We start from the raw sequence: 115,343 nt of genomic DNA, 5'->3' as shown, positions 1-115,343 counted from the left end.
GGCTGTCCGCGTTTACGGCTTTGTTATACCTTATTGTTGTGCTGATAATTCTTGGTATATCTGGTCGAGCGATTTCCACCTCAGTGCCTCGGGCTTGCCTTGGATATATAATTCGTAACGCCCTCCTTGAGTGGTTAGGCCTAACTCTAGCAACAGATCTTGAGGTAACTGAACCAGAATATTGGAGCTATTTGGATCATCTAGCATTGACTTCACCCCTACTTCTACAGAGCTTCCATTAGCGGGGTTTTCCAAGATCAATCTATCTCCAATTTTAAAGTTCTTTCCTCGTGAGTGCTGCTTATTAATGGACACTTGAGTTGGATCTGGTGACTCGTAAGTAGCGTAATTAGCCAAGGCTCTAAATTTATCGAGTCTTGACTTCTTGATTAAGACGTCCCCCTGTTGAGTCCAGCGATTGATAGCCTCAACTTTCCTTTGGATATCGCTCATATCTTTAGATGTCGAAGTAAAGCCACTGCCAAGCGTCGTGACCCTTTCTTCAAACTTTTCTGAAATGCCGCCGATGGTTTTTTCTAAATCTTCAACTCGCTTTAGGTCATTGGATCTGGCCCTTTCGGTCCAATTTGGTCCATGGTGGATTGAAATCGCAGTGTCAAAGGAGACGATTTTCTTTTCCATTTCGGCTATATCTTCATTGATTCCGTTGATGGCTAGTTCAATGCGAGTTGCATACCCACCAACTGTAAATATGAGGCCAACAATGGCTAGATCCGTCACCCATTTTGGTAATTGAGGTGTCATGCTGTTTCTCCTATAGGCATAACATTCTTAATAACAGGCCGGCTCGTTTTTTCGCCTGCCTGACTTTTAATCAAAAGTCATAACTCTATAAAAAATAAAGCATACTAACCGTATTTATTACTTCACCATCACATGAAAACGAGCCGGCCTGTTATCATTTTTTAACATCGCACGTTATATTGAATTTCTTCAACATAAATCCATTTATTAACAATAATCTTACTGGTTTCCCTAGACGCAAAGCGAGCTATCACTTCCGACAAAACAAGCCATTTTCCATACCCAAACCACATTTAAACTTAATAAACTGTATAGATACAAAGAAAAAGGAAGTAAAGGTGGCAAGCAAGTTTTCGGAGGAAATTCGATAAGGTTCTCTACCCTGTTGTTATGAATAGGCTCATTATGTCGCGTTAGGCAACCTGAATATGCATGCTGTTTTATTTTTACTTATTTGCCTATATCACAGAGCTTAACTAACTTTAATCATGTCAGTGGTTAAGGAGTGCATAGCGATGAGTAGGTTCTATGTAGACTATTGGTCTCGTGAGTGGGTCGATGAGAATGATTTCCCTGAGGCTGAATTGGTGAGCTTTAAGGAAGATTATGCCAATAGAGATTTAGGTGTCGCTTTTTCCGGCGGGGGTACACGCTCAGCGGCATGCACGGTGGGACAGCTCAAGGCATTAGACGAGTTAGGTTTATTGCCTAGGGTTAAATATATCTCGGCAGTCTCTGGGGGCGGTTGGGCGGCGACACCATTTACATACACCAAAAATACAGAACAGTATTTTGGTGAAATACGCGATCCTGAAAATATTACCTGCTCTAACAGCAAATCTGTACATCCCAAATCAATGCAAAGTGCGATTACAAACTCTCCGCTCATTAGCAACCTTATTACTGGTGGACTAAAGCTAAAAGGAGATGAGAGCTTTGCTTACTCGCTTGGTGAGGTATTCTTAAAACCCTATGGTCTACACGACTCGAGTCGCTATTTTACTTTCAATGAAGAGACCGAAGCCTTAACACGCCAAGGCTTTCCTCCTAACACTAAGACGGATTTTTATCTAGTTCGCAAAGGGGCTCCCTATCTCATTCTTGGGGCGACTCTATTAAACGAAGATGGCTTAGCTTCAGACAAGAAATACCACGTGGAATATACCCCCTTTTATTCAGGAGTGAGGGTTGGTCATATAGATAAAGACCTTTGGAGTAGTAATGACTACTTTGGCGGGGGTTATGTCACGAGTTGTGGTTATGACTGTATAGGCCCCTACAATAAGCGGACCTTGGAAGGACGCGAACAGCTACTGGTGAAGCAGGCTCCCGTACTTAGCTTCGATATTACCAATGAAAAAGCTTTTTCTCTAAATGACATCATTGCCAGTACTGGCGCAGCACCTCAGGAAATAACGAACAACATAAGATTAGGAGCACTTGGCTTCCCCGAGTTTAATCACATACCATTGAATACATTAGAGGGGGATAACTCCGTATCTGAAGAGTATCCTCATTCAGATGGTGGTCATCTGGAAAACCTTGGCATCATGCCATTGCTGGCACGCAAAATGACCAAGATTGTGGTTTTTGTGAATACCAAGAAACCATTTACTCCAAATAAGAAAAAGCCCTTGGATAGCGGGTTTAACAAATCGGTAAAAGCCTTGTTCGTACCTATCGATAACCTATTTAAGAAAGGAGATTTTGCCACCAATGTGGTATTTGACAATGGTGAAGAAGAGCTGACAAAACTTATAGGGCAGTTCTCTCAACTAGTAAAAAAGGAATCCAGTAGCGATGAATACATTGCCAAAACTGCCTTGTTTGCAAAAACCAAGCTAGTAACCACGAGCAATGAGCACTATGGAATAAATGCAGGCCATGAGGTCGAGATCACCTGGGTATATAACTGCCGAAGTTCTGCCTGGGAGAAAAAGTTGAAAGACAAAGATCTTGGCAAGTTGATTGCGAATAAGAAGCGCCTGATTGGCGATCAGAAAGGGCTAGAAGATTTCCCTCACTACGGCACTTTCTTTGAAAACTTTAGGGGAGTGGTAGAACTTACTAAGGTGCAGACCAATCTTTTGACTAACCTTTCTTATTGGGTGGCTAAAAAAGCTCTAAATGGGGTTTAACAAAGTAAAGGATATAAACGGAGCAGTTGTGACTTTCGCAACCTCTCTGTATTGTAAAGAACTGCTGAAAACCCGAAAAGCTATGTTCAATAAGTAAATAAATTGATTGCAATAGAAAGATAGAAAGAAAGAGTGATGCACTCCCGATGTAGTAGACACGCCCTGCTATGATAAAAAGCATTGTCAATTTTGATTGCAACCACTGATTTCCTTGTTGGGCAAACAAGGAATGGGGCACTTTCGTGCTAGAAGGTGCCGAATGAAACAATTCTGTCGGATAGGCAACACCTGTTACCAGATGCCGCTCTCCTAAAAACCTTTGCATTCTGGAGTTAAGCGTTAGCAGTTCCTATCATTTACACCAAGCAAGTAATTCCTATAACAACCTAGCTCTACAGGGCATCCAGAAATGTCAGCAACTGACTAAGCTCACTTTCATCCACTCTAATCCAGCGTAGCATGTCACTGCGTCTGTCCAGCGATTCATTATTATCGAGAATCATTTGATCGGAGACTGTCGGATCCCGATAGTAGAAAATGGGACTGATATGATGCTTAACCACCCCTTTCAATGTAGGAAAAATACCATTATGTCCATATGGAGCCGTTTTAGATACCGCTACCAATGAAGGCGTTCTAAACGCATATCTATCACTGTTGTCCAGAGTCACCAGTGCTCGACCAAAATCTTGTCCAAACATGTGGGGGCCTTGATTTCCCTGAGGAACACCAATTGAATGAAACGACATATCACTCATTAAGTCCCCAGAATGACAAGAAGCACAACGCGCCTTACCATAAAAAAGTATGGCACCGCGTTTTTGCACTTCTGACAATGCAGACGTATCGCCATTTATGTATTGTTCCCAAGCTGAAGGCGTACACTCCTCACTGACCTTCTGCCTTATGAAGCTTGCCAATGCATTACCAACCAAAGGTAACGTCAGGTCTGCCTGAGGTATGTTGGCAGATTCCATTGCGGCCAGCAGCATTCGAACATCAGGATCATTTTTTTCGAGTAGCCTTTCTTGAATGAAGGTATTTTGAGCAGGCACCTTGTCAGCATAGTATTGTGACTCAACTAGGTCGACATGCCGATTGGTATTGAATCGTTTACTGGTCCCGAGAAACTCGTCACGAGCCAACAGTGGTAAAACTGCCGCAACAGCGAGCGCAGAATCAAAGCCCAACGAGCTCCCCTCGCCAACGGGTGAAAAAATCTTTCCGTCAATAGCTTGAACCTTACCATCCCAAAAGAACGTATTGAATCGGCTATCACCCCGAGCAAAAAGAGTAAAAGCGTTACGCGGCACAACTGCGCCATCACTAGCTAACCTCTCCTCACCTTCACCTATCCCTCCAACACCAATCGCTAAAGGTAGCCCATCAGTGAGTGCCTTGTTATCAAGATGGCAATTAGCACAAGCAGTGTCCTTATCCCCACTCAACACAGGGCGTTCAAAAACCACTTTGCCCACATCTGCCAAATACGAAGGTTCTTTCACCAACGGCTTTGAACAAACATTCCCTTCAAGCTCAAACGCTTGAATAGCCACCCTTAATGTCTCATCCAGAGACATGGCGCTAACCTGGAATGACGCAAACATAACAAGAAGCCAGGCTTTCACATTTACCTCTCCCTAAACCTATGTTGCTCTATCAATGGTTCAATAGAGCGTTGGTGCAGCTCTATTGCCTCCAGTCCAAGGTAACCAAGTACAGACTCTGGTACTCGCATTGCAAGCATGATCTTCCGAGTTTTGTCATATTCGTGGCACGCCAATAAATGTACTTTTGCTGTTTGGTTCAATGTGTTTGATTCCAATTGCTCAATATACCAAGTCTCATCCATCGCCAGAGAACACTCAGCGGTTTGCTCCATAAACTGATTTTTATAATAGAAGTATGCAAACACGGGTGAAACCACATAGATTCCTATCCAGGCGATACAACACAGTGAAATAATGAAGTAAAAAACACGCTTCATCGCGCAATAATCCCTAGTGAATTCAATGTCACCGTATCAAGGGTTTGCGAAACAGGTATATTGTTGTCCACTCGATAGGCATTTAATGCTTTACGAGTTTGCTTGCCCATAATCCCATCTATGATTCCCTTGTAGTAACCACTTGTATAGAGTGCGAACTGAACGCGGATGATAAGCTCCTTACGTTTTTCTAATTCCTCTGCAGTAGATACTGGTCGTTTGGTTGCAGGCGCTGTATAACTCGGGGTAGAAGGTTGAGTAAGAGGTTGGGATTTTTGCTTTTTAACTGGAGCACTATAGGTCGACCCCGCGGACGACCGATGGGAACTATGACTTCTGTGGCTACTGTGGCTCCGATGCGCAGCGATGTATAGGGGAATAGCCTCATTTAGTGGCGCTAACACAACCTTGTCGAGTAACAATTCATCTTTAACATCGAGCTCCTCCGGTGCTGCAGTACCTGCGTTGGCACCTGAGTTTAACGCGAAGAAACCTGGTAGTAAGGCAGCTAGATTGAAATTCCTTTTCATATTATTCTCCTTGGTGATGCATGATACTTTCCACGAGACGATGAAAAATAACCTCCACAACTGTCTTTTAACTGGCAATCTGAACACTCACTAGGGTAGTAGTTCTTCCAGTCTGATATAGATTTGACAGCGTACGACCTGATTGAAGAAGGTAAATGACAAAGTGGAAAATTAAACAGCGTCGGATTTAACCCGGCCATTTCAGCAGTCAACAGGCCCTTTATCAGGGCGTCTTCATAATCTTCTGGAGCACACTTTAGCGCTGACCAGTTTCTTTTAGCCCAACCAGTCGCTTCCAGGTTCATTATCGACAACTGCACAACACCAGAAAAAACACGAGCAACGTATTCGGCAACTTGTGGTAACTCGCTAGCGTTGTGTTGAGTCGGAATGAAGCGCACTTCCATCTTAATGCCTGAGTTTCCAGCGTTGATCATCCCAACGACCGTTTGTGAAAACGCGCCATCTCTTCCAACTAGATGATCATGAATTCGGCCTCTCACCGAATAGAGAGGAATACCGAAGGTGATATCGAGGCGACTAGCCATCAAAGCCAGCTGTCCAGTAAATTCTGAATCTGAAAATGCCCGCCCATTGGTCAGGACATGTAAACGAGTGTTGGGAGCATGGTCTGAGACAAACTCCAGAAATTTGATAAAAGCATCACCGTACAATAGTGGCTCCCCACCACTAATACCAACATCACCATCAAACCCAAATGCGGCTAGAGCGAGCGCTCCGTATGACAACAACCAGTCATCCCTTTCCTCTCGTGGAGGTTGCGAACAAAATAAGCAAAGGTTATTGCAGCGCTCGGTTACAAGCAGTGTGTTGTGATTGGCTCTTCGCGACAAAATAACCCGCAACTGTCCAAACTGGTTTATGTTAACCACATCGCCATCATCTACAGAATTATGTAATGTCGCATGAGTGATAACACCAACAAAATCGTCACTAGCAGAATTCAGGTGCGCTTGTTGCTCCTTTGCAAGGAAGACCTGTTCTAAGTAACGACTGTCGCTCGTTCCTTTATCTTTGCGGATTTGATAAAAACCAGAGGTCGAAAATCCGTCTTCTTCCAACGAGAATGTATCGGGTCGAATGACGTTACTCAAGTAACCACTCCTTAAGCATCTCACCAATGCCGTCTTCTGCGTATAGATGCTTAAGAATTAATGTGAACATTGCTTTGTGATACTGACAAAATCGAGAAAGGCTCTTATCGCCGATTGGCTCTCCAAAAACACTAATGTTTTGACAAGGGTCTGAGCCACAAAACGGTTGGTATGCACAGGAGGCACATCCCGGATGAACAGAAATAAAAGACTGAGACAATATTGATTTGTACAGACTGTTTGACTCGATGACTGGCTCTTGAATGGTTCCAAGTGAAAAATCGATATCGGGGTTGGTCTTTTGAAGCATCCGAGCCTCATCGCTTCCATATATACGACCATCATAATTGAACATGATACAGTTTAGGATTAGACCGCTCGGGGATTTTAGGTCTGCGTATCCACTGTAATCCGCATTAAATATTCTTCTAAGGTGAATCAATGCAGAATGTTCGATGATTCTTTCCCCCGCGAGTCGCTTTCGGTTTAAGACCTTCAAGAGTTGTTCATAAAAAGCCATGAACGCCTTAATATCGTACGTCTTTGCATTCCCTTTATTGGCAAAACCGTAAGGGCTTATCGGGCGAACAAACATGTCGGAAAATCCAAGATCACTATGCGCATCGACGATATCTTCAGGCTTTTGCAACAACGCCTCGGTTACGGTGGTAACGGTAGCAACTCTATCCGGACCTAACCTACGTCTAATTTTTTCAACGCCTTGTTTCACCAGTTCAAAGGAATTTCCACCCTTCAATACTCGATTGGAGTTATGTGTGAACGCCCCTCCATCGAGTGAAGTTGAGAAATTAATAGGTTTGTCTTCACTCCATGTCAAAACGTCATCGTTCAGTAGAGAAAGGCTCGTTGCAATTACTATCTCAAACTGGTCGACACCCAGGTTAGAAACCGCCTCCTGATAGATCTTTTGAACGAGATCAAACCTTAAAAGAGGCTCGCCCCCCTGAACTTCCAGCTTGTATGGAGCATTTCCGAGGGAACGGATTCTTTGGAGCAAAAGGGGAATCAAGTCTGGCTCTAGATCGTAGTTACTTGCTTTGACAGAGGCTCTGCTCACCTGGCAATAATGGCATGTGTGATCACATCTTAGCGTTGGCACAATCATAAATATGGGATTGAAGTTGAGCGCCGACATTAAGCGTTTTGACATACCCGAAGCGAGAGAGCCAACCGAAGCAGATTTGTATTCGTCATCACAAATAAAGAGCTTTCTTTCAAGCAACTCATCGATGACAGCATCATCGGTGGAGTTTTTATCTATCAGCGAATTGAGTTCCATTCTGCTTAAGTACGCATGAAACCCGGCCTGATTCGTTAATAACGCAATATCAGAGTCAAGAAACTCGAAGTTAAAAGGGAGTACGTTCATTTCGATAGCTTCTTCTCAACGGAGCTAAGAACAGCTGCGGAAATACCCTCCAGATAACTACTGGTTTTTTTTGATAATTTTTCTCGAAGCAGATAGTCATTCAACAGGCGTTCGAATTCCAGAATGATATCCTCATCTTGGGAAGAAAAATGGACGGTCCACCGTATGTCTTCATCTGCTAGCTTCCAGGTGGTTAAAGGCGACATCCAATACAAAGCATGCCGGACAACCGACTCTGAGAAAGTACTTTTTTCTAATTGATGAATTAACATGTACACACCTTTTAATTGGATTTGCTCCCACAAAAGGCACGTTGAGTTTGTCGCTAAAGGAGTGCAAAACTATTATGTAAAGTGAAAATATAGCACCATATGCATTTTGTGGTTATGATGGTGGTCGCATTTGAGAGGGGGGGCGTTATTTAGTTTTGAGGCATAAGTACATTGATTTGATTCAAAAGAAATAGTTGCAATGCTTTTTGTAAGAAAAACAACAGCTCTCTACTCATCACCTTACTTCGCCACGGTTTAGATGCCTGATTGAAAGTCGTCCCCGAGCCTAGAGATCTAAAGATTGCTTCCATGATGGAGGTCGACATCACTCCTTACAAAACATTTGCCGACATTAAGAGCCGCCAATATTGTGAGCTTATTACCACCATCGAACGAAAATATATGTCTTTCAGAGCCCTTACTTGGCATTCCGTATACCCCATCTACTTTGCTTAGAACATGTTAATGTTAGCCATTAGGAAAAATAGGTCAGTCTGTCGACAATACTTCGCTGATGCTCCTAGCTCAAAATCATTTTGGGGCATAAACCAGTTACATCAACTTCAAGTCACCAATTCCTAATAACTATGGCACTGAAGTGAAAATTGGCTTCCCCCTCTTTATCGAGTTTAACTCAGCACTAAAGAAGTGAACCAATAGTCTTATCTAATATCAGATGGACTTTGGACAAGAGTAGAGTGGGAACGAGAGAAGGCATAGATAGTTACCATCTATGCCTTTAGAACGAGCGTCTATTAGCTAATTAGAGCGGGAATACCCGGAAGCTGACCAACGACAGCAAGGGAACCTGCGCAAATGATAAAGGCTACGCCAGGGATCAGGTATTTATCTTTACCTGATAGTTCGTTAGCGCGCTCATGGTCACCGATAAGTCCGAGGTTATCCAGCAGCATAGTTATAGCCCAGCCGAACACTGGGTTAACGAATGCACAAGCAAAAATACAGATACCCGCACTGAGTGAATCTTTATGCTTATGGATCATCTGCATACCCGCTTCAAGAAGTGGTAAGAACACACCGACAATCAGCGCAACGCGTAACACAGGCTCCCACATCGCGAGATCCATTGGGTAACCAATTACCGCTGCGGCAATACACATTAAGCCAGTTAACAACGCGCCGCCAGGAATAGGACGTTTGGCAATTGCGGCTGGAATCATGTACGTACCCCAAGAAGAAGCTAGGTTGCCGCCACCTAATAGTGAACCAACCCCCTGACGAATAGACGCGCCGACCATCGTATCGTCGACATCCATTAGTACGCCTTTCGCTTCTTTTGGGTAGTTAAGTTCTTGAAAAACTCGATGCCCAAGGTAATCAGGAGACCACATAGCGACGGCTAACAGAGCAAATGGCGTAACAGCAATAAAGTGCTCTAACGTTGGCCAACCTAGTTGCCAGCCGGTATTTTCACCCCACCAGTAGAATGGACTGAAATTAGGCAGGCCCGGCTCCGTGGTAAAAACAAACTCAGCACCCATCGCGTAAGCGACAATACCCGCTAGCGCAGAACACAATGGGATAGCCAACCAACGTTTGTTGATCTTGGCTAAGTAGGCATAAACCATAACCGTTAGACCAATGACCACAAACGAGATGTAACCTTGGTCGGTACTTGCAGCCCACGCTTCTGTCTTATTGATTTGTCCGATCAATCCCACTGCGCCGAGGTAGATCAGTAACCCACCTCTAACCCCAATGCCAGTTAGGGTCATGAGCTTTGATCCGCCTTTAGTAAAAGCGAGAATTAAACCAAACGCACAAACCATCAAGCCGAGAGCCAGAGGATGCCCGCCAGCGGCGGCAATCATAGGAATCAGCGGTATCATTGGGCCATGAGTACCGGCCAAGTTTGCGTTCGGGTTTAGGATGGCGGAAAACAGGATAACGAACAGAGCACCTGCAATAAGCAGTTCGTAACGCACGTTTTCTGCAACGAACTCCGGAGATAAGCCGAATTGAGCAGCAAAGGCCGCAACCATGGCGGTCACCATAACCACTTTTCCTATGGTGGCGGCTAACGCTGGTACCCAATCTTCGATTTCAATACTGTAATCACGCGATGGCAAATGAATACCCCAGCGACGAAAGCTCATGACGGTTAAATCATGGTTTAGAAAGTCTTCTCGGCTTTCAAATTCATGCGGTTTCTTGCGCACATCCCTGTAAAAAGTCTTACTTGAGTCAGACATTGAGTTATCCTTTTTTACGTTTCAAAGCTGAACCATCTCAACTAGAGTTTCGCGAGGTACACAAACCTTCGACCAATACGAGACCACACCCTAGCTGCTATCGAGCACCTTTATTGATTTGCACTTATTAAGCATGTGTTGCTACCGGTAGGAATATTAGACATTAGTAAAAGAGCAACAAAACTCTCACTTATTAAACATTAATTTAACAATGCATTAGTGTGCGTTGATCTTGTATGAGTTGTTTTCTCAAGGTAAGTCAAAGGGAGAACGGTCGTCGCTCCAACTTATATTTGTTAAAGACTAAGTTTTTGGGGAACGTAAGGGTTGCTATTGAGGTACGTTGTCTATTTTGCAGTCAGCTTGAAGCCATTAGAACTAATAGTGTGAAAGGAATTAAATAGAGTTTCTGACTCTGAATGATTTTGGGCAAGAATAAATGAATCATGGCAAGCCAATTCGTGCTTACCATGATTTCTGCTCGTATGTACTGGCGTTCGAGAAACTCGAAAGTCAGCTCATGAGCTCTGGGTAGAGGCTATGTTCTGTAGAGAACCTTGACCACATGCCAGCCAAATTTTGTTTTGACTAAGTGCGGAGTTAACACTTCACCAGAAAAACAAACTTTGTCGAATTGAGGCACCATTTGACCGCGACGGAACTCACCAAGGTCACCACCACGTTTGCCAGACGGGCAAGTTGAATATTTTTTCGCTAGTGTTTGGAATTTAGCGCCTTTTTTCAATTGCTTGATGATGTCTTCAGCTTGTTCTTTGTGCTTAACAAGAATGTGCAATGCGGCTGCTGTGTTTGCCATGTGTTTATCTCTCACTATTCTGGTGGCGCAAGTTTACCGAATACACCGGTTTGCGCCAAACATTTCTCCACCTTACCCATTTTAGGCCATGGCTTCCCCCAAAAACACTTGGCTAGGTGATGAAAACCTGTGCAACACGGGTAATATTGACCTCGATTTATAAAGAGATTGCTTAAAAAGCTCACATTTACTTCCTATACGGTTGAAGCTGTCGCTTTATAAGATATGATTAGACACAAATCGGTGGCATTTATAAGGTTATTTCATGGCAAAAGTCGTTAGTAAGGCGAATCAATCTCAGGGTATGTTGATGTTTAAGCTCACCCTGCAACAAAACTTCGCAATAGGGACACTTAAAGTTCGTGAAATTGTACCCTACATGCCAACCACAAAAATCCCGTACTCCCATCACCATGTGATTGGTACGGTGACCATTCGTGATCTCACCGTTCCTGTTATCGACATGTCCGCTGCGGTTGGCTTTCGTCCAATTACGCAAGAAGAATACAAAAACTGCTACCTCATCGTGACCGACTGTTTACGCACTGTGGTTGCGTTTATGGTTCGTAGTATAGAGAAGATCATCGAATGTGATTGGAAAGCCATTGAAACGCCACCAGCAAGTGCTGGAAAAAACATCTTCGTGACAGGTATCACTCGTTATGGCGATCAAACAGTTCAAATGCTCGATGTCGAGCTACTGCTTTCTAAAATTTATCCGCAGTATGAAAACGCGAATATCCCGATGCTGACGGATGTAGAGCGTGAACGTCTCAAAGCACTGAATATCTTGTTGGTGGATGACTCGTCGATCGCGCGTAAGCAATTAAGTGACGCGCTAGATAGCATCAATATCTCCTATCAAATTTGTAAAAATGGCTCAGATGCACTGCAGTTGATGAAAAATGAAGCAGAAGCAAATCGCCCAATAGATATTCTGGTCAGTGATATTGAAATGCCGGGGTTGGATGGTTACGAGTTAGCGTTTGAAGTGCAAAATGACTCAGCTCTTAATCACTCGTACCGCATTCTGCATACTTCACTGTCGAGTGAGATTTGTGTCGATAGAGCGCATCAAGTTGGCGCTCACGAAGCGTTAGAAAAGTTTAATGCTGGTGAGCTCATCGAAGCTATGCTCCGCGGGGCAAAAGAGCTAGAAGCCAATGCCATGGCTTCTTAACGTTTAACTGAACATAATATGTGGCTTTGTGTTCACTCGAATTCGTTATCACTTTGTCGTCATTTCAACGATTTATCGCTGACGATTGATGACACTGCGACGCTTAAGGCACGTGTACTAAAGCGACTTGTTTACAGCGTTTACTTCTTTGGCATAGCGTAGCTGCGAGACACAAACTCAGTTTCTTCCACTTGGTAAACATGATTAATGTAGGAAGCCAAGCTGTAAATGACATTGGCCATTAAGTTGGCGTAACGGAACAGAATCGGCGCTGGTTGCTTTTTCCCAGCATGCTCTATCGCGACGAGTGCTCGAACGGTTTTCTTTGCTTGGCAGCGGCACAAATGGAGTTGACTAGACGTAGCATGGCCACCGGGCAGCACAAAACCTTTAAAACCACCGTCTATGCGCGCTTTTACGGCCTCATAGTCTGCTTTAAGCTCTTCAACTTCCGATTCTGTAATCGCTAACTTGCCACGCACCGAACCATTGAGATGGTAAACATTAGGCTGAAGGCGCGTGAGAATATCTCGACTGAAGTCGTCCAATTCCATCGACAGCACCAACCCAATCCGGCTGCACAACTCGTCTGCGGTGATCTCGAAATCGCACACAGGGCTGTCTTCGTAAATAAAGGGATAACAAATCTCGCTCAGTTCCTTGCTTACAGGTCTCATGCTGTTGTTCCAATGTAAAAAAGGGAGCCAGTATAACCTAACTCCCTCTTAGTAATCATAAAAACGACGTCCGCATTAGGCGTTTTCGATTTTCTTGTGGCCTTCTTGTAGATGCACAAAATCAACCAAGTCATCGCCTGAGACTTGATACGCTTGACCGAACCCTTTTACGAACAAACCTTTCTCAGCTTTTAGGTTGAACAGTACAAAGTCTTCAAGCTGGCTTAGACCGTCGATGATGTCACCGAAACGCGCTTTCATCTGACCAACGACCAATTGCCACATTTCAGTATCACGCTCAACAACCGTTGCGACCGCATCAAACGTCAGACGCTTACGTGCAAAAAGCTGTTTGGATGAATCTTCATCTTCGATCATCATCAGTGAAACGTTTGGATTTTCTAGCAGATTTCGAGCATGGCGAGCAATCTGAGAGATCAAAACGAAGTAACCTTCCTGATTCTGAACATAAGGCGCGTAACTTACGTTCGGACGGCCTTCGCTGTCTACCGTTGCAAGCTGTAAAGTACGGCGCTCCTGACGAAATTCCTTTATCTCTGGCCCTAGACGGCCTTGCAAACGCTCTTGTTTAACTTGTTGATCCATATTGATACCTGACTTTATTTCTATTTATTTGTCCCGAATTCTAGTTCGGTTATGTATGTTCGTGGTCGCGACTTCTCACACCCTTGAATGTAAAAGCCGCGACGACTGGCTGTCTTTGTTACTGATTTAACTCAGCTTGCATGGCACGAAACGCCGTTACCTGCTCAGCAATAAGTTCGCGTTTTTCATCACGCCCTAAGTACACTTTGAAGATATTGCTGCCGCATTCAGAGAAAAAGCCAAAGTAGTGACTTTCACGTCCCATAAACGGTTTGCTGACCAGCGCGATATTTTTCACGTTATCCAATTTGAGGTGACCATGCAGCTCACCTTCTCGCCCCATTAGATTGTAATAACCACGCGCAACTTTGCCTTTCGGAAAAGGCGCTTTCACTTCGAAAATGGAGCCGAAGGAGTGTACGATCGTCGTCACTGGGCCAAAGCCAACTAGGCTTTCAAGGATTGTTTGCGCTTGTTCGCCCGGAGCAATCGCAACCATCTCTTGCGGCAGTGCAGCGACAACATCAAATTCTGTCACACCTAAACGCTCTGCCATTGCGGCAGGCAGAAGTTGAGGTTCTTGTTCCAATAGAACTTCTACCTGTTGCTTGATTGATTCCATTTTGTTTTCCATCTTTTCTTCAATTTGTCTTCATTAATTATTGGATACTTTTGGCACGCTTTCGTTCATCTGTGATGTCAGTACCTGAATACAGGCTTGCGCTAACGAAACGGCCCAAAAACTGCCCGCTAAAGTAAGCACTAAGCTTCGCTCTTGAAGCTCAACTAAGCCTTTGTCTTGCCATACTTTAAACAGCGGCATGAGAAAATCGAACGTATCGCAACCCATAAACACCGGCAATTTACTTGCCTGAACAATGCCGCGGTCAAACCCGGATTTTAGCGCTGCAAATAATGGCTCTAATCGGCTGTGCTTCATCATCATCGCAATCGTACTTTGCCCTTCATTCACCGCTTTGATGTAGGTGTCTAAAGTACGGTGCAGCATCATCCCGTAGCCGCCAATGTTGCCACCAGCACCGCATCCAATCGGTAACACTTCTGCGTACGTCTTGGCTAAGCTGTTGTATAGGCTACGCTCACGGTTATCGACGGCCCAGTGGTTCACGCTCAACTGCTTCATGTGGTGCTTCGCCATAAAGTTCACACCTAGCTCATACATGCCCGCTTTCTCTGGCGTCGTCGCTGGTGGTGGGATCTTGCCTTTTTCAACGAGATTGAGCATTGGCGCAGTTCCACCCACGACCAACTGATACAAATCCAAGCCATGCGCGCCTGTCGACATAAAATCGTTAAGATCTTGTTCAAGTATTTCTTTGGTTTGATAAGGCAAGCCGTACAACAAGTCGATGATGACTGGGATTTTGTCTTCCTTCGCCAGTTCCGAAACGCGTTTAAGTACGTCTTCTCTATCATCAAGACGCTTTGCACTGCGACGAACTTGAGTGTTGAAGCTCTGCACACCAAAAGAGAAGCGATTAAAGCCGCCATCTAACGCACCTTGATACAACTCATCGGAAAAACGATTGATGCGCCCTTCTAAAGTAATTTCGCAATCAGACGCGAGAGGGAAATAATCATGAATGGCCTGCCCCAGCACGCGAACTTGTTCGGGAGAAAGATCGGTCGGCGTTCCACCACCAATGTATACCGCATGGAAGATGCCGCTTTGCGTCCAAGGAAGTGCAGCTTTCTCCTTCAACTCCTGCATTAAGGCAGCGAAGTACTCATCGACAAGTTTGCGACTGGCCGCATTCTGAAAGAAGTTACAAAAAGTGCAGCGAACACGGCAAAACGGTACGTGAATGTACAAACAGCGTTTGTTGTTTCTCACGTTTTGTTCAGAAGTAATGCTCGACAAAACCCCTGCTTGTTGAGGTGGCGGTACTGGCACACTCGCTCCGCCAGCATGAGCCGAGTGCTTCTTCACAAAAGCAAATCTCAGGGGGTCAGGGCTATCGCTGCCCAGAACTGATTCGTCAAATTTATCAATATCGACGCTCATATATACTCACTTAAACCCCACCACACAAGGGATAGAGGCTAATCTCAAAAAAACTGCAAGGATCATAATTTGACCGTAATGATAATGCAATTGATAATTGATCTTATTTCGATTGTAAGTAATAATCGCCTCAAGTTTTCATAGTTATACCGAGAATAACCCGTGAACGTACAAAGATATGTCATTGCAGGAGGCGCCTCTCTCGTCATTCATGCCGCACTTCTTTTTGTCTCGCAAGAGAACAAAGTGTTCGCAATGCCTGCTGGAAACCCAGCAAGCTCGGTAAGCCTCAACCTTGTATCTGCACCACCACCAACGCTCGAAAAGCCCACACCAGAGAATGTGGAACCACCAAAAGAGCCACGGCCTCAAAAACAGCCTGAGCCAGAAAAGAAGGTCGTTAAGAAGCAGGTTGTCAAAAAAGAGGCGGTGAAGAAAAAGGTGGTCGAGAAAAAGCCAGAGCCAATTAAGCAACCTAAGAAAGTGGAACCAACCAAAACGGTTGCCAAGCAAGAAACTCAGCCCAAAGCCGAACCGAAGAAAAAAATAGAACCGGTGAAGAAAGATACGGTTACTCAGCTAACTGCATCAGCGAGCCAATCCAAAGGGGCAACGTCTCAGCCTATTTTGGTCGACAAACCAACGTTTGTGAGTCAACCAACGCAGCCCCGCTATCCAAGATCTGCGCAAAGACGCGGTATCGAAGGCGCAGCCTTGTATGAGGTATGGCTCGATGAGAATGGCAACCAAATCAAACATGTTTTGCTTGAATCATCTGGCACTGAGTCGCTGGATGCCTCAGCGCTGCGAGCTATTAAACAATGGCAATTTACACCACATATTTTAGGCGGGCTAAAAGTAGCTCACCGAGTACAAATACCAGTTCGTTTTAAGTTGGAAGGATAATGGAACAACTACAAGAATTACAAACTCAGTTCGGTCTTATGACATGGCCTTTGATCATTTGCTCGGCACTCACCGTCATGATCATTGCAGAGCGACTCTTCCAAGTATTCATCAGTCTTGGCGTTGGCAAAAGTGCCATTCGTCGACATTTGGCTAGTCTAGACCCAACCAACCGCCGAGATATTGAAGCGCTGGCCGATGAGTTGTCGGGCAAGCGTCCCTTGCTTTATCGCGGTGTAGCAATGCTATTGGCTCACCACTCATTCGCTAAATCGCTGCGTGAAGACGCGGCGGGCATGTGGCTGCAAGAAAAGCGTCATCAATTGCATTCTGGTCTTCGCCTTCTGACGTTGATCGGCGTGATCAGCCCGTTAATTGGTCTTCTCGGCACAGTATTGGGATTGATTGAGATGTTTAAAGGCATCGCGGTTTCAACTGGGAACATCACACCTAACGATTTGGCTGACGGCTTGGGTTTAGCCATGCGCACAACGGCCGCTGGTTTGATCATCGCCCTACCCGCTATTTCTGGCGCACAAATCATCGGTTTGTGGGCTGACCGCGTACTCGCCAAACTTGAGCATACTCTCAACTACGTGAATTTGTGGCTTGAAGGCATTTCCCTGCAGCACGTGTCTCCAGAAAAAACAAAAACAACGGTAAGTGTCACCAAAACGGCTGAGGCAAAAGCTTCATGATCAAAGTACCACAGGACAATAACCGCAACGGCTTAACACCAGATTTAACACCGCTGTTAGACATCATTTTTATTGTGATGGTTTTCTTGATGCTTACCGCCGCAGTCAAACTCGATTCATTAGATGTCGCGCTGCCAAGCACCGACTCTCAGGCCGTTGCAGAGGTCGATAAGCAGTCGATTACCGTTAATATCCTCAAGGATGAGCCTTATTGGGCGATCAACGGACAAACGTACATCGATTGGGAAAACTTCACTCTCGCGCTGCTAGAAGAGAGTAAATCAACCGATAAACCTATTGTGATTGGTGCAGAAAAAACAGCCAATATTCAATCACTTGTTCAGCTTCTTGGCTTTTTGCAAGAAAACGGAATTCAGGCGACTCAATTGCTCACTGAAGAGTCGCCATAACAAGAACATAAAACTGAGAACATTTTCATGAAGAACACATTATCACCAGTGCGCACTGCGTTGACTGCTGCCGCTCTGTTACTTGCAAGCACGAACCTTTTTGCCAACAACGCCCCGACCTCAGAACGCGTCGTCAGTGCGGGCAGCGCCGTTACCGAACTATTACTTGCGCTCGATGCGAAAGACAGCTTGGTCGCCGTTGATGTAACCAGTACTTTGCTGCAAGGCATGGAGTTACCCGACGTTGGGTATCATCGCCGACTTTCAGCAGAGGGGTTGTTGGCACTGAGCCCAACCAAGTTAATTGGCTCTGATGAGATGGGCCCAACAACCACCTTAAATCAACTAAAGTCGGCAGGTGTGGATGTCGAGATAGTCAATACAGAAGCCAACGTTGACGGGCTTTTGCATCGTATCGACCAGATTGCAACAATCATGAACCGTGAGTCTCAAGCAGCAAACTTGAAGCAAGAGGTAAAAACGCAAGTCGAATCTTTGCAAGCGAATCAGCCTGCACCTTCTGCTAAAAAGAAAGTGCTGTTTTTGCTTATTCACGAAGGTCGCCCAGCCAATGTTGCAGGCTTGGATACCACGCCAAACGCAATCATCGCGTTAGCAGGCGGTGATAATCCTGCGGCGAAAAAACTAACCTCTTACAAACCACTGTCAACCGAAGCGATGGTAGAGATGCAACCCGATGTCATTTTAGTTAGTGGCCGCAGCTATGAGACCATGGGCGGTGCAGACGCCATTTTAAAGGCGATGCCGTTACTTGCAGCAACACCAGCAGGCCAGGCAAAGAACATCATCACCATTGATGGACACGCTTTGGTTGGCGGTTTGGGACTAAAAAGCCTGTCAGAGGCTAAACGTCTCAATACCTTGCTTTACCCATAGAGATTTTCGATGCTGTTACGACGTATTCCTTTATCAACCACGCTGATTACGCTGTCTGGATTTTTAGCGTTTATCGCCATCGCTTCTATAACCGTCGGCCCGATGAACATCAGTTTCACAGACAGTCTGCGCGGCTTAATTGGCGCACATTCAGAGCTGGCACCGCACATTCAACTCGTTATCAATGAGATTCGCCTGCCTCGTACGATTTTGTGTATGTTCATCGGCGCAATCCTCTCCATTTGTGGGGTGGTCATGCAAGGGCTTTTCCGAAACCCATTGGCAGAACCCGGCATTATTGGGGTTTCTGCTGGTGCGGCGCTGGGCGGCGCTTTTGCCATCGTCGTTTTTGCTGAGTTTAGCCAAAACCATCCTCAACTCATGAACTTAGCAGCGTTGCCATTATTTGCTTTTCTGGGCGGTGCTCTGACAACGGTGCTGGTGTACTGGCTCGGTACGAATAAGTTTGGTACGTCCGTCACGATCATGCTGCTCGCTGGCGTGGCGATCAGTGCACTTTCAGGTGCCGCGATCGGCTTTCTCAACTTTTCTGCGGATGACCAAATGCTGCGCGATTTAACGTTGTGGTCGATGGGTTCGCTTGCGGGCGCAAACTGGGCGGGCATTGGCTTAGCTTCTGTGACTCTCGTGGTGCTACTTTTCTGGTTTCACAAAAAAGCCATGTCTTTAAACGCATTATTACTTGGTGAATCAGAAGCCCGCCACTTGGGCGTTCCGGTACAAAAATTGAAGCGTCAGCTCATTCTGCTTTCCGCCGTAGGCGTTGGTGTCACAGTAAGTATCTGCGGGGCAATCGGCTTTATCGGTTTGGTTATCCCACATCTCGGACGCATGCTAGCAGGCCCAGATCATCGCACACTGTTACCTATTTCAGCGTTGTTGGGAGCTTTATTGTTGACCTGTGCAGACATGATCGCACGAGTGTTATTGGCACCAGCCGAATTACCTGTCGGAATCGTAACTGCGCTCATCGGTGCGCCATTTTTCATCTACTTACTGTTCCAGCAAAGAGGGAAGATTCTGTAATGAATCACGTGGTTTTATCTGGCCGGAATATTTCAATGAAATACGGCCATCGAGTAGTACTTGATGACATCAGCATCGATATTCGTGCCGGCGAAGTGACGGCATTATTGGGGCCAAACGGCGCGGGGAAAAGTACACTACTTAAACTTCTGTGTGGTGAGATTCCATCACACAACGAGATTGACTATTTTGGCGAGCCTAAAGAAGCCTGGAAACCTGAAGACATAGCAAAGCACCTCGCCATGCTGCCACAGCACAGCACGCTCACTTTTCCATTTTTGGCACGAGAGGTGGTCGAACTCGGTGCGATCCCTTTGTCACTTTCAAACAAAGAAACGACTGAGCTTGCCCTACACTACATGCAAAAAACCGATGTTCTGCACTTAGCGGAAAGCTTGTACCCTGCCCTCTCAGGCGGAGAGAAGCAACGTTTGCACTTGGCTCGAGTGCTAACGCAACTGCATCAATCTGGTGACAAAAAGATTCTGATGTTGGACGAGCCTACGTCGGCACTGGATCTCGCCCACCAGCACAACACGCTTAAAATTGCTCGTGAGGCGGCAAAAGCGCAGAACGCTGCGGTGGTTGTCGTATTGCATGACTTGAACTTAGCCTCACAATACGCAGACCGACTGGTGTTGCTCCACAACGGCAAACTCGTCTGCGATGACAACCCTTGGCAGGCTCTAACGCCCGAACGTATTGAACAAGTTTATGGGTATCGCTCTATCGTGACAAAACACCCGACTCTGGACTTTCCTCAAGTCCACGCTGCGGCATAGCTTAAGAGGCGCAGAGCCTCTTTAAGAAGCGATGTACGAGCGATTTCACGCACTAGCCAGCTCTGCCACTCACTTGTTTAAATTTCCCCTCAGAAATGCAAAAGCCCCGCTAATAATTAGCGGGGCTTTTTGTAATTTTTGATTATTTGCTCATTTGAATCAGCGAGCGTCCAATCAACCATTCCAGTTCTTTATCTCCACCTGAGCCAAACTGGCTTTCTACCATCTTGTACAGACGATCAATGCCATTTGCTGCAAATTCGTGAGCGCTTTCAGACGTAACAATGTGATGGAATAGTAGTCGTAAAATCGCTAAGAATTCAGAGTCTTCTAAAGCTTTAATCCAGCTCTGTGAAAACGCATCTAAACCTTTTTCGAACTCTAGATGTTCGATAAACATTTTAAAGATACGACCATCTAGTGCTGCGGTGAAGTCCGTTTTCTTAGGAAAATGGTGGCTAATACCTGTACGCGATACACCTGTCTGCTGACTCAACGTCGTATACGACATTTTGTCGTAACCAAGTCTTAGCAATTGATCAACAACGGCATCCATGATCTTCTGGATAGTGATTTCGGTATCTTCTTTACTACGCTTTGGCATACTTAAGCTCTTCTCTTTGTAAATCCATCTAACTCACAATTAAATGAGGCCAGAATGAAATCATCCTCAGCATTATGTACTGTGCTTTCCTAACGTAACGTTAGGCCCTCAATCATAACGAAATTACACTGCGTAACGTGCAATTTACGGTGATATTTGTGTCAATACACGTCGCTTAAAATCAGGCGAAAAGTGAATTGCATCAAAACCTTGCGCCAAATTATTCATTGAAACTATTCAAAGACCAAGAATGATAATTATGTAGAAATAATCAATCAAGAAATAGTCTTATAAATTTACCCCTAGTTCAACTGGCCTGACCCAAATCTCGTTAGTATGTTGGTTAATTGCTCTTAAATGTTGATACATATCACATTAACGTTATTGTTGACTTACTCACCCAATCGTTAACCGGCAATTAACAAAACAACATACTGTTGTATTTTTATACGAAACTGCTCATTTTTGTAGATACAGATCAAATACCTGCTAGAATACCCTTAGTTTTTACAAGAGGATTCGTTATGAGTGTCGAATTAGAAGAAAGCCAAGTATGTGAAGCTTGTGGCTGTGCTGGTGAGATTGGTTTCATCATCAAAGAAGGCGACGAGGTTGCTGACGTAACGATTTTCGCAGAGACTAAAGATGCATTAGAGTCTGAGTTAGCGAAATACATCGAACTAGCTAAATCAGTCTGCGCTGGCGTTGAATACAATGTGTCAGAGCTGACAGAAGAATCTAAAGAGCTAACCGCTCGATTCAAGTTTGAAGTAAGTGCAGAAAAGCTTATTTTTGAACTGAAAACTCGCTCTCTAGCGCGTTAATTCAATTTAAAGCGAGCAACGAGCTCGCTTTATTCTTATCTAAATCACTTCTTTTGCTTCAACACAACCCACTTTAACGACCCATTGGTTTCGTAGTCGTTTTCATCAGAGCACACCAAAAGCACATCATCGACCTTGATTACCGCACCAGCGGTATAGGCTTTATCTTCGTAGTAACAAATTCGCTGGCCTATTTTACCATCAGCAACCACCAAAGCCTTTGACTCCGGCGTACTGTAAGATTTGGCAAAAACTGAACCAGACAATAGCGCGACCATGGCGCTCAGAGTAAAAATAGAAACTCTTTTAAACTTCATGAATATCCCCTTATGCCCGAACAATACTAGCAAGGAAGTATTTCAGGTTCTTGGCAGAATCTCATATTCTAGCAATTTGTTCTTACTTCTAATTCTCAGATATTCCTCCACGTCGTTACGAACAACGGCAAGTTAAGCTCAGGCCGATATAGCCGTCACGGACTCTTTAGGTTATGCTTTTGTCGTTTTTATTGGAAAGTAATCGTTATGCGTTTCATCCCTTTCGCCCTCGCGTTAATTGCATTTAGCTCGTCTCCTAGTGCTTACGAGCTCGATTACTATTCCAAATTTGGCCATATCGACAACTATGGCAATCTAGATCTTCGAAACAAACCATACACTGAACTCCCATCTGGCTTGGTCATAAAAGGGAATGTGGACATTTCCCAAACGCCAATTACTCAGCTGCCTAAGGGCTTAGACGTTGGTGGCAGCTTAGACGCGAAAAATAGCGCCCTGAAAACAATCAAGTCGGGCGTAAAAATCAAAGGTTACGCTAACTTACTTGGTAGTAAGATTGAAAGCTGGCCCAAAGGGGTAACGCTGGGTGGGTATTTGAACCTGACCGATACTCCGTTAAAAACACTTCCGGCAAAACTTCGAGTAAAAGGCGATTTGAGTGTGATCCGAACGCCACTGAAAGCGCTACCAGAAGGGTTAGTGGTCGATGGCAACCTCTACATAGGTGGTTCGGCCCTGACCGAGTTTCCCGACACGATGACGGTAAAAGGCAACATCTTTTTGGGTGGCAATAAGATAACCAAGTGGCCTAAGAATCTGACCTTAGGTGGCGCAGTCGCGCGTTAATTGGATAGACAAAAAGAGATACGCAGAGACAAAAACACCTCGTTCAATACGAGGTGTTTTTCATTGGATTAGTTGGATGCGCCTAAATCATTTGGGCAGCATACACAGCGACTAATCTTGGTTATTTACTGGGTTAGCGTAGCTCGCAACAAGATACGGTCTTGCGCCTTCTGGTAACTGTTCTAGCTTATCAGCAAGCTGACGTTTCACCGCTTCTGTGATAATGCTTGAATCTTCACGACCTGCAGCGAGCAAGTTGATCGGATACAACTTATAGTTCTCGTGTATCTGACGGTCGATTTCATTAGCTAACGATTCTGGCGTTTCAAACTCTTGCTCAATCACGTCACCAAATGCCACATGAACACGGCCTTTGTAACCAACAATGCCCTGGATGATGCTTTCGATATCTTCAAACTCGCCTTTTTCATAACGGCCGTTTTCTGCTTTCTCAAATAGCTCTTTTGCCTTAGCGATGTCACATGGATCGTTCTCGTAAGCAATCGAGACCGGCACAATTTTTAACGAGCGCATGTACTCGCCAAACGCGACCTTTTGCTTGCGACCTTCAACGTGGAACATTTTTAAGATCGCAGGATCTGTAAAGTCGTTACCGTCTTTTGCGCGCCCTTCTTTTTGAGCAATCCAAATAGAGTTACCCGTATCCAGCGAGTGTTTGATGTAGCCAGACAACTGTCCAAGCGCTTTCATCATCTCTCGTGGAGCTTTTGCAGAACGCTTAACAATAAAGCTCTTGTTCAAACGCATCAGCTCTGTCGCACACGGTTTTTTCAGCAAATTATCGCCGATTGCAATACGCACAGTGCGGTGACCACTTTGGTACAAACCGTAGTTAACTAAAGCGGGATCCATTGCGATATCGCGATGGTTAGACACGAATAAGTAGGAGGTGTTTTTATCCAGTTTGTCTAAACCAGAGAACGTGACGCCATCCGTTGTCTTATTCAACGTATCTTGAAGGTATTTTTTCACCTCGATTTGGATCGCTTCTACGGAGTCAAGTTTGCTCCACTTCGCTTTTAGGTAAATGCGAAGGAACGGACTCATGAGCGTTTTGAACCATTTCGCTTTGTTTTCAAAACGGTGATCGAGAATCGCAGTGATAAATTCATCATCTTGGATTAGACGATCCAGCGCTGCTGGAATTTCTTCGTCATTGTAAGGACGAATTTCAATATAAGGATCGGTATTGGCAGTCATTATTCATTACATATCAAAAAAAGCTGGCACATTTTACGCATAGTTTTGCTGCCTCGCAGCATTTCAACCCATACTTTTAACATGGTCATACCAGTTAGGCTACAATTTCTCATGCTAAAAATTACGGTTAGCTGGTTGGAATCGTTTAGGTTTAGCGTTACCCTTAGCGCCCCAAAAACACTGGTGATCATAATGAACTACGCTATTGAATTTCACGACGCTAATTACCCTTTTCTGAACGTTGCCGCGCGTAAAAAATCGCTAAAGCACAGTTTACTGTCTGTCGTAAGCGGATTAGCGATCATCAAATTGGGTAAGCAAGAGTATGCCATTGAACCCGGCCAGTATTTTTGGATTCCTCAAGGATGTTTGAGCTCACTCACTTTTTTACCTAACACTCATGTCCATCGTTGTGATTTTTCTGTGCGTTTGAATGATGCATTTGCTCAACAGGCCGGTTTTATCAAACCATCAATTTTGCTGAAAGCCTTAATTGAAAAGTTGGCGAAGACGGAGACGCGTTCTGATATCCAGTTAGATTTGCTCGCTGTGGTTAAACACGAAGTACTGGCGATTTCACCAAATCTATCAAACTCGGCACTCAGCCAAGCAATCAATCAGTGGAAGCCAGGATGCGAAGCTCGCATTTCGAGAGAGCTTTGTTTGGTGCTTACGCTGCGCGAAGCAAGAAAAATGAAGTTGTCTGGGAAAAAGGAATCTCAAATTGTTGAGCACTTGTTTGCTGGCAACACAGAAGAATACGAACAGCTTTGCTTTTTAGTGTTTGGTGAAGCGCTATAAGTTAACGGTGTATAGCGTTTTCTCACACGAGACTCACACAAGATCAAAAAGGGCGTACTTTGCGGTACGCCCTTTTCTTATTCTTTGCCTCACGTAGGGTCACATATTTCCCCAAGTAATCCCAAGCACAACACACATCGAACGCTCGGTGAAAAACGATGAACTAAAATGGCACTTCAATTTGCATCATCCAGTCGGCGTCGTAATACTCGTGCCAACGATAGTCGAAGCGCATTCTTGGCTCTCCATCAGCTTTATTACCAAAACCGATACTGAACATGAGACCATGGCTGCGAAGCCACTCTTCTGTGGTCATTTTGTTTTCTTCTTCACGTAGCTCTTCTGGCATCCAAATACCAAGACCAAAATAGTTTTTGTCTACGTTTTGAGTAAGAAACGGAATGTCTTGCGATTTGATTGCCCACTCTTCCCAGTAGTTTTCTGTTGGTCCTTCTGCTGTCGCTTCAGCAGCATACCAATCTAAGGTATCGGTACTAAGCACACCAACAGTATCAAAAATTTCTTCACAGATGGGCATGGTGTTGTCTTCAAACACCACGGAGCGATCAGAAAGATAGTTACATGCGGAGTTAGCTTGCGTCACCACAAGCAGCGCACATGCACTAAATACGGCTACTCTGACCATGAAAACCGACCTCTTATTTACCAGATAATGTTTCTCTATATAAGCCTTCGTTGAGCAACAGTTCACTGACAGTTGGTGTCGTATAGGTGCTGATATCTTTGCCTTCTATGAGTGCATTACGGATATCCGTGCTTCTGATTTTAACTTTTTCTGGGCACGCCATGACAGTCCAACGTTCCGTAATTTCTTCCGCCTTATAAAATTTAGCAAATTTGAAGAAATTATCCGGACCAATGACAAAAGTTATATCGGCAGTTGGGTAGATTTCTTGAATTTTTTCTAATAACGCATAGGTCGTCACACTTTGTCCAGGCTGGTACAAAGCTTGCTCTAGGTCTGAGCGTTGAACATTAGAAAGCCCCATGTCCTTGATAAAGGCATCAACCAGTTTGCACCGAATTGGGTAATCCAACATATTCTTGCCCCATGCATGTGCAATGCTGGGCTCGAGTAGCACGAGATCGAAGTGGCTCAGAGACTCGATAACGCTCTTGTGACCTAAACTAGGAGGGTTAAATGCGCTACCAAAAATGGCGATTTTTTTCATATCCGGTGATTACCTGGTTGAAGAGAGTTTTCTAATCTGATGAATTCGGTATGATACTACTAATCTTTAGAGCTTTTGACACTAAAGCGACGTTTACGAGCCTTAATTGAATGGTTTATCACCATTTTAGCTCGATAACGACGTCACACTGTTTGATCTTTGGTGAATGACCACTCGAAGCAGTTTTTGTGTCTAAGATATTTGCAGGAAAAGGAACCCTAAATGGAACAATCCATCCGTGACGAAATGCGTGTATTGCCGTCAATTGACCCGCATTTCGAAATTGAACGCCGTATTGCTTTTATTAAGCGTAAGCTACAAGAAGCAGGTTGTAAGTCACTTGTGCTTGGCATCAGTGGCGGTGTTGACTCAACCACGTTAGGTCGCCTTGCCCAACTTGCTGTAGACCAACTTAACGAAGAAACTGGCAGCAACGATTACCAGTTTATAGCAGTACGTCTGCCTTACGGTGAGCAAAAAGACGAAGATGAAGCGCAATTGGCGTTGTCATTCATTAAACCTACGCATTCTGTCTCTGTGAACATCAAACAAGGTGTTGATGGTATGCATGCCGCTTCTAATGTTGCACTAGAAGGCACAGGGCTAATGCCAGAAGACGCGGCAAAAGTAGACTTTGTAAAAGGTAACGTAAAAGCACGTGCTCGCATGATCGCTCAATACGAGATCGCCGGTTACGTCGGTGGCTTGGTGTTAGGTACTGATCACTCTGCAGAAAACATCACTGGTTTCTACACCAAATTTGGTGATGGCGCGTGTGACCTTGCCCCTCTGTTTGGTTTGAACAAACGTCAAGTGCGCGAAGTAGCCGCAACGTTGGGCGCGCCAGAGGTGTTAGTGAAGAAAGTGCCAACCGCAGACCTAGAAGAACTGGCACCGCAGAAAGCAGATGAAGATGCACTAAACCTAACTTATGAGCAGATTGACGACTTCTTAGAAGGTAAGCCAGTTTCTCAACAAGTTGTCGATCGTTTGGTTTCGATTTACAAGGCAACTCAGCACAAGCGTCAGCCAATCCCAACGATTTACGACTAAGTGATCTTTTTTGCTCGCTTTTAAAACTCAAAACGCTGCTAAAATTAGCAGCGTTTTTTGTGGTTAGAGGCCGCACTTTCTCGGTTATTCCGTTACCGTGATATCCGTTTCTGGAATCGCGCAACACGCCAATACCGTTCCCATTGCGCGTTCTTCATCCGTCAAGGCTGGTACATTTGGGTGATGAACTTGTCCTGATGTGAGGTGTACCTTACACGCACCGCACAAGCCAGCACGACAGCTATTGCTCACTACTTTCCCTGCATCTTCAATCTGATCCAAAAGCGTTTTTTGATTGTTGCCTTGGATCTTCAAGCCATTGAATTCAATCTCAACCTCTTTTTCTGGTCTTGCTTCTACAGTAGAAACACCAAAGGCTTCTTGATGATAATGTGCCTCTGGCAAACCTTTCTTCAACAATAAGTTTTTGGCTTTTTGCATGAAACCATCAGGCCCACAAACAAACACTTGTCGTTGTTCAACGTCTTTGATTTGCTTGATATGAGACAGACTTAAACGCCCTTTAAGACCAAACCAATCCACCGCTGGTTGCGTTAAACAGATTTTCACTTCCAGCCCTGAATGTTCGCGTTTTAATTGCTCTAACTCTGAGCGACATGGAATATCCTGCTCAGTACGGCATTGATGATAAAACACCACGTCATTCAGTTGATTGTGGTCTGCAAGATAGCGCACCATCGACAGCATTGGAGTAACACCACTGCCCGCCGACAGCAATAGTAGCGGCTGCGCATCATGCGTTTTAAGGTGGAACTGACCATCTGGGTTTTCTGCCTCTAATACATCACCGACTTGTAGGTTGTCTAACAAGGCATTCGACACGCGGCCACCCGCAATACGCTTAACGGAGATAGCATAGCGACCAGGGCGAGATGGGCTAGACGATAAGGTATATCGACGACCAATTTTCTTACCATTGATGTCCACCTCAATCGGCAAATGTTGGCCCGGTAAGTAGTTTGGTAAAGAGCCTTTGCTCGGTTCTAACCATAAGGTCACGAAATCTTGAGCAATCTCTTCACGCTCAACACACGTCAGCGTCATGCGCACAGGTGAGTTGTCCGGATAAAACTCCGGCTCCTTATATTCGAGCACTTCAACTTTATCGCCTTGGTGAATAATGCCCTCATTGCGCGCCACAAGGTTTTGTCCAAAGAACACACCACCTCGTTCATTGGCGCGGAACTGTTGCAACGTTTTGAGCGGCTCTTTGCTTTCACGGAAAGTGCCACGTTGAGTATTGATCGTGGTAAGAATACAACGCTCACAAGGTTTGAGAGATTCGAATTCCACTTCCCCTATTCGGATGCGCTTCCAAGAATCTTCTTCAAATGGCTTGGTATCAGATACGACTAAGTTTGTGCGGAACTGATCCATGGAGTGTTGCTCAGAACTTCTTTTGTTCAATTCCTCTAGCGAAGCTTGGCTGATCACCAACACTGGATAGCCGTCAGCAAAACTCACATTTTGTCCCAGGCTTTCACGGACACGATTGGATTGTTCACCGCTAAAAAGCAACTCTACGCGCTGTCCCAATACCTGACTAAACCAATCATCCGCATCATCGGTAGTCGTGTAAGCGGTGAAGGTATCTTTCCAAACCGTTGCGGGTGTTTCCTGCATTTTGAAATCTTGATAACGGATTTTAAGTGGTTCCATTCCCAAGCTACTGAACACCACCCCATCGGCAAGCAACGCTGATTTCACGGTTACCATTTGAGGGTACTTTCGCGCAGTGATCATCGAACCATCGGCTTTGGCAATCATAAAACGACGGTCAAAACTCAACCCTTGTTTTTCTACCCATGCGGACGAAAGCGACACACCTCCGACTGATTTAACCGGAAAAACATTGATTTGGGATAAAACGAGTTGCGACATAGCCTTCTTCCTACGGGTGATCTTTAATTGTTGCAGTATTGTATACCTAAATGACATTAAGATGCAGATTCACGAATTAGCATTTATCCCAAAATCAAACCTTTAAGAGAGAAAACGGTTTGGATTTACTGAGATGCCTTTACTACACTCAGAATTCACATTTTTTAACACTGCTCTGACCAAATACCATTTGATAAAGTGTGATACGAAACACATAATGCGCCATATTTTTGACGACATCCATTCATTGACTTGGAGCTTTACCCATGGATACAAAAAAACTGATTCTAATTTTGCTGTGTATCTTTCTTCCACCGGTAGCGGTTTACATGGAAAAAGGTCTGAATAAAGACTTCTTCATCAACTTGATCCTAACTTTCTTCTTCTTCCTACCAGGTACGATTCACGCACTTTGGTTAACGATGAAGTAACCACTTACACTCCTACTCTGTAGAAAAGTGAAAAATGGGATGAAATGTGAAGGCAATTCCTCTATCATCCTGTCGCCTAAGCGCAAGCGTTTGCTCCAAAAGGCAAATGCAGCGTTTAGGCTCCAATCAGACAACTTTTCAATGGTGGGAGCAATTAATGACAACACTGACTATTACTCGTCCTGACGACTGGCACGTTCACTTACGCGATGGTGAAGTTCTAAAAGACACCGTTCGCGATATCAGCCGCTACAATGGCCGCGCACTGATCATGCCAAACACCGTCCCACCTGTTACCAATACCGAAATGGCACTTGCCTACCGCGATCGAATTCTGAAAGAGCAGCACGGCGAACAATTCGAACCACTGATGGCGCTTTACCTAACCGATAACACCACGCCAGAAGAGATTCGCGCAGCAAAAGCAACCGGTAAAATTGTCGCAGCGAAGCTTTACCCTGCAGGTGCAACGACTAACTCAGATTCTGGTGTGACCGATGCGAAGAACATTTACCACGTTCTCGAAGCCATGGAAGAAGTCGGGATGTTGCTTTTGGTTCATGGAGAAGTCACTCATCACCACGTTGATATCTTCGACCGAGAAAAAGAATTCCTTGATACCGTCCTCGCTCCTATCGTTAATGACTTCCCTAATCTTAAAATCGTTCTAGAACATATCACCACCGCCGACGCAGCACAGTTCGTTAACAACGCGTCTGATAATGTTGCCGCTACCATTACTGCTCACCACCTTCTTTTCAACCGCAATCACATGCTTGTCGGTGGCATTAAGCCTCATTTCTACTGCTTACCGATTCTAAAGCGCAACACCCACCAGCAAGCGCTAATCGAAGCCGCAACCAGTGGTAGCAAAAAGTTTTTCCTAGGTACCGACTCCGCCCCGCATGCAAAAGGCGCGAAAGAATCGGCTTGCGGTTGTGCAGGTTCTTACACTGCGCACGCGGCGCTAGAACTTTATGCAGAAGTCTTTGAAACAGAAGGCAAGCTGGAAAACTTGGAAGCGTTCGCGAGCTTCAACGGTCCTGATTTTTACGGTATTGCGCGCAATGCAGATACGGTGACGCTAGAAAAATCGGCTTGGGATGTTCCTGAATCTATGCCATTTGGAAACGACATCGTTGTGCCTATTCGTGCAAACGAACAAATTGAGTGGAAAGTGAGGTAATCGCTTCACGTAAATAACATGCATAAAAAAGGGCCTGACGTTCTCCGCATTAGAGACAGCATGGCCCTTTTTCATTTTATATGTGGATTATTTACCGCGAAGCTTTTCTACTACCGTCCATACAGCAACCACAATCAAACCCGCTACAAAACCGATAATGCCGTTAAGCAAAATAGGCAGAATCGCTGTAGCAACCGAATGACCACTAAAGTTCATAATAATCGGTTCTACAAAGTGGTGAATGGCGGGCACGTTGTGCACTACAATCCCGCCACCGACTAAAAACATCGCAGCAGTTCCCACAATCGTTAACAACTTCATCAGCTTTGGTGCGAAAGCAACTAAAGCACTGCCAACTTTCGCCATCCAGCCCTTACCTTTTGAGCGAATTTCAAGGTAGAAGCCCAAGTCATCCAATTTCACGATGCCTGCTACTAAGCCATAAACACCAATGGTCATGATGACTGCAATTAAGCTCACCACTAAGATTTGCGTCACAAGACTCACACCAGTCACAGTACCCAACGCAATCACAATAATTTCCGCTGAGAGAATAAAATCGGTTCGAATCGCACCTGCAACTTTTCGCTTTTCGTATTCCTCTAACGACTCGCCCATGTCCACCAACTCTTCTTTTTCTTCATGGGGATGTGAGTGTGGAAACAGTTTTTCGAGTACTTTTTCAGCCCCTTCAAAACAGAGAAACAAACCGCCGATTAGCAGCAATGGCATGATCAACCAAGGAATAATTACGCTAATCAATAATGCAGAAGGCACCAAAATCAGTTTGTTTTTAAATGAACCTTTGGCCACCGCCCAAACTACTGGAATTTCTCGCTCAGATGCGACACCCGAGACCTGCTGAGCGTTCAACGCTAAATCATCACCCAATACACCTGCGGTTTTTTTTGCCGCCATTTTTGACATCAACGCAACATCATCCAATACCGCGGCAATATCATCCAACAGTGTGAGTAAACTTGCTCCAGCCATTTTTTATCTCTTATATGAATATATGAAATTGAGTAAGTAACAAAATGTAACACTATTAAATCCCTTGGCAAAGTGATGATTTTGCAAAGAATACCGTCACAATTGGTGTTTTGTATTGCCGATAAGATAAGACAGGTCTAGTCTTGTCATACCTTTCAGCACACAAAAGAAAAAGTATAGATGAAAAGCGGATACTCTTACCCAATCGGTACCCCAGGCCAACCTTGGGGAGAAGCAGAACGTAAAACGTGGCTCGCACAGTGCGAAGTAAAACGCAGCTACCAAGAAGAAGTAGTCAGCAAAATTGATGCGCTACGCGACCGTTTCGATGTAGAACAATATGGTGCGCTTTCTTACGACCAAGCTCGCTTCCCACTATTTTGCATAAAAACACGTAACTGGGACTCAGCAAAACCGATTGTTCTTGTAACTGGCGGTGTGCATGGCTACGAGACCAGCGGCGTACACGGCGCGCTAAAATTCGTAGCAAAAGAAGCAGAGCGTTACGCAGAGCACTTCAATATTGTAGTGGCACCCTGCGTGAGCCCTTGGGGTTACGAAGTGATCAACCGTTGGAATCCAAACGCGATTGATCCAAACCGCTCTTTCTATGCAGATAGCCCAGCGGAAGAGTCAGCCAACTTGATCAAGCTCGTATCGACATTGAGCGACGTGTTAATGCACATTGATTTGCACGAGACGACAGATTCTGACGAAACTGAGTTCCGTCCTGCCTTAGCTGCTCGTGATGGTATTGAGTACATTGAAGGTATGATCCCAGATGGCTTTTACACCGTGGGAGATACTGAAAACCCTCAACCTGACTTCCAAAAAGCAGTCATTGAATCGGTAGCAAAAGTGACTCACATTGCACCAGCAGATGAACACGGCGAGATCATTGGTTCACCAGTCGTACAATTTGGCGTTATCAACTACCCAATGGTGAAACTGGGTCTGTGTGGCGGCGTAACAAATTGCGTTTACGGCACCACCACAGAAGTTTACCCAGACAGCCCGAAAGTAACGGACGAAGAGTGCAATGATGCACAAGTCGCTGCTGTTGTGGGTGGTCTGGATTACGTCCTCGCTCAGCTATAACAAGCGATTCTTATATTGCTCCGGTGTCATGCCGGAGTATTTCTTAAACATCGCGATAAAAGGGCTGGCTTGGTTGTAACCTAACGTCAGCGCGACTTCTTTTACGGTTTGCCCTTTGCGTAGCAACTCCATCGAGTGCAAATACCGCACACGTAAACGCCACTCAGTAAAGCTCATTCCTAACTCACTCTGGCAATGTCTCGCTAACGTGCGCTCTGTGGTATGCACTTTTGCCGCCCACTCCGCCAAGCTGATTTCATCGGTTGGCGATTCTTCTACCGCTTTTAAGATTGGCTGAAGATATTTGTTGTCGGTTGTCGGTAAAAAGTGATGTTCCACTTCTTGTTTCGCCAGTTGATCCAACAACACTCGCACCAAGCGTTTGTCTTCATCGCTCTGCGCTACGTTAATGTCACGCTGACGAAAGTCCTCAATGATGGCAGAAACGATGGGGGTGACTTTGATTAAACTGGTTTTGGTTGGAAAATGTGCCGTCAGCTCTGGATCAATATTCAATGAGCAATATTCGATTGGTTTTCGGTTGTAGCTGGTATGACGAATGCCCGCTGGCACCCAAATTGCCAAATGAGGTGGCGCTAAAAATCGTGTGTCCTCCGCATCCATTTCTAAAATCCCACCGCTGATCAGCTGCACTTGCCCCCAAGGATGGCTATGAATCCGGGTTTCCGTGTTGGAAAGAAACGCTTCAAAATTCATAAAAACATCCGATGGCGCACGATCAATTGATAATGAAGGATGAAGATTTCTCGCACTCTTTTTCAAAATTGTCTTCCTATCGCTTACGATGTCTTTTAAGAGATACTTTTCATTATAAAGACCTGTCAGACTAGCGCCATCAATTATTGTGCGATGAGGTTCTCATGGTTTATTTGCTTCCGTTTTTTACTGTCATGATTTGGGGTGGAAATTCTATCGTAAACAAAATGGCGGCAAGCACGATTGAACCTAGCGCAATGAGCTTCTATCGTTGGTTTGTTGCGATGGTTCTCCTAACGCCATTTTGCTTGCCAGCCGTAATCAAACAGCGTCATGTGATTCGCCCATACCTGACTAAACTGGCATTTTTAGCCCTACTCGGCATGGTACTTAACCAGTCGTTAGGCTACTACGCAGGCTTAACTACAACGGCTTCAAACATGGCGTTGATTACGTCATTAGTGCCTTTGATCAGCGTGTTTTTAAGCGTTCCTCTATTGGGTAAATCGGTTTCTATGTTGAGCATTGTCGGTGGGGTAATTTCACTTGGTGGTTTAGCGTTTATGCTTGGGCACGGTGACGTCACCTACTTCTTGCATCAAGATATGACGCAAGGCGACAGCTTAATGTTACTGGCCGCGTTAGTTTATGCCGCATATTGTGTGCTTTTAAAACGTTGGAAGATGCCATTTAACAGCCTAACATTGGTTTACATGCAAGGCTTCTTCTCTGTCATCATGCTGACTCCACTGTGGCTTTCAAGCGAACAACTGCTTCCTAGCCAAGAGGCGCTTCCACTGATCGCTTATGCTGGTATCGCAGCGTCTATTTTCGCTCCATTGATGTGGGTAAAAGCAATAGATTTGATTGGCGCAGACTCCAGCGCCATGTTCATGAACTTAATGCCTGTGGTCTCTGTCGCCTTAGCTTCAACACTGCTCGGTGAAGAGATTCACGTGTACCATATTATCGGCGGCTTGATGGTTATCTCCGGCGTGATTCTGTCGCAGATAAAAGTACGGAAGAAGCAAACTCTTGCCGGCCAAGAACTACCATCAACTTCCGCCTAACAACAAAGAGAAAAGCCACGGAGTAGAGCCGTGGCTTTTTGGTATCAACACCTCAAACAAAAGTTAATGTTTTGTTGCTCGCCCTATTCCCGTCACAAACGCTTGCTGCTACATTGTCAGAACAATAACTCACAAAGGAATGACAGATGAGCAGTGGTCAAAGAGATATTACCCTTCGTTTTTTAGCAGAACCTGGCGACGTTAATTTTGGCGGAAAGGTTCACGGCGGCGCTGTAATGAAATGGATCGACTTAGCCGCTTATGCATGTAGTGCCGCTTGGAGTGGAAAATACTGCATTACTGCCTACGCGGGTGGGATTCGTTTTGTTGCGCCTATTCATGTTGGCAACCTTGTGGAAGTTAGCGCGAAAGTCATTTACACCGGTCGAAGCTCAATGCACATCGCCATTGATGTTCAAGCTAGTGATCCAAAACAGATGAAAAATCGTTTAACTACGCACTGTATCGTGATTATGGTTGCAGTCGATGAAAGCGGTAAACCTACCGATGTACCGAAGTGGATTCCTGAATCTGATGAAGACAAGGCTCTAGAGCAATCGGCTATTCGCTTAATGAATATGCGTAAAGAAATTGGCGAAGAGATGGAAGCGCACGTTAAATATCTTAAGTAATTTTCCTGCTTCGAAAGCCCCTCTTTACCCCACTTTCCAACTCAGAGTGTGAAGCAATGTCATGCTTCGGCCATTTGCTTCACACTCGTGCCACATTGTCATAATTCCGTCACCTTGTTTTGCTTAAATCCACCCAGTATTTTGGAGCTATATAGAGTTTGGATCTTGAGACTAAAGCAAACAACCTTAAGTGAAGAGACGCTGACCAATTTGAAAGCGGTCGAATATCAATGGGTAAGAACCATGTACGTCGAGGGTTATAACGAATCGGAAATTAACCACTATATTCAGACCTGTTTCGGCGGCGATACCACTTTTGCCAACCTGTTTCGTCGCGTAGCGCTACAACAAGAGAGCTTGTATACACTGCTACAATACGTTGGCTGCGCGCCATCTAGCCGCGAGTTTTAAGTACCTCGGCATTTCTCGTCTTCACCTCGTTAAAACTGACGTCCTTACTCGTAAATACGTCCACGACACCGCACATTAGTAAGACCTAAATCTCATACTTTCCCGCCATCACAGGTATTTATGTGAAGTGATTCGCAGGGCACCTCGGCGTCCCTGTGTAATCCATTGCAAAGCCGCTACTCTTTGTGTGTTTATTAAGCATAAAAAAACCTGAGTCAAGACTCAGGTTATGGTTACAAAAACTGTTAGTGATTGAATCGTAAGGAACTAAGCTAACAGCCAGCTATGCGTAACGCCAATAGAAGCAGGATATTACTGATCGGCGGCCAAACCAAAAGTGTAATATCGATGCTAAATATAAGGGCGACCGTATGGTCGCCCTTTTCTAGTTATTCTTGTCAATCTCAGACCACTTGAGATTATCCTTTCACACCACCAGCGGTTAGACCACCAACCAACCAGCGTTGAGCAAGTAAGAATACTGCAGTGATTGGCACTGCTGATAGAACTGCAGCAGCAGCAAAGTCACCCCACAAGTAGTTTTGTGGATATAGGTATTGCTGCATACCTACTGCAAGTGTGTACGAGTCTACATCAGAAAGTAGTAGTGATGCTACAGGAACTTCACCAATTACCATGATGAACGACAAGATGAATACTACCGCTAGGATTGGCACTGACAGTGGCAGTAATACCAAACGGAATGCTTGCCATGGTGTTGCGCCATCAAGAGCAGCCGCTTCTTCTAGAGACGAGTCAATACTTTCGAAGTAGCCTTTAATCGTCCATACGTGCAGTGCGATACCACCTAAGTAAGCGAAGATCAGACCGCCGTGCGTATTCAAACCAAGGAAAGGAATGTACTGACCAAGTTTGTCGAACAACGCGTATAGAGCAACCAATGCCAATACCGCTGGGAACATTTGGAAGATCATCATCGCTTTGAGGATGGTGTTCTTACCTTTGAACTTCATACGCGCAAACGCGTAAGCCGATGTTGTAGACAGTGCCACAATCAAGATTGCAGAGATGCCACCAACTTTTACCGAGTTCCACAACCACGTCATTACTGGGAATGGAGGTGGTGTTACGGTGCCATCTGCGTTCGTAATTGAGAAACCAAGCGCTAACTTCCAGTGGTCAAGCGTTGGGTTGTCTGGGATCAAGCTACCCGTTGCGAAGTTACCTTCACGGAACGAAATCGCGATGATCATCAATAATGGGAAAATAATCAGTGCTAAGAATACCCACATAGCAATATGAGTAGCCCAAACACGATACTTTAATGACTTACCTTGTACCATTGCCATTGTAATCTCTCCTTAGTCTTGAGCTACTTTAGTTACACGTAGGTTGATAAGTGCCAACGCGCCAACCAATAGGAAGATAAGTGTTGCTACTGCACTTGCTAGACCGAAGTCTTGGCCACCTGCGCCTTCGAATGCGATTCGGTAGGTGTAGCTTACCAATAGGTCTGTGTAACCCGCAGGTTCTGATGTACCAATCATGTTTGGACCACCACCTGTCAATAACTGGATAAGTACGAAGTTGTTGAAGTTAAAAGCAAAGCTTGCAATCAATAGCGGAGTCAGCGGTTTCAGCATCATCGGCATTGTGATACGCGTGAAGTTGGTGATGAAGTTCGCACCATCGATAGCCGATGCTTCATAAAGATCATCAGGAATCGCTTTTAGCAGACCCATACATAGAATCATCATGTAAGGGAAGCCTAACCACGTGTTCACAATCAGGATCATGGTTTTTGCCATGAATGGGTCAGAGAACCATGCCGGGCTGATACCAAACAAACCTTCCAGAAGCATGTTGATCTCACCAAAGCTCTGGTTGAACAAACCTTTAAAGATCAGGATAGAAATAAACGCCGGTACCGCATAAGGCAGAATCAGTAGTAGTCGGTAGATTGAACGACCTTTCAACGCTTCCCACTGAACAACACTTGCTAACACTAAGCCGATAACCAATGTGCAGACTACGGTTAGCGCAGAGAAAACAATAGTCCAGATAAAGATGCTGATGAATGGTTCTTTGATGCCATCATCTTTCCACACACGTTCAAAGTTGTGCGTACCGATGTTCACCACGAAACCTGGAGACACGGTGCTGCCAACAAACTGACCGTTTTCATCCACTGGTTGGTAGTAACCCACTTCCATATTTGGACGCAGTGTTTCTTGGGTACGGTTGTTGTAAAGGGTTTCGCCGTCATCTTGCAACGTGTAGAGCGGAACCACTGCTGCGAACTTACGCAAGCCGCTCATACGGATATCGTCACCGTTCGGAAGATGCAGGTCAACGCTACTTAGCGCAGTGCGGTTCTTCACGATGGTTTTGATTGGCTCTTTATCGCCTGCCGCCTCTGTAATTGGCGCAAGGTCTAAGTCTGTCTCTGAGAAGCCTTGAAGTTGGAAAACAGGAGTTGCTAGTAGCTCGCCATCTTTCTCAACCACAATTTGGTGGCCCTGCTCGGTGTTGTACAAAGTGAATGGATAGCTATCACCACTTTGGTAAGTTCTGTCTAACAGGACGCTCTGAGCACGATCAAATGAGAGTTGGTTTTTCGCGCTGTAGTTAGTAAACGCCAAACCGATGGTATATGCCAAAGGGAAAAGGATGAACAAAATCATCCCTGCAATACCAGGGTAAATGTAACGGTGTGCGTACGTCTTTTTACTACCGAAAATGAACAACGCTAAAGCGGTAAGAATGATCGTAAGTAGTGCAAACGCAATCTCACCGCGAGAATACATTAGGATTGTTGCGTAGCCATTGAGAATGCCGACTGTGCCTAAAAGTGACCATTTGATGAACACTTTTTTGCTGCTCGGAAGGCTGGCTTCTGGTGCTGTCATAGCATTTGTACCTTGAACTGACTGCATAGGGAACCTGCTAGCGAATATAGAATAAATATAGAAAAGTAAGGAGGAGTTGCCCCCTCCTTAAAAAAGTATTACTGAATTATTTAGTCATTTGTTTTTCTGCATCTGCAAGAGCTGCATCTACAGTTTGACGACCGTCAACAACGTTGATGATTGCGTTCTTAGCCGCACCCCAGAATGCGTTCATTTGAGGAATGTTTGGCATGATTTCGCCGTTCATCGCATTGTCCATTGTCGCAGCGATACGAGTATCTGAATCTAGCTCACGTTGGAATGAGTTAAGCGCTACCGCACCTAGAGGCTTGTCGTTGTTAACCATACGTAGGCCATCGTTTGTTAGTAGGTAGTTCTCTAGGAATTCAACCGCTAGGTCTTTGTTTGGAGACGCAGTGCTGATACCAGCAGTTAGTACACCAACGAATGGCTTAGAAGACTGACCTTGGAACTTAGGTAGTGTTGTTACGCCGTAGTTGATGCCAGACTTCTCGATGTTGCCCCAAGACCATGGACCGTTGATAGTCATCGCAGCTTTACCTTGGTTGAATGCAGACTCAGAAACTGAGTAGTCCATATCCGCAGAGATAACGCCTTTGTCTACCAAGCCTTTCACGAAGTTCATCGCGTCTTTCACGCCTTCTTTCGCGATGCCTGCGTCTTTAACGTCGTAACCTTCAGAAGTGTATTTGAACGCGTAACCACCGTCAGCAGCCATTAGAGGCCAAGTGAAGTACGGTTCTTTTAGGTTCCACATGATTGCAGACTTGCCGTCTTTTTTAAGTTTTGCATCTAGCGCTGCAACTTCTTCCCAAGATTTTGGTGGGTTTGGAACTAGGTCTTTGTTGTAGATCAGAGATAGAGACTCAACCGCAACAGGGTAGCCAATCAGTTTGCCGTCGTAACGTACTGCATCCCATGCAAAGTCAACGATGCCTTCTTGGATTGCTTTAGAAGGCTTGATTTCTGCTAGTAGGCCAGCTTCTGCGTAGCCACCGAAACGGTCGTGAGCCCAGAATACGATATCAGGGCCATCACCTGTAGCTGCAGTTTGAGGGAATTTATCTTGAAGGCCGTCTGGGTGAGCCACTGTTACTTTGATACCAGTGTCTTCTTCGAATTTCTTACCAACTTCAGCAAGGCCGTTGTAGCCTTTGTCGCCGTTGATCCAGATAGTAAGTTGTCCTTCTTCGATGGCAGCATTAGCACCAAAAGAACCCAAAGCAACAAGAGTACCTAGTGCTACAGCGCTTAACTTTTTCATGTTCGTATCCTTTTTATATTTTTGATGTAGGGCTAGTCCATTGAGGTTCAGCCGTATTTCGACATATATCATCTGAAATAATCCAATATGTCTCATCCTCCTAATCCCTACGCCCTTACAATTATGACGTATTTTCGTGATCTAAATCGCCAAGGGTAAGAGACTCAAATCACAAAATGGATACTTCCTGTGATCGGTTTCAACTTTAGGCGGTGCAATAATGTGATTTCCGCCCAACTGCTTCATTACACCTCCTTTTTTACTCCTCCCCATCTACTCCCCCTACAATTATTTCGATTAGGAGGATGTAGCAGATAGCACAATCTTAGAAACTGCATTCATCCAAGAGTGGATGGTAAGAACCCTTTCCCAGCAGTGCCTATTAGCTAGGTAAAAAGATTTGCTGGTTTTGCATTGCCAGACGAGTGGAATGTCATTATTGGTGTTGTTTGTGGTAATTATTTCACGGGGGAGACAACACGAATAATGTGGGGGAGAGAAACTCGTACTTGGCTATGATGGGTAGCACTTCTATTTAGGACATTTCATTGAAGTGCTACCCTACTTTTCTTACCAACCGCAATAACTTACCGATTCCTACTGTTACTGCTCGCTAGATAATTCATATAATGATGAGCGGTGAATAATAAAAAAATTGATCGAGGACGAGCTACATGGCGAGTGTCACGTTAAAAAATGTTTGTAAAGCGTATGGCGACGTACTGATTTCTAAAAACGTAGACCTACAGATTGACGAAGGTGAATTTGTTGTTTTCGTAGGTCCATCTGGTTGTGGTAAATCTACCCTTCTACGTTGCATTGCCGGTCTTGAAGACATTACTTCAGGTGATTTGTATATTGGTGACCAGCGCATGAATGACGTCGAACCATCCAAACGTGGTGTTGGTATGGTTTTCCAGTCTTACGCTCTATACCCACACCTAAACCTATACGACAACATGTCATTTGGTCTAAAACTGGCTAAAGCAGACAAGGCAGAAATCGACAAACGTGTTGAACACGCAGCAGAAATCCTACAACTGGGTCACTTGCTTGAGCGTCAACCGAAAGCACTTTCAGGTGGTCAGCGTCAACGTGTGGCTATCGGCCGTACACTAGTATCGCAACCAAACGTATTCCTCCTAGATGAACCTTTGTCTAACCTAGATGCCGCGCTACGTGTAAACATGCGTGCGCAAATTACCAAACTACAACGTCAACTTGGCTGCACCATGATCTACGTTACACACGATCAGGTGGAAGCAATGACCATGGCGGATAAAATCGTCGTACTAGATGGTGGTTACGTCTCTCAAGTTGGCAAACCTCTTGAACTTTACCACTACCCACAGAACCGCTTTGTGGCTGGTTTCATCGGTTCTCCAAAAATGAACTTCATGAGCGTGTTCATCGATGAAGTAGAATCAGAACGCGTTAAAGTTCAACTATCTAACGGCGTATCATTCTGGATTCCTGTAGATGGTACAACCGTTAACCGTGGCGACCGCATGTCTTTGGGTATTCGCCCAGAACACCTACTTTCTGCAACCGAAGCTGACGCAACCATTCACGGTGAAGTGATGATCGTAGAGAAGCTTGGTAACGAAACTCAGGTATACCTAAACCTTGAAGGCGCAGACGCGGATGTGATCTATCGTCAACCAGACACGCTAGCTGTCGACACGGGCGATAAATTGGAAATCGGTATTCCTGCTCACCGTTGTCACCTATTCCATAGTGATGGTCGTGCTTGTAAACGTCTATTTAAAGAAAATGGCGTAGATTTCGAATAAATTATTCACCTATAGTTGTTATAAATCCCTCTCTCCTGAGAGGGATTTTTTGTATCAAAACCACATAAATGACCGACATCACTCGCTCGCTGGACTCATCACTCATACTCCGCACCCAAGACTAAATCATTAACTTCCCTGTAAATAAGTCATCCGTTAGACCATCAAGAAATTAAACCTTAGTTTTTATAATCAAACTCGCTTCTTAATACTTTTCCTCATCCCTGCTTAGCAAGTACCAGCTTTTTCCTAAACAGCAAAACTTAGCCAAAGGTCTAAATTTCATTCTTATTTCCACTTACCTAAACACCGCGAATTTTTAAACTTACCTTCGAATTTATGCGTTACAGAAATTCAGAAACATTCATAGAAATGTCTCTGCTCATCAATTAAAACGTTCGCGACACGGCTATTGGGCAATCACCCCAATGGCGGTAGCGTGCTAGAAGGGAAACTAGGTCATGAAACACAAAGGACTAATTCGTTCTTATGAGATGGAGTTCGCTTTTTTATATCGCCTCTCAGATCTTGCTGTCATTGTCACCTTTATGCTGCTCCTAGTATTGAAAGACACAAATACCTCGATGGATAAGGACTACGTCATCTTGTCCTTCGTCGGGGGTATTTCATTTTTGTTTATGGCGGAGAGCGGCAACCTATATCGCTCATGGCGGACAAGCTCGTTTAGAGAGCAAATGTTCATTGTTTGCATATCGTGGTTAATGACAAGCGCCCTACTTTTCATGGTGCTTTACTTTTCCGAAGTTTACCCTTTGTTTGACCGCAGTATCTTAGCATTATGGGTCACCATTACGCCGGCATTACTGTTGGCGTGGCGAGTGACCTTTCGTACCGTTTTGGCCTATTTGCGAAAAATGGGCTTCAACACTCGCACCGCTATCATCATCGGCCAGACCCCTCACGGCATTACCCTTGCCAACGAGATTCAAAACCACACCGAGCATGGTGTTCTATTTGACGGCTTCTATGACGAACGCTCTAGCGACAGATTGCCTAGCTCCGAATACCCAATCAAAGGCGCGGTAAACCAAGCGTTAGAACGGGCAAAACGAGGAGAAGTCGATTACGTATACATTGCGATGCCAATGCATGCTAAAGAGCGCATTGCTTCCATCCTGAACCAGTTCTCCGACACCACAGCGAACACTTATCTGATCCCGGATTTCTTTACTTACAACCTGCTCCATTCTCGCTGGGATCAAATTGGTCAAGTTCAAACTCTCAGCGTGTTCGATACGCCTTTTGCTGGCGTTTCATCCTGGATTAAACGCTTCGAAGACATTTTGTTCTCTAGCATTATCTTAGTGTTGATATCACCAATCCTGCTTGCTATCGCCATTGGTATTAAGTTGACGTCAAAAGGCCCTGTAATATTTAAGCAGCATCGTTATGGTTTGGACGGTCGAAAAATCGAAGTTTGGAAGTTCCGCTCGATGACGACGATGGATCAAGGCCCAAACATCAAGCAAGCCACGAAAAACGACCCTCGTATTACTCCGTTTGGCGGTTTTCTACGTCGCACCTCATTAGACGAACTGCCGCAGTTTATCAACGTATTACAAGGCACTATGTCGATCGTTGGCCCTCGTCCTCATGCCGTTGCGCACAACGAAGAATATCGTCAGATTGTCGCCCGCTACATGTTGCGCCACAAAGTCAAACCAGGCATTACAGGTTGGGCTCAAATCAACGGCTATCGCGGCGAAACCGACACGCTCGATAAGATGGAAAAACGCGTCGAGTTTGATTTGGATTACATCCATCATTGGTCAGTTTGGATGGACATCAAAATCATCTTCCTTACCGTGTTCAAAGGCTTTACTGGCTCCAATGCGTACTAAGGCGGCGATGATGAAAACAACAACTCCAGCACTTGCGCTCGCCCTTTGTTCAACAGCTGCATTAGCAGAGCCAATGGCATATCAAACTGAATCTGGCATTGAGTTTATCCCATTGGTCAAAGCGTTCTACGAAGGCGACGACAACATAAACAAAGCGGAAAAATCTCAAGATATTGAATCCGTAAACATTTGGGGACTAGAGCCTAGCTTGTTGGCACGTATCGAACGCCATCAATATCGCGCAGACATTCAGTACAAGCTAAAAGCGGGCTTTTCTTCAGACGAGAAGAATGATTACGATGACCATACCTTTCAGTTCACCAATTTTTTTGAATTCAATCATCGTCATCGTTTAGTCGTGGATTATCGTTTTCAGGCATTGCATGAAATCCGCGGTGAAGACATCACTGAAGGACAAGGTAATCTTCTCGATTCACCTATCGAGTTTTACCGTAATGATTTGAAAACCAACTACGTATTTGGCTCTACTGGTGCGAAAGGACGATTCGAATTTGGCTTAGGCTACAGCGATAAAACTTACCAAAATCATCGTAACGGTTTACCTGGCAAGCCCAACGCAAAAACTAAGTACAACGACTTCCGCGCCCCAAACGCCCACGTTGAGTTTTACCTTAGAGCGACTCCTAAAACCTATTGGTTAGTTGGGACGAAACAAGTCTTCACCGAGTACCTTAATAAAAACCCTCGCGCTGCATCAAAAGACAGCGACACCGGCTTTTACTACACCGGTGCTGAGTGGGAAATATCGGGGAAAACCCAAGGTATCGCAAGGTTTGGCTATCAAGTTAAAGACTTTGATAGTGAACAACGAGAAACCTTCAAAGGCTTTAGCTGGGATATCGGATTTGAATGGCTACCACAAGAGCAAACGTTGGTGACGGTCAAAACTACCCAAGCAGCCGTCAACCCTGACCAAGATGGTGACTACAACTTACAGACTCGTTATCGCCTAGATATCAAACACGATTGGAACAGCTATTTAGCCACTCGTTTAGGTGGCATTTATCAAGAAGATGATTACACCGGCATCACGAGAAACGATGAACGATATACCCTTTCCGCTGGCGTTGATTATCAAATTAGACGCTGGATTCAATTGAAAGCGGATTGGCAATATCAAGACAAAACATCCAATCGTTTAGGTTATAGCTACGACCAAAATGTCTGGACGTTAAGCGCGCAATTTTCGTTGTAACAAGGAATGTTAATGAATCCATTATTCAAGTTAATTGGCCTAGCTCTGCTACTTTTCAGTACTTTTGTTAGCGCAAATTCAAACGAACAAGATTACCTACTCGATACTGGCGACACTATTTCAGTGCAAGTTTACGGGGAGGAAGATCTTTCTATTAAAAACATCCTCATCACGTCAGATGGTTACTTTGATTACCCTTACCTTGGACGAATCAAAGCGATAAATAAAACGCCAAAACAGCTCAAGTACGAAATCGAAACGGGCTTAAAAGGTGACTATCTAATCAACCCGAAAGTCATGGTGACAATCAATTACTTCCGTTTGTTTTACGTCAATGGCGAAGTTCGTAAACCCGGAGGATTTGAGTATCGACCAGGACTGACGATAGAAAAAGCCATCGCACTAGCTGGCGGGCTCACCGATAGAGCTTCACGTAAAAGCATTAACTTAACCAAACACAAAACTGGCAAAACCGTAGAAGGCGTAAGTATGCAGCGCACGGTTGAACCAGGTGACATTGTCTTTATTGATCAGAGCTTCTTCTAGTGACAGGTAATCAAATGAACGGAACTCATCCCAACAATTTCCAGATGAACAAAGTGGAACTGATTCGTTTTGGCCATCACTTTAAAACGCTGAAAAAAAACTGGCTTAGCATTGCTGCGTTCACGCTTATATTCTCATTGACGTGCACTTGGTACATCTACTCCAAAACATCCATTTACCAAGCAACAGCAACGTTATTGATTCAAGAAGAGCAAAAAAGTGCGCTATCGATTGAAGAAGTGTACGGTGTAGATACGACCAAGAAAGAGTACTTTCAAACACAAATCGCTATTCTGAAATCCAACCACATTGCCGACAAAGTCATTAATGAACTGAATTTAACTCAACACCCTGAATTTACGAGCTCCGGTGGACTAAAACAAAAAATCGACGACATCAAAGCAGTCCCGTTAGTACAAGATTTATTGAATGTCTCTCCTAGCCCAAAAGAGACATCACAATACTCTGAGTCTTACTATCAAGCACTTCAAGCCTTCAAAAGAAAGCTAGAAATTGAACCTGTTCGAAACACACAGTTAGTGCGAATTAGCTTTCGTTCTGCCGATCCAAAGTTAGCAACAAGAGTCGCGAACGCGGTTGGTCAGGCCTATATTGATGCCAACTTCGAAGCCAAGCTCGTAGTGACTCAAAATGCAGCAACATGGCTGACTAATAACTCTCAAAAACTCGAAGAGCGCTTAAAAAAATCAGAGCATGCTTTGCAAGAGTTTTTGCTCAAAGAAGGCCTGATTGATATCAACGGCATCGACGACATCTACGCCAACGAACTAGAAGAGCTTAACCGTAAACTCAATACCGCAGTCAATAAGCGCATCGAAGCGCAAACCTTGATCCAACTACTAAAAAGAAAATCTTCTCAGAATCTTGATAGCCTGCTGTCCATTGACGAGTTTGCCAATCAAGCTCAGATTCGTGATTTAAAACTTTCAGAAGCCCAAGCTGCGAAGAACGTTTCTGAACTGGCGCAACGTTATGGACCAAAACACGATCGAATGGTCCAAGCGAAAGCGCAACTCGCCTCTATTCAAGAGCGAACTCAGCAATTGATTCGCGAAATCTCTTTTAGTAAGCAACAAGACTTACTTGCAGCGAAAGCTCAAGAAGACATGTTGCGCGAAGAACTGGACAGAAAAAAATCAGATTTCCAATCATTGGGTTCGCAAAAGGCGCGCTATGAGCAATTGAAACGAGAAGTAGAGTCAAACAAAGATCTTTACGAAGCTTTCTTAAATCGAGAAAAAGAAACCAGCGCTACTAGCGATTACAAAAATGTGACCGCTCGCTTTACTGATAAAGCGATCATTCCACTGTTTCCTGTCGCGCCACAACGAATGAAACTGGTGCTTATCGCCACATTCTTCGGTTTTGCTATCGCTTGTGCATTGGTGATCATTTTAGAAACGTTGCGAGAAGTCATCCGCACTTCAAACGATGTTCAAGATAAGCTAGGCGTGACATGCTTGGGGGTTATCCCAATGGTGAAAAAACGTACCCTGCGAAAAAATGGGGTAAGTTATACCGCCTACTTAGATAAAGATGAAAAACTCTTTAGCGAAGCTTGTCGCTCTGTTCGAACGTCGTTGCTATTAAGGCTGACCAACACTAAGCAAAAGATCTTACCTTTTACTTCAGCGATTCCAGAGGAAGGCAAAACCTCCACCAGCATCAATATGGCGGTGTCCTTCTCGACTATGGAGAAAGTGTTGATTATCGACTGCGACTTGCGTCGTCCATCTTTAGCCAAACGATTCAATATTCCTGAGTCCCAGCCAGGTTTAACCAACATATTGACGATGGATACCGCAATAAAAGATTGTATCGTTCGCATCGATGATGCCAATTTAGATGTACTACCTGCTGGGCTGATTCCACCCAACCCACAAGAGTTGCTGGCATCCAATCGCTTCAAAAAACTACTGGACCATTTTCAAGATAAATACGATCGCATCATCATCGATACACCACCACTGCTGTCGGTCAGTGATGCGCTCATCTTAGGCCAATATGCGAACGGACTCATCACAGTGATTCGTTCCGAGTCCACCAAAGCATCACTGGTTAATGTCGCGCTATCTAAACAAATACAACACTCGATACCGTCTCTTGGCGTGCTTATCACTCAAGCAAAAGCTAAGGAAGGAGAGACTTTATATGTCCAGAAATACGCCTACTAATCAACATGCGTCTTGGTATCAGATATTAAAAAGCCAAGAACGCCCAGTGCTGATATATCAAATGGGTAAAGTCGGCTCGAGTGCGTTAGAAAAGTCGATTCCTAACTCGATTCATTTGCATGACCTTATGTCGATTGATGCAAACAAGCAGATCTCTCCAGTGAGAGCGAAGCTGCATCAACCAAACAAGCATTATGTAAAACGTCTGCTCAAGCGAAGCATTATGAGCCACATGCTCAAACGTAAACAAGACGTGCGCATCATCTCATTGGTGAGAGAGCCGATTGGTAGAAATATCTCGATGTTCTTTCAATCTTTACCTTTCTGGATGGCAGAAAAATACCTAAATGACGACAGTGCAATTCGCTCTGAGCGTCCGCAATTGTTGCAAGAAGCTTTCGAAGAGCACATGAATCACCACTACCCTTTGGAGTGGTTTGATAATGAAATCAAAACGCTAACAGGGATCGACGTGTTCAATAAACCGTTCGATCATGAAGCTGGTTGCCAAACCTACCAACAAGGCAACTTTTCTCTGCTCGTAATTCGAAGTGACAAGCTGAAGCAATCACCAGCTACCGTTGGCGAGTTTCTCGGCTATCCAGTTGATGTGGTCCACGACAACCAATCAAACAACAAATGGTACTCCTCGCTGATCAATGAGTTCAAAAACAGCTATCAACCTAAACCTGAGTTTATTGAGGAAATGTTGTCATCCAAATTGACGACCCACTTTTTTACTTCAAGTGAAATTTCCGAACTCAAACAAAAGTATCAAATGGCGCAATGATGAAGACGAAAATTTTACACATCATCAACGACCTATCTCAAAATGGTGGGGCGCAAAAGTTCTTAGTGGACTTGGTGCTCGAGCATAATCCCGAGTATGAAATCAAGATCCTCGTGTTGTGTGCTGAGAACGACTATTTGGAACAACTCTCCGCACAGGGAATCGAATGCTTTAACTGGCAGACACTGTCTCTATCGGAAAAATGGTCACTACTACGCTGGCCAGATCTTGTTCATGGACATCTGTATCCGTCTATTTACCTAGCGCTGCTTGCGATCGGGAAAAAACGTATTCAAACAGAACACTGCTCTTACAACCGACGCAGAGATTACCCTCTGTTTAAGTTCATAGAATATGTCCTCTATTGGGGTCACCACTATACCGTTAGCATCAGTGAAAAAGTTCAAGAAGAATTGGTGAAGTTCATGCCTCGGTACCAACACAAGTATCGAGTTGTACATAACGGCGTCGACTTAAATCGCTTCCCGATGACGGCTAAACAAGCCCACGATCTCAGCGAGAAAGCAACCATCAACATTGGCATGGTTGGCCGACTACATGAACACAAAGATCACGAAACGTTAATTCACGCCATCGCAAAACTGCCTGAGTGCTACCACTTACACCTTGCCGGAGATGGAGAAAGAAAAGCCTCGCTTCAACGACTCGCTCAATCGTTAAACGTTTCACCTCGCGTGCATTTTCACGGAGTCGTATCCGATATCCCTCTCTTTCTCAGCGATATGGATATCTACGTGCAATCTTCCCACGTTGAAGGATTCGGGCTCGCCGCCGTAGAAGCGATGGCAGCAGGTTTGCCCGTACTCTCGTCCGATGTACCGGGATTAGATGAGGTTACCGGCAGCTCAGAATATCTGTTCGAAGTCGGTGATAGCAATCTGCTTGCGCAAAAGGTTGCAAAGCTTTGCGAAGACGCGGCTCTTTACAATTCGGCAAGTCATTATTCCGTCAACCGAGCCAAACTCTACACCATCGACAAATTTCGAGAGGGCTATTATGGAATCTACCAACAGCTCTGTACCGATAAGTAATACCGTTCCACTCCTTGCAGCTATTACTCTGGCATTGTTTTTTGTCCCAGTGAAATTCGCTTTAGGTGGCGTGGCACTTGCGCCTTCCGATATCGCAAGTTTGCTTTCTGTTGGCTTAATCGCCTTGATCATTTTAGAAGGAAGAGCAAAGCAACTGTTGCATCCATGTATCGGATTCTTGGTGCTGTTTACTGGATATGTATTTATCAATGGTTTGTTGAACAGAGTACCTTTGGCCACACTATTGATCGAAACCGTTCAGTGGCTAGCCATTCTTTGTCTACTGAGCTTACTTTACGCTTACGGTGCATTTGATGATGAGCGAGTGATGGTCTATTTCACCTACCTACTTTTTATCATCTGTGCTCTAGTCGCAGCATGGCACTTCGCCCAAGGCTATCAAAGCGGATTTAAATTACTCGGGGTCAGTAAATACGGATTTGGAGTGTTGTGCTCGCTACTCTATTTGTATCGCGACAAAATTCGCCTGTTCCCTTTTTTGATGCTAGTTGCATTTGCGCTACTCGTGTTATCTCAAGAACGAAAAGCTCTGCTGGGCTTTTGTTTACTGTTTTTTCTCGATCAGATTTTTATTAAAAACTGGATGCGAAAAACCATCAGTGAAACCTATACATGGATGCTTCTCTTGGCGTTGGCATTTGTGGTTATTGGAACAGTCTCTACCACGCTCTACGTCGGTTTTGATGCTCTTGCCGATAAACTGGAGATCACTCAAGAAGACATTTTGTTTGCCAACCAAAGTGAAGCGCGATGGGTGTCCAACTTGCATCGTAAGCTGCTACTCGCAAACGGCATGGATATCTTAACGCAGCATCCTATTTTAGGAGTGGGCGCCAAAATGCTGCCCAACTTTATGATCGATTACTTCAACTACGATGAATTAGCGATTTACACCCACAACTTTGTGCTCGATACCGCCATCGAATACGGTTTGCTCGGCATTGCGTTTCTGTTTGGAGGCTACTTTCTTTTCATCAAATTTTGTTTTCGCAGTATCGATGACAACAGAAAAAGTCTTTTACTCGCGGTTTACGCCCTCATCATGGTGTTCTTCGTTGCCGTAAATACCACCATCATTTTGATACTTTTGTTGCCAGTTATGATCAGTCGAAAACGAACACCAGAACCTCAGACAGTCATCCATTCGCTGCCAGTCAATAAAAGTCACGAATTTTAATAATCAAGGATTTGATCAATGAAATACTCTATCGCTCGACAATTTGAAAAGAACCGAGAACTTCGGGCTGATAACTTCATCTTGGTGTATCAAATGGGGAAAGTGGGCTCATCGTCTATCGAGCATACTTTGGAAGCGCGTAATATTCCGAGCTATCACATCCACACGTTTGACGATCATGAAGAATTTCACATGTACCACAACAAAAAGGATGTGAGTAAATTCTTCGATTTTAAAAATCGCGCGATCTACCGCTTGGTTCTGAATCAACGCAAGCGCATTTTGCAAAAGCGCGAGCAAATCAAGATCGTTACATTAATCCGTGACCCGATTGCGACGGTTTTCTCCCGTTTTTTCCAAGATCTGCATCTGCAATTTATCGAAGGCAAAAAGAACGATGCCATCCACCGCGACATGGAAGTGACCTACAAGCATCTAGAGCATTGCTTTGATAACTACATCAACCTGAACTACTTCGCAGATTGGTTCGATAACGAGCTAAAACGTAACTTCAGCATCGATGTCATGCGCCAAGAGATCGATAACACTCAACCATTTTTCACGTTCAACAATGACAAAGCCAGCGTCATTCTGATTAAGTGCGAGCAACTGAGTTCCCTTGACAAAGAGATTGGAGACTTCCTAAATGTCGACAACTTTGTTCTGAAAAACAGCAATGAAGCAAAGAACAAATGGTATTCCAACATCCACCAATACTTTAAACAGCATTACGATTTTTCTAAGTTGTTTTACATGTATGACTTACCGCTTTATCGCCATATTTACTCGCAGCAAGAACGAGAAGCTTTCAAAACCAAGTGGTTAAAAACTCCAGGGACAAAGTCAGCATGAAAAAAGTACTTCATATTACCGAAGCCTTTGGTGGCGGTGTTCAAACCGCACTGTACAGCTATGTACATTCATCTCGACATGAACCGTATGAACACTTTTTGCTTGCTAGAGCGCGTCACAATGATTTGACCAAGGACAGCAATCACGATGTTTTTGCTCAAACGAAATGGGTGGAAGGTGGGCTTCTGCAGTTTGTGCGAGACGCCAATCAAACCATCAATGACATAAAACCCGATATTGTGCACTTGCACTCTAGCAAAGCCGGTTTTTTGGGTCGATTTTTGAAACTCAACCGCGCCCGCTTGGTGTATACCCCGCACTGCTATGCGTTTGAACGAGAAGATATTTCAGGCTTCGCTCGCCAACTATACAAAGCTTTAGAAAAGGTGATGCTCAACAAAATTGACGTGGTGGCAGGCTGCAGTCAGCGCGAATGTGATTTAGCCATTAGCATTGGAGCAAAACGAGCGGAACTGCTGAACAACTATGTTTCTTATCAAAGTGCGACGCGTGTCGGCCGAGACCATCAAGCTGCATTGAACATTGTTGTTTTAGGGCGTGTCGCACCACAGAAAGACCCTCAATTTTTACTTAACACACTCCGTTGCTTGAATCGATTTGCACTCAATCGCCAATTAGACATTACTTGGATTGGAGGAGGAGACAGAGAGCTAGAGCAAGCGTTAAGAACCGAAGACGTACAAGTAACGGGTATGCTTCCTCGCGATGAAGTGGTTAAGAAACTGCAGGCCTCCGATCTCTATTTACATACCGCCGCATGGGAAGGTATGCCTTTAACGATTCTAGAAGCCGCGAAGCTGCACCTCCCTATGGTGATTCGTTCCATTGGTGCCACAAAAGATCTCAACTATCCTTTTTTGGCGCAAACACCGGAAGACATGGCAAAGCAAATGACACATTGCATCAATCACTATGATGACATTGATTTTCGCCAATACACCACCGAGTTGAATGAGACGTTCAGTGAAGAAAAACAACGCCTCGCTCTAAACAACATTTACAGTTAGAGAAATAGAATGTTTCAAGCCATTCAACAAAAACTGCTACTTATGCCGAGTGGCAAAAAGAACTTGCTGTCACTCGGCATGAAAACGGCAATCACGCGAGTTTTCAGTGCATTATTTGCCTTTTTGCTTACGCTCATCGTGTCGCGCACAACCGATGCATCCACTTCAGGTCAGTTTTTCTTCTTATTCAATCTCGTATCACTCACAGCCATTATTTCTCAGCGAGGCTTTGACGTTGCTTTAGTCCGATTCAACGCTATCGCGTTTAGCAACGGAGATATTCAACAGCAAAGTGACAACTATTGGACGGCTTTAACTCGCAGTATCACATTTTGTTTCATGGCTGCCGTTACTCTATTTGTCGGCTTTTACCTTTTTCCAAATCAACTGAATCAAACCAACAGTCCAACAGTGGCGATTACGCTCGCGCTGATGTGCGTACCTTTCCTCGTATTAGGACAAACCAACAGCCGTGTTTTACAAGCAAGTAAAATGGTGGTGCCATCCCTATTCGCGCTTCAACTCGGCGTCAGTGTGCTCATGGTTTTGTTCATTATTGGCCTGAGCACACTGCACTCACAAAACATCAACAGCCTAATAGCGGCATTGCTGCTGGCGAGTCTGATCGTCAGTATTGCTTCAACGACTAAATGGTTTAGCTCTGGTCAATATCAAAAGCCGACCCCGACAACAAATATCGAACTGATCTCCTCGGCGAAGCAAGTGTGGATTGGCAGCATTTTCACCAATATCCTCCAATGGGGAAGCATTGTTATTGCTGGTTTTTTCATTTCTACCACGGAGCTAGGGTTATTAGCAGCAGCGCAACGAACATCGCTACTGATTGGCTTTGTACTGATTACCATTAACTTCGTTGTTGCCCCAATGTTCGCCTCTCTTTTTAAAGAAGGAAAGCTGGATAAACTGCGAAATTTAAGTCGATGGGCTTGTCGTGCAAACATTGGCGCAGCTTTACTTCCTGTCTTAGTTTGCACCCTATTTCCTGAATTCGTCATGCAGCTTTTTGGTGATGAATTTCTTGCGGCAGCTCCGCTGTTAGTTGTCCTTTCTTTAGGGCAGATGGTCAATATCGCCACTGGTTCGGTAGGATTTTTATTGCTAATGAGTGGCCATGAGAGAACGATGAAATACATCACGATTTGTTCAGGCACTATTTCCATCGCTCTTTTGGTTTTTCTTAGCCAAAGCTACGGCGTTCTGGGGGCTGCATGGGCAATGGCGATCGGCATGGCGATCCAAAACCTTGCCGCGCTCTATTTTGTAAAACGCTATTTGGGCTTCTTTCCTGTGGGGTAACGATGACTTCGACGATCGCACGTTTAGGTTTTATTTCTATATCTCTACTGACAATCGGCCTTTCTTTGTGGAAGAGTTCAGAGCTAAATCATGCCGTTTATCTGAATATAGAAAACTATGTTGGAGGCTCAAGCACGCTGCATTTTACGTTTAGCATGTTGATTGGTTTTCTCGCTGTGTTTACCTTCCCTCGCTTTACCCACGCAACCAAAATAGACGCGTTCGGGATTCGACTGCTGTTTTGCTTACTGCTGATCATCTCGGCGGAAGAATTTAGCCAGTTGTTTATTGAAAGCCGTTCATTCAGCTTTGACGATTTGAGTACCAACTGGATTGGTATGATCCTGGGGTACTTTGGTGCCAAAGCGATTACCCTCTTTCGAACATCTCGCTCTCGTGCGTAGACTCTCCGGCAGGTGACGCACCTGTTGTTAGGCAAACACCTTTGGGTTATTTGGGTATATAATCTTGCCAAATAACCCGGAGAAAAGAGAGCCTCATGTCATCTCATCCAACAAAAATTACCTTTTTCGAATTTCTCACGCCATTGATCACTTCTGGCCAAAAGACCATCACTATTCGTGACGAATCAGAAAGTCACTATGTACCGAACACAGAAGTAGAAGTATTCACTTTGGAAACTGACCGTAAGGTTTGTGATATCAAAATCTTGTCTGTTGAGCCATTAAACTTTGATGAAATCAACGAGTTTCACGCAGAACAAGAAGCCATCGAGTTACCAAAACTCAAACAGTTGATTCGAGAAATCTATCCGAATATCGATAAGCTGTTTGTTATCGAATACGAATTGATCAAAAAGTAGACCACAAAAACTAGACGACTGGTCTAATTCATCTTATAGTACCGCCCATGAATGCAAAAACAAATGACACACGCCAACACATTCTCGACGTCGGGTACGAATTGATTGTTACCCGAGGGTTTACGAGTGTTGGACTTTCAGAGCTACTAAAAACGGCCGAAGTGCCAAAAGGCTCGTTTTATCATTACTTCAAATCTAAAGAACAGTTTGGTGAGGCAATGATTCAAGATTACTTCAACAAGTACTTTGAACAATTGACTGCCCGCTTCACTAATACCGAGCTCAATGGCTACCAACGCTTAATGAGCTACTTTGAAGAAATGGTAAAAGTAGAAGATGATGTCTGTAATGCAAACAAATGTTTGTTAGTGAAGCTAAGCGCCGAAGTGTCAGATTTATCGGAGCCTATGCGTATCGCACTGCGTCGAGGCGCTGATAAGACCATTCAAGCTATGGCTGAGTGTATTGATGTCGGTATTCAAGATGGTTCTATCCCAAACGGTGATAGCGCATTGTTGGCCAGACAGATCTATTATCTTTGGAATGGCGCAAGCTTACTGAACAAACTGTATCAAGATCAGGAAGCGCTCACGCAAAGCCTGACCTATACTCAACATCTACTGCAAAACACGCGTACTTGCCCATAACAAGTAACGTTAAAGTAAGATGAATACCCTACACGTGTTTCATTTGGGCGATTAACCTTTTGGAACACACTAAATCTTCCCGCTCTAAGAGCGGGATATTTTGGAACGAACACTAGACGACCGGTCTAATCTATAAGTGAGATAAACATGACTAACGCAACCAATCGTAGAATCGTCCTAGCATCACGCCCACATGGTGCTCCTACAACTGAAAACTTTCGCCTAGAAGAAGTAGCAAAACCTGTTCCACAGGCAGGAGAAATGCTGCTGAGAACGGTTTACCTCTCGCTAGACCCATACATGCGAGGTCGCATGAGCGATGCAGAATCTTATGCAGAACCAGTAGCGCTAGACGATGTGATGATTGGCGGCACCGTTTGTCAGGTAGAAGCATCCAACCACCCGGACTATGAAGCGGGTGAATGGGTACTTGCGTACACCGTGGGTTGGCAAGACTACGCAATTTCTACCGGAGAGATGGTGATTAAATTAGGCAAAGAGCCACAAAACCCATCATACGCTCTGGGTGTTGCAGGCATGCCTGGCTTTACCGCATACATGGGTTTGTTGGATATTGGCCAGCCAAAACCAGGTGAAACCATTGTAGTTGCTGCGGCAACGGGACCTGTCGGCGCGACAGTTGGTCAAATCGGTAAAATCAAAGGCTGCCGCGTAATTGGTATCGCCGGTGGCGAAGAAAAATGTCGCTACGCAAAAGAGGTTTTAGGCTTTGATGAGTGTATCGATCACAAAGCAGATGATTTCGAACAACAATTGAAAGATGCATGCTACAACGGCATCGATGTTTACTTTGAAAACGTAGGCGGCAAAGTATTCGAAGCTGTCATGCCACTTCTCAATACCAGTGCACGTATCCCTTTGTGTGGATTGATTTCTCAATACAACGCAACAGAATTACCTGAAGGCACAGACCATCTACCACTGCTAATGGGTAAACTACTGACGAAAAGAATCAAGGTGCAAGGCTTTATCATTTTTGATGACTACGGTCACCGTTACGGTGAGTTCGCTCAAGATATCAATCAATGGTTGGCTGAAGGAAAGATCCAATACCGCGAACATCTAGTAGAAGGTCTAGACAATGCGCCAGAGGCATTTATTGGTCTGCTAGAAGGCAAGAACTTTGGCAAGCTTGTTGTAAAAATCAACGACCCACTATAACAACCCGCAATAAGGAAGGGATAATAAATGATAAAACTTCATCATCTGAATCAGTCACGCTCTAAGCGTATTATCTGGTTACTTGAAGAGCTCAACGTGGATTACGAAATCGTGCCTTACGTTCGTGACAAAGTGACTTTCATGGCACCGCCAGAACTAAAGAGCGTTCATCCACTTGGTAAGTCGCCACTCCTTGAAGATGATGGTGAGTTTATTATTGAATCAGGAGCCATGACTGAATACTTAATTGAAAAGTACAGTGACGGAGCGCTTGCCCCTAAACGTGGTACAAAAGCGCATACTGAATATTTACAATGGATGCACTTTGCAGAAAGCTCCGCTATTTTGCCGATGCTATTGAAAATATTCATCAGTAAAGAGCCGAACTCGATGCAATTTTTGCCTGCATACGCCGACAAAGAAGCAATGAATGTATTGAGCTACTTCGAACAAGCGTTGGAAGGAAAAACCTACCTCGTAGAAGAGCGATTGACGGGTGCAGACATCATGATGTCTTTCATCGTTGAGTTAGTACAGATGTTTGGCCTAGCAGAACAATTCCCGAATATGGTTCGTTACGGTAAACAACTTGCGACGCACCATGCTTTCGAGAAAGCCGAACAAATTGAAGTGAACTACGCTTAATTTAATCGTCCCTTTGAGGCTTGGATTGAAGACAAATAACGTTGTCTCAATCGCATCAAAGGGACGTTTTTTATCGAAATAGAGCGCAAGTATTCATTTATAAATTCAATCCTTCATACCTCTTCTAACCCTACCAATTATTCTTGATTGTTGCTAATAAATCCTAAGATAAATCAACAACTAAAATGTAGTCCAATTCTGATTTCTGTGACTTTTCGGCCATAGTCACCACCTATTGAATTGATAAGCATTATCAGCTTTAACCTCATGACTTTCCGTAATAATCTTCCTTTCAGATTCTAAGGTTTTGATGAATCCCTGGAGGGAAATAAGAATGACAAACAAAAAGCTAACGACTGCAGCAGGTTGCCCAGTTGCTCATAACCAAAACGTGATGACAGCAGGCCCACGTGGCCCTCAACTCCTACAAGATGTCTGGTTTCTAGAAAAGCTAGCGCACTTTGATCGTGAAGTGATCCCTGAGCGTCGTATGCACGCAAAAGGTTCTGGTGCGTACGGCACATTCACCGTGACTCACGACATTACAAAATACACTCGTGCAAAAATTTTCTCTGAGGTTGGTAAAAAGACCGAGCTATTTGCTCGCTTTACGACCGTTGCGGGTGAGCGCGGCGCTGCGGATGCAGAACGAGACATCCGTGGTTTTGCCCTAAAGTTTTACACCGAAGAAGGCAACTGGGATTTAGTCGGCAACAACACGCCCGTCTTCTTCTTACGTGACCCGTTGAAGTTCCCTGACCTCAACCACGCGGTGAAACGCGATCCACGCACCAACATGCGCAGCTCGACGAACAACTGGGATTTTTGGACATCGCTGCCAGAAGCGTTCCATCAAGTAACCATCGTCATGAGTGACCGCGGTATTCCAGCGTCTTACCGTCACATGCACGGCTTCGGTAGCCATACATTCAGCTTTATCAACGCTGAAAATGAACGCTACTGGGTGAAGTTCCACTTCAAAACTCAGCAAGGTATTAAGAACATCAGCGATGAGGAAGCACAACTGCTGGCGGGCAGAGATCGTGAAAGCCATCACCGCGATTTGTATGAGTCGATTGAGCGTCAGGATTTCCCGAAATGGAAAATGTACGTACAGATCATGCCAGAATTAGAAGCCGACGAAGTTAACTTCAACCCATTCGACCTAACAAGAGTATGGTCTCAAAAAGATTATCCACTTATCCCTGTAGGTGAGTTTGAGCTGAACCGTAACCCAGAAAACTTCTATGCAGAAGTTGAGCAATCCGCGTTTAACCCGGCAGCTATCGTTCCTGGAATTGGTTTCTCGCCAGACAAAATGCTGCAAGGCCGTTTGTTTGCATACGGAGATGCACAGCGTTACCGCCTAGGTGTAAACCATCACCAAATTCCAGTCAACGCCCCTCGTTGTCCGGTACACAGCTACCATCGTGACGGCGCAATGCGAGTTGACGGTAACTTCGGTTCAACACTGGGTTACGAGCCAAACTACAAACAAGAGTGGGCAGAGCAGCCTGATTATTCAGAGCCACCATTGCGAATTAGCGGCCATGCTGACCATTACGACCATCGTGTTGATGAGGATTACTTTAGCCAAGCAGGTGACCTGTTCCGACTAATGAACGAAGAGCAACGCCAAGCGCTGTTTGATAATACCGCACGAGCGATGGATGGTGTGCCAGACTTCATTAAAGAACGTCACGTAAACCACGCTTACCAAGCGGACGAAGCCTACGGCAAAGGCTTAGAACTGGCGTTAGGTTTAGCGAAATAACCCACAGTAAATATTCCACAGTAAATAAAAAGGGAGGCGCACGTTGCGCCTCCCAGTTAAGAGAAATTCGATATGATCAATTTAGACTTTTTCAAACTCTTCGATACCAAAGAGTTCTTCATCTACTACTGATTTTTGGCTACAGCCTTAATCAGTACTGACGTATCCATACGACCAAGCCCTTCACGTTGAAGGCCTGCGTACTGCTCGTCGACCATCTTAGTCAATGGAAGCTCAAGCCCAACACGCTCAGCTTCTTCCAAACAAAAGCCAAGGTCTTTGCGCATCCAATCAATCGCGAAGCCAAAATCAAACTTGTCTTGCGCCATGGTCGTGGCACGGTTTTCCATTTGCCATGAACCAGCAGCGCCGTGTTTCAGCGTCTCGACAACCTGTTCAATGTCTAAGCCCGATTTTTTCGCAAGCAAAAGTGCTTCACTCAAGCCCTGCAAAATACCACCAATACAGATTTGGTTTACCATTTTACAACGCTGTCCCTGACCATTTTCGCCCAGTAGAGTGATTTGTTTCGCGTACACATCCATCACAGGCGCAACATGGTCAAATACACTCGGTTCACCACCGCACATGATGGTCAACACGCCATTTTCTGCGCCCGCTTGACCGCCCGAGACTGGCGCATCGATAAAGTGATTGCCCACTTTTTTACACGCATCCGCCAGTTCCACAGCAAGTTCTGCCGAGGTTGTTGTGTGATCAACCAAAACCGCGCCCGCTTTGAGACCAACTAACAAGCCTTCTTCACCATACACAACGCTACGTACGTCGTTATCATTACCAACACAAGTAAATACGATATCGCAACCTTCAGCCGCTTCTCGCGGTGTCTCGCACGCAACGCCATTGTATTCTGCAGCCCATTTATCAGCTTTGGCTTTGGTGCGGTTGTATACTTTGGTTTCATACCCCGCTTTGCTCAAATAGCCCGCCATTGGGTAGCCCATGACACCCAAACCAATAAATGCTACTCGTTGTTTTTCCATTGCACGCTTCCCTTAGTTCACCTGACTGAAATGTTTTGTAACATGCTACTAAAGAATTGAAAACATTACTCGTAATTTATCCTTCACTCGCGGCACAAATAAAATCGGAGCACGATGTTGGAGTAAAAACCGAAGCAGTCAGCAGGGTTATTAAGGAAAAATTTCTCAGAAGTAAAATGCTAAGACACTCTACGTGCTTGCAACAAAGCCGTAGCGTTCAACATGGCATCCTTGGTCGTCACATCCAACACTTTTATTTTTCGAAAACGTTCCGGTTCTTTGATCGCGACATCATGAGCAAAGATCACAAACTTCGCTTTCTCGATGTCTTTCTCGGTAATTCGGTTGATGACGCCATTCGCCCCTTGGGTTTCGACTTTAATCTTAATGCCGAGTGCACAAGCCGCTTTTTCCAATGACTTCGCCGCTAAGAACGTATGTGCCACTCCTGATGGGCAAGATGTAACCGCCAAAACATCCGCCTCACCTTCGCCTTGAACAGAACCATATACTTGAGAATGATCTTTGTAACTCTCATCTTCGGTGACGGTTTTCTTTAGTGCAATCACGATCAATGCCGTGGTAACTGAGCCCGCAATCGTGCCGATGATGTAACCAATTTTTCCATCCACAACAGGGAGAACAATCCAACCGCCCCACGGTGCATGGTTCATTACGTGGAACATAAAGCCAATCACGTTACCGACAATGCCACCCGCCACAATAGCGGGTAACACTCGTGCAGGGTCGCCAGCGGCAAAAGGAATCGCACCTTCGCTGATGCCGATCATCCCCATAATACCTGCGGCTTTCCCCGCTTCGCGTTCATCTCGCTTGAATTTACTCGGCGCCAAAAACGTGGCTAGTGCCATACCCAATGGCGGCGTACAAATCGCAATACCGACCCCGCCCATCAACCATGGTTGCGTGTTCACTTGGGTTTGAGCAAACAACGTCGCCACTTTGTTGATTGGGCCGCCCATATCAAACGCGGTCATTGCCCCAAGCACAGTTCCGAGCATTACTTTGCCTGAGCCCGCCATGCCCGTCAGCACTTCGTTCATGGTGGTCATTGCGCTGGCAATCGGAGCACCTATCACCCACATCACCGCGCCACAAGTAACAAACGTACCGACTAGCGGATAAATAAAAATCGAGCCAAGCGAACTCATGCTGTCTGGTAGCTGAATTTTCTTTAATAGCCAAACGACAAAGCCAGCAAAAAAGCCGACCACAATTGCACCTAAAAAACCCGTATTGTAATGACTGACCGCAATCCAAGACCCTATCATACCCGGTGCAAGGCCCGGCTTGTCGGCAATGGAATAAGCAATGTAACCGCCAAGAACAGCAGTAAACAATGTCAGGCCAGCAATCCCCATTTGGGCAATATCGGCCAAAATGCCTTCTTGTGGTACACCACCGTGACCAGAGATCATCACCGACAACGACAACAACACACCTCCCGCAACGATAAACGGGATCATGTGGGATGTGCCAAACAGCAAGTGCTCTTTAATGCGACCAAGTTTTTGCGCCCAAGGGCTCAAGGGTTCTGATGCAAATTCTAAAGAAGTTGGGAGAAATTCATTGGATTGGGTTTGAATATCAGTCAGCATCTCAAGCGCTTCTTCTCGCGATTGAGCCTGTTTGAGCTTTTCAACAAAGCCGTCTTCGATAATTTTGGTGGAAATTTGTGCCAATACTTCAATGTGATGATGATCATCACCATCTGGAGACGCCAGCATGAAAAACACATCGGACAGCTCGCCATCTTCGGCGCCATAATCAATCCCACTGCGGCTGATCCCGACCGCGACAGCCGGTTTCGCTACAGCATCACTTTTGGCATGAGGGATCGCAATACCATCATCAAATCCTGTGTTACCGATCTCTTCTCGTTTCCAGATATCTGCCAAGAACTGGCTTTGACTATTGAGCTTGCCGGCGGCCTCTAGCATCTCGACCAGCTCTTTGAGCGCTTCATCTTTGGTTTGAGCTTTTAGATCTAAACATATCGTTTCCAGCTCAATTAGGTTTGTGATGTCCATTGTTTTACCTTCCAATATTCACGCTCGAATATATACCCAAGTGAGTTTGAGATACAGGATCCCCTGGCTCGTATGCGTTCCTACTCATTTTATTTGGGCATAGATTAACCAGTGCCTACTCTTTGATATATAGGACTAAAAGTGCATTAACTGGATTAATGTAACATGAGATTCAAACTGTGATAGAGCTCTTGCGTTAATCCAGCTCAAATCAATTCAATCTGCGGTGGCTGTGTTAATATCCACAAAAAATAAAATGGATAGAACATGAAAATCGTAGCGGTGACAGCATGCCCTACAGGCATCGCTCATACTTACATGGCGGCAGATGCACTAATGAAAGCTGCGCCAAAACATAACGTGCAAATTAAAGTAGAAACGCAAGGTGCGATGGGGATAGAAAATCAGCTCACTCCTCACGATATCGCTCAAGCGGATCGGGTTTTGATTGTGTCGGATATTGAGATAGAACAACCTGGCCGATTCGAAGGGACGCGCAAAATTCAAATCCCCATTGAAGAGGTTTTGCTAAACGTCGACAAAGTATTCCTCGTCCACTGCCGCTACTAAATTTGCAGATGAACGAATACCAAATCACCTTTTTCGTCGATAATGCAAATGCCAGTGCGCACCTTGCTCAGCCACTCAATCGAGTGGCAAAGAAGTTCAAAAGTACCTTACATATCATTAATGTAACGCAAAATCGTGTTGCGGAACTCACCAAGTCCGTGGCGATTTTGCAAGCAGGTCTACAACAAGGAGATTTGTGTCAAATCACAGCGATTGGCATTGACGCAGAGCTGGCCTGCTTCGTCATCAAAGACATGATTGCTGAACACTTTACGGTGGTGGGATCTCATATCAACTATGAGTTTTCTAGCCAACTGGCCGAGCGTTTACCGCAAATTTGCCCACCTTGTGAAATCAAATGGCACTACGCCAAAGCACATACCGAGCTCACCAAGTTTGAATGCCTTAAAGGATTAGCTCAGCTGATCCACCCCATTCATCCCGACGAACTGATTCTTGCTTTTATTAAACGCGAAGAACGTTCATCAACTTGCGTGACTCCGGGGATCGCTCTACCGCATGTGATGTTTTCAGGTGTTGACCATATTTCTATTGCCGTTATTGCAAATGAAAAATCGATGGATTGGGCTTCAAAGATGGGTGATGTTCATCTGGCTATAGCACTGGTGATGCCAGAAAAGCCGACCCGAGAACAGATCATTGCGGCCACTAACCTCACACGAAATCTGCTTACCGATCAAATGGCGGAACGCCTACTACTAACAAAAAGTAGCGTCGACTTACAAGCGCTGCTGATGTACGCCATGTCGAGGCTGCTTGCCTAAACTTCTCTATGATTTACGCACTCTGACTGAAGGCTTAAATCGAACCACGATATTCCGTCGGCGTTCTGCCTGTACGGCTCTTAAATACTCGGCAGAAATAGTTCACGTCTTTAAATCCACAGCGCACTGACACGTCATTGAGTTTGAAGTTGTATTTCTTGAGCATAAACTTCGCGCGATCCACACGTACCCAAGTAATGTAGTCAGCCAAAGTCATGTGCCCCTGCTGACGGAACAAGCGCGACAAATGGTTCGAGGAAATACTGAATCTCGACGCAATGCTGTCACGTGTGATTGGGCGATGGAAGTTCTCTTGAATGTAGATACAAATCCCTTGATAGAGATCTTGTACACGGCTATGTGACTGCTGCTCGACTGGAGCATCCAACATCGTCTTCGCGTATTGCAGTAATGCTTGCAGTAAAAGCTCATCCATTGGTTTTTTAGTATTCTCACGAGCCAGTGAGCTCAACGCTTCTAAGATGTTATCTATCGCAAATCCTGAGCGTGTTTGGATGCTATGCTTTTGAATATCGTAAAAGTTTGCCTCACCTTTGCGTTTGCTCACCAAACTTAACCCAAGTTGTCGACGCCCAAACAAAATACTTAACACTGAGCAATCGGTATCCCAGTCTGGTTTATTCCAACAGTTAGGAGGAATAAATATCGCGTCGCCTTTTTTAGCAACGATGTGCGTTACTTTTCGATCATGACTTTCCATTTCATTAATATATTCCCCATCCAGAACTAACTCTAGGCGAGGGAAATTAACTTGATAGCTAAATTCAGGCGGCGTATGAAAATCTCCTGCAAACCAAATATTATGAAATGGCTCTCTTTCATTTAATACCGCTGAAATTAAATCATGAAAAATCATTGTCTCACACTCTATATATGCATCAATGATGCTATTTACTATAGATATACACCGGACTGGATTTTTGTGCTATTGAGCAAAATCACACTTCCATTTTAATGTTACAAAAATCCAGTTAACGCATCAATTTTCCAGTAACAAAAACTCTATCAACAACACTCAATCCCTTTTTTAAATGGGAGCAAAGCCACATTTCACTTATCGTTTAGCTTCTTATCCATCATGTCACAGATATGCAGCTAGATTTGTCCAGTGAACGATCTAAATCACACTATAGTTAGTCGGTTACAATCCTCCAGTAAATGCATTTTTTCTTCACTACAGTCTTTTTCTCAGTAATTTAAAAATACCCCTGAAATAAAAATTATATTTATAGGGGTTCGACAATGATCACCAAACTAATAAATGAAGACTTAATTAAGCTTGATCTTAAAGCATCTTCAAAAGAAGACGTATTTAAAGAACTGGTTGCCGTTCTTCATGCCCAAGGTCGTATTTCTGACCAAACACAATTTCTTTCAGATATAAAAGCACGTGAAGAATTAGGAAATACCGGATTTGAAGATGGCGTGGCAATTCCACACGCGAAAAGCGCCGCTGTGATTGAACCGGCGGTTGTGATCGGCGTAAGCAAATCAGGTATCGAGTACGGCGCGGAAGACGGTTTACCTTCAAAGCTGTTCTTCATGATCGCCTCTCCAGACGGTGGCGATAACCACCACATCGAAGTACTTGCAGAGCTGTCTTCAAAATTGATTGAAGATGGTTTCATCGATGCGTTCTTGGGCGCAGCAAACAGCCAAGACGCACTGGCACTCCTTCTCGCTAAAGAAGAACCGCAACCAGTGACAGATGCTCCAGCAAACCAAGGTTTCATCATTGGTGTTACCGGTTGTCCTGCGGGCGTTGCTCACACCTACCTAGCAGCAGAAGCGCTAGAGAAAGGTGCTGCGGCAATGGGTTACGAAATCAAGGTTGAAACGAACGGTTCAATCGGTGTGAAAAACAGCCCAACCGCAGAAGAAATCGAGCGTGCAGATGCCATCATCGTGGCATGTGACAAGCAAGTTGACATGAACCGCTTCGCGGGCAAACGCGTGGTTAAAACCAACGTAAAAGCCCCAATCCGCGATGCTCAAGGACTGATTAATGAAGCGTTAAACGCACCGACGTACCAAGCTGAGTCCAATGGCAATACGCAAGCATCGGTTGCCGACAAAGCTTCTCAAGCTCGTTCTGACTTATATCGCTACTTGATGAATGGCGTATCACACATGATCCCATTCGTCGTAACCGGTGGTCTGTTGATTGCCCTTGCTCTTGCTGTAGGCGGTCAGCCAAGTGAAGCGGGCATGGCGATTCCTGAAGGCAGCATGTGGAACCAAATCCTCAACGTCGGTGTGGTTGCCTTTACGCTGATGATCCCAATCCTTGCCGGTTACATTGCTTACGCGATTGCTGACCGTCCTGCTCTTGCTCCTGGCTTGATCGGTGGTTGGATTGCAAACAACGGTTCTTTCTACGGCGCAGACGCAGGTACAGGCTTTATCGGTGCCATCATCGCAGGTCTGCTTGTGGGTTACTTCGTGAAGTGGATTACGTCGATTAACTACCACAAATTCATCCAACCTTTGGTGCCAATCATGATCGCACCAATCACAGGTTCGCTATTCATCGCTGGTCTATTCATCTTCGTTATCGGCGCGCCAATCGCAAGCCTAATGGACGGTCTGACTGCGCTACTCACTAGCATGAGCACAGGTAACGTCGTTCTACTGGGTATCGTACTTGGTGGTATGGCTGGCTTCGATATGGGTGGTCCATTCAACAAGGTCGCATTCCTATTCTCTGTGGGCATGATTGCGAGCGGTCAAACTCAATTTATGGGTGCGATGGCGTGTGCAATCCCTGTTGCTCCTCTAGGCATGGCACTGGCAACGGCGCTTGGTCGTAAGTTCGACCTGTTCGAAGAATCAGAAACCGAAGCAGGTAAAGCAGCAGGTGCAATGGGTCTGGTTGGTATCTCTGAGGGTGCTATTCCATTCGCGGCGCAAGATCCAATGTCAGTGATTCCTGCAAACGTACTTGGCTCAATGGTGGCGGCAGTAATGGCGTTCTCATTCGGCATCACCAACAGCGTTGCTCACGGCGGTCCAGTTGTCGCTCTACTTGGCGCGATGAACCATCCAGTCCTTGCTCTGATTTGTATGGCAGCTGGCGCAACGGTTACCGCAGTAACGTGTGTAACGTTGAAGAAAGTACGTAAAGCAAAAATGATGCAAGCAGCCGCTTAATCCCCCCTCCCCCAAATAGCTCCTATGGCTTGGGCAATGTCGCCCAAGCCATGATTTTCTCTCATGGTGACACTCTATGTCTGATTTAACGATGTCCGATACACAAACGATTCAAACTCAAGCTGCGCATCCGACGTTTTTCCTGATGAACAACGTGATCCAAAACTACGCTTGGGGCAGTACTACTTCTGTTAACCAACTGTTTGGCATTGAAAACCCAACGGGCGAACCACAAGCAGAAGTGTGGATGGGCGCGCATCCAAACGGTTGCTCAGTGGTGATGGTAAACGGCGAGGAGACCAAACTCTCTTCACTGATTGCTCAAGACATGAATGCTTTTCTGAGTGAAGAAGTCGCAAACCGTTTTGGTGAACTTCCGTACCTGTTTAAAATGCTTGCCGCTGAGAAAGCGCTGTCGATTCAGGTGCACCCAAACAAGCAACAAGCAGAACTGGGTTTTGCACTGGAAGAAACACAAGGCATTCCCCTAACCGCTGCAAACCGTAACTACAAAGATCCAAACCACAAACCAGAATTGGTTTACGCGCTAACCGAATACCAAGCGATGAATGGCTTCCGCCCAACAAGTGAAATCATCAGCTTCTTCTCTGAGCTGGCGATTCCTGAGCTGCAAGGCTTGGTGGATGACCTTATCGACAATCAAACTTCCAAAGGATTGGCGAGCTTCTTCTCCGGTCTATTGTCACTGGAAGGCGAACAGAAAGAGATGGCGTTGACGGTGCTATTGGCACAAGCTCGCATCACCGACTTTCCTCTGTTCAATCTGATCTTGGAGTTAGAAACGCAATACCCGGGCGACATTGGTTTGTTTGCACCCTTGCTACTCAACGTTATCACGCTGAAACCAGGCGAAGCGATGTTCTTGGATGCAGAAACGCCACACGCGTACTTGAAAGGGACGGGGCTTGAGATCATGGCGAACTCAGACAATGTGCTACGCGCAGGTTTAACACCGAAGTATATGGACGTAAAAGAACTCGTTGCATGCACACGCTTCGAAGAAAAGCCATTCGATACCCTACTGCTTGCACCAATCGAAAACAACGACATGTTGGAATACCCAATTCCCGTCGACGATTTCAAATTCGCGATTGTAAAGCAGGCCAACCAACGAACACTTGATGTAAGAACCGCAGAAATCCTGTTGCCGCTAGATTCCCCGCTCGTGATTACACACGCAAATGGTGAAACGTGTGCAGTAGATAAAGGCCAATCTGTTTTCATCCCAGCTTACGCCAAACAATACACCTTGAATTGCGAAGGTCGCGTTGCACGGGCTTACAGTTGATTCAAATTGAAACAAAAACGCCTCGCAATTTAAGCGAGGCGTATTCTTTTTCACTCGAGCGATTTTTGTGGCGGTGATAATTAATTAAATATTTGCGGCATCAAACAAGAATTAATCTCGCTGTTGTTGTAGTTCAAAGTGTTCAGTAATTCACCTTGCACAGTCAGGTTCTTAATTCCCATGTGCCGCATATCAGATTCAGTGTAATACCAACCATTCGCGAGCGTTGAACGTTGGCATGTATTCGTTCTCGTATGCCCATAAACGGTAATATTTGGATCCACTCCTACTTTATTGTAGAACTCCGCTTCTTTAATTCGTAAACGAGTAAGATAGCGATAAAACTGCTTTTCGTATTGCGAAGGAACCGATTGATCCCACATCTCGTCACTCTGATTCGCGCAAGCAGAAAAACACAATTGGCTGACGATCACATCCATATCGTTGTTTTTTATGAAGTGACCAAACTCGATCCCGACGCCAATATCACCACCACTACTGGTAATGCGTAATGTTGTCACTTTCTGGTCACTATCATTCACCATTCTTATGGCTTCAAGCACGGCATCTCCGGTAATCATGCCGTCGTACACCAGCGTATTGCCTGTAATGGTTAATTGGTTTTGTGTCGGGAAAGCCATTTTTTGAGTCGCGCACCCAGATAACAAAATAGCTGCGGATATTAAACCGATTTTAAACTTCATCCTTAAACTCCAATACAAACCACTCACTTCGGACTTCATTAAAACGCTCTGTACTTTTTAAGCTTGAAGGAATAGTTATCGAGACATTCATATCTTAAACAACACTATTGTAGTGATAAAAAAACCATTCAACTCAATAACCTAAAAACCAAGTAATGAATTACGACAAGTTTCACGCTTTAATTAGAGATAGTTTTTATTAAAACTCTAAGGGAATAATCCAAAACATTTAAACAATTAATATTTATAATTAATTAACTACGAAAGCATAAATAAAACCAATAAAAATAATATTGATTAATTAGAATGATATGCGCTGCACTGCCACCACTTTTGTTTTAGTGCCATAAAGTCACCCTATCGAATAAGACCGCATCCGATTTATACAACTGCGACAAACAGAAAAGTAAATTTCCGAGAAAATTACGTCGGCTTATGCCAGAATGTGTTCCCTCACTCAACAAGCCTGTAATGTAATGAAATACCAAGCTGCTATTTTTGATATGGATGGTTTACTTCTTGATACTGAACGCGTCTGTATGCGTATTTTCCAAGAAGCATGTGAAGTACAAAACCTTCCGTTTTATGAAGATGTTTACCTATCGATCATTGGCCGCAATGCGGCAGGAATTGAGACGATTTTCCGCAAAGCCTACGGCGAGAATTTAGACCGCCTGCATCTTGAATGGCGCACTCGTTACAACGCAGTTGTCAAACACCAAGCTATCCCTGTAAAAGATGGCGTTGTTGAGTTGCTGGAGTGGTTGAAAGCACAAGGTTTACCTATCGCGGTCGCGACATCTACTGCGAAAGAAGTGGCAAAAATCAAACTGGAATTAGCAGGGTTGAGCAAATACTTCGATAACTTAACGACAGGCTGCGAAGTGAGCCACGGCAAACCCGATCCAGAAATCTATTTGCTGGCAGCGAACCGTCTGGATGTAGAGCCAAGCCAATGTTTGGCCTTTGAAGATTCCAATAACGGTGTTCGCGCCGCTGTAGCGGCAAACATGATCACTTATCAAATTCCGGACTTGGTTGAACCTTGCGATGAGGTGAAACAATTTGGTCACTCTATCGTGCCTTCACTGCACGAAGTATTAGCCGAGCTTAAACAGACTCGCTAACCCTCATCTGAATTCGTTCCAAAGCTCAACGTCGACGTTGGGCTTTCTCTTAGTTTCTTACCCATCTCATATTCCCCCTCTTAATTGAATCGACTCCCTCAACCTACACGAATTGAGAATTGAGCCAGTTCACGCCACGAAAGAAAATCAGGTAGTTCAGTGATCAATCAGTGGAACGAACCAGTACAAGTTTGCAACAAATCGTCAATATACCGTTTGAAGCACGTTTTTCGGGTCAAAACTGGCTGATAATGAGAACTATTGGACAAAAAAGTCCAAGTCAGCCCAAAACAACAAAATGGAGAGTGTTATATGTCTTTACGTATATTAGCAGCAACCTTGGCACTGGCAGGATTGAGCTTCGGCGCACAAGCCAGTGCCGAGTGTGAGGTTTCTATTGATGCTAACGATATGATGCAGTTTTCGACCAAAACATTGAGTGTTCCAGCAACTTGTAAAGAAGTAACGCTAACGCTCAACCACACTGGTAAAATGCCAGCGCAATCTATGGGTCACAACGTTGTCATCGCAGATACAGCCAACATCCAAGCGGTAGGCACTGACGGCATGTCTGCTGGCGCAGATAACAGTTACGTGAAGCCAGACGACGAGCGCGTTTACGCTCACACGAAAGTCGTTGGTGGCGGTGAAAGCACCAGCATTACATTCAGCACGGAAAAAATGACGGCTGGCGGTGATTACTCATTCTTCTGCTCATTCCCTGGTCACTGGGCGATCATGCAGGGTAAATTTGAGTTCAAATAATCTTTGAATTCAATTTGAGTGTGACTAAAGGGAAGCGCGTGCTTCCCTTTTTACTAGGCGAATCCGGTCATGCTCTCTCATCCGATAAGTCTTGTATCGGCATCGGTTTGGCCAGATAAAAACCTTGTACTTTGTCGACGCCACATTGCGCGACGAACTCATATTCGGCTTGAGTTTCTACGCCCTCGGCTACTACTTCGCAGTTGGCAATGTGCCCGAGTTTAGCCACGATTCGGTATAACTCGCGACCCTTTTCGCCTGTGGCATCAAGCAGTAATGAACGGTCAAGCTTGATCTTATCAAACGGATATTTGAGCAAATGCGGAAACGAAGCATAACCCGTTCCGAAATCATCCATTGCAATGCGAATACCACACGCTTGCAGCGCGATCATCGTATTGGTCAACGACACTTTATCGTTTAGCACCGCCTCTTCGGTTATCTCGATTTCTAACCAATCTGGGGACACGCCATAGTGCTCAAGTCGCCCTTGTAAGTGCTGAACAAAATCCGCTTGTTCGATCGTCGAAACCGAAATATTGATCGCAACTCGACGTGACGGCGATAACGACATTGTTTTCATGTCCGACAGCACTTTTTCGATGACCAACTTATCAAGTAGCGGCATGGCATCTAGCATTTGGAAGTCACTGATGAACGTTGGAGGGCACAGTTTTCCCTCTTTGTCTATGTAACGAATCAGCGCTTCATAGGAGAACACTTTCTCTTCATGAGTCGATTGTAGCTTTTGATAAAACATAACCAGCTCCCCTTCTCGCAGAATTGAAGTCAAACGCTTCTGAGCTGATGATTTGTTGATACTGTATATGTTTGAATCTTTCACGCTATTAAGCAGAGACTTAAACAGCGATTGTTCAATACCATTCAAAGCATTGTTCAGCCCGAATTGACTCGCGTGTTTGCCAGCATAAGCAAGATAAAAAGGTCGATAGATCAATACTCCTGCCGCGATCACTATCAGTTGAAGTATTGTGCCTTGGATATGATTTCCCATTGCTACATATCCACTGATCAACGGCGGCGTCATCCAATTCACGATCTTCTCGACAGGGTCAATCATACCCGACGCAATGCTCGCATAGGTGATCACGAAGCTCACCAAAGGCACCAGCACAAATGGGATGATGAGAATAGGGTTAAAGATGATCGGCAAACCAAACAGCAACACTTCATTAATGTTGAACATCACCAATGGCGCAGCCGCCAACGCCAACATGATGTGGTTGCGCTCTCTGGCAAAAATCAGGATACACAGAAGCAAACAGACGCTGTTTCCCGAGCCGCCCATAGACAAAAAGGCGTCGTAAAAACCTTGACTGATAACGTTGAGCGATGCTTCGCCAGCTTGCCAAGCGGCCATATTGGCTTCGGTCGCGGCGTATATCTGCTGCTTGATGGCAAACAACATGTTGTGAGCATTGATGCCCGTCGCCCCTAGCAACCCCAAAACGGTTTGATAGATTAAACCGCCTTCAAGCGTTAAAGGATCGACGCCGATACTGCGCACTGCACCACTAAACCACACCATGATCGCCGCAGTAACGTGAGACAGGCTTACCGCGACAAGAACAAATACGAAAAAGTGCAAAACGTCTTTAAACAGCCGAGAAGTAAAGTCCAGTGCTTGGGGTTCAAGCAATTGAATTCTCAAATGTTTGCAGTACAAATACGACATCATGGCGCTGATCAGCGCCAGCAGAGAGTTATTGGGCAACGTATACGTCGCGGATAAGCTTTCATTTTCTATCGACACCAAATAGAACATGATCAGCGAATAAATGATAAGCACCACGCTCGATACATTGGCTTTGTGCGACAAATAATATGCAGCAACCACGCAAAATGCCGTGGGATATAGGTTGATCAAAATGTCGGAAAGGTGGAAAAGCAGTAAGGAAACATCACCCAAGCCCGCCACTCGAAATGCGTGACCGAGTAGAATAGCCAGCGCGTTGGATAATGTCAGTGGGAGAAGCAGTAACGCGATTGAAGCTAAGTCTGTTAAGTAAGATTTAGACCCAGCTCGCCATTGCTCTGCGATTACAGCCAGACGCTGAAAAGGGGCAAAGAAGAGTTCGCGGCGAGTTTGCATGGAGAGTTCTTTTGTAAAGTAGTTATCTTCAACTGCAGAAAATGCAGAAAATGCAGCCGTTAATACAACAGCCGAAACTCAGGCAAACATTGTTGATGGGTAATGTCGTTTTTCGTATTAAGGTCAAACAATGGGTACTAAATGCCAATAACAGCACGGAAAAGTTGCCAACTTAATTTAGCGACTATACATCGCTCGATCCAATGAGATTATTGACCTTCACGACAAACAAAAGGCATACATAACTTATGGTTATTACAGAAATTACCACTTACTCATAAAGCTCATTTGTTCCTCTTTTTATATAACTTTCGATGAACAACTTAGTAATAATGCTAAGCACAAGCAAGCAGCAAAGCATGCCATCCACATGCTTTGCCGCCGCATCGGTTTCATCATCCTATTGCCAGTTTAGTGCTCGCGTAACGCGCTTTTTTCTTTCTAGGACTGGCTAAGAAGTACGCCAAAGTAAGGGGGCCTAATCGTCCCATAAACATCATGAAGATGATCACTAACTCACCCGGTTCGGACAAACTGCCCGTTAAGCCTCGCGACAAACCAACCGTACCCAGTGCCGAGACCGCTTCGAACATAATGTCTAACATAGACGCTTTCTCTGTCAGTAACAGCGTGAAGATGGCAAACCAAGTCACACCCACCGAGATCAGAGTCAGCGCCAATGCCTTGCTGATGGTCTCTTTGGGAATCTCGCGTTGAAAGGCATAGGTTGCTTCATCACGACGCAAATAGCTGTAAGTTGCCAAGACTAACACCATAAATGTCACAACTTTAATACCACTTGCCGTGCTCAATGATCCACCGCCGATAAACATCAACACCAGAATGATCGCCGTTGTGGCATCTTCCAACTGATCGATAGCTAAAGTGTTGAACCCTGCCGTTCTTGGCGTCACCGCTTGAAACCACGATGCCCACCATTTCCCTGCTTCGCTCAACGGGGCAAGCGTGTTGGGGTTGTCATATTCAATCAGGTAAATCGCGATAAGTGCCACCACGTTAATGATCATCGTGCCTAAGATCATCATTCGACTGTAAACGGTGAGTCGGTGCCAACGGCGATTGCGTTTTAAGTCAATCCAAACCGAGAAGCCTAAACCACCAATAATAAACAAACTGGTAATGGTGAAGTTAACGACCGGGTCGTCCACGTAAGGCATTAAGCTATCGGCACTCAACGCAAAACCTGCATTGTTAAACGCACTGATGGTGTAGAAGAAACCATGGAACAGACTGGTTTTCCAGCCCAGCTCTTCACTCCAATAAACGCTCAAAATAGTGAAACCAATAAGTTCAACGAGCAGAGCGAACATCAATACAGATTTAGCAGTGGCAATGAGTGTCGACGAGTCAGTTTGGTTGAACGCCTCTCTCGCGACGGCTCGCTCCAAAAAGCCTATTTTTCCGCCCAGAGCCAGCAAAGTCACGATGGCAAACGTCATTAAACCTAGGCCACCACATTGAATCAGGAAAGCAATAACCACTTGCCCAAAAGGCGTAAACGCCGTGCCCGTGTCTACCACAACTAATCCCGTCACCGTAATGGCCGATGTCGCAGTAAACAGGCTTTGAATCCAAGTGATGGGCTCTGTGGTGGCAATCGGCAGTTTGAGTAAAACTGTGCCGAGCATGATCAAGCACGCAAAACTGAGGCTAAGTATCAATGGCGGTGCGCCCAACAATTTTTTACCCGCTTTAGGTTTTCGCTCGATTGGGATAATAGAGGGATGCCACAAAACCATGTTACACCAACCTTGGAGCGACGTATTTCAGCTCAGCGCGACTACCACAAAGCAACAGCGTGTCGAACTCATTAAGCACAAACTCATCATTGATATTGGTGTAGACGGCTTCTTCGCGCTTCACCAAGATAGGCTGAATGTTGTAACTGCCTCGGCTGATCAACTTAGAAAGCGGCGTATCGTGCAGATTGGATTTAACGTGGATTTCCACCACATACAAACCATGCCCCATTTCCAAATAGTTGTTCACCATCGGATAGTTGAGTGCCTGCGCGACTCTTACGCCCATCTCCTCTTCCGGATGAATAATGCGTTGTACACCCAGCTTAGATACGATGGTGTGGTGTGCTTTGGTGCTCGCTTTGACCCAAATAGATTTCACGCCTAAATTTTTCAGCGCCAGCGTACACAACAAACTGGCTTGCATGTCTTCGCCAATCGCCACCAACACCACATCACTGTTCGCTAACGCTAACTCTCTGAGTGCGCCTTCGTCTGCTGCGTCACATATGACCGCTTGCGTTAACTCTTCGACGTATTTTTCGACGATTTTCGGGTCGCTATCCACCCCCGTTACCGTGTGTCCAAGATGAATAAGTTCTAAGCTGGCGGCAACGCCAAATCGCCCTAAACCAATTACTGTAAAGTGAGCCATATCAATACCTAACTGTGTTTTATGTATAGAAAATGCTAATGCGTTAAGGGCTAGACTCGCGGAAAATAGGCAACACGAATCCTGTTCGAGTGCTGATAACCAGCACTAAACCTTGGCATTAACGTTGATTAAATTTGGAATTTAGTGGTGCTTGGACGTCTCAAGCACTAAACGATAACCCAGCCCCGGCTCGGTTTTTAATAGCCGCTGTTCGTCAGCACTATCGTTCAGTTTTTTGCGTAGTTGACTCACTAGCACGCGTAAGTAGTGAGTATCTTCGACATGACTTTTTCCCCAAATCACCGCTAGCAAATGAGTTTGCTCAATGAGTTTTCCCGGCTTGAGAATCAATTGTTCAATGAAAGAAAACTCTTTCTTGGTGAGTGGAATTTCCCTCTGATCCAACCAAAATTGGTGAGTACTTTTGATGATTTTGACTCGGCCAGCCACCAGCTCATCAGCGACGGTTTGCTCATCCACCAAATCTCGAACCAGCACTTTGATGCGCGCGATGAGCTCTTTTACGCCAAAAGGCTTGCTCAAGTAATCATTCGCACCCGCTTCTAAAAGGCGGATTTTTTCCTCTTCTTGATCGCGAGCTGTCAGCACTAGCACTGGCGTTTTATAGGTCTGACGAAGCGCAGTGAGGAACTCCGTCCCATCGCCGTCGGGCAAGCCTAAATCTAGCAGAATGACGTGCGGCGAATGCGCTTCGAAACACGCTTTGGCTTCTGCAATGGTACTCGCGCCAATGTAATCAAACCCTTCAGCAGACAGCGAAATTCGAATAAAGGTATGAATGCGAGGCTCATCGTCCACGACTAAAACTTTGTAACTCACGCCTGCTCTGCTCCTTGATTGAGTGGAAGTCGAATGCGGATCAGCGTCCCTTCTGATACTGGCATAGATTGAATCTCTCCTTGGTGTGCGGTGATGATGCCTTTGGCAACCGCGAGTCCCATTCCGGTTCCTGAATCGGCCGATTTGTTGTTCACGCCGGAATAGAAAAGGTTGAATATTTTTTCCGCATCTTCAGCTTTGATGCCAATCCCCATGTCCCGAACATCAATCACGCACGACGAACCATGCTTAGAAAGTGAAACCTCAACAGATTCATTCTCTGGTGAAAATCGCATGGCATTATCCAACACATTAAAAATCGCTTGTTCGATGAGCGAACGACTTACTGACAAATGACCAACGGAATCATCTATATTCATGGACACTTTCTCGGTGTAATTCGGCAAACGAGAAACCGCATCCCGAACAATATCTGCAATCGACTCGTCTTTTTTGGTAATTTTTAATGTACCGTGCTGGAGCTTAGTCGCCTGTAAGAGGTTCTCGATATATTGATGCAAGCGGTGGCTTTCTGAAGTCGCACTGTCGAGCAATTCTTTACGCTCTAAGTCATTGAGCTTGGGCATGTACTCGTTGAGTGTGGTCAGTGTTCCAATAATGGTTGCCAGCGGCGTGCGTAGGTCATGGGACACCGATAGCAGGATGCTGTTTTGCAGCTTGGTTTGTTTTAACTCGCCCTGCTGGCGACGATAAAGATCTGCAAAAGTGCTGGTGATAAATGCCACCACCATAAACACGACTAGATTAAAAATGTCTTCCGGACGAAGCATCTGCAAAGAGTAACGAGGCGTCGTGAAAAAGAAGTTGAAGCTCAACGCTTCGATCACCGCCGCCGCATAAGCGAATCGCGAGTTGCATTGAAACGCCACCACCACAACTGCTAACTGCAAAATCAGCAGGACCGCAGCTGTAGAGCCAAACAATTGGTCCAACAGCCATGAGGCCACAACCGCGCCAACAATCACGATGGCAGAAAAGAGAAATGTGTTATCTCGCCAATGAGCAAACATAAAGTACATCAACCAAAATTCGATGCAGAAACTTTAGCAAAAGCCCATTCGGAGTTCGCGTAAAAAAAGCGTAAAAAATGCAAGAACGACAGTGAGTTATAGACATAACCATCATTAAGTTGGCCTAACTTAATGAATAATCACAAGTAAACGTCACCCATTGACGCCTACTCACTCGGTATAAACGGCAGACATAAAAAAGAGGAGCATTTGCTCCCCTTTCGTTTAGTATCATTTAGATGCAGCTGTTTGGCAGCATCTTACTCAGACAAAAAACCGCCGGTTTGATGCTTCCACAACTGAGCGTAAACGCCACCCAATTGCAGCAGCTCGTGGTGTGAGCCTTGCTCAATGATTTTGCCGTCATCCATTACAATCAAACGATCCATCGCGGCAATCGTTGATAAACGGTGAGCAATCGCAATCACTGTTTTTCCTTCCATCAGAACTTCAAGGTTTTCTTGAATTGCCGATTCTACTTCTGAATCAAGTGCAGACGTTGCTTCATCCATGATCAAAATTGGCGCGTTTTTCAGCAGCACGCGAGCAATCGCCACACGTTGACGCTGACCACCAGACAGCTTCACACCGCGTTCACCCACTTCAACATCGTAGCCGGCATTGCCTTGTTCATCTTTCAACGTTTGGATGAAGTCATGCGCGTGTGCTTTTTCAGCGGCGTTAATCACAGCCTCCATTGAAGCGCTTGGATCACCGTAAAGAATGTTCTCTTTAATTGAGCGATGTAGCAAAGAAGTGTCCTGCGTGATCATACCGATATGTTGACGCAGCGACTCTTGTTCGACTTGCGAAATGTCCTGCCCATCAATACAAATCTTACCCGTATTCACATCGTAAAAACGCAGCAACAGGTTAACCAACGTGGATTTACCTGCCCCAGAGCGACCGACAATACCGACTTTTTCGCCCGGTTTGATGGTCAGGTTCAAGTTCTCAAATACCGCCTTTTCGTCACTGTAGTTAAAACCTACGTTGTCGAAACAGATCTCACCTTGCGAGATTTGCAGAGGCTTGGCATTTGGCACGTCTTTCACTTCAACGTCGTTTGAAATCGTATTGATGCCGTCCACTACCGTGCCAATGTTTTCAAACAGCGCGCTAACTTCCCACATGATCCACTTCGACATACCTTGCACACGCAACGCAATACTGATGGCAATCGCAATGGCACCAATCGTCACGGCTTCGTCTAACCAGAGGTAAACGGAGATAGCACTGATAGACAGAAGCAATAAATAGTTGATGGCATCGACACTGAACAGCAAACAAGTCACCATGCGCATTTGGCGGTAAACCGTCACCAAAAACTGCTTCATGCTGCTTTCTGCGTATTCCAACTCTCGTTGCGAGTGCGCGAACAATTTCACGGTAGAAATGTTGGTGTAAGAATCCACAATGCGTCCAGTCATAACCGAGCGAGCGTCCGCTTGATCTGTCGCAACCTGCTTCATTCGTGGGATAAAGTAGAACTGAATCAGAACATAAATGCCTAACCAGACCACAATCGGCAGCATCAACAAGCCATCTGCTTCGCCCATCATCCAAATCATCGACAGAAAATAAACGCTGATGTAAACCAGTACATCCACCAGCTTCATCACTGTTTCTCGTACCGCTAACGCGCTTTGCATCACTTTGGTCGCGACTCGGCCTGCAAAGTCTCGTTGGAAAAAGCCAACGGCTTGTTTCAGCAAGTAACGATGAATCAACCAACGGATAGACATCGGGTAATTACCCAATAACGTTTGGTGCATCACCATCGAGTGCACAAAGCCTAAACACGGCATCACAACGACAACAAGCAACACCATCATCATCATGCGATCGCCTTGATCCGCCCAGAATGTTGCACGGTCTTGGTTGGCAAGAATATCCACCAATTCGCCCATGTAACGTAAGAGCGTCACTTCCGTCACCGCAATCAATGCACTGAATATCGCCATGACAAGTAAAGGGGCTTCAAAGCCACGAGTGTAAAAGCGACAGAAGCCAAAAAGCGTCTTCGGTGGCTTTTCGGTTTCCATCTGGGGAAAGGGTTGGGTCAGTTTTTCAAACCAATTAAACATAACAACTACTTTGGTTACCGCGAATAAATTTGCGGACGTTTTACTATCTTTTGATACGAAAGTCAGTAAAATACCGAAACAAAAGTTCAAATGATAATAATTACAATTAAGCTTCTTGTTAAATATAATTATCGGAAATGTATTTATGACGAAAAATAACTTACTGACCGTTGCGATCCGTAAAGCAATGGTTTGTGCGATTGCGCCTACAGTAGCAGTGGTTGCGCTTTCGGCGAACGCACAAGATGACGTTACCGCAATGGAAACCATCACCGTCACAGCACAAGCGTTAAAAGTAGAAACACCAGCGGCAGAAACACCACGCAGCGTTTCTATTATCTCTGAAGACGAACTTCGCGTTCGTGCACCGCAAAAATTGGACGAAGCATTACGCTACACATCTGGCGTAACCGCTCAGCCTTATGGCGCCGACAACGACACCGATTGGTTCAAAGTTCGCGGTTTTGATGCTGCGACTTACCTAAACGGCAACCGCCTATTCCGCGACGGTTACTACACATGGTTGGTCGAACCTTACGGTCTAGAAAGTGTGGAAGTAGTTAAAGGCCCATCAGCTATTCTGTTTGGTGAATCGGCACCAGGCGGTATCGTGAATGCAGTACAGAAAAAGCCAACGTTTACGCCTCAAGGCGAAGTAAAAGTCGAAGTGGGCAACAACCAACACCAGTCTGTGGGTTTTGACATTGCTGATGAAGCAAACGACGATGGCACAATCCGCTACCGTTTGGTTGGCCTGATGACAAGCCAAGATGGCGAACTGGACGGCACCAACAACGAGCGTTTTTATCTAGCGCCAAGCGTCGAGTTCGACATTTCTGACCGCACAATGCTGACCGTTTTGGCTACTTACCTTCGTGATGACGGTGTGCCAACCAACCCATTTTTCCCAGCGGCAGGTACTCTGATTGGTTCTAACTTTGGCAAAATCGATCCTTCGACTAACCTTGGTCAGCCAAACTACGATAAATACGAACGCACACAGTTCTCTCTAGGTTACTTGCTAGAGCACGACATCAATGACACGTGGTCATTCTCGCAAAACCTCAACTACGGTTCGAATGAGTTGTACTTGCGCAGCTCTTACGCATTCTCAAACAACGATCCGGCGAAAGAAGAATTAACGCAAGGCATCGTATTCCGTGACGGCAAAAACCAGAGCATCACGTTCGATAACAATGCTGTCGGCAACTGGATGACAGATAACGCAGAACACACAGTGCTCGTCGGTATGGATCTGCAATTCCACAAAACCGATGGCGACGAACAGGACAACTACGCGTTTGGCACCATCAACCCGTGGAACCCAGTTTACGGTAACTTCAATCCACTTGATCCTTCAAAGAACGTGAAACGTGAGATTGAGAAATCTCAAGCAAGTGTCTACTCGCAATACCAATTGAAACTGCATGAACAATGGATTGGTAACGTGGGGGCTCGTTACGACTGGGTAAAAACAGAAAACGCTGGCAAAGGCGCAGGCGTTGATCAAAACGAATCTCGTGATGATGGTCAGTTGTCTCTCAGCGCGGGTGTGATGTTCCTTGCAAACAATGGTTTGTCACCTTACGCAAACTACTCTCAGTCGTTTGAAGTGATCAGCACCATTGATGCGGCAACCAATGAACTTTACAAACCGCTAGAAGGCGAGCAAGTAGAAGTGGGTGTGAAGTATGAGCCAAGCTTTATGGATGGCTTTATCAACCTGGCATGGTTCGACATTACGCAAAAGAACGCGTTGGTGACCAACCCATCAACATGGATCGCGACACAAACCGGTGAAGTGACTTCTCAAGGTATTGAGCTTGAAAGCACGGCGCAGCTAACCGACGATCTAAAACTGATGGCAAGCTACACCTACACCAAAGCAAAAACAGACGAAAGCTTTGGCAAAGGCAAAAAACAAGCCGCGCTTATTCCTGAACACCAAGCTTCGGCATGGGTAGACTACAGCGCGTACAGCCTAATTCCAGGCCTAAACATCGGTACTGGTGTTCGTTATGTGGGCGAGTCTAAAGATAACCCTAAGAGCTCGAACCTAACCGTTCCTTCAGTGACTCTTTGGGATGCGTCGGTCACTTACGACATCACTTCACAGTGGCAAGCACAGCTAAACGTGAACAACATTCTGGATAAAGAATTTTTATCAGGTTGCGATTACTGGTGTTACTACGGCCAGTCTCGCTCTGTCATGCTAAACGCAAACTACCGCTGGTAATTGAACTTTCTACTCCCCTCTCTTGAGGGGAGTTTTCTCCTGAGAGCCATCCATGTTTCAACTGTCTAATATTGAGATCGTTCGAGGTGGACGTCAGATCCTCGGCATCGACCAACTTAACATCCCAACGAATGAACTAACTGTCGTTTTGGGCCATAACGGTTCAGGCAAATCGACACTGGTAAACCTGCTTTCTGGTCAAATGTCACCAGATAAAGGCACGGTAGCATTAAACGACACTTCCCTTTCATCACTCAAAACCAAAGAGCTGGCAAAGCAGATAGCCTATTTGCCACAAAAGCTGCCCTCCTCGGCTGGTTTAACGGTAGAAGAGCTAGTGCGCTTAGGCCGCTTTCCGTGGCGTGGCGCACTTGGTCGTTGGAAACCTGAAGACAAACAGATTATCGCTGAAGCCATGGCTCGCACTGGCGTAGCTCCGTTTGCTCAAGCATTAGCGGACGATTTATCGGGCGGTGAGCGCCAACGCGCTTGGGTGTCTATGCTGTTGGCTCAACAATCACCGATTTTGATCCTAGATGAACCGACCTCCGCGCTCGATGTTCACCATCAATTTCAACTGATGGCGCTACTGGCAGAGCTGAATCGAACCGAGAACGTAGGCATTATCGTGATCCTGCATGATTTGAACTTAGCATTGCGCTACGCAACCCACATAGTTGCGCTCAAAAAAGGTCAAATTGCCTTTGAAGGCAACGCCGAAATGCTGCTTGATGAAGCGCGTTTGTCTGCACTTTACGAATCACCAATTAAGCTCATTGACCATCCAACGCCCGCGGAAACACTTGCTAGCCAGAAGGTGGCGGTGGTATGTGCATGATGGTTCGATTTCTCAAACAACTAAGCTGCACGACTCTACTTTTCACAGTGATGATTGCACGAGCGAACGCAGACATTACCGTTCATGATGCGTACGGAGCGGTGACTTTTGAGCAAGTGCCGCAACGCGTCGTGGTTCTCAACTGGGACATTTTGGAGCAAGTGCTCGCGTTGGACATCGAGCCCATTGCTGCGCCTAACTTGCCGGGTTATCGCCAGTGGGTAGTGAATCCTTACGCACCAGAATCCATTGAGGATATCGGCACTCGCGCCGAACCTAATTTAGAGAAAATCGCGAGTTTGAAACCCGACGTGATCCTAGCAGCTTCTCCCCAGCAAGATTTGATTCCCCTGCTCAGACAAATCGCGCCGGTGGTGTATTTGCCGAATTTTTCGCAAAACGAAGCCGCGGCTCAAACCGCAATCAAGCATTTTCGTACGCTAGGTACGCTGTTTGATAAACAAGAGTTAGCGGAACAAAAACTGGCAAAACTCAATGACTCATTCAAACAACTGCGTGACAAGATTCGTCAGCATTATTCTGCCCCATTAGACGTGTTGGTGATGCGCTTCTCGACACCCAATTCTGTTCTGCTATCAACGGAAAATTCGACCACTGACTATGTGGTTGAGCAGCTTGGGTTAACCAACCCTATCCAAGTCTCTGCGCGCGCTTGGGGCATCAAACAAGATCGCATCAACCGCTTACAAAACCTTGAACAAAGCTACGTACTTTACGTGCAGCCTTTCCCGCAAGAGAGTAAGTTGAACAGCTCACCACTTTGGCAAGCGATGCCATTCGTGAAAAAACAGCGCGTAAATTCGGTAAGAGCGGTGTGGGCCTACGGCGGCGCGATGTCTTTGCAATACATGGCAGAAGCCATTACCGACAGCTTAATTGAACTGGCACCAAAACAATGAGAACGAAACCGTACATTGGCTATGCCGCGCTGATTGCGTTGCTTAGCCTATTGAGCTTACAAATTGATACGAGCTTGTCGTTGAGTGAACAATGGCAGTTGTTCACTCAACCAGAAAGCGCCAGCGAATTTCGTGATGTTTTCTTTATGCAGTCTCAGTTACCTCGATTGAGCATCACATTATTGGTTGGTGCAATGCTCGGGCTGACTGGCAGTTTGATGCAGCAGTTAACGCAAAACAACCTCACCTCACCGCTGACCTTGGGCACCTCTTCCGGTGCTTGGCTTGCGCTGGTCATCGTTAACATTTGGTTTGTTGACTGGGTGGCCGACTATTCCGCTTTCGCTGCAATGGCAGGTGCTTTGGTCGCGTTTGGTTTGATCATTTCGATCGCTGGTGTGCGCAATATGACGGGGTTACCCTTAGTGGTCTCCGGTATGGTCATCAACATTTTGCTTGGCTCCATCGCGACAGCTCTAATTATTCTCAATGCACAGTTTGCTCAAAACATCTTTATGTGGGGAGCGGGCGACCTTTCACAATACAGTTGGGATTGGTTTGAATGGTTGCTGCCACGTTCTACTGTCGCAATCGTCATTTTGATTGTCGCACCACGCATTCTGACCCTAATGAAACTGGGACAAGAAGGCGCAGCAGCCCGAGGCTTAGCGGTATTACCCGCGTTTGGGGCGTTAATGGTGATGGGTATTTGGCTAGTATCAGCCTCAATCACTGCGGTTGGTATCATCAGTTTTATCGGCTTGTTAACACCAAACATCGCCCGCGCAATGGGAGCGAGAACGCCACGCGATGAACTCATCAGCAGCATGTTGCTTGGCGCTGCGTTGCTGCTTATCACCGATTCTGCGGCGATTTATCTCAGTTTGTTGTTAGAAGAAACCATCCCAAGCGGTGTGGCGGCGGCGGCCATTGGTGCACCTGCGTTGATCTGGTTTACTCGCAAGAAACTGACAGCTACGGATCAGCTGAACTTGTCGATGAGCCAAGGAAAAACGGCCCTATCGAACGCAGCAGTTTGGGGCATTGCAGTAATGGGAATCATCGGCATTCTGGCGTACTCATTTGTTACGCACGGTATCAGTGGTATTGAGTTTGCGATTCCTGGCGAGTTCCAATGGCAACTGCGGTGGCCACGCATGATCAGTGCGATTTCAGTAGGCGTTGCCCTTTCCATTGCCGGGATCATTTTGCAGCGCATCGTTTACAACCCACTCGCGAGCCCAGACATTCTCGGTGTGTCATCCGGCGCAACCTTTGCCATTATCATCACTGGTGTGATGGTTGGCTCTGTACTCGCCGCATTTAACTGGGGCGTCGCTTTTCTGGGCAGTCTGACCGTATTGATGCTGCTGCTCATTATCGGGAAACGCAGCCACTTTAACCCTTCTAATTTTGTACTCTCGGGTATTGCCCTTAGCGCCCTATTACAAGCTCTCGTGCAGTTTGCGTTGGCGCAAGGCTCTGGGGAAAGTTACAAGATTTTGCTCTGGCTCACGGGCTCAACGTATCGCGTCACCAGCACAAGTGCATTGATGTTGCTTATCGCCGTGTTGGTGCTTTTAGCGATTGTGTTTGCGTTGTCACGTTGGCTAACACTGATTTCTATTGGTCGAGCGTTTTCTAACGCGCGCGGGCTGAATCCATCATCTGCAAACACGATTTTGCTTGTTATCGTTGCTCTGCTGTGTGCCTTTTCAACGGCGACGGTCGGCCCCGTTTCCTTTGTTGGTTTGGTCGCACCACACATGGCGATGATGCTAGGAGCAAGAAAGGTCAAAGAACAATTATTCGTTGGCAGTTTGATTGGTGCAACGCTTATGGTTTGGGCGGATTGGTTAGGGCAAATCGCCATTTACCCGAGCCAAATTGCAGCAGGTACGTTAGTCGCGATTATCGGTAGTACCTACTTCTTGTTTCTGATGCTCAAAAGCAAGTTCCGATAACTTGGCGTAAAGATAAGCGAAAAAAGAACCCCGCTCTTTGGGAGTTTACTCCGAAGCAGCGGGTTTCTTTTTAATGCGAGTTAGTTGAATCCAGCGTCGTTCGATTCATCATTCGAAGCAGGAAAACGCTGCTCGTAAAGCTCCATAAAGTCCTGACGAATCAAATGTTCTAAATGGTTCGCCTTATCTGTCGGGCAGAAGATCATCACATGCACAATCTGCTCACCATTAATATGACTTGAAATGTGGATGTGCGGCTCTGCACCCGGCAGATCAACGCCAGCATGCTTCTCGATCATGGCATTGTAACGATGAGCCACATCACTAAAGTAACTGCAATGCTCATCAATTTTGTCCGTTAACGGTGTCAGCAGCGGATACAGGTTGACGAAGTCTTTCACCACAATAGTGAAATTATGGTAAACATAACGCTTCATGAAGTTGAGGTTTTTAACCGGATAGGTGAAAAACATACTATTAGGCAACGTCGCGGTTTTACCCGTGTAATGGTATTGCCCGTGATGCAAATCGATCTCTTGAATCACCGTCGCCATCATGTTGTGTTCGATCACCTCGCCACACAACTTCCCCACTTCAATCCAATCACCCACTCGAAACGAGCGCGAACTCGCACGTTGAATCGAGCCTGTAAAACACAAAATGATCTCTTTCGATGCCACCACAATAGCGACCGCAATCGCTGTAACACTGAGCGCAAACTCACTGATTTCTGATTGCCAGAGAATAAACAGGATCAGCAATGTGAAGGCAAACGTACCGTTTTTGGTTCTCGACATCCAACTGCGTTGATCTTCGGTTAAAAAGGCATGATCACCGCGAATCATCGACAAAATTGAACGACGTACCAACCACATAAAAAACAAAATTAATGTGGTAAACAGCATTTTGTGCGTGAGAAGAAAATCGACGACCAACTGCACTTTCTCCATTACCCAGCTCCCTTGTTACAGACTTATTATCTTTCGAATAGTAATGGGTAACCATAACAAATTATTCTGTCAGTTGTCCGTGTCCACTCTCTTTAAATACGATAAAGGCACGTCGATTCAGTGCGTTTGCTTCCGAAGTCGTTTGATTTATGACCGGTTGCAGTTCACCAAACGCTTTGACCTCCCAAACAAGCCGCGACGCATCAAGTTTGGTCTTGAGATATTCGACCACAGTTTGAGCTCGTCGCTCTGCCAATTTTTCATTGTAAGAAAGCGAGCCGACTTGATCAGTGTGTCCTGCAACCAAAATGCTGCCTTCTAACCCTTGTAACTGTTCAATGAAATCATCGAGCTGAGTGAGATCTTCAGCTTTCAACTCTGACTGATCAAAGTCAAAGTGTGGCGTCATGGTCATATAAACCTTACGCTCTGGCTTTGGAGGTTCGCAGAATGGCATCTCATCGTATTTTTGCGCCTCCTCAAACATGACGTACGCTCGGCGGTTTTCGGCTCGCGCTTGCTCTGCAGTATCGAGCGTAAGCGGTTGAGTCTCGCCAAAGTGCTTGATCTCCCAATCATAAAAAGTGGGATCAAGCTGCTGCTTGAGGTACGCCGCAACGGATTGTGCTCGGCGTAGAGAAAGCGCGTCGTTGTACTCGTTTGAACCTTTGTAATCAGTGTGACCGACAATGGTAATGCGTCCGCTTAAACCTTGAATATCGCGAATAAACGCATCCAGACTTGTCGCATCTGCTTCACGGATATTGAATTTGTCGAAATCAAAGTGCTCTGCAACGGCAATATGAATTTCTCGCTGCGGCGCTAAGCACTCACTAATAAGAAATTTAGAGACATTCACATCGGAGAATTTCTCTCGGTTTTCTTGGCTCACGTAAGTCTCGGTAGCGCAACCTGCTAACAATGCACCAATCATAATGCCGCTCAACAAGCGAATCGTCGTTTTCATGTGACCCTCTTATAACTTACCAACTAGGTTAATGAACACGCCTGATGCGTCGTAGTCATCATCATTCGCAAGGTTGCTGTCAAAGCCTGAGAAGTTATAGCCGACGCCGACTTTGAAGTTGTCGCCAAGATGTTTGTTCACTGAAATCAGCGCACCTTGCTCTAACTCATCGTAGGTCGAATCGGTCTTCCAATGGTACTCGCCTGTCACGTCCCACTCTTTCATCACTCGGTAAGAAGCACTTAAGCCGTACAATGAGATTTTGCTGTCAACCGGAATGTCTTCACCCGATTGACGAGTGAAAAGTTCATGCTTGTTTTTGAATGCGTATTTCGCGCCTAAATCCCAGTTGGCATCAAGTGAATAGATGCCTTCCACTTCAATGATATGGCTTTCTTCATCTTTGTAATCCACATCGCGATTGAGTTGGTCGAAGTCCACTAAGTAGGTGTAGCGCGACAACAAATTCAAACGATCGTTGTAAATTGGGCGATACGCCAATCCAGCGGTCGACTCAATAAAACGAGCCAACATTTTGTCGCTCGATTTGCTTACTGAGCGTGAGTAATTGAACTTACCGAATAAGGTGTACTCTTCCGTCATATGATGGGTGTAACGGTTGGTCGTCACCCATTGGTCAATGCGTTTTTTGTCTGGGTCAGCAGAGTCATCTGTCTTATCGACACGATATTCCACTTTGTTCTTGAACAACACATCATCGACATCAATCGAGGTGCTTACACTCACCGCTTGGCGCTCGGTGGTGATGTTTTGATTATCCTCGATTTCGCCTTTCTGATAGCCGATACCCATGTCGATGTCGTCGTTCATGTCGTAGCCAAAGCCGAATGAATCGATGCGACCTTTACCGTTGTCTTCATCCACAAATTGGTTTTCTTGGTAGAAATCGACCGTTGAAGTCAGATCTGCACGTTGGCCGACAATCACGTTGTTTTTGCCTTCGTAGCTGTCATCGACATAGGTTAAGTAAGTGCTGTAGTCTTCCGTCACATCATAAGTCACGCTGGCTTCAGCCGCATCGCCACGATCGCCCGTGGTGTATTCTGCGCCGACGACGAAGTCTTCTAAAATACGCGTTTCACCACCAATAGTGACGCTGTCGTTCTCATCGTACTCATCTGTTTTTCCAACGGTTTTTTGCCCTTTGATGTAAACATTGTTGTCGCTATCCCAAATGTAATCGGCACGCAGGCCCGCTAAGGTGCCTTTGCCTTTTTCGTCTTCGTTGTTTAACTCTTCGACTTGTTTACCTGCTGCGGAAATCTTGATGTGTTTGGTCACTTTGACCTGAGTTTCCAGTTCTGCCTGTTGAGAATCCGTTCTTAGTGTGCCGTCGGACTCACGCTCTTCCATCGAGGTAAATCGAGTTTTCACCGCAACACGATCCGTTGCTTGAAGACGGATTTCCGTACCATAAGATTCTTGTTCTAAATCGTCATCTTGGCTTGCGTAGCTGTAACCTGCATCTTTAGATTTGTACCAAGCTTTCACATCGTTACCCACAGCAGAAAACACGCTCGGGGCGATATCGTAGAGGTTCATCACCCCTTTCACTTGATAAGAGTCACCTTCACGATCATCCGCACTGCCACCAATAGGCGTAAAGGTTAAACCGCCATCGAAAGAGACATAGTTAGAATCGGTTTGACGACCTTTACTGTGGCCGAACTCTGCTTTCAAATAGGTGCCTTCTGATGCTCGTAGCGTTAAGTCTGTGCCGTACGCTTCGTAGTCTTGGTTATCTTTTTCCTCGGTTTGATAGTTTGCACCTACACCGATGTAGTCGTTTACCCAACCTTTGACGCGTCCACCAGCGGTCATTGCACCGAGCGCTTCACTGCCTTGAGGCACGTATTCATAATCAACAGCAAGATAGTTGTCATAACCGTCAGCTGGGGAGTCGTTAATGACCGAGCCAAAGTTGTCAGAAATGATGTTGTTTAGCGGTTTGGTTAGAATAATTCGGCCTTGGTATGGGTCGACTTCATAGTCACGTCCCGACTGCAACGGCAGTTCTTGCAAGGTGATGCCGCTGTTTGGGTCGACCACCTTAACCATCACTTTGTCGCTGCCCGGTACAACTTCGCCATGGCGTAAGAAGTACAGCGAACCGCCAGTACCTAAAAATTCATCGTGCGCAAACAGCGAATCCGATTCGGCGGCAAAGCCTACGATGTTAAGACGATCTTCACCGAACTTCGTGGTAGAACGTGTGCGATAGTCACCTTTGAAACCATATAGGCTGCGGTTGTAATCGTTGTTGTCAGTACCAGTTATACCTGTGTTGTAGTTCCCCCACAAAACGTTGGATTTGTCGTATTCAACGTTGAGATACACTTTGCCTTTGGTGTTGACCACTTTGTAGATGTTCGAGCTGTCACCGTAGTTGCCGTAATACATTTCATCGTCGTCTTCGAGAATGTCGAATACGCTGGATGAATCAGAGGCAAACGGGTGCTTAAACATGTCTCGCACGTCACTCTCTTTGGTATCAAAGTGGGTGGTGATTCGAAGTTTGTCACCAAACTTACCTTGGCCAAAATACGCTAAGCGACCTTGGTTGTAGATATCATCTTGATATTGGTCATCAACCGCCAATGCTGCCGAATTACCTGTGACTTTGTTTTTACCAATGTAGAAGTCCGCCAAACCCGCTTGTACCCAATATTCATCCGGAATACGCACGTACAGTTGGTAACGTCGCTCTTCACCGCTATCAAATACCACACGAGTTGGGAATAGATAGGCGTCGGCTGGCAAGTATTGTTCGGCGTAAAGCTCGCCCTCTTCTACGTCAAATTCATCTTCACCAATCACCACCTTGTCGACACCTTTTAGTCCCGTCCCCATAAACCTTGCCAGACCAGCCGAGGTAGGAATGTTGTGGCGCATCAACTGAGCTTTGCCAAGCTTACGGCTTTGATCTTCTTCACCATCATTCTTGTCGATGTCGACTTCAGAATCGGGTTCAACAAGATCGATCACACCGACACTTGTCACGTCCATGTTGCCGTCTTTATCAAACGCTTTTAAGCGAAACAGAAGCTGCGTGTTGGATTCAAATTGGTAGTCTTGAGCGGTCTTGCCATCCCAAACGATGTTGAAATCGTTGGCAAATTGCTGACCTTCCACCACCGCCAGCGGAGACACCAAACCACGATCGCCACCGCGATACACTTCTAATTGGTAATGATCCACGTAGTAGCTGAAGTTGGTGGTGATAGCAAAACTCATCTCTTGCAGAGGTTTGCCGTTTCTGACTTCCACATTGCTGCTGATGCTCAGATCCAGCACCGGGTCAAAGCGCATGATGTCACGGCTAACCCAAATCGCACCTTGTTCCAGATAAATACGAGAATTGTCGGTTTGTTCATGCGTGTTAACTTCAATACCCAGTGAGTCACTGCCCAGCTTTTCTAACTGGCTGGTGTCTTTTGCGTACGATAGGATCGGCAACGCCGCCGCGATACATATCGTCAGTTTTGATTGTCTAAATCTAATCATAATTTTCTTGCTTAACCGTGGCAGTCAATGGCTGAGAACAAGCCCAGCCAACGTGTAAGTTACGAACGGTTAATCATCCCCACTGCTTTGAATACTGAAGTTAAATTTCGTCAGTTTGTTTGGTGTGATTCGTTGTACTTTCGGGTTTTCACTGATCACTTTCATACCCGTTGGTAGCGAGTCTGTGTCGACTTTGACCAAGAACTGCTTCCCTTTCTTATTCAACACCCACTGATCTGGAACATGGTATCGACCATATTGGTCGGTCTCGATAATGATGCCTTCGACGGTAAGCAGTCGAACACCCGGAATACCGTCTTCATAAAGCCCTTTGTTCTCAACGACGATCTCCCAAAGGTACTCATCCCCGTCGCGATAAAGGTTTCTCTCTACATCGATGTTCTCTGCCGACAGGCCTTTTTGCTTATCACCTTTATGCTTGGTAATCGCATTGCCTTGTTGGTCGAACTCGATGTGCGTGCCGTTATCGGTGGTCACCTTGAATGAGAAGCCTTGGCGAGTGCGTGTTTTGAATTGGAACGCCACTTGGTTGATCTGCTTAAGCGTTCGGTTACGAGACAAGCCATATAGCTCATCCACTTCGTAGCCTTTATCCATTCTCGACATCACTACAGGTTGACCTTGCTGTTTACCCGTCACATCTTTGAGCTGAGTTTCTACGCCATCTTGGATAATGAAGGTCGAGTTCGGAACGTAATCACCTAGCGCAAGGTCAATGTCGATGAGAACATCGTCCGCGGTTGCATCTGCTTGGAAACCATCACCATTGTGGTCTTCGAACACCTTACCGATGATAGAAGCGGTATCGAATACTTTGTCTGGCATCACTTCGACGGTTGCGCTCGCTAGGTTCGATTTCACCACGTAGTTAGTGCTGGTGTTCTGTGCCGAGAAGCTTTCAGCTGGTGGCGCTTCTGCCCATGCAGTGTTGGTGTAGACACCAAAGGTAGCACCGACACTGACGCGCATTAGGTAACGAATGCGCACAGCATCCGCAGTTTGAGAATCGCCTTTACCATAGATATTCATGTCACCAACATCGAAGAACAGCTGGTTTGTCTTGGTCGGCTCGACCGTGATTTGAATATCGTCTGAGGTATCAAATACGCCATCAGGGCCGCTATTTACCATCTCGGTAGAATCAGGAATGTAAGCAAAGCCACCAGGATAACGGTCGACCAGACGCACACCTGAGAATGGGTTGTCGTTTTCGTTGGTGATCACCACTTCGTATTCAACGACTTCACCGACACTGGCTTCCGATTTGCTTGCCACTTTAGTGACTTTCAGCATGCCTTCGTTGTAAGCCTGCTTTTTCACTTTGATCGTGACATTCGCAGATGCCGTTTCGCCTGTTGATGCTGCTGCCTTGAAGACGTTGGTAAAGTTGTCATCAATGCCTTGATTGATCTCACCTATCACAACGATTTCAAACTCGTTGCCTTGGTACGCTTTCAAGGTATGGTTGGAATTGACGTTGTTATCTGAATCCACAGAAACCACAACACCAGATTTCAGCTCTGTGATGGTCGCTTTCCATGTCGTGAACAACGCATTACCGTTGCTACCAATCAATTTGTCGATTTCGTCCAACAAGTTCACGCTCTCTGCATCACCAGAGCCACGGTTAACCGCCGTCATCGTGAACGTGATTTCATCGTCATCATTGGTGTATTCGGCTTTATCGGCTACTTTGGTCACCGATAAGATGATCGGTTGCGGTTTGATAATGGCGACATCTTCTGCCAAAACATCGCTTTCCGATTTGTCGTATGCGTAAGCGTGGTTGGTGATTTCGCCCATCGCGTCTGCATTGACCACTCCGGTAATCTCAATATCTAACGTGTCGTTTGGCGCAAGAATCACGCGACTATTTACATCCAGGTTGTCGCCCTGAATTTGCGGCAGAACGATGGTTCGTTCATCGTTGTATGAACTGGTCATACGCCAACTGGTAAATGCTTCAGCTTGAGTGTCGTTGATGGTGTTGACCTTGAGTTCTGAGATCAGATCTTTCAGTACCATCTCTTCAGTAAATGAACCCGATTCATTCGTTAACACCACGTGGTAAGTAACACTCTCTCCCGGACGGTAGAACTCATCGTCAACGGTTTTTTCAAGTTTGACCGACTCCGGCATCGCCAGCAGTGTCGCTGTTGAATCTTGCGTTTCACCACGGAATGTGGCGCTGGCGGTATTCTCAATTTCGCCAGTAGCGTATTGGTTCACAAGGCCTGTAATCACAAACTCCACTTCATCATTCGCAGCAATCGTTAGCGTTGAATCGATGTCGGAATTCACGCCCGGCATGTTGGTGATCTCGGTTTCCGCATTCGCTTTATTCACCTCAATGCGCCAAGAGTCGAACGCTTTTACCGACGTACCATCAAGACGCACGACTTCAAGATTACTAATGGCGTCTTTTACAGCCACATCTGTCGCTGGGACTGTGCCTTCATTCTTCACTTTGACGCGGAACGTCGCTTCTGCACCCGGAACGTAATATTGGGTGTCTGCGGTTTTCTCAATCGAGATCCCCTGAGATTGAGGCTGAACAGTGGCACTTGAATGCTGCTGCGTACCGTTGAGATCCGCCGTTGCCGTGTTGGTGATATCACTCGCGGCTAACGGGTTAGTCTTCGCGGTGATCGTGAACTCCACAATGTCATGCGGTGCTATATCGATCATCGAACGGATATCCTGATTATCGACAGGCATCGGGGTAATAGTGGTGCGGCTGTCGCTGTTCGTCGTTTCAATCGTCCAACTCTCGAAAGCACGATCACTCACGCCATAGATGTTGGTGACTTTAATGCCCGACAAAATATCTTCTAACGCGATGTCGTTATCGAAACCATCAGTGCCGTTGTAAACGCGAACGTGGAATACCGCATCTTCTCCCGGAATATACATTGGAGATTCGGCTGTTTTCTCAATCCACACTTCTTCAGGCAGCGTTTCTAAGATTGCGGTTGCTTCTGTCGTTGCACCTGCAAACTCAGCCGTTGCTGTGTTAATAATGTTGGCAACCGCTCGGCTGTTCACTGTGCCTGTAATAGCAAATTCAACCGTATCTCCTGGAGCAATATCGAGATTGGTCGCGATGTCCGAATTTGGTCCCGGTAAGGTCTCGATATTGGTGCGAAGGTCACCTTTGCTGGTCACGATAGTCCAATCGTTGAATGCCGCTTCCATTGCGCCACCAGACGTTTCAACCTCTAATGAAGAAATCAAATCCTCCACTTTGACATCCGCAGCAAAACCAGAACCATTGTTCGTGACCTTGACTCGGAATGTCGAGAACTCTCCCGGCTGGTAATATCGTTCGTCAGCGGACTTTTCGATAACGACATCGCCCGGATAAGGTTTTAGCGTTGCAGTTGCGAGAATATCTTTGCCGTTGTAGTTGAGTGTGGCTTGGTTAACGATGTCACCAGTTGCTTGTGCATTCACTAAACCAATCACGTACAACGTAATGCTGTCATTTGGTGCTAGGTCGATGTTGTAGTCAATATCTTTATCCACCACCAGAGAGTTCGCATCGACCGTAGTTAATGCACTGCCCGCTACATATTGAACGGCCCATTGCAAAAATGCTTGGTTGGTTGAACCATCAATCGTATCGACAGTTAACGCGCCAATGGCATCTTTCAAATTGATATCGTTCGCGTAGTTGTTGCCTTCATTGACAATTTTAAGAATGTAACCCGACGCTTTGTTTGGGCTGTAATGCTCCACCATCGGCGTTTTCGTAAACGTTAGATCGGGGATCTTGGCCGTGCTGGTCGCTTCTGCCGTTTTTGTGGTGCCGTTGTAGGTAACATCAACGGTATTGGTCACCTCGCCAACGACTTGCGAGTTAAGCTCACCTTCTACGGTGATGGTCACCACATCATTAGGCGCAATATCAATACTGCCATCAATGAACTCGTCATTGGCTGCGGGGAACTTAGTGGCTCCGTTCAAAGACTCGGCATTCATGTAAATAGTCCCAGACTCAAACGCAATCACGTCCGCACCAGTCACGCTGGCCGCCGTAATTTTGTTTACGAAGTCTTTAACTTGGACATCATTCGCCCAGTTTGCTGTGGTGTTTTCAATTTGAATCGTATACGTCAGCGTATCGCCAGACTCATACTGAGTTTTATCGACGATTTTTGTCACATTCAAATCTGCGGCAGCTGCAACATACGTCGCTTGCGCGGCTTGTTTACTCGTCGCGTCACTGACTTCGACCACGTTTGTGATATCACCAACCAGATCGGCTTTGACCACGCCTTCTACATGCAGCTTGACGCTATGAGCAGGGTGAATGTTGTAACGAACTTGATAACCGTTATCGCCCGTTACTTCTGAGCCCGACACAGCTTGAGTTAAGCTCGGATCCGTTCCATCTACGCTAACGCTGACATCCGACCACCCCTCAAAGGCACGAACAGGCAAGGCAGAACCTGCTTTTTCAGTACGAATGGTTTTCCACAAATCCGCAATCAATACGTCAGTTGCATAGCCGCTGCCAGTGTTTTTCACCTCGATGTCGTAACCAATAATGTCGCCCGGATGGTAGATAGCCGCTGGATCGGTAGTGATTTTCGTGACGGCCAAATTGCCCGGTTCAGGAACGATCACTTTTTCGCGTAAGTTATACGTCACATAGCGCGAGCCACTGCTTAACTTCCCTTGCAACTGGTTGGTAAACTCGCCAACCGCGTCGTCACGCACGTGCCCTACCACCTCAATGAGAACCTCGGTATAGGTGTCATCTGGCGCTTTGCCACCCATCTGAATGGTGGTGTCGATGTCGGTATTATCCGCAATGAGATTTAAGTTGTTGATGTCGGTGTACGCCGGGTTACCGTCAGAGATAACGCTCGCGCTTACACTCCAATCTTTCAGTGCGACTTTTTCAGTGCCGTCTGCGGTCTCCACCAAATAGCTACTAATGGTATCGCGCACATCCACCAGCTCATTATTGGTGGTTACGTTGCGAATTCGCATCTGATAGCGCACTTCCGAGCCCGGCGTGTACGTCGGAGTGTCCGTTGACTTTTGCGCCAGCAGATTCGAAGTTCCCGGATCAAGCACGACAGCATTACTGTCCACGCCTGCAACTTTAGCGACGTTAGTTATTGCGCCTGTTGCATCCGCCGCAACCGTGCCATCAATTTCAAAGACAACGGTATCGCCTGGCATCAGATCGAATGCTGCGTTTAAGGGTACATTGCCTTGATATTGACCATTGATGGAGAAGCGGTCTGACGTTGGTGCACTAACAATCGCCACGCTGTAATCCGTAAAAGCTGGTTTGCCATCAGACGTGTTAATCTTGTCCAGTTCATCCACAATGGTGGCACCATTAGTGGTACTTTCACCTACGTTGGTGACTGAGACTTGATACTGGATCTGGCCATTCGGATTGTAGTGACAATCAGTGCCCGTCGAAGATGGGAACGTACACGTACTGCTGTCGGCGGTCGTGTTCAGCACCAGTTTTTGGAAATCTAAAACAGGTGCGACAGGAGGAATGGTTTCCGTTGTGTCACTCTGGTTTCCGGCTTTTGCGGTGTTTCCATCGATATCACCGACAGCATCAGCGCGAACTTTCCCCTTTACGGTAAATTCGATCACTTCTTCAGGCGCAATATCGACCACCAAATCCAGATCATCGGTGGCATCGTATGGTTCGATGTAGGTGTCTTGCGTGCCACTGGTACCAACAGAGGTAAAAACGTGGCTGATTTCAGATTCTGAAAATGCCGATTTCGTTGTGTCACCAATAACTTCAACACGAACATTAGAGATGATGTCTTGAATCGCGGCCTCATCACGCCATACAGGTTCGGTGTTGGTCACCGTAAACTTATACACCACCTCATCTTCTGGTTTATAAGTATCTCCCGCAGCGTAAGGTTTACCAGCAATCGAAACGATCTCTTTGTTAACGGCTAGATTGCTGCCTTCCGGTGTCACGCGAGCTGTCGCAAAGTTCGTGCCGTCGTATTTCGGCGTCGAAGCAATTTGATCCAAAGCGTCTGGGCGAATACGTGACTTCATCACAAACTCAATCCAACCGCCCGGCGCAATGGATAGAACTGGAATATCGATATCCGCATTTGCACCACCAACAAAACCGCCGATATCCGTCGTTGCTTCACCAGAAGTTTTCACGCTCACATCCCATCCGTGCGCAGCAAACGCAGGTAAACTCTGCGCGTCTGATTCTCCAGGCGCATTTTGTGCCACTCGGACTTTGATGCTAGAGAATAACTCTTGCAGTGATTTGTTGTACTCCAGTCCTTTACCATTGTTTTGGAGGCGCAGACGGTACACGATATTTTCACCACTAGACGTGTGATTGTACGTCAGCTTTTCGCTCGATAAAGACGAATCCGTGTACGCTTTATGGGATTTGCTTACCTCAGAAGGCAGCATGTTGGCTGGCTCAGCGACTAGGTTATGACTGTTATCAATAACCGCCACGTTTAAGATTTGGCCAACCGCTTTCTCGCTGATCTTTGCTTTCACCGTATATTTGATGAAAGTGCCGCCAACAGCGAAACTATTTGCTGCAAGGTTAAACTGGGTGTCAATATCGCGGTTATCCGTGACCGACCCCGGCTCACTGATATCACTGGTATCGGTTTGAGTCGTGATGGTCCAAGAGTCAAACGCTGCACCCATCGATCCATCTAAGTATTGGGTTTTGATTGCGCTAAGTTCATCCTTAATCGGCATGTTTTGCATGTGCACGTTGTTAAGGTTAACGAGCGATATTTCATACTCAATGTAGCCGCCCGGCGTGTAACCGCCGCTCAATGAAGTAACACCGTCTTGATCTAAGAAGCGGGTAATGTGTTTTTCGAAGTCGTATTTCTCTGCCGATGCTTTCGTCTTCGCACTGACGGTATCGCCGTCAACGGTCAACAAGTTGAGGATTTCACCGACTGCATTGTTGTTTACCGTCGCCGTCACTTTGTACTCAATTGTAGTGCCCGCGGGGATGGAGGCATGCGTGTCGATATCTCGATTATTTTCCACTGAACCATCAAGATCGAGAATGGCTTTATCGCTACCACTGACGATGTTCTGCTCGATCGTCCAGCCCGAATCAAACGCCTTTTCACTTGTTCCATCAACAAGTTCCACAGTGATGTTGGATAAGCGATCCACCACAGGAATATTGTACGCGTTTCCCTTACCATCGTTTTCAATCGTTAGGCGATAGACCAATGGCTGACCCGGCTCATAGCTTGCTTCATCCACGGTTTTGCTGAATGAAAGATGGTAGCTGTTTGGAATAACGGTGATACCGCCGATGGTAATGTTACCTACCGACTCTTCACGAACGATGCCTTCGACTTGGTATGTGACTGAGTTCCCACCCGCCACATCAATAACGGTTGAGATGTTTTGATTGTTTGCTACCGTGCCATCGAGCGTACCATCGGTTGTGCCATCACCGCCGTGGGCATCGCTTTTCGATACATCAACGGAAAAACCAGACGCGAAGGGCGTTGCAGTTGACCCATCGAGCAATTGTGTCGTCACGTCAGTGATGTTTTCTCTCACAGTATGGTCGTTCACGTAACCTGTTTGAGACGATACCGTCACTAAATAGGTCAACGTATCACCTGGTGAGTAAAAACGAGATTCGACTCCATTCACCAATAGCTTGCGCGTGACATTCCCACCGTTGTATGCCTTTTTCATTTCATGGTGTGAAATGTGAGAAGTTTCCGTTACTTCACCAAGATCGCGATAGATGTATGCATCATTTGCAATTTTATCGTTGAGATTCCCCCCTTCATCTAGCGAACCAACGACGTTATCTTTTACACGCGCTTTAATTTTAAACGTACGCACTTCGTCCGGTTCCAAACTCATTGTTTTGGAAGCGTCCCCTTCGGGATACACAAAGTTCTCCGTCGTTACAGAATGAAAACCGGCACCGTCGTCATAGTCAAATTGCCAATATTCGAACGGGCTTTGGTCCGGATAATCTTGATACTGATTGTCTTTGTCGTTCGCTAATACAGACAAAATATCTTGCAACTTATCAACGACTTTTAACCCAGTTTCAGTGTGCGAGCCATTGTTGAGAACACGGATTTCGTAGGTCACATCTTCGCCCGGAACAAAGCGGACTTTATCGGCAGTTTTTAAGATCGATACATTAAGCTTGTCGCTCGAACCATCACCAATTTGTGCAGAAGACGACTGGTTCAAATTAGTCAAAGGGTCATAAGCTTGCGCCGTATTGGAGATCTCTTGCTTGGCATAATCATTCTTCACTCGACCATGAATAACGTAAACCACCGAGCCTTTCTCCCCCCCCACTTTAGGGTCGATATCAATACGCGAGTCAATATTTCCATTGTTTGGGTAACCCGATTTAGGCCCAGCGTAACTGCCTGTTTTGTATGGCGAGTTGTTTGAATCAATCGTCGCGTCTATCGTCCATTCAGAAAACGCATCCAGACCCACAATATCGTCCGTTACATGAACTTCGTTCGCATAACCTTCACCAAAGTTGAAAATGGAGACCGTAAATGTGACCCAATCACCGGGGATAAACTCGTCATCCGGTGTGGTTTTAGTCACGATGATCTTAGGTTCTTTTGGATACACCGTAACGCTGTCTGATGCTGATGACTGGACAGTAGAATCTGGCGTTTTAACCGTCGCGGTATTACTGAATTGAGAGTACAGAATTTGATCCGGATTTGAACGGTCAATCTGAGCGACAATTGTGTACACCACCTCAACATTCGGTGGAATTTGAGCGTTAGTATCTAAATCAAGGTTGTCTGAGAAGCTGCCGACATCGGTGTAAGCAGGATTGCCGTTCAACAAAGGATCGTCAGACTTGATTTCAGCACGAATAGTCCAAGCATTGAAAACTGGCTTAGTGACGCCATCTGGCTCCAAAATTTCAGCCGTGATGGTTGATATCGCATCTTTGACTTGCACATTGGTTGCATAGCCGTTCTCTTTCGCATTTTTCACACTGATTTCAAACGTCACTTCGTTGTCCAGCTTGGAATACGAGGTTTGCTTGGTATCAAAACTGGTATCGGTGTTCGTTTTAACACGCTTGTTAACCTCGATAGCGAAATCACGCGGATCAGAACCTCGGTCGGCGTACACAGTACCGTCGACCGTCACTTGGTTTTGAATATGCCCATTCGCTAGAGGATGAGTGTCTGCCACGATGGTGTATTCAATGTAGGAATGTGGCTCAAGCGTCGCAATCACATTCAGGTTGTCAGGATACTTTACTGCCCCAACAATACCTGTGTTGGAAGCCGTCGCGGCTGTACCGTCTGCTTTATATGCGTTTGCAGTAATGGTCCAATCCGAATAGGCGTTGATCGTATTGCCATTAATGTCTTGAGTAGTGATCGCCGAGAGTTCATCCAAAACCTGAACTTGGTTTGCAAAGCCATCACCATCGTTAGTCACTACGATGGTGTAAGTGAGTGTTTGACCCGATGAATAGTAACGACTGTCGACATCTTTACTCACACGCAAGTTGTCGTCAGGAGTTTGAACCCCTGAACCACTTTCGGTCACGTTGTCGTTGGCGCAGCTCGTCGAGTCATCCAAAATAACGCCCATGCTAGCGTCATTGGTTTTTGCGGTAAGTTTGTATTTAACGGTTTTTCCTGGAGCAAGATCGGGCGTCAAAGCAATTGGATTTGAGCTCCATGCTCCATAGCTATACGAACCCGGATCCGAGCCAAGCGCGTCCTCACCCGAAATGACTTCAACTTTCCATTCTTTAAACGCTTGTGCATCGCCTGCATCGCCTGCTTGCTCCGTCATGACACAAGTTAAGTTATCTTGAATCAATAAGTTATTGGCAAAGTACTTAGACGAACCGTTGGTTACCGTAATTTCATATTCGATGTTTCCACCGGGCACATATTCTGATGCGGTGGTTGTTTTAGCAATGGCAATATCGGAATCAGAAACGTTCAGCACTTTTTCTGCATTGACTGTATCTGCGACGTTTGCGCTCTGAATTAATGAACCTGATTCATCTTTGACGGCAGCAGAAAAGCCTTGAAGCGTACCAATGGTGATTGGCGTCAGTGTAGCTTCAACTAGGTAAGTGATTGACTCACCGGGGTAGATCGACACCGTATCGTCAAAATCGACATCAGTTTGAACTCCACTTGCTTGATAGACAGATAAGGAGTTAGAGCCAATGTTGTTGACCGTTACAGTCCACGTTGAGAATGGATTTCCGGTCACATCGGTGTTGTTAAAAGCAGACGAGAGATCGTTCGCCAAGCCATTGTTGGTAAGTAACGTGTTGATGTTCTGCGTAACGTGGTAACCATGTGCAATCGCACCACCGTTGTTACTGACTTTGATTTCGAAATTGAGCTTACCGTTGATTAAATAAGGTGTCGAAGACAAAAGTGTATGGGTAAGCGTAACGTTCGGCGTTGCCGGAGGCGTGACAAGAACATTGCTTTCTACAGGGCCATCGCGCGTTAACGCCGACGCCTTAGTTGTAATGTCAGAAACCAGATCATTCGCAACGGTCGCTTTGATGGTGTAAGTGATGTAACCACCCACGGATAGCTCCGCATTCTCTACCGACAAATCATCTGCTTTCGAAAATGTTCCCGTATTACTCCCAGAAGAAGCGACAGCACTGATCTCGACATGACTAAAAACTGGAGCGTTGGCACCGCTTAGAACCTCACCAGTAAGAGACAGAAAAGGTTGGGTTATGTCTAAGCCTTTTACTGCAAACAGGCCAGTATTTTTTGCGGTGAGCGTGTACGTCAAAACGTTTGCGACTTGATATTCAGCTGGCGTTACCGCTGCATCTAGCGTGTATTTGTATTCGGCAGGTTCAAACGTGACGCTGGTTGTATCAACGAATGTATTCTCTGCCCCAGCAATCATCGCTTTTACTTGTGCTCCACCTAATACGATGTTTTCAGCACACTCATGAGACACTGTCGCGCTAACATGATAAGTAACTCGACCAAATGGCAGCAATGTCGCGCCAGTCACTTCTAAGTTCGCATTGCTAGATGCGTAACTACCAGCGATTGAACCTAGACTGTGAGTGTCTGATATCGATACGCTCTGAAAGGCTTTTTGGTCGCCCGACATGACATCCCAAACCGCGTTTATCACTGAGACATCTGCAATTGTGTCCGCCGTTGTATTTTTTACCTCAATCGAATACGAAATTTCTTCACCATTTTCATAATGACTCCCAGAAGCAGGACTAAATGAAATTTCCACCTCTCCTGCTGCTAGAGCGTTTGCAGAGGTAAATAAGGCAACTAAGAGTAAGGTAAAACAACGCTGAACCATCGACACAGTACTTTCCAATTTATATAAAATTCTTATGAATTACCGAGAGTAAAATGAACACAAAATCGTCAAAATTTTGAGTCGACGAATTTTTGACGACAATTAATCAATAAATGTCACGATATGGTCAATTTTTTATTTAATAACCATAAATAGGTAGATATATAATCTTATGATTGCACATCCAATAATTTATAACGTTCGAAAACCATAGGATCTGGCTATATCGTTAGATTTAAAACATGAATTAGTAGATAGGTGAAAGGTAACTGATTATGATATTTAAATTTATATGAAACGACGGTTATCAGAATTATCTGACAACAACTTCAAACTAGTAACACAGCGTTGTAGATGAAAACAATGATGACTACTAGATAAGCCATCATTTTATCAAACCAAGCCAAAATAGAAATTATCTATTAAAAATCAAGAAGAAAATCGTAATCCACACCATTTAATAGACATTATTTTCAAAAAACATTAGGAATGATTCGACGCATTATGATTTATAGCGAAACTTAACCATTCTCGATCGCAAAAATTGATATATAGGAAAGAAAATTACCGATCTTAAGTAATACAAAACCTACAAAGCAGGATAATTCCTACAAATAACCAAGAAAATATCATTCGTTTTCGATTTGGATTATTAAGCCCCTCAAAAATACCGATAAAAACAAACTGACAAATCAAAACATCAGAGTATTGATAATTAAAACTGTCACTCGAAAACCATCGGTAGATTGGTTCAATCTTAGCAACATATATCCGATTCAAATACGCCATTTGAAAAAGAAAAATGCCCCGCTAGATCTATATCCAGCGAGGCATGTAATTGGCGAGAATACGCTTCTTCGAAGACAGAATACCTATTCTTCTCGAAATGCTCGGTTCATGCTTTCTGTCAGTGGCTTAATCAAATAACTCAGCGGTGTTCGAGGCTCAGACAAAATGAGGACTTCGGCGTTCATTCCGGATGTCAAACGGTACTTGGCAACATCATCTTGAGAAATTGAGATTCGCGCTAGGTAATAGTCATCTTGGTTTTCTTGTGACAATTTATCCGCAGAAACAGTCAGCACCGTGCCATCGAGAGGAGCCAATGTTCGTGCATTCAGAGCGGTTAATCGCACATGCGCTTGTTGTCCAGGATTGATCAAGTCAATGTCTTGCGGATTGACTCTTGCTTCAACAAGCAACTTATCATCTTGAGGCACTAACTCTAACAACGTTTGTCCTGAACCAATAACCCCCTTTTCAGTGAACACTTGCATGTTCACTACGCGGCCTGAGATTGGCGCATTGATTGAAGTTCTAGCCACCACATCTTGAGCAGATCGATACTCTTCACGAATAGCAACGACTTCTTTTTTGGTATTCCGCAACTCTTCGACGATTTCATTCAATCTTTCGAGCTTTAACTCTTCTATCTTGGCTTGGTTCTCGTCTAACCTTTTCCCAACGGTTAAAGATTGCCGATCAAGCTGACTTAGAGTACTGCGAACCTCTGCGGCAAGCCGTTTGAGTTGCAACAAAGTGGATTTGCCAGAAAACCCCTTCTGGACCAAAGCTTGGTTACTTGCAATTTCTTCTTCAATAAAGTTGAGGCGCTCTCTTTCGATGACTTTGGTTTGCTTAAGATTTTCGAGCTCTAAGCTCGCACCAGAAATACTTTGTTCAATAATACTAAGCTTGCTCTCAAAAAAACGCTTTCTGGCAGTAAAGATTTTGTTTTGCACTAACTGTGCTTCTTTAACGATGTTTACTCGAGGAATCGCTTCTAGATCACCAGACCAGGAGATATCCGCTAATTCATCCAATTCGGCACTCAGCCGGTTTTCCTTCGCCAGCGTGTGAATGTACTGACCACTAACTGCATCTAACTTGGCCATTGGCTGACGTTGCGATAATTGAACAAGCGGCTGGCCTTTCTTTACCAAATCGCCCTCTTGAACATATAGTTTTTCAATGATACCGCCTTCTAAATGCTGTATCTCTTGCCGCTTGGTTAGAACAGACAAATCTCCATAAGCGATAGCAGCACTCTCTAACTTTGCGGTAGCCGCCCAATATCCTAAACCGCCTAGGAAAAAGCTTAACGTTGCAACTCCGAGCAAAATTGGCTTTTTGAAACTCAAGTTAGCATCTGAACTGAAACGGTACACTTTCTCCGCAGGAAGTTCGTTAACGACTGGCTGCTGATTGCTCATTTTTCACCCTTGGAATATCCGTTCTGTCCTCACCCATTAAACGCTTCAACACTTCATCTCGAGCACCATAAAGTTTGGCGCGGCCATCAGCTAAATACAGCAATCGATCCATTTGCCTCAATGTGCTTGGATTATGGGCGATGACCACAATGGTCGAGCCCTGAGATTTTAGATAAGCGATAAGACGCTGATACGCAGCCTCTCCTTCTCCGTCTAGATTGGCGTTTGCTTCATCAAAGACGACGATAGAAGGATCACCATAAACAGCTCGTGCTAGCGCAATCCTTTGTCGTTCACCACCCGACAGTCCACGACCATTTTCGCCAATAACGAAGTCGTAACCTTTGTTCTTTTTGAGGATTAATTCGTGACAACCCGCTAATTGTGCAGCTTTGATCACCTTCGCTGGATCTTCTTGTTTAAAACGCGCGATGTTCTCACGAATGGTTCCTGGAAATAGCTCCACCTCTTGGGCCAAATAGCCAACGTGAACACCTCGATCTTCAGATGCCCAAATCGACACTTCCATGCCATCTAAAGTCACCTTTCCAGCTAAAGGCCGAATGTTACCAAGCAATAAGCGAGCAAATGTCGATTTGCCAGTGCCAGAAGGGCCAATTACTCCGACGGATACACCCGGCGGGATTGATAATGTGATAGAAGACAGCACTGGCTCAGTCGCACCCGGATGACGATAAGTGAGCCCAGTTAACTCATAATGGCCTTTCGGTTTAGGTAACGGCATGTCAGATTCGTCTTGACGAACAATCGCATCAATCTCCTTTAACCGTTTATAAGCCGTTCGCGCAGACATCGCGCTGCGCCATGTTCCTATCGCTTGCTCCATCGGCGATAATGCCCTGCTCATCAGAATAGAGCTCGCGATCATCGCACCCGCCGTGATTTCATGCTGAATAACCAACCATGCACCACCGCCGAGTAAAAATATTTGCAAAGAGCCACGAACAAATTTAGAAAAGTTAGCCATATAAATCGATTTTCCGGCAACTCTCTCTTCAAGCACACTGACACTCTGTACTCGCGATTGCCACTGCTCTAAAAATGCGTTCATCATCCCCATGGCTAAAATAGAGTTAGCGTTTTGTGTCGCTAACTCTGCACTACTAATATGAGAAATGGCCCTAACTTCACTTTCTTGCATCGTCTTTCTCGTCATCAACTCGTTGATCAAACCTAAGCTAAACAGAACGACAGAACCAAATAACGCAATATGCCCAAGCAAAGGATGGAGTAGATAGACGAACAAAATAAACAGCGGTGTCCAGGGAGCGTCTAACAAGGGATAAGGGGCTTGGCTGCTCAAAAAGCTTTTTATGGTTTGAATATCTCTAAGAACCTGAGAGGTGTAACTCTTTCCAGTATGCGATTGATACTGAATGCTTCGTTTAAGCATGAACAGTGAAAGTTTCGCGTCCATCCAAAATCCGAACGATTTACTCATTTGTGCGCGAGCAATATCGATAATGGACATAGTAAACAAAGCCGCCAACACGATGATGGTAAGAAGCAACAAGGTGTCAGTCGAATAAGATGAGATGACTCGGTTGTACACTTGCAACATATAAAGTGGGATAGCAAGTACGAGTAAATTAATGAAGAGACTAAAACCGATCAGCAAACCTGCAAGCGTGCATAGTTTTTGTCTGACTTCTTTGAAAACTGTTTTCTGCACGATTACTTCCACTTTAATCGAATGATGTAGGCGCTAAATGACTAGCGCCTTAAACTAGATTTTAAATAACAAATAAATCGGCACCGTAGGTATTAATATCTGTTTCAGTAACACCAATCAGCTTAACGGTTAAATCTGCGCCGTCAGTAAATACTGCATTGCCAGCCGCATCATAGCTGAAAGTTAAATCGCCGAACTCTGTCACAGTGTCACTAATGATGTGAAGCGAGTCTTCACCGATAGTGAAATCCACTACCTTCGCTTCACCATGACCACCAAACTTGTCAGTGAACACAAATTTGTCGCTGTCACTGCCACCAACTAAAACGTTATCACCTGAACCTGCGACAAGGATATCTTCCCCGACACCGCCGTTCAGTTTATTGTCGCCGAGAAGACCTAGTAGCAAATCATTTCCCGTACCTCCGCCAAGATAATCATTTCCCGTACCAGCTCTAAGGACGTCGTCACCAGCACCACCCGTTAGACGATCATTGCCCGCGCCGCCAATGATGTAGTCATCACCGCCGCCACCAACAAATGAATCGTTACCGCCATAACCGATAAACAGATCATCACCGCCATCGAAATCAGCGATATCGTTGTTTGCGCCTGCATCGCCTAAATACGTGTCATTGTCACTTGTGCTCATTTTTATTCCCTCTTGGCTTATTTATTGAATAGACCTTTTATTCCACGTCTGATGAGATTCGTTCCAGACATGAGAAGTCTAATAGCCAATCCGATAGGAATAAGTTTGAATATGGGATGATATTTTTGACTGACCTTATTATTATAAAAATAAAACTTAGTACTTTATCTATTATTTTCTTTTTATTACATGTAGTTATTCCTAGTACTAGAGGTTTCTTTTCGCCCAACTTGTGGCCTGAGTTCTGTTTTTTACTTCTAACTTTCTAAAAATATTGTATAGATGTGATTTAATCGTATGTTCGCTGATAAATAGTGAATCAGCTATTTCCATATTTGAACCGCCTTCTTTCAACATTTTCAGAACTTGTATTTCACGCCGTGTCAGTTCTACTTCAATCGCAGGCTCTACAACGTTATTCGATTCTTTTCCTTTGTAATAATTTACCAATTGATCCAGCAATTTTCTTGATAGCCAATTATCTCCTTTAATAATGGCCCCTAATCCTTGGCACACTTTCTCCATTGAATCCCCTGGGCCAAATATACCTTTTACATGAGGCCAAGACGCTAGTTCTTCAGTATCTAAGTCGTAACCCAGATTAAGCATGATTGTACCTAGCACTTTGCGGCTATCCTTCAAGTAAACTAAAGTGTCAGAAGGCGTATCAACTGAGAAATCAACCAATAAAAAATAACGTTCAGGGATGAGTTCATGGTAGCTAGGGTTTTTAGCATCGATGATCGTTATCTTTGTTCCTGTATTTCTAGAAAGCATTTCCTTAAAGTTTTCACTCTGTAAACTTTGTTGAGTGAGCATTAGGATTTCAGGCTTTTCCGTGTACTGTTCCATAATGTTTCTCATACTTTCATTAACTTAACATTATTAAATTCGTAGTTAATCGTGAGCACTCAAGTTCATATCTAAGTGCTAGACAACAGAGTAAAGTTATTTGCTACTTTTTTGAATTATTAATTTATTAAAAATAGAAACAAAAAAAGTGTTTCTCATAAAAGAAACACTTTTAACATGATCTATTTTTGACTAAATATGAGTATGCACTAAATTAGTCAGACATCGACTTTTATAAAATCAAACAACTACTATAGATTGTTCTGATATATTTTCTTTCGCCCAAATCAGCGCTTGCACTCTGTTTTTTACATCAATCTTTTTAAAAATATTGTGAAGATGCGTTTTAACCGTATTTTCGCTTACAAATAACTGCTCAGCTATTTGTTGATTCGAGGCCCCCATAGATAAAAACATAATGATCTGTTGTTCCCGCTTGGTCAATATTGCCGGAACGTTTTTATTAATTGGCCTGCTATGACGACGCAGGTGAGTAATGTACTGTTGTGCGAATTTACGACTGAACCACATATCGCCTTGGAGCACCTTGTCAATGCCCGTTTGTAAGGTTTGTATATCGTCTGAGGTATAGAAAATGCCGGCAAGTGAACGCCAGACAAAGAGCTCATCCGTTGAGATAGATTTGTCACAGTTGATGAGGATTTCAAGCGTTCCAGTTAAATTGGGGGTTTTAAATTCCATATAACGAGCAAACACTTCATCTGTGATAACGCTGTAATCTAGGACAATCGCTGATATAGGTCGATTTCTAACAAATGGGCTAGCAAGATTTTCGGGAGTGATCAGTAGAACGTTAATACCGAGCTTCGTTTCCAAAACATCCTTTAAGAGAGATGACTGTAGACTGCCCTCCGTAATTAAGATGACATTCCTTGTAGTTTGATGCTCCATCCTGCTCGCATTCCTTTAGTAGTTTAGATTGAAATATGCAATAGAGTAGATAGAGCGGGAGCATTGTCAAGTATGAAAATCCCTAGTACTAATTAGTAAACTATTGAAGTGTCAATAATTTTTAAGTAACAACATGATGTAGGGAGAAATGGTAGAGAAAAGCTATCCGATTAGAAAATGATGAGTAGAAGTCGTGCTTGTGACTTAGTAAATTGAAGGAATGATGAATTTCACGAATGAAAAAAGGGAGTAAGCACTCCCTTTTTATTAATGAACCGGAACAGAATTTTTCTGATTAAACTTGCCGAAGTATTGCTCCAAAATTTCTGGCGTTAACTTGCCTTCTGCTTCTAGCTTTTTAAGCTCAGCCGCAATGGCTTTTTGCTCTTCTAGCGAAGGTAGCTTTACTTCTGGCTCCTCTGCAGCTTCTTGAGAAATCTGCGCTAGTTCTTTTTCGAAGTCGTTCATAGTACTTACCTAAATATAGTCATTAAACTGTTCAACTTCGTCTATTCTATCCAACTCTAGAGTTTGAAGCTACCAACCATCTTATCTAGGCGAGATGAAAGCTCTTGAAGATCGCGGCTTGCGCCAGCCAACTCTTCCGCCGTTGCAGTTGTCATCTCGTTGATCGCGTTGATTTCTTCAATATTCTGATTGATCGTATGAACCACGGTAGATTGCTCTTCCGTTGCCGTCGCAACTTGCGTGTTTCGATCGGAGATATCCGTAATGCGTTCAGAGATATTCACCAGCACTTCTACTGCTTCATCCGTCGAAGCCACACCCTCAAATGTAACCGCTTTGCCAGCTTCCATCGCGCTTACTGCGTCCTGAGCATCACTTTGAAGCTGGTTGATCATACGTTGAATCTCTTCCGTTGAATCGGCAGTGCGCGACGCTAGGTTACGAACTTCATCTGCAACTACCGCAAAGCCTCGACCTTGCTCACCTGCGCGTGCCGCTTCAATCGCTGCGTTCAGTGCCAACAAGTTTGTTTGCTCAGAGATATCGCGGATTACACCAAGGATAGAGCCGATATCTTTCGTTGTAGAAGCAAGCTGTGTCACAACGATGTTTGTCGTTTCCACATCGTCAGCAAGACGGCTAATCACTTCTTTCGCTTTCATCACAACTTCACGACCCGTCTGAGTATTATCAGACGCTTGGTTTGCAGTATCGGCTGCCGTCGCTGCGTTAGACGCAATTTCACTGATCGTCGCACCCATTTGGTTGATCGCTGCAACTACTTGAATCGTCTGGTCACGTTGCTCTTGGCTATTGTCGTACGTTGACGTTGCTTTGCTCGACACGCTGTCTGCCGCTTGACTCAGTGCACCGCTCGTCAAAGATACCTCTTTCATGGTTGCGTGGATTTTCTCAATAAATCCGTTGAAACCTTTAGAAAGTTGCGCGATTTCATCATTGCCACGAATTTCAATACGCTGTGATAAATCACCTTCGCCTTGACCAAGATCGGTAAAGCGATCTGCAATCAAACGAATTGGCTTAGTGATACTGTTTGCGAGCAATACGCCCATCAAAATGAACACCAACGCCACTACAATGGTTGTGATCATCATTTTTTGGCCAGTGGCATTGAGATCAGCAAACACTTCATCAACAGGCACGACGCCAATAACAAACCAGTTCATTGACGGCACATACAAACTCGCGACAAAATTGTCCTTACCTTCAAACTCGACATTAATTAGGTTGAAGCTATTTTTGTTCAGCAGTTGATTCGCGTTGCTACCAAAAAGCTGCGCAATCGACGTTTTGTTTTTGCCTTGTTGACGATGAATTTGAATGTCACCTTTTTCATTCGTTAAGAACACGTAACCTGTGTCCTCAATTTGGAAGCTGTTTAGAAGTGACACCATGTCATCCATCGACTTAGATAGACCTGACATCGAGATACCGTTTAAGTCTTGGTAGTTAGTGAACATTTTCACTTCACCATTAACTTCTTGGAAAACACTCACTGATGTTTCGCGACCCGAAGAGGTGAAACCAAAGAACCACGCGTCTTGCGAATGGTTTAGCTGACGCAAGAAACCATTTTGGTTCCAGTAGTACGCCGTTTTACGGTTTGCGACCGATGCGTCATTCAATCCATACTGAGATTTGATGTTGTTTAGCTGCTGAACAAGCTGCGTTTCAGAAAACTGTGAGTGATCAGTATTTTTTAGCGCTTCGACAACAAATTCATTTGTTGCTAGTTGCTTCGCCGCTTGCTGCATTTGCACAACTTCGCGGTCAATTTCAGTATTAATTTGTTGCAGCATGGCTGGCAACTCAATATCAATCAGGCGGTGACTTAACACGTCTCTCGCATGGCGTTGAGCCATCACACCAACGATAATGGTTGATGCAAGAACAGCAAAAGTAATACCAAGTACAACCTTTTGTTTGATACTCAGAGAATGAAGTTTCAACATATTCGGACCTTTTAAAAGAATCACTTGTTATTGGCATCCTAGATAGTGGCTATCAGGTGCATATCTCTGTGACATACACAGCATGGAACCTATATCGACCTGAGCGAACAAAACTAGAGTTATTTCTCACTATCTTATGCAAAATAAATGTAACACCCTGTCATTCAAGCACTTTCAGCGTTTTTCTTCGCTTGCAATCCCTTTCTTTGCCCCAATATTGAAAAGATAAATTTCGAGAGCGAACAGGAACTTTTTCCTGATTGGCAATGACCAATACTCAAAACGAAAATCAAATGGATATCGAGAGTCCAAAGCATGCATAAATCAAACTTCGAAACTCTTCAGCACTATTTAGAGTCTCAGATCATTGGCCAGCATGATCTGGTTAAACAACTGTTGATCGCCCTTCTTGCTGACGGGCATATTTTGGTTGAGGGTCCTCCGGGACTTGCTAAAACTCGCGCCGTAAAATCACTGTCTGATTGCGTAGAAGGCGACTTCCATCGCATTCAGTTCACCCCAGATTTGCTGCCTGCCGATTTAACCGGTACGGATATTTTCCGCCCAGAAACGGGCGAGTTCACATTCCAATCTGGGCCGATTTTCAATTCACTCATTCTTGCGGATGAAATCAACCGTGCGCCAGCCAAAGTACAAGCCGCAATGCTTGAAGCGATGGCAGAAAAGCAAGTCACCGCAGGTCGCCACACCTACGCACTGCCTGAGCTATTCTTGGTCATGGCGACGCAAAACCCGATAGAACAAGAAGGTACTTACCCTCTTCCAGAAGCTCAGCTCGATCGCTTTTTGCTTCACTTAGAAGTGGATTACCCAGATGCAGAACATGAATTAGCGATTTTGCGGATCAATCGTGGTGAAGCAAAAGGTGAATGCTCTATTGAGCGCCCAAGCTTGAGTCAGCAAGACATCTTCACCGCGCGCCAAGAAGTGCTCGACATCCACATGGCAGAAGCCATTGAGCAATACATTGTGCGTTTGGTGATGGCAACACGCCGAGCAAGCGAATACGACAGTGAGTTGGATAAATGGCTAGCAATGGGTGTCAGTCCGCGTGCAACCATCGCCCTTGACCGATGCGCTCGTGCTCATGCTTGGTTAGCAGGTCGTGATTTTGTCTCTCCTGAAGATGTCCAAGCAATGGCGTACCCAGTGTTACGTCACCGATTATTGCTCAGCTACCACGCTCAAGCAGAAGGCGTAACGGCAAATCAAGTCATCGATAAGTTGCTAAGCTTGGTTGGCAGCGCATAAAGCGGGTGAGTGACATGTCTGCAAACCATCCATTACCGCCTCATTCGAATGGGGTGACATTAACACTGGAAGAACTGCTTCAATATCGCACGCAGTCGGTACGTTGGTTGCCACCGGCACAAAGCATTTGGTCGCAGATGAGCGGCAACCATACGAGCCGACAAAAAGGTCGTGGTATGGACTTTATGGAAGTGCGCCAGTATCAAGCCGGAGATGACATTCGCAGCATCGACTGGCGAGTCACAGCGCGCACCGGAAAAGCACACACTAAATTGTTTGCGGAAGACAAAGAACAAGCGGTGATTTTGTATCTCGACCTCAGCTCAAGCCTTCACTTTGGCTCAAAGTACGTATTGAAGTCAGTACAACTCGCTCATTTCGCCAGTGTTCTTATTTGGCTCACATTAGCCAAAAAAGATCGTATTGGCGCAGTGATTGATGATGGACACCAATGCTTAGAATTTCGCCCTTCCTCTTTGCAAAAACAGGGGCTACGGATTCTCAATGCTATCGTTGATACCCATAACGCGCAGTTGACTCAAGATCCAAATCATGAGACTCGCACAATGCCATATTCGCAAGTGTTAGAAACACTCCACACACTCACGCCAAAAGGCAGTGAACTGATTCTACTCAGTGACTTTGCACATGTAGAAGAAAGAGAGCTAACGCAACTGCGTCGCCTTAAACAACACAACAGCGTGAGAGCCATTCAGTTTTACGACCCATTGGAAAGAGGAGAAACCGACTTTCGTGGCCAAGCAAAAGCCTCTGATGGCCGTCGTAGCCAATGGTTCAACTTCGGCTCAACAGGACAAAGAAAAGCGCTCGAAACACGCTTTACTCAACACCAAGAATCCATCAAACAACAGTGTCATTCGATGGCTATTCCATTTAACACGCTATCAAGTGGTTGGCCTTTGATTCAGCAATTAAGCTAACAGGCCTTACAAAGCAGTTTTCAATAAAGCAGTAATAATAATGACAACAAACAACCAAAGCCTAAACCTTGAACCTTTGATTTTGCCGAACGCTCCGGACTGGTTCCCACTTGCGTGGGGATGGTGGGCAATGCTTGCGGCGATCGTTCTTTTTGTTTTAGGTGTATATTTGTATGCAAAATGGCGAAAAAAGCGCTTACTTGCCAAAAAAACGGCATTAAAGCTTTTGACTCAATCCGTCACACCTCATACGCCTTCCTCTGCTCTGGAAATTCTGCGTCAAGCAGCATTGAGTTACTTCCCACGTGAAGACATCGCCCCGTTAACTGGAATGGCATGGTATGAATTTCTCGACAGTCGTACCAAAGAGACTCGATTCGTAGACAAACAACAACAGTGGCAAGCCGCGTTATATCAAAAGTCGCCTCAAGAGCAACATCAAGATTTGATCGATGATTGTGCCTTTTGGATAACTCACGCTTTGCCACCGAAGAAAAAGGCAAACACCCGTGACTGAGCAAACACTCATGACAGACCTTTCCCAATGGTTAAACATTGAATTTGTCTGGTGGTGGGCACTTTTTTTGTTGCCCTTACCTCTGCTGATTTACAAGCTTCTTCCTGAAGAAACTCGACAAGCAGAAATCAAACTGGCGTATTTGCCAGAAAGCAAAAACAGCCATAAACCTAAACAATGGCTACAAAAATCGTTAGCTGTAGGCGTTTGGACATTATTGGTTGTCGCTTGTGCGAGACCAGTTTGGTTTGGCGAACCTGTCGAGTTTCAACCTAAGTACCGAGACTTAATGCTGGTGGTTGACCTTTCAGGCTCCATGCAAAAAGAGGACATGAACTTAGATGGCGAGTACATCGACCGACTCTCTGCCGTGAAAAAAGTCCTATCAGATTTTGTCGCGAAGCGAAAGGGTGATCGGCTTGGAGTAGTTCTATTTGGTGACCACGCGTACTTACAAACGCCACTGACGGCTGACCGACAAACCGTTATCCAACAAATCAAGCAAACCGTAATTGGCCTAGTTGGTCAACGAACCGCAATTGGCGATGGTATCGGCTTAGGAACAAAAACCTTTGTCGATAGCGATGCGCCCCAGCGCGTGATGATTTTGCTCAGTGACGGCAGTAACACCGCAGGTGTGTTAGATCCAATCGAAGCGGCTGAGATTGCGAAGAAATACAATGCCACTATTTATACCGTCGGCGTAGGTGCTGGCGAAATGATGGTGAAAGACTTTTTTATGACTCGTAAGGTCGACACCGCAGCCGACCTTGATGAACAAACGCTCACGAAGATTGCAGAAATGACTGGCGGGCAGTACTTCCGTGCGCGAGATGCCGAACAACTTGAAAAGATCTACGACACAATCAACAAACTGGAACCTGTATCAAGCGATACCCAAACTTGGCGGCCTCAGTCCGAATGGTTCCCATACCCACTGAGTGCAGCTTTAGTACTTTCTATGTTGTTGTTCCTGCTAAGGAGAAAACATGGCTGAGTTTACTTTCCTTAACCCATATTGGTTACTGGGACTGATAGCAATCCCCTTCGTACTCCTGATTAATCAAAAATTTAGAGCGAAAAAATCCGCGCTGATTGCCCCGCACCTCGCCAAAATGCTTGAGCAGACCACCCAGTCCAAACCCTATTTTACGATTTGGGGCTTGGCTTGGGCGATTGCCTGCGTAGCGCTCGCTGGGCCGAGCTGGCAATCAAATACACGTCCAAGCTTCGAGCTAAGCCAAAATCGCATGCTAGTGCTAGATATGTCTCGCTCGATGTACGCCAGCGACATCAAACCCAATCGCCTTACTCAAACACGTTACAAAGCGTTGGATTTGTTGCCGAAGTGGAAAGAGGGGGCGACTGGATTGATCGCTTATGCAGGCGATGCCTACAGCTTGAGTCCGCTAACGACGGATGCTAGTACACTAGCAGGTATCATCGAGAACTTGTCGCCAGAGCTGATGCCATTCCAAGGCTCGAACCTCCCTGCTGCGATCGAATTGGCGTTAAGCCAATTTTCACAAGCCGGTGCAAACCAAGGAGACATTGTGGTTCTTGCCGATGATCTTGATGATTCAGAATTGGCACGCTCTCTGAATTTAGTTAAAGGTAAAAACATACGAGTCTCGGTTCTTGCAATCGGCACGGCAAACGGCGCACCGATTGCCCTACCCGACGGCTCGCTTCTTAAGACCACGCAAGGCTCGACCGTTGTTGCCAAAACACACCTGAAAAACCTACAAACGCTAGCCAACAAGACGGGCGGTATGTTTGTTCCTATTCAGCACAACAACCGAGACGTGGATAGCATCGCAGCGTACACGAATAATACTGGGAACAACTTGGCAGCAAAACAGAATCAAGAGGTCAAAACCGATTCTCGTTTGAATGGTGGATTTTGGCTATTGCCTCTACTGCTACTGCCTACCGTTTTCCTGTTCCGCCGTGGTGTAATTTGGGTATTTATCGCTGCGCTGCTTCCAATAACTTGGACACCAGACGCACAAGCCAACCCATTCTTAAATGCCGATCAGAAAGCGGCTAATCTCTATAAACAGGGAGAATATGAACAAGCCAAAAACCTGTTCACTGACCCAAGTTGGCAAGGCGCGGCAAGTTACCAAACTGGCGATTACGAAGCGGCCATTAAAGCGTTTTCAAATGACCAATCACAAACCGGCCGCTATAACCTAGCGAACTCGCTAGCGCAAAATGGTCAGTTAGAAGACGCTGCTGAGCAATACAAAAAGCTACTTAAAGAAAATCCTGATTTTGAAGCAGCGAAGAAAAACCTGTCGGTTGTGGAGGAGAAACTGAA

95 protein-coding genes are annotated in these 115,343 nt (G+C 45.4%); 50 read left to right on the top strand and 45 right to left on the bottom strand.

What is annotated here, in order from left to right; genetic code table 11:
* Positions 1-30: 30 nt before the first annotated feature.
* Complete coding sequence (locus ACF8EG_RS22255; RefSeq protein WP_005457547.1) at positions 31-765, bottom strand: hypothetical protein; 735 nt, start codon at positions 763-765, stop codon at positions 31-33.
* A 515-nt stretch (positions 766-1,280) separates the two neighbouring features.
* On the opposite strand from ACF8EG_RS22255, the gene ACF8EG_RS22250 reads away from it, so the two are divergent.
* On the top strand, positions 1,281-2,903 hold the full coding sequence (locus ACF8EG_RS22250) for a patatin-like phospholipase family protein (RefSeq protein WP_005457551.1): 1,623 nt from the start codon (positions 1,281-1,283) through the stop codon (positions 2,901-2,903).
* 392 nt (positions 2,904-3,295) lie between these two features.
* On the opposite strand, the gene ACF8EG_RS22245 is transcribed toward ACF8EG_RS22250, so the two are convergent.
* The 8 genes from ACF8EG_RS22245 to ppiC form a co-directional block, all read right to left on the bottom strand.
* Positions 3,296-4,531, bottom strand: coding sequence for a His-Xaa-Ser system-associated MauG-like protein (locus tag ACF8EG_RS22245; RefSeq protein WP_005457553.1), 1,236 nt, complete (start codon positions 4,529-4,531; stop codon positions 3,296-3,298).
* Between the two features lie 2 nt (positions 4,532-4,533).
* The gene (locus ACF8EG_RS22240; protein WP_011106272.1) at positions 4,534-4,890 is read right to left on the bottom strand and encodes a TIGR03982 family His-Xaa-Ser system protein; all 357 of its coding nucleotides are present in this window, start codon (positions 4,888-4,890) and stop codon (positions 4,534-4,536) included.
* Complete coding sequence (gene hxsA / locus ACF8EG_RS22235; RefSeq protein ID WP_011106271.1) at positions 4,887-5,420, bottom strand: His-Xaa-Ser repeat protein HxsA; 534 nt, start codon at positions 5,418-5,420, stop codon at positions 4,887-4,889. The genes ACF8EG_RS22240 and hxsA overlap by 4 nt, the downstream gene beginning before the upstream one ends.
* Positions 5,417-6,535: a His-Xaa-Ser system radical SAM maturase HxsC gene (hxsC, locus tag ACF8EG_RS22230; protein WP_005457560.1), complete on the bottom strand. Its 1,119-nt coding sequence runs from the start codon at positions 6,533-6,535 to the stop codon at positions 5,417-5,419. The genes hxsA and hxsC overlap by 4 nt, the downstream gene beginning before the upstream one ends.
* Positions 6,528-7,925, bottom strand: a complete 1,398-nt coding sequence (gene hxsB / locus ACF8EG_RS22225) for a His-Xaa-Ser system radical SAM maturase HxsB (protein WP_069505764.1) — start codon at positions 7,923-7,925, stop codon at positions 6,528-6,530. The genes hxsC and hxsB overlap by 8 nt, the downstream gene beginning before the upstream one ends.
* Positions 7,922-8,197 carry a His-Xaa-Ser system protein HxsD gene (gene hxsD, locus ACF8EG_RS22220; RefSeq protein WP_024699317.1) on the bottom strand — a complete coding sequence of 92 codons (276 nt, stop codon included), beginning with the start codon at positions 8,195-8,197 and terminating at the stop codon, positions 7,922-7,924. Before hxsD ends, hxsB begins: the two co-directional genes overlap by 4 nt.
* A gap of 755 nt (positions 8,198-8,952) precedes the next feature.
* Positions 8,953-10,410 carry a DUF3360 domain-containing protein gene (locus ACF8EG_RS22215; RefSeq protein WP_025552025.1) on the bottom strand — a complete coding sequence of 486 codons (1,458 nt, stop codon included), beginning with the start codon at positions 10,408-10,410 and terminating at the stop codon, positions 8,953-8,955.
* 538 nt (positions 10,411-10,948) lie between these two features.
* A complete protein-coding gene (gene ppiC, locus ACF8EG_RS22210; RefSeq protein WP_005375342.1) occupies positions 10,949-11,227 on the bottom strand; it encodes a peptidylprolyl isomerase PpiC in 279 nt (92 codons plus the stop codon).
* A gap of 265 nt (positions 11,228-11,492) precedes the next feature.
* On the opposite strand from ppiC, the gene ACF8EG_RS22205 reads away from it, so the two are divergent.
* On the top strand, positions 11,493-12,407 hold the full coding sequence (locus ACF8EG_RS22205) for a chemotaxis protein (protein WP_005457535.1): 915 nt from the start codon (positions 11,493-11,495) through the stop codon (positions 12,405-12,407).
* 140 nt (positions 12,408-12,547) lie between these two features.
* Here the strand turns inward: ACF8EG_RS22205 and ACF8EG_RS22200 are convergent, their stop codons facing one another.
* The 4 genes from ACF8EG_RS22200 to hutW all read right to left on the bottom strand — a co-directional run bounded on the left by ACF8EG_RS22200 (position 12,548) and on the right by hutW (position 15,716).
* Entirely contained in the window at positions 12,548-13,084 is a 537-nt protein-coding gene (locus tag ACF8EG_RS22200) for an ATP:cob(I)alamin adenosyltransferase (RefSeq protein WP_005488170.1), read from the bottom strand.
* A 75-nt stretch (positions 13,085-13,159) separates the two neighbouring features.
* Positions 13,160-13,690, bottom strand: a complete 531-nt coding sequence (hutZ, locus tag ACF8EG_RS22195; RefSeq protein ID WP_005488117.1) for a heme utilization protein HutZ — start codon at positions 13,688-13,690, stop codon at positions 13,160-13,162.
* Between the two features lie 118 nt (positions 13,691-13,808).
* A complete protein-coding gene (gene hutX / locus ACF8EG_RS22190; protein WP_024701454.1) occupies positions 13,809-14,312 on the bottom strand; it encodes a heme utilization cystosolic carrier protein HutX in 504 nt (167 codons plus the stop codon).
* A 33-nt stretch (positions 14,313-14,345) separates the two neighbouring features.
* Positions 14,346-15,716, bottom strand: coding sequence for a heme anaerobic degradation radical SAM methyltransferase ChuW/HutW (gene hutW / locus ACF8EG_RS22185; RefSeq protein WP_069505762.1), 1,371 nt, complete (start codon positions 15,714-15,716; stop codon positions 14,346-14,348).
* Between the two features lie 162 nt (positions 15,717-15,878).
* On the opposite strand from hutW, the gene ACF8EG_RS22180 reads away from it, so the two are divergent.
* Genes ACF8EG_RS22180 through ACF8EG_RS22155 form a run of 6 tightly spaced genes read left to right on the top strand, consistent with a single transcriptional unit; the run spans position 15,879 to position 20,456 of the window.
* Positions 15,879-16,622, top strand: coding sequence for an energy transducer TonB (locus ACF8EG_RS22180; RefSeq protein WP_031816999.1), 744 nt, complete (start codon positions 15,879-15,881; stop codon positions 16,620-16,622).
* Positions 16,622-17,320 (top strand): MotA/TolQ/ExbB proton channel family protein, encoded by a 699-nt coding sequence (locus ACF8EG_RS22175; RefSeq protein WP_069505760.1) that lies wholly within the window; start codon positions 16,622-16,624, stop codon positions 17,318-17,320. The genes ACF8EG_RS22180 and ACF8EG_RS22175 overlap by 1 nt, the downstream gene beginning before the upstream one ends.
* Positions 17,317-17,730, top strand: a complete 414-nt coding sequence (locus ACF8EG_RS22170) for a biopolymer transporter ExbD (protein WP_005454456.1) — start codon at positions 17,317-17,319, stop codon at positions 17,728-17,730. The genes ACF8EG_RS22175 and ACF8EG_RS22170 overlap by 4 nt, the downstream gene beginning before the upstream one ends.
* A gap of 27 nt (positions 17,731-17,757) precedes the next feature.
* Entirely contained in the window at positions 17,758-18,627 is an 870-nt protein-coding gene (locus tag ACF8EG_RS22165) for a hemin ABC transporter substrate-binding protein (RefSeq protein WP_069505757.1), read from the top strand.
* 9 nt (positions 18,628-18,636) lie between these two features.
* Positions 18,637-19,674, top strand: a complete 1,038-nt coding sequence (locus tag ACF8EG_RS22160; RefSeq protein WP_069505755.1) for an iron ABC transporter permease — start codon at positions 18,637-18,639, stop codon at positions 19,672-19,674.
* Positions 19,674-20,456 carry a heme ABC transporter ATP-binding protein gene (locus ACF8EG_RS22155; RefSeq protein ID WP_025500710.1) on the top strand — a complete coding sequence of 261 codons (783 nt, stop codon included), beginning with the start codon at positions 19,674-19,676 and terminating at the stop codon, positions 20,454-20,456. Before ACF8EG_RS22160 ends, ACF8EG_RS22155 begins: the two co-directional genes overlap by 1 nt.
* Before the next feature lie 142 nt (positions 20,457-20,598).
* Here ACF8EG_RS22155 and ACF8EG_RS22150 read toward each other — a convergent pair whose 3' ends face one another.
* On the bottom strand, positions 20,599-21,060 hold the full coding sequence (locus ACF8EG_RS22150) for a TetR/AcrR family transcriptional regulator (RefSeq protein ID WP_005481342.1): 462 nt from the start codon (positions 21,058-21,060) through the stop codon (positions 20,599-20,601).
* Between the two features lie 524 nt (positions 21,061-21,584).
* Between ACF8EG_RS22150 and ACF8EG_RS22145 the strand changes: the two genes are divergently transcribed.
* A complete protein-coding gene (locus ACF8EG_RS22145; protein WP_005488152.1) occupies positions 21,585-21,884 on the top strand; it encodes a YfcZ/YiiS family protein in 300 nt (99 codons plus the stop codon).
* A 44-nt stretch (positions 21,885-21,928) separates the two neighbouring features.
* Here the strand turns inward: ACF8EG_RS22145 and ACF8EG_RS22140 are convergent, their stop codons facing one another.
* The gene (locus ACF8EG_RS22140; RefSeq protein WP_005498191.1) at positions 21,929-22,201 is read right to left on the bottom strand and encodes a YnjH family protein; all 273 of its coding nucleotides are present in this window, start codon (positions 22,199-22,201) and stop codon (positions 21,929-21,931) included.
* Positions 22,202-22,408: 207 nt separating this feature from the next.
* Here ACF8EG_RS22140 and ACF8EG_RS22135 point away from each other — a divergent pair, with 207 nt between their 5' ends.
* The gene (locus ACF8EG_RS22135; protein ID WP_025788018.1) at positions 22,409-23,008 is read left to right on the top strand and encodes a hypothetical protein; all 600 of its coding nucleotides are present in this window, start codon (positions 22,409-22,411) and stop codon (positions 23,006-23,008) included.
* A 111-nt stretch (positions 23,009-23,119) separates the two neighbouring features.
* Here the strand turns inward: ACF8EG_RS22135 and ACF8EG_RS22130 are convergent, their stop codons facing one another.
* The gene (locus tag ACF8EG_RS22130; RefSeq protein WP_005480805.1) at positions 23,120-24,229 is read right to left on the bottom strand and encodes a 1-acyl-sn-glycerol-3-phosphate acyltransferase; all 1,110 of its coding nucleotides are present in this window, start codon (positions 24,227-24,229) and stop codon (positions 23,120-23,122) included.
* Positions 24,230-24,421: 192 nt separating this feature from the next.
* Here ACF8EG_RS22130 and ACF8EG_RS22125 point away from each other — a divergent pair, with 192 nt between their 5' ends.
* Positions 24,422-25,030 (top strand): AraC family transcriptional regulator, encoded by a 609-nt coding sequence (locus ACF8EG_RS22125; RefSeq protein ID WP_005480809.1) that lies wholly within the window; start codon positions 24,422-24,424, stop codon positions 25,028-25,030.
* Between the two features lie 163 nt (positions 25,031-25,193).
* On the opposite strand, the gene ACF8EG_RS22120 is transcribed toward ACF8EG_RS22125, so the two are convergent.
* Together ACF8EG_RS22120 and ACF8EG_RS22115 are read right to left on the bottom strand one after the other, a co-directional pair.
* The gene (locus tag ACF8EG_RS22120; RefSeq protein ID WP_005480810.1) at positions 25,194-25,676 is read right to left on the bottom strand and encodes a hypothetical protein; all 483 of its coding nucleotides are present in this window, start codon (positions 25,674-25,676) and stop codon (positions 25,194-25,196) included.
* A 13-nt stretch (positions 25,677-25,689) separates the two neighbouring features.
* Positions 25,690-26,223, bottom strand: coding sequence for a nicotinate-nicotinamide nucleotide adenylyltransferase (locus ACF8EG_RS22115; RefSeq protein ID WP_005480803.1), 534 nt, complete (start codon positions 26,221-26,223; stop codon positions 25,690-25,692).
* Positions 26,224-26,445: 222 nt separating this feature from the next.
* On the opposite strand from ACF8EG_RS22115, the gene nadE reads away from it, so the two are divergent.
* Positions 26,446-27,276 (top strand): ammonia-dependent NAD(+) synthetase, encoded by an 831-nt coding sequence (gene nadE / locus ACF8EG_RS22110; RefSeq protein ID WP_005498177.1) that lies wholly within the window; start codon positions 26,446-26,448, stop codon positions 27,274-27,276.
* Between the two features lie 84 nt (positions 27,277-27,360).
* Here the strand turns inward: nadE and ACF8EG_RS22105 are convergent, their stop codons facing one another.
* Positions 27,361-29,178 carry a hybrid-cluster NAD(P)-dependent oxidoreductase gene (locus tag ACF8EG_RS22105; RefSeq protein ID WP_069505753.1) on the bottom strand — a complete coding sequence of 606 codons (1,818 nt, stop codon included), beginning with the start codon at positions 29,176-29,178 and terminating at the stop codon, positions 27,361-27,363.
* 266 nt (positions 29,179-29,444) lie between these two features.
* On the opposite strand from ACF8EG_RS22105, the gene ACF8EG_RS22100 reads away from it, so the two are divergent.
* On the top strand, positions 29,445-29,609 hold the full coding sequence (locus tag ACF8EG_RS22100; protein ID WP_005480188.1) for a YqaE/Pmp3 family membrane protein: 165 nt from the start codon (positions 29,445-29,447) through the stop codon (positions 29,607-29,609).
* Between the two features lie 157 nt (positions 29,610-29,766).
* Positions 29,767-30,795, top strand: a complete 1,029-nt coding sequence (gene pyrC, locus ACF8EG_RS22095) for a dihydroorotase (protein WP_069505750.1) — start codon at positions 29,767-29,769, stop codon at positions 30,793-30,795.
* A gap of 87 nt (positions 30,796-30,882) precedes the next feature.
* Here the strand turns inward: pyrC and ACF8EG_RS22090 are convergent, their stop codons facing one another.
* On the bottom strand, positions 30,883-31,788 hold the full coding sequence (locus ACF8EG_RS22090; protein WP_069505748.1) for a DUF808 domain-containing protein: 906 nt from the start codon (positions 31,786-31,788) through the stop codon (positions 30,883-30,885).
* Between the two features lie 180 nt (positions 31,789-31,968).
* Between ACF8EG_RS22090 and ACF8EG_RS22085 the strand changes: the two genes are divergently transcribed.
* Positions 31,969-32,886 carry a M14 family metallocarboxypeptidase gene (locus ACF8EG_RS22085; protein ID WP_069505746.1) on the top strand — a complete coding sequence of 306 codons (918 nt, stop codon included), beginning with the start codon at positions 31,969-31,971 and terminating at the stop codon, positions 32,884-32,886.
* Here ACF8EG_RS22085 and ACF8EG_RS22080 read toward each other — a convergent pair.
* Positions 32,881-33,669 carry a helix-turn-helix domain-containing protein gene (locus ACF8EG_RS22080; RefSeq protein WP_005498171.1) on the bottom strand — a complete coding sequence of 263 codons (789 nt, stop codon included), beginning with the start codon at positions 33,667-33,669 and terminating at the stop codon, positions 32,881-32,883. The genes ACF8EG_RS22085 and ACF8EG_RS22080 overlap by 6 nt on opposite strands.
* A 98-nt stretch (positions 33,670-33,767) precedes the next feature.
* Between ACF8EG_RS22080 and ACF8EG_RS22075 the strand changes: the two genes are divergently transcribed.
* From ACF8EG_RS22075 to ACF8EG_RS22065, 3 genes are all read left to right on the top strand, one after another.
* Positions 33,768-34,673: a DMT family transporter gene (locus ACF8EG_RS22075; RefSeq protein WP_020842378.1), complete on the top strand. Its 906-nt coding sequence runs from the start codon at positions 33,768-33,770 to the stop codon at positions 34,671-34,673.
* Between the two features lie 146 nt (positions 34,674-34,819).
* On the top strand, positions 34,820-35,305 hold the full coding sequence (locus tag ACF8EG_RS22070; protein WP_005499665.1) for an acyl-CoA thioesterase: 486 nt from the start codon (positions 34,820-34,822) through the stop codon (positions 35,303-35,305).
* A gap of 165 nt (positions 35,306-35,470) precedes the next feature.
* Positions 35,471-35,716 (top strand): hypothetical protein, encoded by a 246-nt coding sequence (locus tag ACF8EG_RS22065; RefSeq protein ID WP_017447309.1) that lies wholly within the window; start codon positions 35,471-35,473, stop codon positions 35,714-35,716.
* 419 nt (positions 35,717-36,135) lie between these two features.
* On the opposite strand, the gene malG is transcribed toward ACF8EG_RS22065, so the two are convergent.
* The 3 genes from malG to malE all read right to left on the bottom strand — a co-directional run bounded on the left by malG (position 36,136) and on the right by malE (position 39,871).
* Positions 36,136-37,026 (bottom strand): maltose ABC transporter permease MalG, encoded by an 891-nt coding sequence (malG, locus tag ACF8EG_RS22060; protein WP_029846988.1) that lies wholly within the window; start codon positions 37,024-37,026, stop codon positions 36,136-36,138.
* A gap of 12 nt (positions 37,027-37,038) precedes the next feature.
* Positions 37,039-38,613, bottom strand: coding sequence for a maltose ABC transporter permease MalF (gene malF / locus ACF8EG_RS22055; RefSeq protein WP_021484018.1), 1,575 nt, complete (start codon positions 38,611-38,613; stop codon positions 37,039-37,041).
* Between the two features lie 79 nt (positions 38,614-38,692).
* Positions 38,693-39,871, bottom strand: a complete 1,179-nt coding sequence (gene malE, locus ACF8EG_RS22050; protein ID WP_005463104.1) for a maltose/maltodextrin ABC transporter substrate-binding protein MalE — start codon at positions 39,869-39,871, stop codon at positions 38,693-38,695.
* A gap of 674 nt (positions 39,872-40,545) precedes the next feature.
* Between malE and malK the strand changes: the two genes are divergently transcribed.
* The 17 genes from malK (at position 40,546) to ACF8EG_RS21965 (ending at position 58,791) form a co-directional block, all read left to right on the top strand.
* Positions 40,546-41,664, top strand: coding sequence for a maltose/maltodextrin ABC transporter ATP-binding protein MalK (gene malK / locus ACF8EG_RS22045; protein ID WP_005463102.1), 1,119 nt, complete (start codon positions 40,546-40,548; stop codon positions 41,662-41,664).
* A 461-nt stretch (positions 41,665-42,125) separates the two neighbouring features.
* Positions 42,126-43,526, top strand: a complete 1,401-nt coding sequence (locus ACF8EG_RS22040; protein WP_005463092.1) for an undecaprenyl-phosphate glucose phosphotransferase — start codon at positions 42,126-42,128, stop codon at positions 43,524-43,526.
* Positions 43,516-44,742 (top strand): outer membrane beta-barrel protein, encoded by a 1,227-nt coding sequence (locus ACF8EG_RS22035; protein ID WP_069505744.1) that lies wholly within the window; start codon positions 43,516-43,518, stop codon positions 44,740-44,742. Before ACF8EG_RS22040 ends, ACF8EG_RS22035 begins: the two co-directional genes overlap by 11 nt.
* Positions 44,743-44,754: 12 nt before the next feature.
* Complete coding sequence (locus tag ACF8EG_RS22030; RefSeq protein ID WP_005463089.1) at positions 44,755-45,288, top strand: polysaccharide biosynthesis/export family protein; 534 nt, start codon at positions 44,755-44,757, stop codon at positions 45,286-45,288.
* Between the two features lie 14 nt (positions 45,289-45,302).
* A complete protein-coding gene (locus tag ACF8EG_RS22025; RefSeq protein ID WP_005478105.1) occupies positions 45,303-47,483 on the top strand; it encodes a polysaccharide biosynthesis tyrosine autokinase in 2,181 nt (726 codons plus the stop codon).
* Positions 47,461-48,273 carry a putative capsular polysaccharide synthesis family protein gene (locus ACF8EG_RS22020; RefSeq protein WP_029864072.1) on the top strand — a complete coding sequence of 271 codons (813 nt, stop codon included), beginning with the start codon at positions 47,461-47,463 and terminating at the stop codon, positions 48,271-48,273. The genes ACF8EG_RS22025 and ACF8EG_RS22020 overlap by 23 nt, the downstream gene beginning before the upstream one ends.
* Entirely contained in the window at positions 48,273-49,325 is a 1,053-nt protein-coding gene (locus ACF8EG_RS22015; protein ID WP_069505743.1) for a glycosyltransferase, read from the top strand. The genes ACF8EG_RS22020 and ACF8EG_RS22015 overlap by 1 nt, the downstream gene beginning before the upstream one ends.
* Positions 49,291-50,523, top strand: coding sequence for an O-antigen ligase (locus tag ACF8EG_RS22010; RefSeq protein WP_069505741.1), 1,233 nt, complete (start codon positions 49,291-49,293; stop codon positions 50,521-50,523). Before ACF8EG_RS22015 ends, ACF8EG_RS22010 begins: the two co-directional genes overlap by 35 nt.
* A gap of 18 nt (positions 50,524-50,541) precedes the next feature.
* Positions 50,542-51,375: a putative capsular polysaccharide synthesis family protein gene (locus ACF8EG_RS22005; protein ID WP_069505739.1), complete on the top strand. Its 834-nt coding sequence runs from the start codon at positions 50,542-50,544 to the stop codon at positions 51,373-51,375.
* Positions 51,372-52,403, top strand: coding sequence for a glycosyltransferase (locus tag ACF8EG_RS22000; protein WP_069505737.1), 1,032 nt, complete (start codon positions 51,372-51,374; stop codon positions 52,401-52,403). Before ACF8EG_RS22005 ends, ACF8EG_RS22000 begins: the two co-directional genes overlap by 4 nt.
* A 9-nt stretch (positions 52,404-52,412) precedes the next feature.
* A complete protein-coding gene (locus ACF8EG_RS21995) occupies positions 52,413-53,720 on the top strand; it encodes an oligosaccharide flippase family protein (RefSeq protein WP_031817019.1) in 1,308 nt (435 codons plus the stop codon).
* Positions 53,721-53,722: 2 nt separating this feature from the next.
* The gene (locus ACF8EG_RS21990) at positions 53,723-54,124 is read left to right on the top strand and encodes a VanZ family protein (RefSeq protein ID WP_020841396.1); all 402 of its coding nucleotides are present in this window, start codon (positions 53,723-53,725) and stop codon (positions 54,122-54,124) included.
* Between the two features lie 95 nt (positions 54,125-54,219).
* Positions 54,220-54,543: a N(4)-acetylcytidine aminohydrolase gene (gene yqfB, locus ACF8EG_RS21985; RefSeq protein ID WP_005478088.1), complete on the top strand. Its 324-nt coding sequence runs from the start codon at positions 54,220-54,222 to the stop codon at positions 54,541-54,543.
* A gap of 47 nt (positions 54,544-54,590) precedes the next feature.
* Positions 54,591-55,190: a TetR/AcrR family transcriptional regulator gene (locus tag ACF8EG_RS21980; protein WP_005463060.1), complete on the top strand. Its 600-nt coding sequence runs from the start codon at positions 54,591-54,593 to the stop codon at positions 55,188-55,190.
* Between the two features lie 147 nt (positions 55,191-55,337).
* Positions 55,338-56,372: an NADP-dependent oxidoreductase gene (locus tag ACF8EG_RS21975; RefSeq protein ID WP_069505735.1), complete on the top strand. Its 1,035-nt coding sequence runs from the start codon at positions 55,338-55,340 to the stop codon at positions 56,370-56,372.
* A gap of 27 nt (positions 56,373-56,399) precedes the next feature.
* Positions 56,400-57,017, top strand: a complete 618-nt coding sequence (locus ACF8EG_RS21970; RefSeq protein WP_069505733.1) for a glutathione S-transferase family protein — start codon at positions 56,400-56,402, stop codon at positions 57,015-57,017.
* A gap of 334 nt (positions 57,018-57,351) precedes the next feature.
* A complete protein-coding gene (locus ACF8EG_RS21965; protein WP_015313530.1) occupies positions 57,352-58,791 on the top strand; it encodes a catalase in 1,440 nt (479 codons plus the stop codon).
* A gap of 125 nt (positions 58,792-58,916) precedes the next feature.
* On the opposite strand, the gene ACF8EG_RS21960 is transcribed toward ACF8EG_RS21965, so the two are convergent.
* Together ACF8EG_RS21960 and ACF8EG_RS21955 are read right to left on the bottom strand one after the other, a co-directional pair.
* Complete coding sequence (locus ACF8EG_RS21960; protein WP_029828809.1) at positions 58,917-59,795, bottom strand: NAD(P)-dependent oxidoreductase; 879 nt, start codon at positions 59,793-59,795, stop codon at positions 58,917-58,919.
* A 179-nt stretch (positions 59,796-59,974) separates the two neighbouring features.
* Positions 59,975-61,846, bottom strand: coding sequence for a fructose-specific PTS transporter subunit EIIC (locus ACF8EG_RS21955; protein ID WP_069505731.1), 1,872 nt, complete (start codon positions 61,844-61,846; stop codon positions 59,975-59,977).
* Between the two features lie 267 nt (positions 61,847-62,113).
* On the opposite strand from ACF8EG_RS21955, the gene ACF8EG_RS21950 reads away from it, so the two are divergent.
* Both ACF8EG_RS21950 and ACF8EG_RS21945 read left to right on the top strand, forming a co-directional pair.
* Entirely contained in the window at positions 62,114-62,416 is a 303-nt protein-coding gene (locus tag ACF8EG_RS21950; protein WP_029828804.1) for a PTS fructose transporter subunit IIB, read from the top strand.
* A gap of 8 nt (positions 62,417-62,424) precedes the next feature.
* The gene (locus ACF8EG_RS21945; protein ID WP_020838128.1) at positions 62,425-63,201 is read left to right on the top strand and encodes a PTS sugar transporter subunit IIA; all 777 of its coding nucleotides are present in this window, start codon (positions 62,425-62,427) and stop codon (positions 63,199-63,201) included.
* A gap of 34 nt (positions 63,202-63,235) precedes the next feature.
* Here ACF8EG_RS21945 and ACF8EG_RS21940 read toward each other — a convergent pair whose 3' ends face one another.
* Positions 63,236-64,078: a helix-turn-helix transcriptional regulator gene (locus ACF8EG_RS21940; protein ID WP_005463044.1), complete on the bottom strand. Its 843-nt coding sequence runs from the start codon at positions 64,076-64,078 to the stop codon at positions 63,236-63,238.
* 386 nt (positions 64,079-64,464) lie between these two features.
* On the opposite strand from ACF8EG_RS21940, the gene ACF8EG_RS21935 reads away from it, so the two are divergent.
* Complete coding sequence (locus ACF8EG_RS21935; RefSeq protein WP_029828801.1) at positions 64,465-66,372, top strand: fructose-specific PTS transporter subunit EIIC; 1,908 nt, start codon at positions 64,465-64,467, stop codon at positions 66,370-66,372.
* A 91-nt stretch (positions 66,373-66,463) separates the two neighbouring features.
* The gene (gene manA / locus ACF8EG_RS21930; protein ID WP_392412383.1) at positions 66,464-67,681 is read left to right on the top strand and encodes a mannose-6-phosphate isomerase, class I; all 1,218 of its coding nucleotides are present in this window, start codon (positions 66,464-66,466) and stop codon (positions 67,679-67,681) included.
* Between the two features lie 80 nt (positions 67,682-67,761).
* Here the strand turns inward: manA and ACF8EG_RS21925 are convergent, their stop codons facing one another.
* Positions 67,762-68,385, bottom strand: a complete 624-nt coding sequence (locus ACF8EG_RS21925; protein WP_069505726.1) for a hypothetical protein — start codon at positions 68,383-68,385, stop codon at positions 67,762-67,764.
* 476 nt (positions 68,386-68,861) lie between these two features.
* Here ACF8EG_RS21925 and ACF8EG_RS21920 point away from each other — a divergent pair, with 476 nt between their 5' ends.
* The gene (locus ACF8EG_RS21920; protein ID WP_025572982.1) at positions 68,862-69,512 is read left to right on the top strand and encodes an HAD family phosphatase; all 651 of its coding nucleotides are present in this window, start codon (positions 68,862-68,864) and stop codon (positions 69,510-69,512) included.
* A 312-nt stretch (positions 69,513-69,824) separates the two neighbouring features.
* Entirely contained in the window at positions 69,825-70,277 is a 453-nt protein-coding gene (gene azu, locus ACF8EG_RS21915; RefSeq protein ID WP_005463034.1) for an azurin, read from the top strand.
* 67 nt (positions 70,278-70,344) lie between these two features.
* Here the strand turns inward: azu and ACF8EG_RS21910 are convergent, their stop codons facing one another.
* The 6 genes from ACF8EG_RS21910 to ACF8EG_RS21885 form a co-directional block, all read right to left on the bottom strand.
* Positions 70,345-72,390 carry an EAL domain-containing protein gene (locus tag ACF8EG_RS21910; RefSeq protein WP_069505724.1) on the bottom strand — a complete coding sequence of 682 codons (2,046 nt, stop codon included), beginning with the start codon at positions 72,388-72,390 and terminating at the stop codon, positions 70,345-70,347.
* Between the two features lie 395 nt (positions 72,391-72,785).
* On the bottom strand, positions 72,786-74,150 hold the full coding sequence (locus tag ACF8EG_RS21905; RefSeq protein WP_021484042.1) for a TrkH family potassium uptake protein: 1,365 nt from the start codon (positions 74,148-74,150) through the stop codon (positions 72,786-72,788).
* A 1-nt stretch (position 74,151) separates the two neighbouring features.
* Positions 74,152-74,805, bottom strand: coding sequence for a TrkA family potassium uptake protein (locus ACF8EG_RS21900; protein WP_069505723.1), 654 nt, complete (start codon positions 74,803-74,805; stop codon positions 74,152-74,154).
* Between the two features lie 141 nt (positions 74,806-74,946).
* Positions 74,947-75,645, bottom strand: a complete 699-nt coding sequence (locus ACF8EG_RS21895; RefSeq protein WP_025442991.1) for a response regulator transcription factor — start codon at positions 75,643-75,645, stop codon at positions 74,947-74,949.
* Positions 75,642-76,676, bottom strand: coding sequence for a DUF4118 domain-containing protein (locus ACF8EG_RS21890; protein WP_175423239.1), 1,035 nt, complete (start codon positions 76,674-76,676; stop codon positions 75,642-75,644). Before ACF8EG_RS21890 ends, ACF8EG_RS21895 begins: the two co-directional genes overlap by 4 nt.
* 260 nt (positions 76,677-76,936) lie before the next feature.
* Positions 76,937-78,763, bottom strand: coding sequence for an ABC transporter ATP-binding protein (locus tag ACF8EG_RS21885; RefSeq protein WP_005499711.1), 1,827 nt, complete (start codon positions 78,761-78,763; stop codon positions 76,937-76,939).
* A gap of 145 nt (positions 78,764-78,908) precedes the next feature.
* Between ACF8EG_RS21885 and ACF8EG_RS21880 the strand changes: the two genes are divergently transcribed.
* From ACF8EG_RS21880 to fhuB, 4 genes are read left to right on the top strand one after another with little or no spacing between them, the layout of a single operon-like run.
* Positions 78,909-80,999, top strand: coding sequence for a TonB-dependent siderophore receptor (locus tag ACF8EG_RS21880; protein ID WP_031850980.1), 2,091 nt, complete (start codon positions 78,909-78,911; stop codon positions 80,997-80,999).
* A 52-nt stretch (positions 81,000-81,051) separates the two neighbouring features.
* Entirely contained in the window at positions 81,052-81,837 is a 786-nt protein-coding gene (locus ACF8EG_RS21875; RefSeq protein WP_020841411.1) for an ABC transporter ATP-binding protein, read from the top strand.
* Positions 81,838-81,887: 50 nt separating this feature from the next.
* The gene (locus ACF8EG_RS21870) at positions 81,888-82,757 is read left to right on the top strand and encodes an iron-siderophore ABC transporter substrate-binding protein (RefSeq protein ID WP_049876713.1); all 870 of its coding nucleotides are present in this window, start codon (positions 81,888-81,890) and stop codon (positions 82,755-82,757) included.
* On the top strand, positions 82,754-84,721 hold the full coding sequence (gene fhuB / locus ACF8EG_RS21865; protein ID WP_015313546.1) for a Fe(3+)-hydroxamate ABC transporter permease FhuB: 1,968 nt from the start codon (positions 82,754-82,756) through the stop codon (positions 84,719-84,721). The genes ACF8EG_RS21870 and fhuB overlap by 4 nt, the downstream gene beginning before the upstream one ends.
* Before the next feature lie 80 nt (positions 84,722-84,801).
* On the opposite strand, the gene ACF8EG_RS21860 is transcribed toward fhuB, so the two are convergent.
* From ACF8EG_RS21860 to ACF8EG_RS21810, 11 genes are all read right to left on the bottom strand, one after another.
* On the bottom strand, positions 84,802-85,671 hold the full coding sequence (locus ACF8EG_RS21860; RefSeq protein WP_025546423.1) for a mechanosensitive ion channel family protein: 870 nt from the start codon (positions 85,669-85,671) through the stop codon (positions 84,802-84,804).
* Positions 85,672-85,732: 61 nt separating this feature from the next.
* On the bottom strand, positions 85,733-86,638 hold the full coding sequence (locus tag ACF8EG_RS21855) for an OmpA family protein (protein WP_025793801.1): 906 nt from the start codon (positions 86,636-86,638) through the stop codon (positions 85,733-85,735).
* A gap of 9 nt (positions 86,639-86,647) precedes the next feature.
* Positions 86,648-90,163, bottom strand: coding sequence for a hypothetical protein (locus ACF8EG_RS21850; protein WP_069505718.1), 3,516 nt, complete (start codon positions 90,161-90,163; stop codon positions 86,648-86,650).
* Between the two features lie 69 nt (positions 90,164-90,232).
* Positions 90,233-101,527 carry a DUF11 domain-containing protein gene (locus ACF8EG_RS21845; RefSeq protein WP_175423242.1) on the bottom strand — a complete coding sequence of 3,765 codons (11,295 nt, stop codon included), beginning with the start codon at positions 101,525-101,527 and terminating at the stop codon, positions 90,233-90,235.
* Between the two features lie 872 nt (positions 101,528-102,399).
* A complete protein-coding gene (locus tag ACF8EG_RS21840) occupies positions 102,400-103,740 on the bottom strand; it encodes an HlyD family type I secretion periplasmic adaptor subunit (protein ID WP_005462986.1) in 1,341 nt (446 codons plus the stop codon).
* Positions 103,715-105,433, bottom strand: coding sequence for a type I secretion system permease/ATPase (locus ACF8EG_RS21835; RefSeq protein ID WP_031817038.1), 1,719 nt, complete (start codon positions 105,431-105,433; stop codon positions 103,715-103,717). Before ACF8EG_RS21835 ends, ACF8EG_RS21840 begins: the two co-directional genes overlap by 26 nt.
* A 61-nt stretch (positions 105,434-105,494) precedes the next feature.
* The gene (locus ACF8EG_RS21830) at positions 105,495-106,085 is read right to left on the bottom strand and encodes a calcium-binding protein (protein ID WP_021450607.1); all 591 of its coding nucleotides are present in this window, start codon (positions 106,083-106,085) and stop codon (positions 105,495-105,497) included.
* 207 nt (positions 106,086-106,292) lie between these two features.
* Positions 106,293-106,949, bottom strand: coding sequence for a cyclic-di-GMP-binding transcriptional regulator CpsQ (gene cpsQ, locus ACF8EG_RS21825; RefSeq protein WP_045607879.1), 657 nt, complete (start codon positions 106,947-106,949; stop codon positions 106,293-106,295).
* 228 nt (positions 106,950-107,177) lie between these two features.
* Positions 107,178-107,849, bottom strand: a complete 672-nt coding sequence (locus ACF8EG_RS21820) for a LuxR C-terminal-related transcriptional regulator (protein WP_045545887.1) — start codon at positions 107,847-107,849, stop codon at positions 107,178-107,180.
* Positions 107,850-108,116: 267 nt separating this feature from the next.
* Positions 108,117-108,317 (bottom strand): chromosome segregation ATPase, encoded by a 201-nt coding sequence (locus ACF8EG_RS21815; protein ID WP_005462979.1) that lies wholly within the window; start codon positions 108,315-108,317, stop codon positions 108,117-108,119.
* Between the two features lie 56 nt (positions 108,318-108,373).
* Positions 108,374-110,290 (bottom strand): methyl-accepting chemotaxis protein, encoded by a 1,917-nt coding sequence (locus ACF8EG_RS21810; protein WP_069488116.1) that lies wholly within the window; start codon positions 110,288-110,290, stop codon positions 108,374-108,376.
* Positions 110,291-110,605: 315 nt separating this feature from the next.
* Between ACF8EG_RS21810 and ACF8EG_RS21805 the strand changes: the two genes are divergently transcribed.
* The 5 genes from ACF8EG_RS21805 to ACF8EG_RS21785 form a co-directional block, all read left to right on the top strand.
* Positions 110,606-111,562 carry a MoxR family ATPase gene (locus ACF8EG_RS21805; RefSeq protein WP_005499739.1) on the top strand — a complete coding sequence of 319 codons (957 nt, stop codon included), beginning with the start codon at positions 110,606-110,608 and terminating at the stop codon, positions 111,560-111,562.
* Positions 111,563-111,576: 14 nt separating this feature from the next.
* Positions 111,577-112,503 (top strand): DUF58 domain-containing protein, encoded by a 927-nt coding sequence (locus ACF8EG_RS21800; protein ID WP_029850479.1) that lies wholly within the window; start codon positions 111,577-111,579, stop codon positions 112,501-112,503.
* Positions 112,504-112,543: 40 nt separating this feature from the next.
* Entirely contained in the window at positions 112,544-113,020 is a 477-nt protein-coding gene (locus ACF8EG_RS21795; protein ID WP_069505717.1) for a DUF4381 domain-containing protein, read from the top strand.
* Positions 113,013-114,017: a VWA domain-containing protein gene (locus ACF8EG_RS21790; protein WP_025443001.1), complete on the top strand. Its 1,005-nt coding sequence runs from the start codon at positions 113,013-113,015 to the stop codon at positions 114,015-114,017. Before ACF8EG_RS21795 ends, ACF8EG_RS21790 begins: the two co-directional genes overlap by 8 nt.
* Positions 114,010-115,343: VWA domain-containing protein (locus tag ACF8EG_RS21785; RefSeq protein ID WP_392412065.1), on the top strand; the 1,334-nt coding region annotated here is incomplete at its 3' end. The genes ACF8EG_RS21790 and ACF8EG_RS21785, both read left to right, overlap by 8 nt.

The organism is Vibrio sp. YQ_11 (genome assembly GCF_043103065.1).
Classification (GTDB): Bacteria; Pseudomonadota; Gammaproteobacteria; order Enterobacterales; family Vibrionaceae; genus Vibrio; species Vibrio parahaemolyticus.
This window is presented reverse-complemented; position numbering and strand designations above follow the sequence as displayed.

What these genes read in the sequence shown, in the direction of transcription:
- ACF8EG_RS21950 (WP_029828804.1), top strand. Translation starts at nt 62,114, where the DNA reads ATGAAAATCGTAGCGGTGACAGCATGCCCTACAGGCATCGCTCATACT.
- ACF8EG_RS21945 (WP_020838128.1), top strand. Translation starts at nt 62,425, where the DNA reads ATGAACGAATACCAAATCACCTTTTTCGTCGATAATGCAAATGCCAGT.
- ACF8EG_RS21820 (WP_045545887.1), bottom strand. Translation starts at nt 107,849, where the DNA reads ATGGAGCATCAAACTACAAGGAATGTCATCTTAATTACGGAGGGCAGT.
- ACF8EG_RS22250 (WP_005457551.1), top strand. Translation starts at nt 1,281, where the DNA reads ATGAGTAGGTTCTATGTAGACTATTGGTCTCGTGAGTGGGTCGATGAG.
- ACF8EG_RS22035 (WP_069505744.1), top strand. Translation starts at nt 43,516, where the DNA reads ATGCGTACTAAGGCGGCGATGATGAAAACAACAACTCCAGCACTTGCG.
- ACF8EG_RS22085 (WP_069505746.1), top strand. Translation starts at nt 31,969, where the DNA reads ATGAAAAGCGGATACTCTTACCCAATCGGTACCCCAGGCCAACCTTGG.
- fhuB (WP_015313546.1), top strand. Translation starts at nt 82,754, where the DNA reads ATGAGAACGAAACCGTACATTGGCTATGCCGCGCTGATTGCGTTGCTT.
- ACF8EG_RS22105 (WP_069505753.1), bottom strand. Translation starts at nt 29,178, where the DNA reads ATGTCGCAACTCGTTTTATCCCAAATCAATGTTTTTCCGGTTAAATCA.
- hxsB (WP_069505764.1), bottom strand. Translation starts at nt 7,925, where the DNA reads ATGAACGTACTCCCTTTTAACTTCGAGTTTCTTGACTCTGATATTGCG.
- hxsA (WP_011106271.1), bottom strand. Translation starts at nt 5,420, where the DNA reads ATGAAAAGGAATTTCAATCTAGCTGCCTTACTACCAGGTTTCTTCGCG.
- malG (WP_029846988.1), bottom strand. Translation starts at nt 37,026, where the DNA reads ATGGCAATGGTACAAGGTAAGTCATTAAAGTATCGTGTTTGGGCTACT.
- ACF8EG_RS21910 (WP_069505724.1), bottom strand. Translation starts at nt 72,390, where the DNA reads ATGCAAACTCGCCGCGAACTCTTCTTTGCCCCTTTTCAGCGTCTGGCT.
- malF (WP_021484018.1), bottom strand. Translation starts at nt 38,613, where the DNA reads ATGCAGTCAGTTCAAGGTACAAATGCTATGACAGCACCAGAAGCCAGC.
- ACF8EG_RS22015 (WP_069505743.1), top strand. Translation starts at nt 48,273, where the DNA reads ATGAAGACGAAAATTTTACACATCATCAACGACCTATCTCAAAATGGT.
- ACF8EG_RS21900 (WP_069505723.1), bottom strand. Translation starts at nt 74,805, where the DNA reads ATGGCTCACTTTACAGTAATTGGTTTAGGGCGATTTGGCGTTGCCGCC.
- hxsD (WP_024699317.1), bottom strand. Translation starts at nt 8,197, where the DNA reads ATGTTAATTCATCAATTAGAAAAAAGTACTTTCTCAGAGTCGGTTGTC.
- azu (WP_005463034.1), top strand. Translation starts at nt 69,825, where the DNA reads ATGTCTTTACGTATATTAGCAGCAACCTTGGCACTGGCAGGATTGAGC.
- ACF8EG_RS21995 (WP_031817019.1), top strand. Translation starts at nt 52,413, where the DNA reads ATGTTTCAAGCCATTCAACAAAAACTGCTACTTATGCCGAGTGGCAAA.
- ACF8EG_RS21975 (WP_069505735.1), top strand. Translation starts at nt 55,338, where the DNA reads ATGACTAACGCAACCAATCGTAGAATCGTCCTAGCATCACGCCCACAT.
- ACF8EG_RS22255 (WP_005457547.1), bottom strand. Translation starts at nt 765, where the DNA reads ATGACACCTCAATTACCAAAATGGGTGACGGATCTAGCCATTGTTGGC.
- ACF8EG_RS22200 (WP_005488170.1), bottom strand. Translation starts at nt 13,084, where the DNA reads ATGAGACCTGTAAGCAAGGAACTGAGCGAGATTTGTTATCCCTTTATT.
- ACF8EG_RS21805 (WP_005499739.1), top strand. Translation starts at nt 110,606, where the DNA reads ATGCATAAATCAAACTTCGAAACTCTTCAGCACTATTTAGAGTCTCAG.
- ACF8EG_RS22020 (WP_029864072.1), top strand. Translation starts at nt 47,461, where the DNA reads ATGTCCAGAAATACGCCTACTAATCAACATGCGTCTTGGTATCAGATA.
- ACF8EG_RS22115 (WP_005480803.1), bottom strand. Translation starts at nt 26,223, where the DNA reads ATGAAAAAAATCGCCATTTTTGGTAGCGCATTTAACCCTCCTAGTTTA.
- ACF8EG_RS21940 (WP_005463044.1), bottom strand. Translation starts at nt 64,078, where the DNA reads ATGATTTTTCATGATTTAATTTCAGCGGTATTAAATGAAAGAGAGCCA.
- malE (WP_005463104.1), bottom strand. Translation starts at nt 39,871, where the DNA reads ATGAAAAAGTTAAGCGCTGTAGCACTAGGTACTCTTGTTGCTTTGGGT.
- ACF8EG_RS21875 (WP_020841411.1), top strand. Translation starts at nt 81,052, where the DNA reads ATGTTTCAACTGTCTAATATTGAGATCGTTCGAGGTGGACGTCAGATC.
- ACF8EG_RS22000 (WP_069505737.1), top strand. Translation starts at nt 51,372, where the DNA reads ATGAAAAAAGTACTTCATATTACCGAAGCCTTTGGTGGCGGTGTTCAA.
- ACF8EG_RS21960 (WP_029828809.1), bottom strand. Translation starts at nt 59,795, where the DNA reads ATGGAAAAACAACGAGTAGCATTTATTGGTTTGGGTGTCATGGGCTAC.
- ACF8EG_RS22165 (WP_069505757.1), top strand. Translation starts at nt 17,758, where the DNA reads ATGAAGAACACATTATCACCAGTGCGCACTGCGTTGACTGCTGCCGCT.
- hutZ (WP_005488117.1), bottom strand. Translation starts at nt 13,690, where the DNA reads ATGGATCAACAAGTTAAACAAGAGCGTTTGCAAGGCCGTCTAGGGCCA.
- ACF8EG_RS21920 (WP_025572982.1), top strand. Translation starts at nt 68,862, where the DNA reads ATGAAATACCAAGCTGCTATTTTTGATATGGATGGTTTACTTCTTGAT.
- ACF8EG_RS21800 (WP_029850479.1), top strand. Translation starts at nt 111,577, where the DNA reads ATGTCTGCAAACCATCCATTACCGCCTCATTCGAATGGGGTGACATTA.
- pyrC (WP_069505750.1), top strand. Translation starts at nt 29,767, where the DNA reads ATGACAACACTGACTATTACTCGTCCTGACGACTGGCACGTTCACTTA.
- ACF8EG_RS21815 (WP_005462979.1), bottom strand. Translation starts at nt 108,317, where the DNA reads ATGAACGACTTCGAAAAAGAACTAGCGCAGATTTCTCAAGAAGCTGCA.
- ACF8EG_RS22040 (WP_005463092.1), top strand. Translation starts at nt 42,126, where the DNA reads ATGAAACACAAAGGACTAATTCGTTCTTATGAGATGGAGTTCGCTTTT.
- ACF8EG_RS22090 (WP_069505748.1), bottom strand. Translation starts at nt 31,788, where the DNA reads ATGGCTGGAGCAAGTTTACTCACACTGTTGGATGATATTGCCGCGGTA.
- ACF8EG_RS22100 (WP_005480188.1), top strand. Translation starts at nt 29,445, where the DNA reads ATGGATACAAAAAAACTGATTCTAATTTTGCTGTGTATCTTTCTTCCA.
- cpsQ (WP_045607879.1), bottom strand. Translation starts at nt 106,949, where the DNA reads ATGAGAAACATTATGGAACAGTACACGGAAAAGCCTGAAATCCTAATG.
- ACF8EG_RS22160 (WP_069505755.1), top strand. Translation starts at nt 18,637, where the DNA reads ATGCTGTTACGACGTATTCCTTTATCAACCACGCTGATTACGCTGTCT.
- ACF8EG_RS21885 (WP_005499711.1), bottom strand. Translation starts at nt 78,763, where the DNA reads ATGTTTAATTGGTTTGAAAAACTGACCCAACCCTTTCCCCAGATGGAA.
- ACF8EG_RS22145 (WP_005488152.1), top strand. Translation starts at nt 21,585, where the DNA reads ATGAGTGTCGAATTAGAAGAAAGCCAAGTATGTGAAGCTTGTGGCTGT.
- ACF8EG_RS22005 (WP_069505739.1), top strand. Translation starts at nt 50,542, where the DNA reads ATGAAATACTCTATCGCTCGACAATTTGAAAAGAACCGAGAACTTCGG.
- nadE (WP_005498177.1), top strand. Translation starts at nt 26,446, where the DNA reads ATGGAACAATCCATCCGTGACGAAATGCGTGTATTGCCGTCAATTGAC.
- ACF8EG_RS21830 (WP_021450607.1), bottom strand. Translation starts at nt 106,085, where the DNA reads ATGAGCACAAGTGACAATGACACGTATTTAGGCGATGCAGGCGCAAAC.
- ACF8EG_RS22240 (WP_011106272.1), bottom strand. Translation starts at nt 4,890, where the DNA reads ATGAAGCGTGTTTTTTACTTCATTATTTCACTGTGTTGTATCGCCTGG.
- ACF8EG_RS22075 (WP_020842378.1), top strand. Translation starts at nt 33,768, where the DNA reads ATGGTTTATTTGCTTCCGTTTTTTACTGTCATGATTTGGGGTGGAAAT.
- ACF8EG_RS21990 (WP_020841396.1), top strand. Translation starts at nt 53,723, where the DNA reads ATGACTTCGACGATCGCACGTTTAGGTTTTATTTCTATATCTCTACTG.
- ACF8EG_RS21980 (WP_005463060.1), top strand. Translation starts at nt 54,591, where the DNA reads ATGAATGCAAAAACAAATGACACACGCCAACACATTCTCGACGTCGGG.
- ACF8EG_RS21795 (WP_069505717.1), top strand. Translation starts at nt 112,544, where the DNA reads ATGACAACAAACAACCAAAGCCTAAACCTTGAACCTTTGATTTTGCCG.
- ACF8EG_RS22170 (WP_005454456.1), top strand. Translation starts at nt 17,317, where the DNA reads ATGATCAAAGTACCACAGGACAATAACCGCAACGGCTTAACACCAGAT.
- ACF8EG_RS22025 (WP_005478105.1), top strand. Translation starts at nt 45,303, where the DNA reads ATGAACGGAACTCATCCCAACAATTTCCAGATGAACAAAGTGGAACTG.
- ACF8EG_RS22030 (WP_005463089.1), top strand. Translation starts at nt 44,755, where the DNA reads ATGAATCCATTATTCAAGTTAATTGGCCTAGCTCTGCTACTTTTCAGT.
- malK (WP_005463102.1), top strand. Translation starts at nt 40,546, where the DNA reads ATGGCGAGTGTCACGTTAAAAAATGTTTGTAAAGCGTATGGCGACGTA.
- hutW (WP_069505762.1), bottom strand. Translation starts at nt 15,716, where the DNA reads ATGAGCGTCGATATTGATAAATTTGACGAATCAGTTCTGGGCAGCGAT.
- ACF8EG_RS21970 (WP_069505733.1), top strand. Translation starts at nt 56,400, where the DNA reads ATGATAAAACTTCATCATCTGAATCAGTCACGCTCTAAGCGTATTATC.
- ACF8EG_RS22150 (WP_005481342.1), bottom strand. Translation starts at nt 21,060, where the DNA reads ATGCCAAAGCGTAGTAAAGAAGATACCGAAATCACTATCCAGAAGATC.
- ACF8EG_RS21935 (WP_029828801.1), top strand. Translation starts at nt 64,465, where the DNA reads ATGATCACCAAACTAATAAATGAAGACTTAATTAAGCTTGATCTTAAA.
- ACF8EG_RS21890 (WP_175423239.1), bottom strand. Translation starts at nt 76,676, where the DNA reads ATGTTTGCTCATTGGCGAGATAACACATTTCTCTTTTCTGCCATCGTG.
- ACF8EG_RS22155 (WP_025500710.1), top strand. Translation starts at nt 19,674, where the DNA reads ATGAATCACGTGGTTTTATCTGGCCGGAATATTTCAATGAAATACGGC.
- ACF8EG_RS21810 (WP_069488116.1), bottom strand. Translation starts at nt 110,290, where the DNA reads ATGTTGAAACTTCATTCTCTGAGTATCAAACAAAAGGTTGTACTTGGT.
- ACF8EG_RS22205 (WP_005457535.1), top strand. Translation starts at nt 11,493, where the DNA reads ATGGCAAAAGTCGTTAGTAAGGCGAATCAATCTCAGGGTATGTTGATG.
- ACF8EG_RS21845 (WP_175423242.1), bottom strand. Translation starts at nt 101,527, where the DNA reads ATGGTTCAGCGTTGTTTTACCTTACTCTTAGTTGCCTTATTTACCTCT.
- ACF8EG_RS21850 (WP_069505718.1), bottom strand. Translation starts at nt 90,163, where the DNA reads ATGATTAGATTTAGACAATCAAAACTGACGATATGTATCGCGGCGGCG.
- ACF8EG_RS22130 (WP_005480805.1), bottom strand. Translation starts at nt 24,229, where the DNA reads ATGACTGCCAATACCGATCCTTATATTGAAATTCGTCCTTACAATGAC.
- ACF8EG_RS21855 (WP_025793801.1), bottom strand. Translation starts at nt 86,638, where the DNA reads ATGAAAACGACGATTCGCTTGTTGAGCGGCATTATGATTGGTGCATTG.
- ACF8EG_RS21860 (WP_025546423.1), bottom strand. Translation starts at nt 85,671, where the DNA reads ATGGAGAAAGTGCAGTTGGTCGTCGATTTTCTTCTCACGCACAAAATG.
- ACF8EG_RS22010 (WP_069505741.1), top strand. Translation starts at nt 49,291, where the DNA reads ATGGAATCTACCAACAGCTCTGTACCGATAAGTAATACCGTTCCACTC.
- ACF8EG_RS21925 (WP_069505726.1), bottom strand. Translation starts at nt 68,385, where the DNA reads ATGAAGTTTAAAATCGGTTTAATATCCGCAGCTATTTTGTTATCTGGG.
- ACF8EG_RS22140 (WP_005498191.1), bottom strand. Translation starts at nt 22,201, where the DNA reads ATGAAGTTTAAAAGAGTTTCTATTTTTACTCTGAGCGCCATGGTCGCG.
- ACF8EG_RS22120 (WP_005480810.1), bottom strand. Translation starts at nt 25,676, where the DNA reads ATGGTCAGAGTAGCCGTATTTAGTGCATGTGCGCTGCTTGTGGTGACG.
- ACF8EG_RS22215 (WP_025552025.1), bottom strand. Translation starts at nt 10,410, where the DNA reads ATGTCTGACTCAAGTAAGACTTTTTACAGGGATGTGCGCAAGAAACCG.
- ACF8EG_RS22070 (WP_005499665.1), top strand. Translation starts at nt 34,820, where the DNA reads ATGAGCAGTGGTCAAAGAGATATTACCCTTCGTTTTTTAGCAGAACCT.
- ACF8EG_RS21905 (WP_021484042.1), bottom strand. Translation starts at nt 74,150, where the DNA reads ATGGTTTTGTGGCATCCCTCTATTATCCCAATCGAGCGAAAACCTAAA.
- ppiC (WP_005375342.1), bottom strand. Translation starts at nt 11,227, where the DNA reads ATGGCAAACACAGCAGCCGCATTGCACATTCTTGTTAAGCACAAAGAA.
- yqfB (WP_005478088.1), top strand. Translation starts at nt 54,220, where the DNA reads ATGTCATCTCATCCAACAAAAATTACCTTTTTCGAATTTCTCACGCCA.
- manA (WP_392412383.1), top strand. Translation starts at nt 66,464, where the DNA reads ATGTCCGATACACAAACGATTCAAACTCAAGCTGCGCATCCGACGTTT.
- ACF8EG_RS21965 (WP_015313530.1), top strand. Translation starts at nt 57,352, where the DNA reads ATGACAAACAAAAAGCTAACGACTGCAGCAGGTTGCCCAGTTGCTCAT.
- ACF8EG_RS21955 (WP_069505731.1), bottom strand. Translation starts at nt 61,846, where the DNA reads ATGGACATCACAAACCTAATTGAGCTGGAAACGATATGTTTAGATCTA.
- ACF8EG_RS22125 (WP_005480809.1), top strand. Translation starts at nt 24,422, where the DNA reads ATGAACTACGCTATTGAATTTCACGACGCTAATTACCCTTTTCTGAAC.
- ACF8EG_RS22135 (WP_025788018.1), top strand. Translation starts at nt 22,409, where the DNA reads ATGCGTTTCATCCCTTTCGCCCTCGCGTTAATTGCATTTAGCTCGTCT.
- hutX (WP_024701454.1), bottom strand. Translation starts at nt 14,312, where the DNA reads ATGGAATCAATCAAGCAACAGGTAGAAGTTCTATTGGAACAAGAACCT.
- ACF8EG_RS21880 (WP_031850980.1), top strand. Translation starts at nt 78,909, where the DNA reads ATGACGAAAAATAACTTACTGACCGTTGCGATCCGTAAAGCAATGGTT.
- ACF8EG_RS22175 (WP_069505760.1), top strand. Translation starts at nt 16,622, where the DNA reads ATGGAACAACTACAAGAATTACAAACTCAGTTCGGTCTTATGACATGG.
- ACF8EG_RS21870 (WP_049876713.1), top strand. Translation starts at nt 81,888, where the DNA reads ATGATTGCACGAGCGAACGCAGACATTACCGTTCATGATGCGTACGGA.
- ACF8EG_RS21840 (WP_005462986.1), bottom strand. Translation starts at nt 103,740, where the DNA reads ATGAGCAATCAGCAGCCAGTCGTTAACGAACTTCCTGCGGAGAAAGTG.